The organism is Bradyrhizobium sp. SRS-191, assembly GCF_024586915.1.
Taxonomy (GTDB): domain Bacteria; phylum Pseudomonadota; class Alphaproteobacteria; order Rhizobiales; family Xanthobacteraceae; genus Bradyrhizobium.
On the sequence record NZ_JANBVS010000001.1, the window covers coordinates 1 to 110,654 of the forward strand.

Annotated in this window: 115 protein-coding genes and 3 tRNA genes (1 of these 118 running past the window's edge); 76 read left to right on the forward strand and 42 right to left on the reverse strand. The window is 65.6% G+C overall.

The genetic code is table 11. The features are described from left to right. Window positions 1-498: 498 nt before the first annotated feature. The 6 genes from NLR35_RS00005 to NLR35_RS00030 are packed head-to-tail and all read left to right on the forward strand — an operon-like array spanning window position 499 to window position 6,364. Window positions 499-1,758 carry an extracellular solute-binding protein gene (locus NLR35_RS00005; RefSeq protein ID WP_257164522.1) on the forward strand — a complete coding sequence of 420 codons (1,260 nt, stop codon included), beginning with the start codon at window positions 499-501 and terminating at the stop codon, window positions 1,756-1,758. A gap of 1 nt (window position 1,759) precedes the next feature. Beyond that, window positions 1,760-2,701 (forward strand): carbohydrate ABC transporter permease, encoded by a 942-nt coding sequence (locus tag NLR35_RS00010; protein ID WP_257164523.1) that lies wholly within the window; start codon window positions 1,760-1,762, stop codon window positions 2,699-2,701. Then, a complete protein-coding gene (locus NLR35_RS00015; protein ID WP_257164524.1) occupies window positions 2,694-3,542 on the forward strand; it encodes a carbohydrate ABC transporter permease in 849 nt (282 codons plus the stop codon). The genes NLR35_RS00010 and NLR35_RS00015 overlap by 8 nt, the downstream gene beginning before the upstream one ends. 22 nt (window positions 3,543-3,564) lie before the next feature. Further along, complete coding sequence (locus NLR35_RS00020) at window positions 3,565-4,662, forward strand: Gfo/Idh/MocA family protein (RefSeq protein ID WP_257164525.1); 1,098 nt, start codon at window positions 3,565-3,567, stop codon at window positions 4,660-4,662. 11 nt (window positions 4,663-4,673) lie between these two features. Further along, the gene (locus NLR35_RS00025) at window positions 4,674-5,318 is read left to right on the forward strand and encodes a ThuA domain-containing protein (protein ID WP_257164526.1); all 645 of its coding nucleotides are present in this window, start codon (window positions 4,674-4,676) and stop codon (window positions 5,316-5,318) included. Beyond that, the gene (locus NLR35_RS00030) at window positions 5,300-6,364 is read left to right on the forward strand and encodes a LacI family DNA-binding transcriptional regulator (RefSeq protein ID WP_306577160.1); all 1,065 of its coding nucleotides are present in this window, start codon (window positions 5,300-5,302) and stop codon (window positions 6,362-6,364) included. Before NLR35_RS00025 ends, NLR35_RS00030 begins: the two co-directional genes overlap by 19 nt. A 4-nt stretch (window positions 6,365-6,368) precedes the next feature. Here NLR35_RS00030 and NLR35_RS00035 read toward each other — a convergent pair whose 3' ends face one another. Continuing rightward, complete coding sequence (locus NLR35_RS00035; RefSeq protein ID WP_257164528.1) at window positions 6,369-6,767, reverse strand: MAPEG family protein; 399 nt, start codon at window positions 6,765-6,767, stop codon at window positions 6,369-6,371. 72 nt (window positions 6,768-6,839) lie between these two features. Continuing rightward, window positions 6,840-8,648 (reverse strand): alpha/beta hydrolase, encoded by a 1,809-nt coding sequence (locus NLR35_RS00040; RefSeq protein WP_257164529.1) that lies wholly within the window; start codon window positions 8,646-8,648, stop codon window positions 6,840-6,842. A 355-nt stretch (window positions 8,649-9,003) separates the two neighbouring features. Here NLR35_RS00040 and NLR35_RS00045 point away from each other — a divergent pair, with 355 nt between their 5' ends. From NLR35_RS00045 to NLR35_RS00065, 5 genes are all read left to right on the forward strand, one after another. Continuing rightward, window positions 9,004-9,192: a hypothetical protein gene (locus NLR35_RS00045; RefSeq protein WP_306577163.1), complete on the forward strand. Its 189-nt coding sequence runs from the start codon at window positions 9,004-9,006 to the stop codon at window positions 9,190-9,192. A 210-nt stretch (window positions 9,193-9,402) separates the two neighbouring features. Further along, window positions 9,403-10,623, forward strand: a complete 1,221-nt coding sequence (locus NLR35_RS00050; RefSeq protein WP_006614790.1) for an LL-diaminopimelate aminotransferase — start codon at window positions 9,403-9,405, stop codon at window positions 10,621-10,623. Between the two features lie 36 nt (window positions 10,624-10,659). Further along, window positions 10,660-11,976: a homoserine dehydrogenase gene (locus NLR35_RS00055; protein ID WP_257164531.1), complete on the forward strand. Its 1,317-nt coding sequence runs from the start codon at window positions 10,660-10,662 to the stop codon at window positions 11,974-11,976. 204 nt (window positions 11,977-12,180) lie between these two features. Then, window positions 12,181-13,182, forward strand: coding sequence for a class II fructose-bisphosphatase (glpX, locus tag NLR35_RS00060; RefSeq protein ID WP_006614788.1), 1,002 nt, complete (start codon window positions 12,181-12,183; stop codon window positions 13,180-13,182). A 123-nt stretch (window positions 13,183-13,305) separates the two neighbouring features. After that, complete coding sequence (locus NLR35_RS00065) at window positions 13,306-14,025, forward strand: haloacid dehalogenase type II (protein WP_257164532.1); 720 nt, start codon at window positions 13,306-13,308, stop codon at window positions 14,023-14,025. 10 nt (window positions 14,026-14,035) lie between these two features. On the opposite strand, the gene NLR35_RS00070 is transcribed toward NLR35_RS00065, so the two are convergent. Further along, window positions 14,036-15,121 carry a methyl-accepting chemotaxis protein gene (locus tag NLR35_RS00070; RefSeq protein ID WP_257164533.1) on the reverse strand — a complete coding sequence of 362 codons (1,086 nt, stop codon included), beginning with the start codon at window positions 15,119-15,121 and terminating at the stop codon, window positions 14,036-14,038. Between the two features lie 307 nt (window positions 15,122-15,428). Between NLR35_RS00070 and recJ the strand changes: the two genes are divergently transcribed. The 3 genes from recJ (at window position 15,429) to NLR35_RS00085 (ending at window position 19,677) form a co-directional block, all read left to right on the forward strand. After that, window positions 15,429-17,270, forward strand: coding sequence for a single-stranded-DNA-specific exonuclease RecJ (gene recJ / locus NLR35_RS00075; protein WP_257164534.1), 1,842 nt, complete (start codon window positions 15,429-15,431; stop codon window positions 17,268-17,270). An 843-nt stretch (window positions 17,271-18,113) separates the two neighbouring features. Next, complete coding sequence (locus tag NLR35_RS00080; protein ID WP_257164535.1) at window positions 18,114-19,136, forward strand: serine hydrolase; 1,023 nt, start codon at window positions 18,114-18,116, stop codon at window positions 19,134-19,136. Window positions 19,137-19,146: 10 nt separating this feature from the next. Further along, on the forward strand, window positions 19,147-19,677 hold the full coding sequence (locus NLR35_RS00085) for a 2'-5' RNA ligase family protein (protein ID WP_257164536.1): 531 nt from the start codon (window positions 19,147-19,149) through the stop codon (window positions 19,675-19,677). Window positions 19,678-19,738: 61 nt separating this feature from the next. Here the strand turns inward: NLR35_RS00085 and NLR35_RS00090 are convergent, their stop codons facing one another. Then, on the reverse strand, window positions 19,739-20,137 hold the full coding sequence (locus NLR35_RS00090) for a GrlR family regulatory protein (RefSeq protein WP_257164537.1): 399 nt from the start codon (window positions 20,135-20,137) through the stop codon (window positions 19,739-19,741). A gap of 252 nt (window positions 20,138-20,389) precedes the next feature. Between NLR35_RS00090 and NLR35_RS00095 the strand changes: the two genes are divergently transcribed. Further along, window positions 20,390-21,256, forward strand: coding sequence for an NYN domain-containing protein (locus NLR35_RS00095; RefSeq protein ID WP_257164538.1), 867 nt, complete (start codon window positions 20,390-20,392; stop codon window positions 21,254-21,256). Window positions 21,257-21,326: 70 nt separating this feature from the next. Here the strand turns inward: NLR35_RS00095 and NLR35_RS00100 are convergent, their stop codons facing one another. From NLR35_RS00100 to NLR35_RS00110, 3 genes are all read right to left on the reverse strand, one after another. After that, window positions 21,327-22,085, reverse strand: a complete 759-nt coding sequence (locus NLR35_RS00100; protein ID WP_257164539.1) for a DUF6968 family protein — start codon at window positions 22,083-22,085, stop codon at window positions 21,327-21,329. A 67-nt stretch (window positions 22,086-22,152) separates the two neighbouring features. Further along, window positions 22,153-23,391, reverse strand: a complete 1,239-nt coding sequence (locus tag NLR35_RS00105) for a lytic murein transglycosylase (protein ID WP_257164540.1) — start codon at window positions 23,389-23,391, stop codon at window positions 22,153-22,155. Window positions 23,392-23,442: 51 nt separating this feature from the next. Then, window positions 23,443-23,970 carry a MarR family winged helix-turn-helix transcriptional regulator gene (locus NLR35_RS00110; RefSeq protein WP_257164541.1) on the reverse strand — a complete coding sequence of 176 codons (528 nt, stop codon included), beginning with the start codon at window positions 23,968-23,970 and terminating at the stop codon, window positions 23,443-23,445. Between the two features lie 53 nt (window positions 23,971-24,023). Here NLR35_RS00110 and NLR35_RS00115 point away from each other — a divergent pair, with 53 nt between their 5' ends. After that, entirely contained in the window at window positions 24,024-24,494 is a 471-nt protein-coding gene (locus tag NLR35_RS00115; RefSeq protein ID WP_257164542.1) for a carboxymuconolactone decarboxylase family protein, read from the forward strand. Window positions 24,495-24,552: 58 nt separating this feature from the next. Then, on the forward strand, window positions 24,553-24,735 hold the full coding sequence (locus tag NLR35_RS00120) for a hypothetical protein (RefSeq protein WP_257164543.1): 183 nt from the start codon (window positions 24,553-24,555) through the stop codon (window positions 24,733-24,735). An 81-nt stretch (window positions 24,736-24,816) separates the two neighbouring features. On the opposite strand, the gene NLR35_RS00125 is transcribed toward NLR35_RS00120, so the two are convergent. The 3 genes from NLR35_RS00125 to efp form a co-directional block, all read right to left on the reverse strand. After that, complete coding sequence (locus tag NLR35_RS00125; protein WP_257164544.1) at window positions 24,817-25,080, reverse strand: hypothetical protein; 264 nt, start codon at window positions 25,078-25,080, stop codon at window positions 24,817-24,819. Window positions 25,081-25,146: 66 nt separating this feature from the next. Further along, complete coding sequence (locus NLR35_RS00130) at window positions 25,147-26,784, reverse strand: M23 family peptidase (RefSeq protein ID WP_257164545.1); 1,638 nt, start codon at window positions 26,782-26,784, stop codon at window positions 25,147-25,149. A gap of 52 nt (window positions 26,785-26,836) precedes the next feature. Beyond that, complete coding sequence (efp, locus tag NLR35_RS00135; protein ID WP_006614774.1) at window positions 26,837-27,403, reverse strand: elongation factor P; 567 nt, start codon at window positions 27,401-27,403, stop codon at window positions 26,837-26,839. A 126-nt stretch (window positions 27,404-27,529) separates the two neighbouring features. Here efp and epmA point away from each other — a divergent pair, with 126 nt between their 5' ends. From epmA to NLR35_RS00150, 3 genes are read left to right on the forward strand one after another with little or no spacing between them, the layout of a single operon-like run. Continuing rightward, on the forward strand, window positions 27,530-28,585 hold the full coding sequence (epmA, locus tag NLR35_RS00140) for an EF-P lysine aminoacylase EpmA (RefSeq protein WP_257164546.1): 1,056 nt from the start codon (window positions 27,530-27,532) through the stop codon (window positions 28,583-28,585). Beyond that, a complete protein-coding gene (locus NLR35_RS00145) occupies window positions 28,582-29,676 on the forward strand; it encodes a lysine-2,3-aminomutase-like protein (RefSeq protein ID WP_257164547.1) in 1,095 nt (364 codons plus the stop codon). Before epmA ends, NLR35_RS00145 begins: the two co-directional genes overlap by 4 nt. Window positions 29,677-29,712: 36 nt before the next feature. Continuing rightward, window positions 29,713-29,964, forward strand: coding sequence for a hypothetical protein (locus NLR35_RS00150; RefSeq protein ID WP_257164548.1), 252 nt, complete (start codon window positions 29,713-29,715; stop codon window positions 29,962-29,964). Window positions 29,965-30,016: 52 nt separating this feature from the next. Here the strand turns inward: NLR35_RS00150 and NLR35_RS00155 are convergent, their stop codons facing one another. The 3 genes from NLR35_RS00155 to NLR35_RS00165 form a co-directional block, all read right to left on the reverse strand. Continuing rightward, the gene (locus tag NLR35_RS00155) at window positions 30,017-31,102 is read right to left on the reverse strand and encodes a 3-deoxy-7-phosphoheptulonate synthase (protein WP_257164549.1); all 1,086 of its coding nucleotides are present in this window, start codon (window positions 31,100-31,102) and stop codon (window positions 30,017-30,019) included. Between the two features lie 262 nt (window positions 31,103-31,364). Beyond that, complete coding sequence (locus tag NLR35_RS00160) at window positions 31,365-31,952, reverse strand: HdeD family acid-resistance protein (protein WP_257164550.1); 588 nt, start codon at window positions 31,950-31,952, stop codon at window positions 31,365-31,367. Window positions 31,953-32,077: 125 nt separating this feature from the next. Continuing rightward, a complete protein-coding gene (locus NLR35_RS00165) occupies window positions 32,078-33,106 on the reverse strand; it encodes a PrsW family intramembrane metalloprotease (RefSeq protein WP_257164551.1) in 1,029 nt (342 codons plus the stop codon). Between the two features lie 717 nt (window positions 33,107-33,823). Between NLR35_RS00165 and NLR35_RS00170 the strand changes: the two genes are divergently transcribed. From NLR35_RS00170 to NLR35_RS00185, 4 genes are all read left to right on the forward strand, one after another. After that, window positions 33,824-34,972 carry a PLP-dependent cysteine synthase family protein gene (locus NLR35_RS00170; protein ID WP_257164552.1) on the forward strand — a complete coding sequence of 383 codons (1,149 nt, stop codon included), beginning with the start codon at window positions 33,824-33,826 and terminating at the stop codon, window positions 34,970-34,972. A gap of 115 nt (window positions 34,973-35,087) precedes the next feature. Next, on the forward strand, window positions 35,088-36,317 hold the full coding sequence (gene hemA / locus NLR35_RS00175) for a 5-aminolevulinate synthase (RefSeq protein ID WP_257164553.1): 1,230 nt from the start codon (window positions 35,088-35,090) through the stop codon (window positions 36,315-36,317). Window positions 36,318-36,461: 144 nt separating this feature from the next. Continuing rightward, a complete protein-coding gene (locus NLR35_RS00180) occupies window positions 36,462-37,040 on the forward strand; it encodes a hemerythrin domain-containing protein (RefSeq protein WP_257164554.1) in 579 nt (192 codons plus the stop codon). A gap of 102 nt (window positions 37,041-37,142) precedes the next feature. Further along, on the forward strand, window positions 37,143-37,370 hold the full coding sequence (locus tag NLR35_RS00185; RefSeq protein ID WP_257164555.1) for a hypothetical protein: 228 nt from the start codon (window positions 37,143-37,145) through the stop codon (window positions 37,368-37,370). A gap of 287 nt (window positions 37,371-37,657) precedes the next feature. Here NLR35_RS00185 and NLR35_RS00190 read toward each other — a convergent pair whose 3' ends face one another. Then, window positions 37,658-38,410, reverse strand: coding sequence for a hypothetical protein (locus NLR35_RS00190; protein ID WP_257164556.1), 753 nt, complete (start codon window positions 38,408-38,410; stop codon window positions 37,658-37,660). 207 nt (window positions 38,411-38,617) lie between these two features. Between NLR35_RS00190 and NLR35_RS00195 the strand changes: the two genes are divergently transcribed. The 4 genes from NLR35_RS00195 to NLR35_RS00210 all read left to right on the forward strand — a co-directional run bounded on the left by NLR35_RS00195 (window position 38,618) and on the right by NLR35_RS00210 (window position 39,962). After that, entirely contained in the window at window positions 38,618-38,950 is a 333-nt protein-coding gene (locus tag NLR35_RS00195) for a Rieske 2Fe-2S domain-containing protein (protein WP_257164557.1), read from the forward strand. 219 nt (window positions 38,951-39,169) lie between these two features. Then, a tRNA-Glu gene (locus NLR35_RS00200) sits at window positions 39,170-39,244 on the forward strand. Window positions 39,245-39,402: 158 nt separating this feature from the next. Beyond that, entirely contained in the window at window positions 39,403-39,660 is a 258-nt protein-coding gene (locus NLR35_RS00205) for a PilZ domain-containing protein (protein ID WP_257164558.1), read from the forward strand. A gap of 47 nt (window positions 39,661-39,707) precedes the next feature. Next, on the forward strand, window positions 39,708-39,962 hold the full coding sequence (locus NLR35_RS00210) for a porin (protein WP_257164559.1): 255 nt from the start codon (window positions 39,708-39,710) through the stop codon (window positions 39,960-39,962). A 5-nt stretch (window positions 39,963-39,967) separates the two neighbouring features. On the opposite strand, the gene NLR35_RS00215 is transcribed toward NLR35_RS00210, so the two are convergent. After that, window positions 39,968-40,609 (reverse strand): glutathione S-transferase family protein, encoded by a 642-nt coding sequence (locus NLR35_RS00215; protein WP_257164560.1) that lies wholly within the window; start codon window positions 40,607-40,609, stop codon window positions 39,968-39,970. A 296-nt stretch (window positions 40,610-40,905) separates the two neighbouring features. Next, entirely contained in the window at window positions 40,906-41,358 is a 453-nt protein-coding gene (locus NLR35_RS00220) for a VOC family protein (protein ID WP_006614755.1), read from the reverse strand. 580 nt (window positions 41,359-41,938) lie between these two features. Between NLR35_RS00220 and NLR35_RS00225 the strand changes: the two genes are divergently transcribed. Further along, window positions 41,939-42,241 carry an HU family DNA-binding protein gene (locus NLR35_RS00225; RefSeq protein ID WP_006614754.1) on the forward strand — a complete coding sequence of 101 codons (303 nt, stop codon included), beginning with the start codon at window positions 41,939-41,941 and terminating at the stop codon, window positions 42,239-42,241. Window positions 42,242-42,683: 442 nt separating this feature from the next. Here the strand turns inward: NLR35_RS00225 and NLR35_RS00230 are convergent, their stop codons facing one another. Then, window positions 42,684-42,833, reverse strand: a complete 150-nt coding sequence (locus NLR35_RS00230; RefSeq protein WP_257164561.1) for a hypothetical protein — start codon at window positions 42,831-42,833, stop codon at window positions 42,684-42,686. A 146-nt stretch (window positions 42,834-42,979) separates the two neighbouring features. Between NLR35_RS00230 and NLR35_RS00235 the strand changes: the two genes are divergently transcribed. Further along, complete coding sequence (locus NLR35_RS00235; protein ID WP_257164562.1) at window positions 42,980-43,264, forward strand: hypothetical protein; 285 nt, start codon at window positions 42,980-42,982, stop codon at window positions 43,262-43,264. Between the two features lie 76 nt (window positions 43,265-43,340). Here NLR35_RS00235 and NLR35_RS00240 read toward each other — a convergent pair whose 3' ends face one another. Beyond that, window positions 43,341-43,505, reverse strand: coding sequence for a hypothetical protein (locus NLR35_RS00240; protein ID WP_172889778.1), 165 nt, complete (start codon window positions 43,503-43,505; stop codon window positions 43,341-43,343). A 345-nt stretch (window positions 43,506-43,850) separates the two neighbouring features. Here NLR35_RS00240 and NLR35_RS00245 point away from each other — a divergent pair, with 345 nt between their 5' ends. The 3 genes from NLR35_RS00245 to NLR35_RS00255 all read left to right on the forward strand — a co-directional run bounded on the left by NLR35_RS00245 (window position 43,851) and on the right by NLR35_RS00255 (window position 45,706). Further along, window positions 43,851-44,612, forward strand: coding sequence for a Sir2 family NAD-dependent protein deacetylase (locus NLR35_RS00245; protein WP_257164563.1), 762 nt, complete (start codon window positions 43,851-43,853; stop codon window positions 44,610-44,612). A 196-nt stretch (window positions 44,613-44,808) separates the two neighbouring features. Then, window positions 44,809-45,462 carry a cold-shock protein gene (locus tag NLR35_RS00250; protein ID WP_257164564.1) on the forward strand — a complete coding sequence of 218 codons (654 nt, stop codon included), beginning with the start codon at window positions 44,809-44,811 and terminating at the stop codon, window positions 45,460-45,462. Window positions 45,463-45,629: 167 nt separating this feature from the next. Beyond that, window positions 45,630-45,706 (forward strand) — tRNA-Pro (locus NLR35_RS00255). A gap of 88 nt (window positions 45,707-45,794) precedes the next feature. Here NLR35_RS00255 and NLR35_RS00260 read toward each other — a convergent pair. The 3 genes from NLR35_RS00260 to NLR35_RS00270 form a co-directional block, all read right to left on the reverse strand. Continuing rightward, window positions 45,795-47,831: an acyltransferase family protein gene (locus NLR35_RS00260; RefSeq protein ID WP_257164565.1), complete on the reverse strand. Its 2,037-nt coding sequence runs from the start codon at window positions 47,829-47,831 to the stop codon at window positions 45,795-45,797. Between the two features lie 681 nt (window positions 47,832-48,512). After that, window positions 48,513-48,917, reverse strand: a complete 405-nt coding sequence (locus NLR35_RS00265) for a translational machinery protein (RefSeq protein WP_257164566.1) — start codon at window positions 48,915-48,917, stop codon at window positions 48,513-48,515. A 176-nt stretch (window positions 48,918-49,093) separates the two neighbouring features. Beyond that, the gene (locus NLR35_RS00270) at window positions 49,094-50,236 is read right to left on the reverse strand and encodes an OpgC domain-containing protein (protein ID WP_257164567.1); all 1,143 of its coding nucleotides are present in this window, start codon (window positions 50,234-50,236) and stop codon (window positions 49,094-49,096) included. A 226-nt stretch (window positions 50,237-50,462) separates the two neighbouring features. Between NLR35_RS00270 and NLR35_RS00275 the strand changes: the two genes are divergently transcribed. Further along, window positions 50,463-50,768 (forward strand): ETC complex I subunit, encoded by a 306-nt coding sequence (locus NLR35_RS00275; RefSeq protein WP_257164568.1) that lies wholly within the window; start codon window positions 50,463-50,465, stop codon window positions 50,766-50,768. Window positions 50,769-50,847: 79 nt separating this feature from the next. Here NLR35_RS00275 and NLR35_RS00280 read toward each other — a convergent pair whose 3' ends face one another. After that, window positions 50,848-51,336, reverse strand: a complete 489-nt coding sequence (locus NLR35_RS00280) for an Lrp/AsnC family transcriptional regulator (protein ID WP_257164569.1) — start codon at window positions 51,334-51,336, stop codon at window positions 50,848-50,850. A gap of 5 nt (window positions 51,337-51,341) precedes the next feature. Next, window positions 51,342-51,983: a TetR/AcrR family transcriptional regulator gene (locus tag NLR35_RS00285; protein ID WP_257164570.1), complete on the reverse strand. Its 642-nt coding sequence runs from the start codon at window positions 51,981-51,983 to the stop codon at window positions 51,342-51,344. A gap of 326 nt (window positions 51,984-52,309) precedes the next feature. Here NLR35_RS00285 and NLR35_RS00290 point away from each other — a divergent pair, with 326 nt between their 5' ends. Genes NLR35_RS00290 through NLR35_RS00300 form a run of 3 tightly spaced genes read left to right on the forward strand, consistent with a single transcriptional unit; the run spans window position 52,310 to window position 56,858 of the window. Continuing rightward, the gene (locus NLR35_RS00290; protein ID WP_257164571.1) at window positions 52,310-53,917 is read left to right on the forward strand and encodes a carboxyl transferase domain-containing protein; all 1,608 of its coding nucleotides are present in this window, start codon (window positions 52,310-52,312) and stop codon (window positions 53,915-53,917) included. Window positions 53,918-53,919: 2 nt separating this feature from the next. Beyond that, the gene (locus NLR35_RS00295; protein ID WP_257164572.1) at window positions 53,920-55,923 is read left to right on the forward strand and encodes an acetyl-CoA carboxylase biotin carboxylase subunit; all 2,004 of its coding nucleotides are present in this window, start codon (window positions 53,920-53,922) and stop codon (window positions 55,921-55,923) included. A 23-nt stretch (window positions 55,924-55,946) separates the two neighbouring features. Further along, window positions 55,947-56,858, forward strand: a complete 912-nt coding sequence (locus NLR35_RS00300) for a hydroxymethylglutaryl-CoA lyase (RefSeq protein WP_257164573.1) — start codon at window positions 55,947-55,949, stop codon at window positions 56,856-56,858. Window positions 56,859-56,902: 44 nt separating this feature from the next. On the opposite strand, the gene NLR35_RS00305 is transcribed toward NLR35_RS00300, so the two are convergent. Genes NLR35_RS00305 through dctP form a run of 3 tightly spaced genes read right to left on the reverse strand, consistent with a single transcriptional unit; the run spans window position 56,903 to window position 59,829 of the window. Next, window positions 56,903-58,261: a TRAP transporter large permease gene (locus tag NLR35_RS00305; protein WP_257164574.1), complete on the reverse strand. Its 1,359-nt coding sequence runs from the start codon at window positions 58,259-58,261 to the stop codon at window positions 56,903-56,905. Beyond that, window positions 58,258-58,803 (reverse strand): TRAP transporter small permease, encoded by a 546-nt coding sequence (locus tag NLR35_RS00310; RefSeq protein ID WP_257164575.1) that lies wholly within the window; start codon window positions 58,801-58,803, stop codon window positions 58,258-58,260. The genes NLR35_RS00305 and NLR35_RS00310 overlap by 4 nt, the downstream gene beginning before the upstream one ends. Before the next feature lie 3 nt (window positions 58,804-58,806). Continuing rightward, the gene (gene dctP / locus NLR35_RS00315) at window positions 58,807-59,829 is read right to left on the reverse strand and encodes a TRAP transporter substrate-binding protein DctP (protein ID WP_257164576.1); all 1,023 of its coding nucleotides are present in this window, start codon (window positions 59,827-59,829) and stop codon (window positions 58,807-58,809) included. 364 nt (window positions 59,830-60,193) lie between these two features. On the opposite strand from dctP, the gene NLR35_RS00320 reads away from it, so the two are divergent. Beyond that, window positions 60,194-60,430, forward strand: a complete 237-nt coding sequence (locus NLR35_RS00320) for a pentapeptide MXKDX repeat protein (protein ID WP_257164577.1) — start codon at window positions 60,194-60,196, stop codon at window positions 60,428-60,430. A gap of 95 nt (window positions 60,431-60,525) precedes the next feature. Here NLR35_RS00320 and NLR35_RS00325 read toward each other — a convergent pair whose 3' ends face one another. Next, window positions 60,526-60,879, reverse strand: a complete 354-nt coding sequence (locus NLR35_RS00325) for a DUF6481 family protein (RefSeq protein ID WP_257164578.1) — start codon at window positions 60,877-60,879, stop codon at window positions 60,526-60,528. A 603-nt stretch (window positions 60,880-61,482) separates the two neighbouring features. Between NLR35_RS00325 and NLR35_RS00330 the strand changes: the two genes are divergently transcribed. From NLR35_RS00330 to NLR35_RS00345, 4 genes are all read left to right on the forward strand, one after another. Then, the gene (locus tag NLR35_RS00330) at window positions 61,483-61,659 is read left to right on the forward strand and encodes a hypothetical protein (protein WP_257164579.1); all 177 of its coding nucleotides are present in this window, start codon (window positions 61,483-61,485) and stop codon (window positions 61,657-61,659) included. A gap of 555 nt (window positions 61,660-62,214) precedes the next feature. After that, on the forward strand, window positions 62,215-62,862 hold the full coding sequence (locus NLR35_RS00335; RefSeq protein WP_257165210.1) for a hypothetical protein: 648 nt from the start codon (window positions 62,215-62,217) through the stop codon (window positions 62,860-62,862). Between the two features lie 213 nt (window positions 62,863-63,075). Then, window positions 63,076-63,462 carry an NUDIX hydrolase gene (locus NLR35_RS00340; RefSeq protein WP_257164580.1) on the forward strand — a complete coding sequence of 129 codons (387 nt, stop codon included), beginning with the start codon at window positions 63,076-63,078 and terminating at the stop codon, window positions 63,460-63,462. 48 nt (window positions 63,463-63,510) lie between these two features. Continuing rightward, window positions 63,511-63,705: a hypothetical protein gene (locus NLR35_RS00345; RefSeq protein ID WP_257164581.1), complete on the forward strand. Its 195-nt coding sequence runs from the start codon at window positions 63,511-63,513 to the stop codon at window positions 63,703-63,705. A gap of 11 nt (window positions 63,706-63,716) precedes the next feature. Here the strand turns inward: NLR35_RS00345 and NLR35_RS00350 are convergent, their stop codons facing one another. Together NLR35_RS00350 and NLR35_RS00355 are read right to left on the reverse strand one after the other, a co-directional pair. After that, window positions 63,717-64,139, reverse strand: coding sequence for a group II truncated hemoglobin (locus NLR35_RS00350; RefSeq protein ID WP_257164582.1), 423 nt, complete (start codon window positions 64,137-64,139; stop codon window positions 63,717-63,719). A 135-nt stretch (window positions 64,140-64,274) separates the two neighbouring features. Continuing rightward, window positions 64,275-64,688, reverse strand: coding sequence for a response regulator (locus tag NLR35_RS00355; protein ID WP_257164583.1), 414 nt, complete (start codon window positions 64,686-64,688; stop codon window positions 64,275-64,277). 999 nt (window positions 64,689-65,687) lie between these two features. Between NLR35_RS00355 and NLR35_RS00360 the strand changes: the two genes are divergently transcribed. Continuing rightward, complete coding sequence (locus NLR35_RS00360; protein ID WP_257164584.1) at window positions 65,688-66,671, forward strand: transporter; 984 nt, start codon at window positions 65,688-65,690, stop codon at window positions 66,669-66,671. 102 nt (window positions 66,672-66,773) lie between these two features. Here NLR35_RS00360 and NLR35_RS00365 read toward each other — a convergent pair whose 3' ends face one another. After that, entirely contained in the window at window positions 66,774-67,682 is a 909-nt protein-coding gene (locus NLR35_RS00365; protein ID WP_257164585.1) for a LysR family transcriptional regulator, read from the reverse strand. A gap of 145 nt (window positions 67,683-67,827) precedes the next feature. Between NLR35_RS00365 and NLR35_RS00370 the strand changes: the two genes are divergently transcribed. Genes NLR35_RS00370 through NLR35_RS00405 form a run of 8 tightly spaced genes read left to right on the forward strand, consistent with a single transcriptional unit; the run spans window position 67,828 to window position 75,208 of the window. Then, entirely contained in the window at window positions 67,828-68,985 is a 1,158-nt protein-coding gene (locus NLR35_RS00370) for a S9 family peptidase (RefSeq protein ID WP_257164586.1), read from the forward strand. 22 nt (window positions 68,986-69,007) lie between these two features. Then, window positions 69,008-69,961: a VOC family protein gene (locus NLR35_RS00375; RefSeq protein ID WP_257164587.1), complete on the forward strand. Its 954-nt coding sequence runs from the start codon at window positions 69,008-69,010 to the stop codon at window positions 69,959-69,961. After that, the gene (locus tag NLR35_RS00380) at window positions 69,945-70,310 is read left to right on the forward strand and encodes a Rieske 2Fe-2S domain-containing protein (RefSeq protein ID WP_257164588.1); all 366 of its coding nucleotides are present in this window, start codon (window positions 69,945-69,947) and stop codon (window positions 70,308-70,310) included. Before NLR35_RS00375 ends, NLR35_RS00380 begins: the two co-directional genes overlap by 17 nt. A gap of 48 nt (window positions 70,311-70,358) precedes the next feature. Further along, entirely contained in the window at window positions 70,359-71,489 is a 1,131-nt protein-coding gene (locus NLR35_RS00385; RefSeq protein WP_257164589.1) for an FAD-dependent oxidoreductase, read from the forward strand. Between the two features lie 49 nt (window positions 71,490-71,538). After that, window positions 71,539-72,696, forward strand: a complete 1,158-nt coding sequence (locus NLR35_RS00390; RefSeq protein ID WP_257165211.1) for an MFS transporter — start codon at window positions 71,539-71,541, stop codon at window positions 72,694-72,696. 16 nt (window positions 72,697-72,712) lie between these two features. Then, the gene (locus NLR35_RS00395; RefSeq protein ID WP_257164590.1) at window positions 72,713-73,291 is read left to right on the forward strand and encodes a cupin domain-containing protein; all 579 of its coding nucleotides are present in this window, start codon (window positions 72,713-72,715) and stop codon (window positions 73,289-73,291) included. Then, on the forward strand, window positions 73,288-74,286 hold the full coding sequence (locus NLR35_RS00400; protein ID WP_257164591.1) for a fumarylacetoacetate hydrolase family protein: 999 nt from the start codon (window positions 73,288-73,290) through the stop codon (window positions 74,284-74,286). The genes NLR35_RS00395 and NLR35_RS00400 overlap by 4 nt, the downstream gene beginning before the upstream one ends. A 4-nt stretch (window positions 74,287-74,290) precedes the next feature. Continuing rightward, the gene (locus NLR35_RS00405) at window positions 74,291-75,208 is read left to right on the forward strand and encodes an NAD-dependent epimerase/dehydratase family protein (RefSeq protein ID WP_257164592.1); all 918 of its coding nucleotides are present in this window, start codon (window positions 74,291-74,293) and stop codon (window positions 75,206-75,208) included. Window positions 75,209-75,258: 50 nt separating this feature from the next. Here NLR35_RS00405 and NLR35_RS00410 read toward each other — a convergent pair whose 3' ends face one another. Further along, window positions 75,259-75,639 carry a hypothetical protein gene (locus tag NLR35_RS00410; RefSeq protein ID WP_257164593.1) on the reverse strand — a complete coding sequence of 127 codons (381 nt, stop codon included), beginning with the start codon at window positions 75,637-75,639 and terminating at the stop codon, window positions 75,259-75,261. Between the two features lie 362 nt (window positions 75,640-76,001). On the opposite strand from NLR35_RS00410, the gene NLR35_RS00415 reads away from it, so the two are divergent. Together NLR35_RS00415 and NLR35_RS00420 are read left to right on the forward strand one after the other, a co-directional pair. Next, window positions 76,002-76,307 carry a hypothetical protein gene (locus NLR35_RS00415; RefSeq protein ID WP_257164594.1) on the forward strand — a complete coding sequence of 102 codons (306 nt, stop codon included), beginning with the start codon at window positions 76,002-76,004 and terminating at the stop codon, window positions 76,305-76,307. 97 nt (window positions 76,308-76,404) lie between these two features. Continuing rightward, window positions 76,405-76,953: an NADAR family protein gene (locus tag NLR35_RS00420; RefSeq protein ID WP_257164595.1), complete on the forward strand. Its 549-nt coding sequence runs from the start codon at window positions 76,405-76,407 to the stop codon at window positions 76,951-76,953. Between the two features lie 81 nt (window positions 76,954-77,034). Here the strand turns inward: NLR35_RS00420 and NLR35_RS00425 are convergent, their stop codons facing one another. The 3 genes from NLR35_RS00425 to NLR35_RS00435 form a co-directional block, all read right to left on the reverse strand. Next, entirely contained in the window at window positions 77,035-77,805 is a 771-nt protein-coding gene (locus NLR35_RS00425; RefSeq protein ID WP_257164596.1) for a hypothetical protein, read from the reverse strand. Between the two features lie 283 nt (window positions 77,806-78,088). Beyond that, on the reverse strand, window positions 78,089-79,408 hold the full coding sequence (locus NLR35_RS00430; protein ID WP_257164597.1) for a TROVE domain-containing protein: 1,320 nt from the start codon (window positions 79,406-79,408) through the stop codon (window positions 78,089-78,091). A gap of 178 nt (window positions 79,409-79,586) precedes the next feature. Further along, window positions 79,587-79,663, reverse strand: a tRNA-Ile gene (locus tag NLR35_RS00435). A 1,182-nt stretch (window positions 79,664-80,845) separates the two neighbouring features. Between NLR35_RS00435 and NLR35_RS00440 the strand changes: the two genes are divergently transcribed. Then, a complete protein-coding gene (locus NLR35_RS00440; protein WP_257164598.1) occupies window positions 80,846-81,928 on the forward strand; it encodes an Acg family FMN-binding oxidoreductase in 1,083 nt (360 codons plus the stop codon). Between the two features lie 79 nt (window positions 81,929-82,007). Next, the gene (locus NLR35_RS00445; protein WP_257164599.1) at window positions 82,008-82,235 is read left to right on the forward strand and encodes a hypothetical protein; all 228 of its coding nucleotides are present in this window, start codon (window positions 82,008-82,010) and stop codon (window positions 82,233-82,235) included. A 2-nt stretch (window positions 82,236-82,237) separates the two neighbouring features. On the opposite strand, the gene NLR35_RS00450 is transcribed toward NLR35_RS00445, so the two are convergent. Next, entirely contained in the window at window positions 82,238-82,612 is a 375-nt protein-coding gene (locus tag NLR35_RS00450) for a hypothetical protein (protein ID WP_257164600.1), read from the reverse strand. 126 nt (window positions 82,613-82,738) lie between these two features. Here NLR35_RS00450 and NLR35_RS00455 point away from each other — a divergent pair, with 126 nt between their 5' ends. The 3 genes from NLR35_RS00455 to NLR35_RS00465 all read left to right on the forward strand — a co-directional run bounded on the left by NLR35_RS00455 (window position 82,739) and on the right by NLR35_RS00465 (window position 85,145). After that, a complete protein-coding gene (locus NLR35_RS00455) occupies window positions 82,739-83,443 on the forward strand; it encodes a glutathione S-transferase family protein (protein WP_257164601.1) in 705 nt (234 codons plus the stop codon). After that, the gene (locus NLR35_RS00460; RefSeq protein WP_257164602.1) at window positions 83,440-84,411 is read left to right on the forward strand and encodes an oxygenase MpaB family protein; all 972 of its coding nucleotides are present in this window, start codon (window positions 83,440-83,442) and stop codon (window positions 84,409-84,411) included. Before NLR35_RS00455 ends, NLR35_RS00460 begins: the two co-directional genes overlap by 4 nt. A 143-nt stretch (window positions 84,412-84,554) precedes the next feature. Next, window positions 84,555-85,145, forward strand: coding sequence for a histidine phosphatase family protein (locus tag NLR35_RS00465; RefSeq protein ID WP_257164603.1), 591 nt, complete (start codon window positions 84,555-84,557; stop codon window positions 85,143-85,145). Window positions 85,146-85,188: 43 nt separating this feature from the next. Here NLR35_RS00465 and NLR35_RS00470 read toward each other — a convergent pair whose 3' ends face one another. Further along, window positions 85,189-85,389, reverse strand: coding sequence for a thioredoxin family protein (locus tag NLR35_RS00470; protein WP_257164604.1), 201 nt, complete (start codon window positions 85,387-85,389; stop codon window positions 85,189-85,191). A 218-nt stretch (window positions 85,390-85,607) separates the two neighbouring features. Between NLR35_RS00470 and NLR35_RS00475 the strand changes: the two genes are divergently transcribed. The 9 genes from NLR35_RS00475 (at window position 85,608) to NLR35_RS00515 (ending at window position 94,721) form a co-directional block, all read left to right on the forward strand. Next, window positions 85,608-85,964 (forward strand): ArsC family reductase, encoded by a 357-nt coding sequence (locus tag NLR35_RS00475; RefSeq protein WP_257164605.1) that lies wholly within the window; start codon window positions 85,608-85,610, stop codon window positions 85,962-85,964. A 308-nt stretch (window positions 85,965-86,272) separates the two neighbouring features. Continuing rightward, window positions 86,273-87,028, forward strand: coding sequence for an ABC transporter ATP-binding protein (locus NLR35_RS00480; protein ID WP_035648423.1), 756 nt, complete (start codon window positions 86,273-86,275; stop codon window positions 87,026-87,028). Continuing rightward, complete coding sequence (locus tag NLR35_RS00485; RefSeq protein WP_374940775.1) at window positions 87,021-87,779, forward strand: ABC transporter ATP-binding protein; 759 nt, start codon at window positions 87,021-87,023, stop codon at window positions 87,777-87,779. Before NLR35_RS00480 ends, NLR35_RS00485 begins: the two co-directional genes overlap by 8 nt. Before the next feature lie 43 nt (window positions 87,780-87,822). Then, window positions 87,823-89,046, forward strand: coding sequence for an ABC transporter substrate-binding protein (locus NLR35_RS00490; RefSeq protein WP_257164606.1), 1,224 nt, complete (start codon window positions 87,823-87,825; stop codon window positions 89,044-89,046). Between the two features lie 79 nt (window positions 89,047-89,125). Beyond that, on the forward strand, window positions 89,126-89,989 hold the full coding sequence (locus NLR35_RS00495) for a branched-chain amino acid ABC transporter permease (RefSeq protein ID WP_257164607.1): 864 nt from the start codon (window positions 89,126-89,128) through the stop codon (window positions 89,987-89,989). A gap of 1 nt (window position 89,990) precedes the next feature. Beyond that, on the forward strand, window positions 89,991-90,959 hold the full coding sequence (locus tag NLR35_RS00500; RefSeq protein ID WP_257164608.1) for a branched-chain amino acid ABC transporter permease: 969 nt from the start codon (window positions 89,991-89,993) through the stop codon (window positions 90,957-90,959). 143 nt (window positions 90,960-91,102) lie between these two features. Further along, entirely contained in the window at window positions 91,103-91,747 is a 645-nt protein-coding gene (locus NLR35_RS00505) for a DUF47 domain-containing protein (RefSeq protein ID WP_035648421.1), read from the forward strand. Window positions 91,748-91,761: 14 nt separating this feature from the next. Continuing rightward, on the forward strand, window positions 91,762-92,769 hold the full coding sequence (locus NLR35_RS00510) for an inorganic phosphate transporter (protein WP_257164609.1): 1,008 nt from the start codon (window positions 91,762-91,764) through the stop codon (window positions 92,767-92,769). A 332-nt stretch (window positions 92,770-93,101) separates the two neighbouring features. Next, window positions 93,102-94,721 carry a peptide chain release factor 3 gene (locus NLR35_RS00515; protein ID WP_257164610.1) on the forward strand — a complete coding sequence of 540 codons (1,620 nt, stop codon included), beginning with the start codon at window positions 93,102-93,104 and terminating at the stop codon, window positions 94,719-94,721. A gap of 22 nt (window positions 94,722-94,743) precedes the next feature. Here NLR35_RS00515 and NLR35_RS00520 read toward each other — a convergent pair whose 3' ends face one another. Further along, window positions 94,744-95,259 carry a MarR family winged helix-turn-helix transcriptional regulator gene (locus tag NLR35_RS00520; RefSeq protein WP_257164611.1) on the reverse strand — a complete coding sequence of 172 codons (516 nt, stop codon included), beginning with the start codon at window positions 95,257-95,259 and terminating at the stop codon, window positions 94,744-94,746. A gap of 362 nt (window positions 95,260-95,621) precedes the next feature. Here NLR35_RS00520 and NLR35_RS00525 point away from each other — a divergent pair, with 362 nt between their 5' ends. After that, a complete protein-coding gene (locus NLR35_RS00525) occupies window positions 95,622-97,583 on the forward strand; it encodes an autotransporter domain-containing protein (RefSeq protein ID WP_257164612.1) in 1,962 nt (653 codons plus the stop codon). Between the two features lie 114 nt (window positions 97,584-97,697). Next, window positions 97,698-98,246 (forward strand): GDSL-type esterase/lipase family protein, encoded by a 549-nt coding sequence (locus NLR35_RS00530; protein WP_257164613.1) that lies wholly within the window; start codon window positions 97,698-97,700, stop codon window positions 98,244-98,246. 33 nt (window positions 98,247-98,279) lie between these two features. Here the strand turns inward: NLR35_RS00530 and NLR35_RS00535 are convergent, their stop codons facing one another. From NLR35_RS00535 to NLR35_RS00545, 3 genes are all read right to left on the reverse strand, one after another. Further along, window positions 98,280-98,681 (reverse strand): helix-turn-helix transcriptional regulator, encoded by a 402-nt coding sequence (locus tag NLR35_RS00535; RefSeq protein WP_257164614.1) that lies wholly within the window; start codon window positions 98,679-98,681, stop codon window positions 98,280-98,282. Continuing rightward, window positions 98,678-99,544, reverse strand: coding sequence for a S1C family serine protease (locus NLR35_RS00540; protein ID WP_257164615.1), 867 nt, complete (start codon window positions 99,542-99,544; stop codon window positions 98,678-98,680). Before NLR35_RS00540 ends, NLR35_RS00535 begins: the two co-directional genes overlap by 4 nt. A gap of 90 nt (window positions 99,545-99,634) precedes the next feature. Continuing rightward, window positions 99,635-100,366 (reverse strand): aspartate/glutamate racemase family protein, encoded by a 732-nt coding sequence (locus NLR35_RS00545; protein ID WP_257164616.1) that lies wholly within the window; start codon window positions 100,364-100,366, stop codon window positions 99,635-99,637. 160 nt (window positions 100,367-100,526) lie between these two features. On the opposite strand from NLR35_RS00545, the gene NLR35_RS00550 reads away from it, so the two are divergent. The 6 genes from NLR35_RS00550 to der all read left to right on the forward strand — a co-directional run bounded on the left by NLR35_RS00550 (window position 100,527) and on the right by der (window position 106,562). After that, entirely contained in the window at window positions 100,527-101,123 is a 597-nt protein-coding gene (locus NLR35_RS00550; protein WP_257164617.1) for a hypothetical protein, read from the forward strand. A gap of 243 nt (window positions 101,124-101,366) precedes the next feature. Beyond that, a complete protein-coding gene (locus NLR35_RS00555; protein ID WP_308773613.1) occupies window positions 101,367-101,954 on the forward strand; it encodes an NnrU family protein in 588 nt (195 codons plus the stop codon). A 112-nt stretch (window positions 101,955-102,066) separates the two neighbouring features. Continuing rightward, entirely contained in the window at window positions 102,067-103,662 is a 1,596-nt protein-coding gene (locus NLR35_RS00560; RefSeq protein WP_257164618.1) for a class I adenylate-forming enzyme family protein, read from the forward strand. Between the two features lie 181 nt (window positions 103,663-103,843). Next, a complete protein-coding gene (locus NLR35_RS00565; RefSeq protein WP_257164619.1) occupies window positions 103,844-104,497 on the forward strand; it encodes a tetratricopeptide repeat protein in 654 nt (217 codons plus the stop codon). A 69-nt stretch (window positions 104,498-104,566) separates the two neighbouring features. Continuing rightward, window positions 104,567-105,100 (forward strand): hypothetical protein, encoded by a 534-nt coding sequence (locus tag NLR35_RS00570; RefSeq protein ID WP_257164620.1) that lies wholly within the window; start codon window positions 104,567-104,569, stop codon window positions 105,098-105,100. Window positions 105,101-105,191: 91 nt separating this feature from the next. Continuing rightward, window positions 105,192-106,562 (forward strand): ribosome biogenesis GTPase Der, encoded by a 1,371-nt coding sequence (gene der / locus NLR35_RS00575; protein ID WP_257164621.1) that lies wholly within the window; start codon window positions 105,192-105,194, stop codon window positions 106,560-106,562. Between the two features lie 65 nt (window positions 106,563-106,627). Here der and NLR35_RS00580 read toward each other — a convergent pair whose 3' ends face one another. Beyond that, a complete protein-coding gene (locus NLR35_RS00580; protein ID WP_257164622.1) occupies window positions 106,628-108,094 on the reverse strand; it encodes a short-chain fatty acyl-CoA regulator family protein in 1,467 nt (488 codons plus the stop codon). A gap of 146 nt (window positions 108,095-108,240) precedes the next feature. On the opposite strand from NLR35_RS00580, the gene NLR35_RS00585 reads away from it, so the two are divergent. After that, complete coding sequence (locus NLR35_RS00585) at window positions 108,241-109,878, forward strand: isocitrate lyase (RefSeq protein ID WP_257164623.1); 1,638 nt, start codon at window positions 108,241-108,243, stop codon at window positions 109,876-109,878. A gap of 99 nt (window positions 109,879-109,977) precedes the next feature. On the opposite strand, the gene NLR35_RS00590 is transcribed toward NLR35_RS00585, so the two are convergent. Further along, on the reverse strand, window positions 109,978-110,654 hold the final stretch of the coding sequence (locus tag NLR35_RS00590) for a VCBS repeat-containing protein (RefSeq protein ID WP_257164624.1). It continues 844 nt past the right edge of the window; 677 of the gene's 1,521 nt are visible here — the last part of the coding sequence; the start codon falls outside the window, past its right edge; its stop codon occupies window positions 109,978-109,980.

Consider the following 110,654-nt stretch of genomic DNA (forward strand, 5'->3'; position numbering starts at 1 on the left):
CAACCGTCGCACAGGGAAGGCCGGGCGAGTCCGGCTGCACCTGTGGTACCTGCCGCCTGCATTTTTCTCGCAGGCGGGCCACGGGCGTCAGCCGACGCCCGGCCTTCCCTGTGCCCTCTGTCTCAGAGAGGGCGGCCTAGAGCAACAACTCGGACGCCGCGCGCCGCGAGGGTGCACGCCCATGCCTATTCTCATCTGCTCTGCCTTGGTCGGTCCCAGCCGCAGCCATGCCAACCGTGATGATCCCCCCTGCGCTCGCCAGCGCGACGAGGCGACAACGCGGGTCGTCAGCACGTCCAATGCTGCAGATGCGTCGAGAGTTATGTCGCGCCGCCATTTGTCGGACCCGGGCGGTTCCGTTGGCATCGCTTGCCCGCGACGCCCTTCGCTGATGCGAACAACAATCACCGTGAGGTTGTCAGGTCAGAATTTTAGTTGCGCACCTCAAAAAATGAGGACAGGATTACCGCAACAAAGAAGACGGTTGGGAGGATTCTGATGGGACTGCTCGCGAAGCTGGGACTCACGGCTGCCGCATGCCTGCTTGCGGGCACAGCCGCCATCGCCGACACCACCGTCAAATGGCTGCACATCGAGGTCAATCCGGCCCAGGTGAAGATCTGGGAGGAGGTGGCACGTGCCTATGAGGCCTCACATCCGGGCACCAAGATCGAGATGCAGTTCCTCGAGAACGAAGCCTACAAGGCCAAGCTGCCGACCATCCTGCAGTCCAAGGATCGCCCGAACATCATCTACAGCTGGGCCGGCGGCGTGCTGAAGGCGCAGATCGAGGCCGGCGTTCTCGAAGATATGACCGACCAGGTGAGAGGCTATAGCGACAGCATCACGCCGGCGGCGCTCGCTGCTTTCACTGACAATGGCCGCGTGTACGGCCTGCCGATCTCGCTGTCGCAAGTCGGCTTCGTCTGCAACAAGGACCTGATGGCCAAGGCGAAGGTCGATCCCGCAGATATCAAGACCTGGGACGATCTGCTTGGCGCGGTGAAAACATTGAAGGCCGCGGGTGTCACGCCGATCGTGGTCGGCGGCGCCGACAAATGGCCGCTGCACTTCTACTGGACGCATCTGGCCGTGCGCCTGGGCGGCAAGGCCGCCTTCGACGCTGCGCTGCGCGGCGAGAACGGCGGCTTCGGCGGCGACACCTTCGTCAAATCCGGCGAGATGTTCAAGCAGCTCGTGGACCTCCAGCCGTTCCAGAACGGCTTCCTCGGCTTCAAGAACCCGCAGGCCGTCGGCTATTTCGGTGACGGCAAGGCGGCGATGACGCTTGCGATCAGCTCGGTCTACAATCTTCAACGAGCGCTTGCGGCCGACAAGGTGGGCCTGAGCGAGGACAAGATCTGCTGGTTCGATTTCCCGACAGTGGCGGGCGGGAAGGGCGCGCCGACCGATACACTGGGCGGCATCACCGGCTGGCTGGTCACCAAGGGCTCGCCGAAGGAAGCCACGGACTTCCTGAAGTACTTCATCTCAAAGGACGTGCAGACGCGGCTTGCGGCCGGCAACTTCATCATTCCGGTGGTGCAGGGCGCCGAGGCCGGCCTCAACAACGCCTTCATGAAGCAGATCGCGGCCAATCTGGCCAAGTCGAACTATCACCAGAACTTCTATGATCAGAGCCTGGGGCCTTCGGTCGGACGCGTCGTCAACGACGTCAGCGCGGAGATCGCGGGGGGCAGCATGAGTCCGCAGGACGCCGCCAAGGCCATCGAAGCAGCGCGCAAGCAGGGTAACTGAGGTGGCGCGTCCGATCGCGAGTGGGCCGGCGATGCATGTCGCGCGGCCGCCGCTGGCCGCGCGGGCAAGTCGCGGTCCGAGCTGGGACGGCCGTTTCACGGTTCTGATCCTGTTCCTGCCGCCGGCGCTGCTGTTGTTCACGCTGTTCGTGGTGCTGCCGATCGGGGAGGCCGCCTGGTATTCCGGCTTTAATTGGAACGGGTTTGGCCGGCCGACCAATTGGATCGGCTTCGACAACTACCGCTTCGTGCTGGAGACGCGCGCGTTCTGGCTCGCGTTGCGCAACAACGGCCTGATCATCGCGGTCTCGCTCTGCGTCCAGCTCCCGCTGGCGCTGACGCTGGCCCTGATGCTCGCGGAGCGGTTCCGCGGCGCGGTTGTGCTGCGCATGCTGTTCTTCATGCCGTACATACTGGCGGAGATCGCGACCGGCCTGATCTTCAGCTTCGTGTACGACGGCGACTATGGGCTCGTCGCCTCGATCTGGCGAACCTTCGGTGCCGAGCCGCCGCATCTGCTTGCCTCCACCGACACCGCGATGCTGGCCGTTCTGATCGTCATCGTCTGGAAGTATTTCGGCTTCCACATGATGCTGTTCATCGCGGCCCTCCAGAGCATCGACAAGAGCCTGATCGAGGCCGCCCGGATCGACGGCGCGACGCGGACGCAGAGCCTGCGCCATGTCGTCATCCCCTTGCTCTATCCGACAATCCGGCTCTCCGTCTTCTTCGCCATCATCGGCTCGCTCCAACTGTTCGACCTCGTCATGCCGCTGACGCGCGGCGGACCTGCCGACTCGTCCAACACGATGGTGAGCTTCCTCTACAACAACGGCATCTCCCGCATGCGCGTGGGTTACGGCAGCGCCATCGGCGTCATCCTGTTCGTGATCTGCGTGACCTTTGCCTTCACCTACAAGCGATGGTTCATGCGCGATGAATAGGGCCGAAACCTCAAGAGAGCCGTTCGATCCGGCCGTGCTGTTCAAGGCGGCATTCCTCACGCTCGTCGCGATCTTCGTCCTGGTGCCGCTGCTGGCGACCTTCCTCGGCGGCTTCAAGTCGCTGGGCGAATTGCGCGTCAATCCGTTCGGCCTGCCACGGCATTGGGAGTGGCAGAACTATGCGGACATCCTGTTCTCCGGGCGCTACTGGCAGCTGCTGCGCAACTCGCTGATCATCTCGACGCTCACGGTGATCCTGACCCTGATTGCCGCCTCGATGGCGGCGTTCACCTTCGCCCATGTCCGGTTCTTCGGCAGCTCGATGCTGCTGAGCTATCTGACGCTCGGCCTGCTGTTCCCTGCAGCGACTGCCGTGCTGCCGCTGTTCATCAAGGTGCGCGACCTCGGCCTGCTCGACACTTATTTCGGTGTCGCGCTGCCGCAGGTCGCGTTCAGCCTCGCGATGAGCGTGCTGCTGCTGCGCCGCTTCTTCAAGGACATCCCGTACGAGCTGCTCGAAGCGGCGCTCGTCGACGGCTGCAGCTACGTCAAGTTCTTCCGCTACGTGACCTTGCCGCTGTCGCGGCCGATCCTTGCGACCGTCGGCACCATCACCTTCGTCAATAGCTGGAACGCCTATCTGCTGCCGCTGGTGATGCTCAACACCGATGCGCTGTATTCCTGGCCGCTCGGCATCATGGTCTATCAGGGCGAATATTCGTCCGAGTGGCACCTGATCCTCGCCTTCATCACCCTGACCATCCTGCCCACCATCATCCTGTTCCTTCTGGCGCAGAAGCACATCGTTGCCGGCCTGACATCAGGGGCGGTCAAGGGATGAACCTGACATCACGGAGAATGCTATGAGACGCGTCGGCATCGGCATCATCGGCTGCGGCAACATCAGCACGGCCTATCTGAAGGCTGCGCAGCGGTTCCCGGTTCTCGACATCAAGGCGCTTGCCGACATGCGCAGCGATGCGGCCGAGCGCCAGGGCGCCGCCTTCGGCCTGCCGGGGATGCGCGTCGACCAGATGCTCAGGCGCGACGACATCGAGATCGTCATCAATCTCACCGTGCCGCTGGCGCATACCGATGTCAGCCTCGCGGTGCTCAATGCCGGCAAGCACGTCCACTCCGAGAAGCCGCTCGGCATCGACGTCGCCGAAGCGCGCAAGGTGATCGAGCTCGCCGCGCAGAAGAATTTGCGCGTCGGCTGCGCTCCGGACACCTTTCTCGGTGGCGGCCACCAGACCGCACGCAAGCTGATCGACGACGGCGCGATCGGCAGGCCGGTCGCCGGCAGCGTCTTCTTCGGCTGTCCGGGACATGAGCGCTGGCATCCGGCGCCAGGCTTCTACTATCTGCGCGGCGGCGGCCCGATGCTCGACATGGGCCCGTACTACATCACGGATCTCGTGCAGTTGCTCGGCCCTGTCGCCAGCGTGATGGGCTCGGCCGCGCGTCCGCGCGCGGAGCGCCTCGTCACCAGCCAGCCGATGAACGGCACGCTGATCCCGGTCGAGGTCGCCACGCATGTCGCTGGCACGCTCGAATTCGAGAGCGGGGCCGTGGTGTCGGTCACGATGAGCTTCGATGTTCCGAAGCATCGGCATGCGCCGATCGAGATCTATGGCGACCAGGGCAGCATGCTCGTGCCGGATCCCAATCGGTTCGGCGGCGAGGTGCAGGTCGCCAAGACCGGCGGCGACTGGGAGTCGATGCCGCTGACGCACGGTCATGTCGACGGTGAATTCCGCTCGATCGGCGTCGCCGACATGGCGACCGCCATCCTGAACGACCGGCCGCATCGTGCCAGCGGCGCGCTGGCCTTCCACGTGCTGGAGGTGATGGAAGCGTTCCAGACCTCCGCCAATGAAGGCCGCCGCGTCAGGATCGAGAGCCGCGTCGAGCGGCCGGCGATGCTGCCGGCGGGCCGCGACACCGGGCAAATCGACTGAGGAACAGAGACATGCGCAAGGCAATGATTGTATGGGGCGGCTGGCCGGGACACGATCCCGATCTCTGTGCCTCCATGATCCGTGGCTGGCTCAAGGCCGAAGGCTTCGACGTCCGAATAGAGACCACGACGGCCGCGTTCGCGGATCCCGCGATCCACGATCTGTCGCTGATCATCCCGATCTACACGATGTCGAAGATCGAAAAGGCTGAGGCGCTCAACCTTTGCGCCGCGGTGCGCAGTGGCGTCGGTCTCGCTGGCCATCACGGCGGCATGGGCGATGCCTTCCGCGATTCGGTGGACTACCAGTTCATGTGCGGCGGGCAATGGGTGGCGCATCCCGGCAACATCATCGATTACCGGGTCGACTTGACCAAGCCGGACGATCCCATCATGAAGGGACTGAAGAGTTTCGAACACCGCTCCGAGCAATACTACATGCATGTCGACCCGGCCAACGAGGTGTTGGCGACCACGACGTTCAGCGGCGAGCACGCCCCCTGGATCAAGGGTGTCGTGATGCCCGTGGTCTGGAAGAAGCGTTACGGCGCGGGCAGGGTGTTCTATTCCTCGCTCGGCCACCGCGCCTATGAGCTGGATGTGCCGGAGATCCGCACGCTGATGACGCGCGGCATGCTATGGGCGGCCCGCGAGTGACAGCCGGTGCGCCTCCAGCGCCCGTTCGCGCCACGCTCGAGGACGTCGCGCGCACCGCGGGCGTATCGCTCGCCACCGTCGACCGCGTCATCAATCGGCGCGAGGGTGTGCGGGCGAAGACGGTGGCGCGCGTGGAGGCCGCGGTGGCCAAGCTCGGTTACCGCGCCGACATCGCCGCGGCGCGGCTGGCACGCGGTCAGAGCTTTCGCTTCGCCTTCGTGCTGCCGACCGGCGGCAACAGTTTCATGACCCATCTGACCGAACAGGTCCGACAGACCGCCGACTGGCTGGCCGGCCAGCGCGGCTTCATCGACATCCTGCATGTCGACGTGTTCGATCCCGACGTCTTGGCAGGCGCGCTGGAGACGCTGTCGCCGGCCTATCACGGGGTCGCCGTCATCGCGCTCGATCATCCCCGGGTGCGCGCCGCGATCGACGAGCTGGCCGCGCGCGGTGTTGCGGTGGTGACGCTGGTGTCGGATGCGCCGAATGCCCGCCGCCTGCACTATGTCGGGATCGACAACCCGGCCGCGGGGCGAACAGCGGCCACGCTGATGGGGCGTTACCTCGGCGGCCGCGAAGGGACCGTCGCAGTGATCGCGGGATCATTGTCGCTGCGCGATCATGCCGAGCGGCAGTTCGGCTTCAACCAGATCCTCTCCAGCGAATATCCCAATTTGCGCGCGCTCCCGGCCATCGAGGGCCGCGACGACAGCGAGCTGACGCGGGAGCTGACGGCGGCGCTGCTGGCGCGGCATGCCGACCTCAGGGGTATCTATTGCTGCGGCGCCGGCAATCGGGGCATCGCGGATGCTCTGGAAGCGTCGGGCCGGGCGCGAGAGGTGGTGTGGATCACCCACGAGCTGACCCAGCACACGCGGCGGTTCCTGGTCCGCGGCACGTGTGACGCGGTCATCAACCAGGATCCTGGCCACGAAGCGCGCTCCGCCGCGCGCGTCCTGCTGGCGCATTGCTCGGGCGAGCCGATCAGCCCCGATCAGGAGCGCATCCGCATCGACATCTTCCTGCGGGACAATCTGCCTTAGCGGCTTACAGCCAGCCGAAGATCGCAAGCGCCAGCACCGCCTGCGCCACGAAGCCAACGACGAAGGCAAGCGTGCGGAACACGGGCAGGCCGATCGCATAGACGATGACGTGGGCGACGCGCGACCAGAAATAGACGGCGCAGGCGAGCACGGTCCATTTGGTCGAGTAGTCGATCGAGTTGAGGATCAGCACCAGCGGCGCGAAGATGACGAGGTTCTCGACCGCGTTGTCATGCGCGAACATCATCCGCGTCGCCCACTCCGCGTGCGGCTTGTCGCTGCGCGACGGATTCGCCATTGCGCCGGTGAGGCCGCGGACCTGGCAGCGGTTCAGGATGTAGGGAACCCACAGCAGGCCGGTCAGAATGACCGTCAGCGTCAGCCAGAACAGTTCGCGCGTCATCGAGATCCCCTCAACTGATTCCGTCCCGTCCCGGCGGGACGGAGCGGTTATAGTCAATCGCGGCTGATCACGCTATGCGCGGACGCGGACATAGGAGCCCGGCGCATCCTCGATCGGTGGATAGGCCTCGCTGCCGATGCTGCGCGCGGGAACCTCCTCCGGGTCGAGCTCGCCGAGCCAGGCGCGCCAGTCCGGCCACCACGAGCCCTTGTGCTCCTCGGCGCCCTTCATCCAGTCCTTCAGCGAGATGTCCTGGATCTGGTCGTTGGTCCAGTACTGGTATTTACCGGAGGAGGGCGGATTGACGACGCCGGCGATGTGGCCCGAGCCCGACAGCACGTACTTCACGGGACCGCCGAAGAACTGCGAGCCGTACAGGACCGAGTCCGCCGGCGCGATGTGGTCTTCGCGCGTGGCGAGATTGTAGACCGGCACCTTCACCTTGGAGAGGTCCAGCAGCGTGTTGTCGAGCACCATCGTGCCCGAGGTCAGCCGGTTCTCGAGATAGCAGTTGCGCAGATAGTAGGAATGATTGGCCGCCGACATCCGCGTCGCGTCGGAATTCCAATGCAAGAGGTCGAACGCCTGCGGCGGCTGGCCCTTGAGGTAGTTGTTCACGACATAGGACCAGATCAGATCGTTCGACCTGAGCATGTTGAAGGCCATCGCCATCTTGCTGCCTTCGAGCACGCCCGAGGCCTGCATGTCGCGCTCCAACGCGGAGATCTGGGTCTCGTCGACGAACACCAGGAGATCACCGGCATGGGTGAAGTCGACCTGGGCCGCAAGGAACGTCGCCGAGGTCACGCGCTGGCGGCGCTTGTCGGCGAGCCAGGCCAAGGTCGTCGCGAGCATGGTGCCGCCGACGCAATAGCCCATCGTGTGCACCTTCATCTCGCCCGTCACCTTTTCGATGACGTCCATGGCGGTGAGCGGACCTTCCTTCATGTAGTCTTCCCAGGTCTTGGTCCCCAACGACTTGTCGGGATTGACCCAGGAGATCACGAATACGGTGAGGCCCTGATCGACGCACCATTTGATGAAGGATTTTTCCGGGCGAAGGTCGAGGATGTAGAACTTGTTGATCCAGGGCGGCACGATCAGCAGCGGCGTGCGGAGCACGTTCTCCGTCGTCGGCGCGTACTGGATGAGCTGCATCATCTCGTTCTGGAAGATGACCTTGCCCGGCGTCGTCGCCATGTTGACGCCGAGCTCGAGATTGGCCGGATCGGACTGGCGGATCTTCAGCGTACCCTTGCCGGCCTCGATGTCCTCGGCGAGCATCTGCATGCCGCGCACCAGGTTGTCGCCGCTCGACGCCACCGTCTGCCGCATCACCTCAGGGTTGGTCAGCACGAAATTCGACGGCGCCAGCGCATTGGTGATCTGGTTGACGTAGAACTCGGCCTTCTTGCGCGTGTGCGGATCGAGGCCCTCGGCATTGTGCACGAGGTCCTGCGCCCACTGCGTCGTTAGCAGATAGGCCTGCATGACGAAATCGTAGAACTGGTTCGACTTCCACTCGGGGTCGGCGAAGCGCCTGTCGCGCGGCGACGGCGAAATCGCCGGGGGGGCCTGCTCTCCGGCCAGCCGCCGTGAGGCTGAGCCCCACAGGTCGAGATAGCCCTTGGCGATCTTTGTTTGGATGTCGCTGGCGCGATCCTTGTCGGACAGCCAATAGTCGGCCACGGCGGTGAACGATTTCACGACCTCGGCGAGCTCGGTCGGCGGCCGGTCCTGCACCTCGCCGGTTTCGCGCGGCTTCAAATACGCCGCGAGCGCCTTGCCGCTTGTTTCCATTGCTCTCGCGATATTCGTCGCGAAGGCTTCGGCGTCGAATGTTTTTGTTGATTGGGTGGTGTCGTTCGAAACGTCGGTCATGGCCTGATCACACTATCGCTTCGGAAGCCGCTCGTCACCGCGCGAGATCAATAATCCGCGAGTTTGCAGTTAATTCGATTTCTGCGTGTTGCATTGCGAAAAAGACTCTCGCTTCAGACACAATGCACTCGCTTACCGGACGAAATTCCTGTTCAACCGTGTAACGTTTCGGGTGACAATTGGTTGTGCTGCGGCAAAATGTGCCGCATTGCGATTTGGGGTCGGTTGGGGTGGTGGGGACTTTGGGGTGAGGACGGCGGGGCAAGACGGGAGGACGTGGGCGCGCGCCGTTGCAGCGGCCGCCGTGCTTTGCGGCAGCCTCGCGTTGGCCGGCTGCTCCAGCTCGATCGCGGACATGCCCTCGCTTGATCCCGACGCAGTTGCGCGGCCCAAGGAGCCGGCCGGCTATCTCCCCGTGAACGACGTCCCGCGCGAGCGCGTGACGCCGACGATCTCGCCGGAAGAACGCGCCAAGATCGAAAAGGAGCTCACGGCCGCGCGCGACCGCCAAGCCTCGGCTGCGTCCGGCATCAGGGACCGGTAAGCGCGCCAGCTCGATCCCGGTCACGTAATTGTCTGGCGCGGCGCGGCGTCCATGATAAAACACCGGAATCAACCGCACCCTTGCGTGTCGCCGCCAGCCAGGCCGTATGGCCGTGCTAAGCTTATGTTCTAGCACGGATTTCAGGGCTGAGGCGTCGCAGCGCCAGCCGAGCTGGTGAATCCGCCCCCGGTTGCCGGAGCCGAGAGACCCATGGAAGATTTCTATCGCATCCGCCGTCTGCCGCCTTACGTGTTCGAGCAGGTCAACCGGGCCAAGGCGGCCGCGCGGAACGCCGGGGCCGATATCATCGACCTCGGCATGGGCAATCCGGACCTGCCGGCGCCGGCGCATGTGCTGGAGAAGCTCAAGGAGACCTTGGGCAAGCCGCGCACCGACCGCTACTCGGCCTCGCGCGGTATCGTCGGCCTGCGCCGCGCGCAGGCGGCCTATTACGATCGCCGCTTCGGGGTGAAGCTCAATCCCGACACCCAGATCGTGGCGACGCTCGGCTCCAAGGAAGGCTTTGCCAACGTGGCGCAGGCGATCACCGCGCCGGGCGACGTCATTCTCTGTCCCAATCCGAGCTATCCCATTCACGCCTTCGGCTTCCTGATGGCGGGCGGCGTGATCCGCTCGGTCCCGGCCGAGCCGACGCCGCAATTCTTCGAGGCGGCCGAGCGCGCGATCATCCACTCCATCCCGAAGCCGCTGGCGCTGATCGTCTGCTATCCCAGCAACCCGACCGCCTATGTCGCGAGCCTCGATTTCTATCGCGACCTCGTCGCATTCGCGAAGAAGCACGAGATCCTGATCCTGTCGGACCTCGCTTATGCCGAGGTCTATTTCGACGATAACAACCCGCCGCCGTCGGTGCTGCAGGTGCCCGGGGCCATGGATGTCGCGGTCGAGTTCACCTCGATGTCCAAGACCTACTCGATGGCCGGCTGGCGCATGGGCTTTGCCGTCGGCAATGAGCGCATCATTGCCGCGCTGGCGCGTGTGAAGTCCTATCTCGACTACGGCGCTTTCACGCCGGTTCAGGTTGCCGCCACTGCGGCGCTGAACGGGCCGGATGACTGCATCCGCGAGATGCGCGACGTCTACCGCAAGCGCCGCGACACGCTGGTCGAGTCCTTCGGCCGCGCCGGCTGGGAGATCCCGTCGCCGGAGGCCTCGATGTTCGCCTGGACCCCGCTGCCCGAGAAGTTCAAGAGCCTCGGCAGCATGCAGTTCGCCACCCTCATGGTGGAGAAGTGCGGCGTCGCGGTCTCGCCCGGCGTCGGCTTCGGCGAGCATGGCGAGGGCTATGTGCGCATCGCCATGGTCGAGAACGAGCAGCGCATCCGGCAGGCCGCCCGCGGCGTCCGCCGCTTCCTTGAAAGCGGCATCGAAACGTTGCACAACGTGGTTCCTCTCGCCAATCGGCGCTGAGTCTCCCGTTTTCCTTGCTGCAGGTTCTTTGATTCCATGGTCGCACCCCTGAGAGTGGGCATCGCGGGCCTCGGCACCGTCGGTGCCGAAGTCGTTCGTCTGATCGAGCAGCAGGGGCGTGTGCTCACCGAGCGGACGGGACGTCCCGTGCAAGTCGTGGCCGTGACGGCGCGGTCGAAGAAGAAGCGCGCCGTCGATCTCACGGGCATCAAGTGGGCCAAAGATCCGCTGGCGCTGGCGGCTGATCCCGAGGTCGACTGCCTGGTCGAGTTGATGGGCGGCGCCGGCGACCCGGCGCTGTCGGCGATCGACACCGCGCTCAAGGCCGGCAAGTCGGTGGTCACTGCCAACAAGGCGCTGATCGCCAAGCATGGCCTGAAGCTCGCCAAGGCCGCCGAGAAGTCTGGTGCCGCGTTGAATTTCGAGGCCGCCGTGGGCGCGGCCATTCCGGTCATCAAGACCCTGCGCGAGGGTCTCGCGGCTACCGGCATCAGCCGCGTCTATGGCATCCTGAACGGCACCTGCAACTACATCCTGACCCGGATGGAGCAGGAAGGTCTGTCGTTCGACGAGTGCCTCAAGGACGCGCAGCGGCTCGGCTATGCCGAGGCCGATCCGTCGTTCGACATCCACGGCCACGACACCGCGCAGAAGCTCGCGATCCTGGCGAGCCTCGCCTTCGGTACCCAGGTGGCTGAGAAGTCCATCTATGTGGAAGGCATCTCGTCGATCGCTCCCGAGGATCTCAGGGCCGCCGATGAGCTCGGCTATCGCGTCAAGCTGCTCGGGGTCGCGATGCGCACCGCCAAGGGCATCGAGCAGCGTGTGCACCCGACCATGGTGCCGAAATCCTCCTCGATCGCCCAGGTGATGGGCGTCACCAACGCGGTCACGATCGATGGCGAGGGCATTCCGCCGATCACCTTGGTCGGTCCGGGAGCGGGGGGCGCGGCCACCGCATCCGCAGTCCTGGCTGACATTGCCGATGTCGCGCGCGGCATCCGCTCGACGCCGTTCGGGCGTCCCGTCGAGAAGCTGCAGCCGACCGAGAAGGCGCCGATGGAGCGGCATGAGGGCGGCTATTACATCCGGCTGATGGCGCGCGATCACGCCGGTACGGCGGCAACGATCGCGACCCGGCTCGCGGAGCAGAAGATCTCGATCGAGTCGATCGTGCAGCGCCATCCCAATGGCAGCGAGCCGTTGAAGACGGGCGCCAAGGGCGGACCGGTGCCGGTGATCCTGATCACCTATGCGACGCATGAGGACGCGGTGCACAAGGCGCTCCAGGCGGTGCAGCGCGACAAGGTCATCAGCGGCAAGCCGCAGGTGATCCGGATCGAAAAGAATTAACCTGGGATGCCCAAGGAACCGGTTGTCCCTGCTCAAACAAACGCGTGGCGTTTGGGTTAGGTTCATGCTCAAACCGGTGGAATCGCGCGGTGAGGAGCGGCCATCCGGGCCATCCCGCTGAACCGTGAGCCGCCCCCGATGGCGGCCTCCGGCTGGTAGAATTTGAGGGCGGTGAGCCGCCTTGACGTCTTGAGGAGTTGACCGATGTCGACGCAGATTTCCGTCCCGCAACAGCTGTTGCTCGAGCGCATCCTGACCCTGGAGCTGGTGCGCGTGACCGAGCGCGCTGCGGTGTCGGCGGCGCGGCTGCGCGGCCACGGCCAGGAAAAGCCGGCGGACCAGGCGGCGGTCGACGCGATGCGCCGCGAGCTCAACAAGCTGCCGATCGAAGGCACCGTCGTGATCGGCGAGGGCGAGCGCGACGAGGCGCCGATGCTCTACATCGGCGAGAAGGTCGGCCTCAATGCCGGTCCGAAGGTCGACATCGCGGTCGACCCGCTCGAAGGCACCACTCTGTGCGCCAAGAACATGCCCGGCGCGATCGCGACCATGGCGATGGCCGATGGCGGTACCTTGCTGCACGCGCCCGACGTCTACATGCAGAAGATCGCGGTCGGTCCGGGCTACGCCAAGGGCGTGGTCGACATCGATGCCAGCCCGGCCGACAACGTCCGCCGTCTCGCCAAGGCCAAGGGCGTCGAGCCCGGCGCCATCACCGTGCTGGTGCTCGACCGTCCGCGCCATGCCGACATCATCCAGGGCGTGCGCTCGACCGGCGCGGCCGTCCGCCTGATCACCGATGGTGACGTCGCCGGCGTCATTCACACCGCGACGCCTGAGGACACCGGCGTCGACATGTATATGGGAACCGGCGGCGCGCCGGAAGGCGTGCTGGCCGCAGTGGCACTGCGCTGCATCGGCGGTCAGATGCAGTGCCGCCTGATCCTCGACACCGACGAGAAGCGGGAGCGGGCGGCCAAGATGGGCGTCAACGATCCCAAGATGATCTACGGCATCGAGGACATGGCCCGCGGCGACTGCCTGTTCGCTGCCACCGGCGTCACCACCGGCTCGCTGCTGTCCGGCGTCAAGTTCCGCAAGGACGGCGTGATCGAGACCGAGACCGTCGTGATGCGCTCCGTCACCGGCACCGTGCGCTACATCCGCGCCGAGCACCGCCAGCTCGAGAAGTTCCACCTCGACTGAGTCCGCGAGGTCAGTCCGGGGCATGCATAGCGTGCCCCCGGAATCCCGAGCTCGCAGGTCGCAAGTCCCGGTCTGCGCGCGTCGCACGCATCCCGGAATGACGACGTCGGAGAGTGATTCAAGATGTCCGATCTCTCCATGGTCAAGGCGCTGGTGTTCGACGTGTTCGGCACCGTCGTCGACTGGCGCACCAGCCTGATCAACGACTTCACGGCATGGTCGGCCAAGCGCGGCATCCAGGGCGACTGGACCGCGCTGGTCGATGGCTGGCGCGGGCTGTACGTCGGGTCGATGGACGAGGTTCGCAGGCATCCGGAGCGCGGCTACCTCATTCTCGACGTCCTGCACCGGCGCTCGCTGGAGACGCTGGTCGCCAAGCTCGGCATCACCGGCCTGACCGAAGCCGATCTCGACTATCTGACGCGGGGCTGGCACCGGTTGCATCCGTGGGCCGACAGTGTTGCCGGGCTGACCCGGCTGAAATCCAAATACATCATCGCGCCGCTCTCCAACGGCAATGTCGCGCTGCTCACCAACATGGCGAAGTTCGCGAGGTTACCCTGGGACCTCGTGCTCTCCGCCGAGCTGTTCGAGCACTACAAGCCCGACCCCGAGACCTATCTCGGCGCCGCGCGTCTCCTATGTCTTTCGCCCGGCGAGGTGATGATGGTCGCCGCGCACAACAATGATCTCGAGGCCGCTCAGCGTTACGGCCTGAAGACCGCCTTCGTCGCGAGGCCTACCGAATACGGCCCGCTGCAGAACCGCGACTTCGAGGCCACCGGCGCCTGGGATATCATCGCCCGCGACTTCAACGGCATCGCCGACCGGCTCGGCTGCTGATCCTCCGTCCTCACGCGCCCGACACGATCACGCCGTACCAGCCGAGCCCCTTGTAGGTCTCGTAGCCCGGCGTGGCGTGGAAGGCGACCATGCGTCCGGATGCGTCCTGATAGAAGCCGCTGCGCTTGCCGTCGAGCTTCAGCGACACGCGCTCGCTGAGAATGCCTTGTCCGTCCGAGGATGCGATCACGCGATGGCTGGAATCCACCAGCAGCGCGCGGGCCTTGTCGCTCTCGCTGACGCGCACCCCTTGTACGATCGCGCGCGCCTGGGCCTCCCAATCGAAGTGGATCGCGAGCACGCCCAGCGGCTTGCCATGCGCGTTGCCGTTCTCGCGCACGGAGGCGCAATAGGTCGCGACCTGGGCGTTGCCGAGCAGCGGCTGGCACTCGACGTCGCCGGCGACGTAGTCGTCACCCGAGCGCAGGCCGCGCGCCTCGCGAAACCACTTTGTCTCGGCGACGCTCTGGCCCACCACATTGAAGCGATCGGCACGGCCGTTGGCAATCACCTTGCCCGAGGGGTCGCACAGCCACAGATCGAGATAGACCGTGTAGGCCGAGAGGATCACAGCAAGTCGCTCGGAGACATGGGCGACGCGCGCGGCGTCCGGTGTGGCGGCGCAATCGACGACGGCCGAGTCTGTCGCCCACCAGCGCACGTCGCAGGTCCGCTCATAGAGATTGCGGTCGATCAGCTCGATCGCGTTGAGCGCGAGGTCGACCATGCGCTCGCCGCGCGCCCGCTCGGTCATGCGCTCGATCGAGCTCTTCAGATTGCCGGTGCGGGTGGTGAGCTGGCCTTCGAGCTCGCGTGCGATGGTCTCGACCTGCTGGCCGACCGCGCGCACCTCCTGCGCCACGACCGCAAAGCCGGCGCCTTGTGCCCCGACCCGCGAGCTTTCGATCAGCGCGTTCAACGCCAGCATCTTCATCTGATTGGTGATCTGCTGGATCGACTTGGTCTTCTCGCAGGCGATCTGGTTGACCTCGCCGGTGAGCCGCGCGATCAGCGCGGAGACGTCGGTCTCGTCCTGGGGAGCCGTGGGAGAGGGCGCAATCGAAGGGGAGGTCTTCAGCTCAGGCGCTGCTAACATCGAACAACTCCATTTCATCGCCGTCTCGGCCGATGCGGAGACTGCGAGCAATTCAGTCGGTATAATTTGATTGAAATGTCACGGAGTTCGCCTAACGCGCGTTTAATGCACGCTCCTGAACACAGCTGTAATTTTAGGCAAGCCGCACTATATGTCATCAATATCCCCTTCGAGGCGCTGATTTCCGGGATGATGCAGTGCGATTCCAGTGGGTTCCCGCGACGGAGCCTGCCGCGACCGGCGACTTGCTGTAGATTCGACGCCGTCGCTTTCGAATCGCCATGCTGCATGCGAGGCCCCTAGCCTGATGGCACCGTCCGCTCTTGCCTTGCCCCTGAGCGCCCCGCCGGCGTTCCTCGGCGTGCGGCTGTCGCTGACCAACAAGCTGTGGCGCGACCGGCTGGATGCGCGCGGCGCAGCGCGGGCGCTGGCGATCGTGCAGCGCTATCAGTTGCCGGAAATGCTGGCGCGGGTGCTGGCCGGGCGTGACGTCAAGCTCGACGCGGTCAACGATTTCCTCGATCCCACCATCCGCAAGCTGATGCCGGACCCGTTCACCGTGACGCAGATGGAGGCGGCGGCCCAGCGCATCGCCGATGCGGCGGTCAAAGGGGAAAAGGTCGCGATCTTCGGCGACTACGACGTCGACGGCGCGACCTCGGCGGCGCTGCTGGCATGGCATCTGCGCCATTGCGGGCTCGACCCGCTGATCCACATTCCTGACCGCATCTTCGAAGGCTACGGGCCCAACGTCGAAGCGATCCGCATGCTGGCCGACAAAGGCGCGACCCTGCTCGTGACGGTCGACTGCGGCACGACCAGCCTCGAGCCGCTGGCGGAGGCGCGGCGGCTCGGCATGTCCGTGGTGGTGATCGATCACCATCAATGCGGCGAGGAGCTGCCGGAGGTCGACGCGCTGGTGAATCCGAACCGGCCGGACGATCTCTCCGGCCTCGGCCATCTCGCCGCCGTCGGGCTGACACTGGTGACGCTGGTCGCGGTCAATCGCGAGCTGCGGGGCCGCGGCTTCTGGAGCAGCACGCGGCCCGAGCCCGACCTGCTCGGCATGCTGCATCACGTCGCGCTCGGCACCGTCGCCGACGTGGCGCCGCTGATCGGGCTCAACCGCGCCTTCGTCGCCAAGGGCCTGATCGCGATGCGTCGGCGCGACCATGTCGGCCACACCGCGCTGATGGATGTCTCCAGGCTCAATGGCCCGCCGGAGGCGTGGCATCTCGGCTTCATGCTGGGGCCGCGCATCAATGCCGGCGGCCGCATCGGCCGCGCCGATCTCGGCGTGCGCCTGCTGTTGGAGAGCGACGTCTCGGAAGCGGCGCGGATCGCCGCCGAGCTCGACCGGCTCAACAACGAGCGCCGGATCATCGAGCAGCACGCCGAGGCGCAGGCCGAGGCTGAGGCGCTGGCCTCGCTCGGCCTGGAGGACAAGGGCGCGGTCATCGTAACCGCGTCCGAGGGCTGGCATCCCGGCGTGGTCGGGCTGGTCGCCTCGCGGCTGAAGGAAAAGTTCGCGCGGCCTGCTTTCGCGATCGCACTCGAGCCCGGCGGCATCGGCACCGGATCGGGACGCTCGATCCCCGGCGTCGATCTCGGCAAGGCCGTACGCCACGCCGTGGAGCAGGGCATCCTGATGAAGGGCGGCGGGCATGCGATGGCGGCCGGCGTGACCCTGCGCAAGGAGCGGCTGGCGGAGTTTCGCGCCTATCTGGAAAGCGCGCTGGCGGCCGATGTCGCCGAGGCGCGCCACGTCAACGAGATCCTGATCGACGGGGCGATCAGCGCGCGCGCGGCGACGCCGGAGCTGGTCAACACGCTCAACCGCGCGGGTCCGTTCGGCAGCGGCAATCCCGAGCCGATCGTGGCGCTGCCGTCGCATCAGCTGGTCTATGCCGACGAGGTCGGGCAGGCGCATCTCAAGCTGCGCTTCAAGTCCGGCGATGGCGCCACCGTCAACGCGATCGCGTTCCGCTCGGTCGGCCAGAAGCTCGGCAATGCGCTGGTCCAGCATCGCGGCCAGGTCCTCCATGTCGCGGGCACGCTGACCGTCGACCGCTACCAAGGCGTCGAACGCGTCCAGCTGCGCGTGCTCGACGTCGCCGTGCCGGACCACGGTCCGGCGATGATCAGGTAGCAGTCCCAGCCCCGCTGTCGTCCCGGCCTTGAGCCGGAACCCATACCCCGCAGCGGAGGTTGTGAGCGCGAGATGCCCATTGCCCTCCTGCCTCACACTGCTCCCTGTGGGTATGGGTCCCGGCTCGGAGGCCAGGACGACACAGGAGCGTGTGGCGCGCACCCTGCCTCTCATGACCAGTCGCAAACATGACCGTTCGATCTCGCCGCGCATTCGCGCCCGAGTGATGCCTGATCAAAACCCTCATCGATGAAAGAGGGCGCAGGGAATGCCGGGTGAAGGCCTCACCCATGGCCCGCCTGCAAACAAAAAGCAGGCGGCAGTCACCACAGGCAAAGCCGTTTCAACCGGCATTCCCTGCGCGATGGGTTTAACGCTTATACGCGATCTCCCCGGTGTCCGGCTTGATAGCCACCGTCGCCTTCGGGCTCATCATCACCCGAAAGCTTGGCGCCAGCTTCGGGGCGCCAGGACCACGCGATTTCACGTCCGCCAACTGCCGTTCGTCCGCGCACATCGAGTACGCTGCGGCACATCAGCGGCCACCGCATCCCATCCCCCACGTTCGTGACGATCGCGAAGCGTCCCTCTCACGGGGACAGGACCCGCACAATATTTCTGATTTTCGGCAGAAAAGCAAGTGAAAAAATCTTCGCAGCCGGATGGGAGCCAGTATCCGTCTGACGCTGCGATCGAACCCGGCCGTGGTCGCCATGGCTGATCGCGCTCGCGTGCACGAGACCTGTTGGAGGGCAGCTAGCATGTCGAGCGTTCCCTGTATTATCCGCCGGTTGTCCGGTAGTATTGTTCGCGCCCTCCCCGACGAGCAGGAATGAAGTGCCGATGCAACGTTTGCCTGCCGTGCTCGCAGTCTTCTGCATCTGGGCTAGCCTGCCGTTGTTGCCATTGGCGTATGCCGAGCCAGGCCAGCACTGGCCGGCGGCGAAGCCGGACGGCAGCTCCTGGCATGCTGCGGTGTCGCGCGACGTCCAGGAGTTTGCTGTCGAACACAAGCCGAAGGCCATCATGGTCGTCAGGGACGATGAGGTCGTCGCGTCCGCGGGGGACATCGCCGCAAAGGTCAATGTCCGGTCGATGCGAAAGAGCCTGCTCAGCGCTCTCATGGGCATGGCGATCAAGGACGGTCGGATCGATCTCGACCGCACGCTTGCCGAACTCGCGATCGACGATGGGCCGCCGGCGCTGTCGCCTGCGGAGAAGGGCGCGACAGTTCGGCAGCTGCTGATGGCGCGCTCCGGCGTCTATCATGCCGCAGCCTATGAGACCGGGCAGATGAAGGAGCGGCGGCCGCCGCGCGACAGCCATCCGCCGGGAAGTTTCTGGTACTACAACAATTGGGACTTCAATGCGCTCGGCACGATCTATCGCCAGTCCGTCGGCGACATCTTCGCGAGCTTCCAAACGCGGATCGCCAGGCCTATCGGCATGGAGGATTTCTCCGTAGCCGACGGCATGTATCTGAAGGAATCGTCGTCCGTTCATCCGGCCTATCTGTTTCAGATGAGCGCCCGGGATCTCGCAAGATTCGGTCTTTTGTTTCTCAATGGCGGGCGCTGGAACGGGGTGGAGGTTATTGCGCCGGAGTGGGTGAAGGACTCGACGACGCGGCTCTCGGACACGGAGCAGCCTGAACGCGGCTATGGCTATCTCTGGTGGACCTACACGAAGGGAAGTTCGGGCCTCAGCGCCTTCTTCGCCAATGGCTATGGCGGCCAAATGGTCGTCGTTGTCCCGTCGAAGCGACTGGTGATCGTCGAACTGGTCGATCTCGCCGTCAACCCGCAGGGTATCCGCACCCAGCGCGTGCTCGATCTCGTGAGCCGGATCAGCGCGTCGGTGCCTTGAGAGGTCGGACATGCCGATCGCGATCAATCTCCGGTCAGATCACGTGTCCGCAGGCGAGATCGAGCGTCTGTGGGACCAGGTCGCGGCGTTCGAGGACGCACCATCAATGCGCGAACTCGATTATCGCCCGCATTTCACTTTGGCGATCTACGAGTCGCCCGACATCGACGCGGCAGCCGCATGGCAGGTCATGTCCGCGGTGGTGTGCGGTGGCGGAGCGTTGAAGATCGAGTTCAGGCGGCTTGCATGGTTCACGCACCCACGCTTCGTGCTGTGGGCCGTGCCTGAACCGGTTGAGGAGCTGTCGCGCTGGCACGCAGCCATCGCTGCAGCCATCGACCCTGCGCATTGCCGAGAGCACTATCGACCTGGTGCCTGGACGCCTCACTGCACGCTGGGCACGCGGATCGTGGACGCTCATCGTGCCGACGCGGTGGCCCTCGCACGCGCGTTCGACCGGCCTTTCTCCGTCGTATTCGACGTCGCCGACTGCGTGACGTTTCCGCCTGTCCAGATCGTGGCGGAGCAGAAGCTGGATTGAACGAGTTCTGCTCCCATTGGAGGTCAGAAAATCGGAGGCGGGATGCTCACCGCCAAGATGCTCACCGCCAGGACGGCTTCGGCAGCTGCTCGGGATTGAACTTCGGGACCGGGCGTGGAGCCGGCGGCGGCGCATTGTCCGGTGAGGAATACAGCAGGAACGCTTCGAAGGGCACGTCGGGCGCTTCGGCGGCCCGGCCCGAGCAGGTGAAGGAAGTGGCTCGACAGCAGCCTTCCAGGCTGAGGGTCAGTTCGTCCGGACCGAACAGCGAGGGCTGTCCCGGGGCGTGCCGCTTCGTCCTGATCAGGGCGGTGAAGCGTTCGCCGTGCGCCTCGTAGCTGCCGCTATAGCTCAGCACGCCATCGCCGCCGCAGACCTTGCCCGCGGTCAATTGCACGATCCCGGTCCCCTGGCCCCGTGGGGTCTTGAACCAGGCGGAGTAGATACCTTCTCTCATCATGGGCGATGCCCCCGTCGATGGGTCGCATCATCGTTGTGCATCGCAAATTAAAGGAAGGTGAAAGCAATCGCGCCAACCCCGTGGGAACCCGGGAATTTATTCGTATACAAATGGTGAGCCGGCGGCTCTCGGTTGAGCCGGCGGCGTCCTGAATCCTGCGAATTCTCGGCTCTTGCTAGGATGTTTGTCGCTCGGAGCCGCTTACGCCAGGGTATAGAGGAACCAGACCAAAGTCATTTCGAAAGACATGCCATGCCATCCGAAGCCCGCTCGCCACGTCTTGCCGTCCTCATCGACGCCGACAACGCCTCGGCCAAGATCGTCGACGGGCTGTTCGAGGAGATCGCCAAGATCGGCGAGGCGAGCGTGCGCCGGATCTATGGCGACTTCTCCAGTCCGCGCTCGAAGCCCTGGGCCGACACGCTTTCGCGCCACGCGATCGTGCCGCAGCAGCAGTTCGCCTACACCACCGGCAAGAACGCCTCCGACATCACGCTGGTGATCGACGCCATGGACCTGCTGCACAGCGGCCGGTTCGACGGCTTCTGCCTGGTGTCGTCCGACAGCGACTTCACGAGACTTGCGGCGCGCATCCGCGAGCAGGGCATCGACGTGTTCGGCTTCGGCGAGCAGAAGACGCCGGAGAGTTTTCGGCAGGCCTGCCGCAGGTTCATCTACACGGAGAACCTGAGGAGTGACGCTGTGAGCAGCAAGGATGCGGACAGCGCCGCTGCGCCGAAGCCGCTGCAGCCGATCAGTGCCGCAACGCCGATGATCAAGAAGGTCATCACGCAGATGGAGAGCGAGGACGGGTGGGTCGCGCTCGGCGAAGTCGGCAAGCAGCTCTCCAACCTCGTCTCCGACTTCGATCCGCGCACCTATGGCTGCCGCAAGCTCAGCGACCTCGTGCGCAAGACCGGCGCGTTCGACATCGAGGAGCAGTCCAAGGGCGGTGGCTCGGTGCGCATCCGGGTGAAAGCGACGCGCGCGCCTCAGCCTGAGACGGCACAGCCCAAGGACGCTCTGCCAAAGGACGCGCAAGCCGATGCGTCCCCCAAGGAGGCGCAAGCCAAGTCTCGGGCCCCGCGCGGCCGCCGCCGGGCCGCAGCCAAACCGTGATGGTTCCGGTGCGGGGGGCTCGATCGCGTCCGCGCGTGCGATGATCCGCGACACCGTCTGACCTGGGCCGCTACGCCATGAGCTTGTCGCGGAGGTAGCGGTGAGCCTCCTGCTTGGCCTGCGGCGGACAGAACGAGATGAAGGGCAGGCCGGCATCGCCCGATGGGGCGCCGTCGAACGGCAGCGCCAGCCGGTGCTCGTGCTGTTCCAGATGGACGCAGATCGCCCGCAGGCCGAGATAAAGGGCCTGGAACGAATCCGCGCCGGAAATCGCCTGCGCCATCGGCCGGCCCAGGCCGCGAACCTCGAACTCGCACGACCAGCGTGTTGCCGCGGCGCGTTTGGGCGCGGACAGCCGTGCGACGACGGCGGCGTCCGTGGTCACGTCGCGCAGCACACGCTCGGCGACGATGTCGGTCATCGGCGTCCCGGGCACACTCTCCGGCGGCACTGACGAGACCGGTCCGGGCAAGGCGTCGAGCAACTCCTGGTCACGCTGCGTGACGAAGCGCAGGGCTTCGGTCCGGGTCTGCGGAAAACAGCAGCTGGTCACCAGGGGAATGTCCGCGTCCCCCGACGCGCCGTCGAGGGACGCCAGCTCTGCTTCGTCGTCCGCGAGAAGCCTGCAGAGCAGCTGCAGGCCCAGATAGAGCGCCTGAAAAGAGTCGCCGCCGATGATCGATCTGTCCACGGGGCTCGTCAGGCCGTGCAGCTCGATCCTGCAGCGCCACTCGCAATCGTTGACGCGTTCGGGCGCGAACAGCCGTGCGACCACATCGCTGTTCGTTGCGACCTTCCGGTAGCTACGCTCAGCCACGAGTGTCGTCATCTTCGCTTCCTTCCTGACAACGGGTTAATGAGTCCCTCCCGCGGGCGCTGTCTCACGCCGACGAAGCTCACCCGCCTTGCCGCAGCTTCGCCAGCACCTTCAGCCCGCCATAGCCGTCGGCGGGCGTGATGCCCGCCTTGGCCTGGAAGTCGCGGATGGCCTTCATCGTGTCGTTGCCGACGCGACCGTCGGTGCCGCCGGTGTCGAAGCCGGCGGCGGTCAGGCGCTTCTGCATCTCCTGGACTTCGGCCAAGGTCAGCGCGCGCTCGGAGCCGGGGAAGGGATGCAGGAACGGAGGGCTTCCCAGGATGCGGTCGCCGAGATGGCAGATCGCGAGCGCGTAGCTCATCGCGGGATTATAGGACTTCACGGAGTAGAAGTTCGGACCGAGCAGGAAGGCGGGGCCGCCCTCGACCGGGATCCAGAGTTGCGCTGACGCGTTCGGCTGCGGGAAGGACTCGCCGTCGGCGCGGGTGACGCCGGCGGCCTGCCAGGCCGCGTAGGTCCTGCTGCCCGACATGTTGCCGGGCGCGCGCACCTCATAGCCCCAATGCTCGCCGCGATGGTATTTGCCGCGGTTGACGAGATACCGCGCGGTCGAGCCGAGCGCGTCGTCGGGCCGGCCGAACGGGTTGATCTTGCCGTCGCCGTCATAGTCGAAGCCGACGTTGAGCCAGACCTCGGGCATCCACTGGGTATGGCCCATCGCGCCGGCCCAGGAGCCGCGCATCTCCTCCGGCGTGCTCCAGCCGCGGTCGACGATCTTCAGCGCGTTGGTGAGCTCGGTCTCCCAATAGGCCTTGCGGCGCGGCTCGTTCCAGGCGAGCGCGGCGAGCGCGGGAAACACCGGACGCATGTGGTTCTGCTGCACCAGGGGATCGCCGAATGCGGACTCGACGCCCCACAGCGCCAGCAAGGTGCCGCGCTCGACGCCGAAATCCTTCTCGATGCGCGCGAACAGCGCCTCGTTCCTCGAGAGCGCGATCTTGCCGTTGATGACGCGCCAATCGGAGACGCGGCGGTTGATGTACTGCCAGAGTTGCTCCTTGAACTCGGGCTGATTGCGCATCTCCTTGAACACGGTCATGTCCGGCTCGAGCCGGGACATGACGCGCGTCCAGGTCGCCTGCGAGATGCCCTTGGCAAGCGCCCGGCTGCGGAAGCCGTCGCGCCAGGCGTCGAACTCGGCCGGCGCTGCCATGGCCGGCAACGGAGACAAGGGAGACAAGGCAGGCATGAGCAGCGCGGCGGCGCCGAGGCCGGAGCGGAGCAGGGTGCGGCGGGTCGGGGAATCGGGCTGGGTCATGGCCGGCAGTGTAGCCGCTGGCGCGGGAGGACGGCAGACCCCCTGGGGCGTTCAATCCGGATGGAACTCGGCCGCGACACGCGCCAGCCAGCGGCGGATGGTCGCGAGGTCGCGCTCGCCGAGCCCCGCGCCGAGGCGGCGCTCCAGCGCGCTCGCTTGGCGCCGGGCCTTGGCCAGCAGGGCACGGCCGTGAGCGGTCAGCGTCCACTGCAGAATCCGTCCATGCACCGGATGCGGCGAGCGCTGGATGGCGCGGTCACGTTCCAGATTGTTGATGATGACGTTGACGGTCTGCGGCGTCAGCAGCGCGACGCGGGCGCAGTCGGCGCCGGACAAGCCGGGATAGGCTTTCAGCATCGTCAGCACCACGAATTGCGGATGCGTGAGGCCGGTCGAGACGAGCGCGCGATCGAGCGACAGCCGCGCCGCCGCCTGGGCCTGGCGCAGGAGATAAGCGAGGTGACCGTCCTCGCCGCGCTTGCCCTCGCCGGGCGCCGGCGGGCGCGCGGGCTGACCGGTGCGCGCCGCGCGCGTTTGCCGCCGCGCGCGCGAAGGTGAAGATGTCCGTGCCTTGCGCATGTTATCAGAGCTCTGATAAATTGTCAGAGGACTGATAACACGAGAGACGAACCATGTCACATGCGCGCAGCGAGTATGCGGATTTCAGGCGGCAGGCGCCGGAGCTGTATGACGCCATCCTTGCGGTCAGCCAGCAGGCGGCCAAGGCCGGGCTCGACAAGCAGCTGCTCGAGCTGGTCAAGATCCGCGCGTCGCAGATCAACGGCTGTGCGTTCTGCGTGCAGCATCATGTGCTGCTGGCGGAGAAGCTCGGCGTGTCCGCCGACAAGCTCAACCTCGTCGTGGTCTGGCGCGAGGCGCCGCATTTCTCCGCGCGCGAGCGTGCGGCGCTGGCGTTCACCGAGGCGGTGACGAAGCTGGATGGTGGCGTCAGCGACGAGGTCTATGCGCAGGCGCGTACTGAATTCTCGGAGACGGAGCTGGTGTTCCTGACGTCGGCGATCGGCGTCATCAATCTCTGGAACCGCTATGGCGTCGCCTTCCGCTGGACGCCGGCGGAGCGGCCGGCGCGCTCCGTCAGCTGACGTCGATGGAACCTCGGCGAAGCGGCGCGAGTTGTGCCTTCAAACGAGGGAGGCGCACGTGACAGAGCCGAACGAGCCGCTCAAGCCCGACGATTTTCCTTTGGAGGCCGATGAAGATCGCGTGCGTCGCAAAGACGGGAAGCCGATCGCCAAGACCAAGGACGAAGCGATGGCGCATGAGATTGCCGAGCGTCTGAACGCCGAGGAGCACCGGCGGGAAGAGGACAAGTGGTCGGCGTGACCTTGAGGGCAGTTGAAGTCCATATTTGCCCAAGGGATTGGATGGCCGGGTCAAGCCCGGCCATGACGAGCGTTGCGGCTCTTAGAACGGGTTCGCCGGCTGAGCGCGCTTCGGTCCTTCCGGCTTCGGCTCGACGGCGAGGCTGGGATCGGTCGGCATGACGCGGGCGCCGGCGGCGCGGGCGACCTGGCCGGTCATCGAATGTCGCGCCGCGTCGGCGGATTTGATCTCCGGGGGGTGCCAGCGGTCGCGCACCAGCATGATGAGCGCGCCCACGCAGGCAAGAGCGATCGCTGCGGACACCAGCGCCGGTCCGGTCCTGTGCTGCGATGTGACTGTCGCCATTCGACATCCTCCTTGGGTCATCAACCCGCAGCCAGGGAGGTCAGTTCCGGCCCTCTGACCGCGCGATCAGTTCCGGTCGCGCCCCACGGCAGCGTCCGCGGAGGGGCCGAGCGGTGAGGCGGCTTGCGCCGGCACCCTGATGGTTCCCGTGGTCACGGGAGATGGCGACGCGGCCATCTCCGGGCCTGCGTCGATCTCGCGGCCGCGGCCGCCGATCAGGCGTTCATAGGCGGCGATCAGGGTCATGTAGGGATTGACCCAGATCCAGCCGTCACGGGTGAACAATTGGATGTCGAAATGCACGTGCCGCGTGGTGCCGTTGGGATGGTCGAGGTAGTTCGAGACCACGCCGATCGGCTCGCCTTCGCGCAACGAACGGCCGTTGAGCAGGCCGTCCTTGTCCATCGCGGCCGGGTTCATGTGCATGTAGCGGAAGCGGATGTGCTCGGTGCCGCTGTTGACCTGGATGGTGACGGCCTGCTGCCTGGTCGCGCGGATGACGACGCCGTCGCGCACCGCCAGCACGCGCTGCCGCTGAGGGTCGCAACCGTCAGGCCCATTACGGCGCACCGGGCAGATGCCCGGCCGGATGTCCTGGCCCTGGTGTCCGAAGCCGCTGGCGCACTGGCCGACATTGAAGTCGCGTGCCTCGCAGAAGCTGTCGCGCCAGGGATACTGACTCCAGGGCTGGTCGAGCTTGTCGCTGGCGCGGCGGCGGCCGAACGACTGCGAGTGGACGTAGGCCGGCGCGTCGACGGGAAAGTGGATCTGCGAGTAGACGATGCGATCAGCACGTCCGCCCTGGCCGCGCGCGCCTGAATTGGCGACGATGTCGCCGGGCGGACGATAGCTGAAATCGGGGTCGAGCGTAGAGGGCCGATCGACGCCGAGCTGTGTGACCTCCGTCGTACGGCGCGCCGGCTGGCCGCCGGCGACGCGCAATGCCCTGAGGAAGCGCTCTGCGACCGGATAGGCCTCGCGGCAGGCGAGGCGCTTCGGCCGCGGTGCGCTGTCGAGGCATTGGATCGAGACCACATAGGGCACGCCGAAACGGGTGAAGGCGTAGCGGACATAGCCTTCGCGGATGAAGCGGCGCAGGTCGGGATATTGCGCTGACAGCGCCTTGACCGGGTCGCCCTTGCCGCCCGCGGGATCGGCGATGTCGTAGGTGAGGCTCGATCCCGTGATCTGGACCTCGACCGGCTTGGCGAAGATGCGCGAGGGCAGGCCGGAGGTCACCTCGGGAGCGAGCGAGAACACCGCGTCGTAGCCGGAGGGACCGGCGTCGAACAGGTCGGTCTGGAAGTCGGCCTGGTAGCGCGGCAGGGTCTGCGGATCGACCGCGCCGCGGCGGCGCGCGCCGAGATAGGAAGCCGTGTCGAACGGCAGCAAAACAGGGACCGGACTGCGTCCGATCCCTGTGAAGATGGTCGAGGTGACGCCGTTGAGCTGTACCAATGCGGGCCGCCGCCGCGGGTCATCGCTGGTCAGGCTAGGTCGGCGCACTGAGGGTGCGAAGTCGGCGACGACGTCGGGGGCCGCATTGAGCTCGGACCGAAGCTGGTCGAGCGCAGCACGCCAGTCGGCGCGCTGAAGCGAGATGGCGGGCGCGGCGAGGGAGTCTGCCGCGCGCGCCCAAGAGGCCGCCGCCAGCGTGATCACCGCCGCCAGGGCCGCGGTGATAAAGGTGATCCTTGCCCCCAATCCCCCCGCGCCCCCCGGCGTCAGATCATGCCATCGCGGCCGCCATCATGCGTCAGTCCTTGGCGCGCTCGCAATAGGAGCCGTCTTCGGTCATGACCACAATCCGGGTGCCCACGGTGATGTGCGCCGGCACGCCGGTGCGCACGCCGTTGGAAAGCACGGCCGGCTTGTAGGACGACGACGCGGTCTGGCCCTTGGTGACCGGCTCGGTCTCGACGACCTCGAGCGTGACGCGCTGCGGCAGGGTGATCGCCACCGGCACCACGTCGTGCATCGACAGCTTGACGGTCATGTTCTCCTGCAGATAGGCCGCCTGGTTGCCGACCACGTCCTTCGGCACCTGGACCTGGTCATAGGTCTCCGGGTTCATGAAGTGGAAGCCGTCGGCATCCTCGTACAGGAAGGTGAAGTTGCGCTCCTCGATCGTCGCCTTCTCGACCTGGTCGGTGGTCTTGAAGCGCTCCGAGATCTTCACGCCGTCGCTGATTCGGCGCATTTCGATCTGGCTGACCGGGGTGCCCTTGCCGGGATGGATGTTCTCGGCGGTCACGACGACATAGAGCTTTCCATCTTGCTCAATGACGTTACCCTTGCGAATAGAGCTGGCGATGACTTTCAAAGCTGTTTTCCTGACACTGAGGGGCGGGCGCCGGGCAAGGCCTGGGCGCCGCGGGACGCGGGATGCGGTTTCGGCCGGCAACATACTGATTTTGTCCGGGGTTGCCAGCCTTTTGGCGATCCCGTGATGCCCCAGGAGCCATCCCCGTCACCCTGGTGGTCGCCGCAGCGGCATGCCGATGTCAGGCCGTTCCTGCAAGCCAGGGCCGCGATCACGCGCGCTTTGCGCGCCTGGTTCGAGGAGCAGGGTTTTACCGAGGTCGAAACCGCGATCCTGCAGATGTCGCCGGGCAACGAGACCCATCTGCACGCGCCGGCGACCGAGTTGACCGGCTCAGATGGAACCCGGAATAGACGGTATCTCAGAACCTCGCCGGAATTCGCCTGCAAGAAGCTGCTGGCGGCCGGGGAGCAGCGGATTTTCGAGTTTGCGCGGGTGTTTCGTGACCGCGAGCGCGGCGACCTGCATCTGCCGGAATTCACCATGCTGGAATGGTACCGGGCCGAGGCGCCGTACGACGCCATCATGGCCGATACCGTCGTGGTCATCGCCCATGCCGCCCAGGCGACCGGAATCCGGCAGTTCGGCTTCCGCGGCCGCACCACCGACCCCTACGCCGAGCCCGAGCTGCTGACGGTTGCGGGCGCGTTCGAGCGCTATGCGGGGATCGACCTCTTGGCGACGATCCGCGATCGCGCGGGCGACCGCGATGCTCTGGCGGCCGCGGCCGCCGGCAAGATCCGGATCAGTGGCGACGACACCTGGTCGGACCTGTTCAGCAAGGTCCTGGTCGAGCATGTCGAGCCGCAGCTCGGCAACGGACGGGTGACCTTGCTGTATGAGTATCCGTCGCCGGAAGCCGCGCTGGCGCGCGCGAAGGCCGGCGACCTCCGCGTCGCCGAGCGGTTCGAGGTCTATGCCTGCGGCGTCGAGCTCGCCAACGGCTTTGGCGAGCTCACCGACGCCGCCGAGCAGCGCCGGCGGTTCGAGCAGGAGATGGCGGAGAAGCAGCGGCGCTATGGCGAGCGCTATCCGCTCGACGAGGATTTCCTCGCCGCCGTGGCCCAGATGCCGCAGGCGAGCGGCGTCGCGCTCGGCTTCGACCGGCTGGTGCTACTGGCGGCCGGCGCGACCAGGATCGACCAGGTGGTATGGACGCCGCCGGCAGGTGAGCAGCGATGAACCGCATCGAACGGCCGACGACCTTTCGCAGCGCAGCCGATCTGGTGGCGCAAGGCTTGGCTGCGCCATCAGAGCAGGACGCGCTGGACCGTGTGGCGCAGCGCTATGCCGTGGCGGTCACGACGCATCTCGCCGACCTGATCGACAGCGACGATCCGAATGATCCGATCGCGCGCCAGTTCGTGCCGTCGGCGGACGAACTCGTGGCGGCGCCCGGCGAGCGCGGCGATCCCATCGGCGACGATGCGCATGCGCCGGTGCCGGGCATCGTGCACCGTTATCCCGATCGCGTGCTGCTCAAGCTCGTGCATGTCTGCGCGGTGTATTGCCGGTTCTGCTTCCGCCGCGAGATGGTCGGTCCCGGCAAGGACAATGCGCTGTCGGAGGACGCCTATCGCGGCGCGCTCGACTACATCAAGTCGCACGGCGAGATCTGGGAGGTGATCCTCACCGGCGGCGATCCCTTGATGCTGTCGCCGCGGCGGCTCAAGGAGATCATGGCGGATCTCGCCGCGATCGATCATGTGAAGATCATCCGCATCCACACGCGGCTGCCCGTCGCCGATCCCCAGCGCATCACGCCGTCGCTGGTGGATGCGCTGAAGGTGCAGGGAGCCGCGACCTGGGTCGCGCTGCATGCCAATCATCCGCGCGAGCTGAGTGCGGAGGTGCGCGCCGCCTGCGCGCGGCTGATCGACTCAGGGATTCCTCTGGTCAGCCAATCGGTGCTGCTGCGCGGCGTCAACGACGATACGGCGACTCTGGAGGCCCTGATGCGCGCCTTCGTCGAGACCCGCATCAAGCCGTATTACCTGCACCACGGCGATCTCGCCCCGGGCACGGCGCATCTGCGCACGACTCTGGCAGAGGGGCAGGCCCTGATCCGGGCGTTGCGCGGCCGCGTGTCCGGCCTGTGCCAGCCCGACTACGTGCTCGACATTCCCGGCGGCCACGGCAAGGCGCCGGTGGGTCCGCAATACCTCACTGCCGAGGATTCTGTTGAGCTGCATCATGCCGCCGCTGCGCAAACACGCTATCGTGTGATTGACTATTGCGGCGAGGCGCATCTCTATCCGCCCGCTGGGGAATGAAGTGATCGGCTGATTCCGCTGACACGGAGGAGCAACATGAAGACACCTGCGATGAAGACATTTGCGATCGCGATGGGGCTCCTGATCCTGGTGGCTGACGGCACCGTGCTGGCGCAGAGCGGCGGTACGAGCAGTGACGCGACGACGCAGGGCGCGAAGAAGCGCCGGCAGCCGCGCCCGGCCGACCTGCCGAAGGCCGAGCAGGCCGATGAGAACTCCATGAGCAATATGAGCAAGGAAGACCGCGAGCTCGATCGCAAGATCAAGAGCATCTGCCGCGGCTGCTGAGCATTCAGTTGCGGCGCGCACGAGGCGCGCCGCTCGATTGATCCGCGAAGCCCTACGCTGAGCGCTCGCGCAGTGAGTCGCCGCGCTTCTCGCGCCGCGCCGTGACGGCGTGGGCCAGCTGCTCCAGCACCTCGACCGTCGTGTCCCAGCCGATGCAGCCGTCGGTGATGCTCTGGCCGTAGGTCAGCGGCACGCCCGGCTTGACGTCCTGGCGGCCGGCGACGAGATGGCTCTCGATCATCACGCCCATGATGCGCTCTTCGCCGTTCACCAACTGGCCGGCGATGTCGGCGGCGACGAGCGGCTGGTTTTCCGGCTTCTTGCTCGAATTGGCGTGGCTGGTGTCGATCATCAGCCGCGCCGGCAGGCCGGCCTTGACCAGCTCGCTCGATGCCTGCTCGACATGGGCGGCGTCGTAGTTCGGGCCGTTGCCGCCGCGCAGGATGATGTGGCAGTCCTCGTTGCCGGTGGTCGCCGCGATGCCCGAGCGGCCGCCTTTGGTCACCGCCATGAAATGATGCGGATGCGCGGCCGACTTCACCGCGTCGGTGGCGATGCGGATGTTGCCGTCGGTGCCGTTCTTGAAGCCGACCGGGCAGGACAAGCCGGAGGCGAGCTCGCGGTGGATCTGGCTCTCGGTGGTGCGCGCGCCGATCGCGGCCCAGGCGACGAGGTCGGCGATGTATTGCGGCGTAGTCATGTCGAGGAATTCGCATCCCGCCGGCAGGCCGAGATTGTTGACGGCCGACAGCACGTTGCGTGCCAGCCGCAGCCCCTTGTTGATGTCGAACGAGTTGTCGAGATCGGGATCGTTGATCAGGCCCTTCCAGCCGACGGTCGTCCGCGGCTTCTCGAAATAGACCCGCATCACGATCTCCAGCCGGTCACTGAGGCGCTCGCGCAAGGCGGCGAGGCGGCTGGCGTAGTCGAGGGCGGCCTTGGGATCATGGATGGAGCAGGGGCCGACGATGACCAGCAGGCGGTCGTCGGTGCCGGTCAGGATGGCGTGGATGGCGTTGCGCGCGGCCATCACCACGCGGGTGGCGGTGAGGGTGCGCGGAATCTCGCCCATCACCTCCACAGGCAGGCTCAATTCCTTGATTTCCTTGATACGAAGATCGTCTGTGGTGCTCAGCATGGCGGGCTCCTGAAGTCTTTCGATGGGCACCTGCCGGCACAAAAAAAGCCGCCAGGTCTGGCGGCTTGTTCGGATATCTTGCTGCAATGTATCAGATTGAGCGCGATCCTCCCGCCGCCAGCGAGCTGTCGTAGGTAAAGTACCAATAATAGCTGGTGGCGGCGTTGATCATGTCAGTCCTATAGCGGCGGGGGTCCCGCTTGTCATCCCCAAAAATGAAACTCCCAAAAATGAAACTCCCAAAAATTGAAACTCCGAAGTCTCAGGCGTTTCGGGCCGCCAGCGCCATGCCGATCATCGACAGGCCGCCGAACAACAGGTTGATGCCGACGAGCAGGCCGATCGCCCACAGCGCCGTGCCTGGCAGGCCGGAAATGATGATGCCGGCAATGGCAATGTCGACGACGCCGGAGATCGCGAGCCACGACCAGCGGCCGGACAGTTCGCGCCGGTGCTCCAGCGCATACATGATCGTGGCGACACCCTCGGCGAGGAAATAGACGCCGATCACGATGGTCAGGGTTACCGTGCCCTGGACGGGCTGCGCCACGAGGATGAAGCCGGCGATGATGGCCAGCAGGGCCGAGAGCAAGGACCACCAGAAGCCCGGCATGCCGCGCGCCCAGAAGGTGAGCGCGAGCCCTGCGATGCCCGAGATCAGGAACATCCAGCCGAGGAAGATCGTGACGGCCAGGCTCGCCAAGGGGGTGAGGACCATGGCGAGCAGGCCGAGCACGGCGAGCAGGATGCCCTCGATCAGGAACGCCTTCCAATGCGCGCGGACGGCCGCGCCCATCTGCGACCTCATGCGCTCGAGCTCCGGCGGGATCGTATCCTGGGGAAGGGTCATGCTCATTACTCCGGGCAGGGCACGTGCTGGACGCCGTGCCCGCCACCGATGAACATGGCGAGGAACGGCGGCCGGAACAAGCGCGCGAGGTGCGTTTCGTTGCAATCGAGCCCTGCGGCCGGCGCCTAGGCGGTGGTCCGCATCCGGTTGCGGCCGAAGATATAGATCGTCGTTGTGACAATCAGCAGGGCGACGCCGAGCAGGATCGCGGTGAGGCCCAAGGGAACCAGGACGCCGGCGATGTTGCGGTCGGGGTTGAGCAGCCAATGCCGGATCGACGTCAGTACGAAGCCGAGACCGATGAAGCCGGCGGCCCCGCCGAGCAGCAGCAGCGCCCACATCCGCCGCAGCTGGCTCAGCCGGGCCTTCGCCAGCTCGGTGCGGGGCGTGTGGTGATGCGCCACCCGGCGCACCAGCCGGATCGCCAGTCCGATCGAGGAGAAGCCGATCAGGACGCTGACGGCGCCGAGCCAGAGCCGGGAGGTCGGATCGAGATTGGAGGCGCGTTGCAGCAGCAGCAGCGGATAGTCGAACGCCGCATGCAGCAGCACCGGAGCGGCCAGCACCAGCGCCCAGCTCGACATCCTCGCCCCGTCGCGATTGTGCCGGTTGGCGCCGAGCGCCGTCGAGGTCCGGGCGATCGCCAGATAAGCGCCGGCGATGATGCCGAGGGCGCCGTGGAACGGCACCGTGAGCACGCTGCGCAGGATCGCGAGGGAGCGCCACATTTCGGCATGCTGGACGAGGTAGGCGAGATTCTCGTACGCGGCGAAGCCGAGACCGACCGCTGCGCCATAGAACACCGTGTCCATGGCATTGCCGACCTGCCGGCGTCGCGACCACAATGCGGCGATCACGGCGACCTTGGCGATCTCCTCGGGCAGAGCGACGTTGAACAGCGCCCGGACGGCTTGCGCGATCCACGGGTTTTCGATCGCCAATCCGATATTCTGGAACGGGATCCGGACAATGCCGAGCAGTAGCACGCTGGCGGCGCCGAGCAGGAACGCGGTCCAGATCTTGAGCGGCGGACCGGAATTGTCACCTGCCGCAACCACCAGCCACAGGATCAGCAGCGCAGGCGCAATCGCCGCGGTTCCGACCACGGTGGCGAGCGCTTCGAGCAGGTTCATTTGCGACGGCAGGTAGGCCATGGTCTCCCAATCGTCTCGTCCCGCTGGCGGATCCAGCTTTTCACCTCCCGCGCGGCATCACGGCGACATCGGCAGCCGCGGGGCAGAATCCACATGTCGGTAAAAACCGCCGATCATCAAGGCATGGATGGCCGACATGGATCGCCGGGATGCCCTGCTGCCGCTTTCGGCCGCAGGGGGACCCGCAGGTCAGCGAATTCGCGATCCGCCCGCAGCCTGATTGCCGTCACGCACCGGCGTCTCCCGACGCGGCTCCGGTGTCCAGGCATCGGTCCGAGACGGGGCCGGGACCTGGGCCGTGGTCGGTGTCTCGACGCAGCTCAGCCGCGGCGTGGGATCGGCAACTCGACGACATTCCAGACCTTCGGCAAAGGCGGCCTGACTGATGACGCACGCAATCACGACAAGCGGAAAAACTTTCATGGTGCCCCCGTATGCAGGCCTTGCGGCCCGTCATGCAACCCGCGACGAGATCCAGTCTACGGCAATGCAGCGCCTTAGTTCGCCCTGAAAGTGTGCAATTGTTTGGCCAATCCCGCCGGGATTCAAATTTCCGCGCCTCAACCTAGGTGCGAATGCGGCGCAATGCTCGCATCCGGGGCGACGGAGCCTCCGCTGTGCAGGGACAATCCGGCAGCTACCGCCCGTTCAGCATGCCCCGGGCCAGCGCGACCAGCGGGCTTGATGCGGCCAGGGGATCATGATCGGTATGCCCGCATGAACCCGTCGAGTCCGTTTCGCCCCGCCGACCCCTGCCTGCCTCGCTATCGCCGCGGCTGGGTCGATGATGCCGTCGCCGCCATCGAGGCGGACCAGTGCCGGACGGCCGACACGCACCTCATCCGCCTCATCGTTCCGGCCCTTGCCGGCATCGACGTCTATCTCAAGGACGAGTCGACGCATCCGACCGGCAGCCTCAAGCACCGGCTGGCGCGCTCGCTGTTCCTGTATGCGCTGTGCAATGGCCATATTCGCGAGGGCACGCCGGTGGTCGAGGCCTCCTCGGGCTCGACGGCGGTGTCGGAGGCCTATTTCGCGCAGATGATCGGCGTGCCGTTCTATGCGGTCATGCCGCGCACGACCTCGGCGGAGAAGATCGCGGCGATCACGCATTACGGCGGCAATTGCCACCTGATCGATGACGGCCGCTTCCTCTATGCCGAGGCGGCTGCGCTCGCGGCGCGGCTCGGCGGCCACTACATGGACCAGTTCACCTTCGCCGAGCGTGCCACCGACTGGCGCGGCAACAACAACATCGCCGAGTCGATCTTCAACCAGCTGCAAGGCGAGCGCTGCCCGCTGCCGGAATGGATCGTGATGGGGGCGGGGACCGGCGGCACCTCGGCGACGATGGGGCGCTATCTGCGCTATCGCCGTTTCCCGACACGGCTCTGCGTCGCGGATGTCGAGCATTCCGCCTTTTTCGATGCGTTCTGCAGCGGCGATTGCGCCAAGACCTGCGAGATGCCGTCGCTGATCGAAGGCGTCGGACGTCCGCGCTGCGAGCCGTCCTTCGTGCCGGGCGTGGTCGACCGCATGATGAAGGTGCCGGATGCGGCCTCGATCGCGGCGATGAACGTGCTGACGCGCAGGCTGCGCCGGCCGGTCGGCGGCTCCACCGGCACCAATTTCCTGGCGCTGTGCCGGCTCGCCGACGAGATGCGGCAGCACGGACAGACCGGCTCGCTGGTGACCCTGATCTGCGATTCCGGCGAGCGCTATCGCCAGACCTATTACGAGCCGCAATGGCTGGCCGGGCGGGGCCTCGATCCTGCGCCGGTCGAGGCCGCGCTCGCGAGCTTCCTCGACACCGGCGCGCCACTCGCGCTCGACATTCCCGACGCCGGCAATCCGCGCCATCCCTGATCTGGATCAACGAACGGCCTTCCGAACTGGGCTTTTGTCCCAGCCGAACAGACCTTTAAAGGCGCGCTGGAACGCTGGCGTCGGGCCGCCGGGCAGGGGAAGGACGGATCAGGTGATGAACTACGACAGCTATTTCGACCGCGCCCTCGACCAGCTGCACCAGGAAAGCCGCTACCGCGTCTTCGCCGATCTCGAACGTCTCGCCGGCCGTTTTCCGCGGGCTATCTGGCATTCGCCTGACGGCCCGAAGGACGTCGTGATCTGGTGCTCCAACGACTATCTCGGCATGGGCCAGCACCCGAAGGTGATCGGCGCCATGGTCGACGTTGCCGCGCGCATGGGGACCGGCGCCGGCGGCACCCGCAACATCGCCGGCACCAATCATCCGCTGATCGAGCTGGAGCGTGAGCTCGCCGATCTCCACGGCAAGCAAGCCGCGCTGGTGTTCACCTCCGGCTACGTCTCCAACGAGACCGGCATCTCGACGATCGCAAAGCTCTTGCCGAACTGCCTGTTGCTGTCGGATGCGCTCAACCACAATTCGATGATCGAGGGCGTCCGCAAGGCAGGCTGTGAGAAGCAGGTGTGGCGGCACAATGATCTCGCCCATCTCGAAGAGCTCTTGCGCGCCGCCGATCCGGACCGGCCCAAGCTGATCGTCTGCGAGAGCCTGTATTCGATGGATGGCGACGTCGCGCCGCTGCATCGCATCTGTGATCTCGCCGAGCGCTATGGCGCGCTGACTTACGTCGACGAAGTTCATGCCGTCGGCATGTACGGCCCGCGCGGCGGCGGCATTGCCGAGCGCGACGGCGCGATGGCCCGCATCGACATCCTCGAAGGCACGCTCGCCAAGGCCTATGGCTGCCTCGGCGGCTATATCGCAGCCAACGCCAACCTGATCGACGCCGTCCGGTCCTATGCCCCCGGCTTCATCTTCACGACTGCGCTGCCGCCGCCGGTCTGCGCCGCCGCGACCGCCGCGATCCGGCACCTGAAGACCTCGCAATGGGAGCGCGACCGCCATCAGGACCGCGCCGCCCGGCTCAAGGCGGTGCTGAATGCCTCCGGCCTGCCGGTGATGCCCTCCGATACCCACATCGTGCCGGTGCATGTCGGCGATCCCGAGAAGTGCAAGACGGCCTCCGACCTGCTGCTGGCCGAGCACGGCATCTACATCCAGCCGATCAACTACCCGACCGTGCCGCGCGGCCTGGAGCGGCTGCGGATCACCCCATCGCCCTACCATGACGACGGCCTGATCGATGCGCTGGCCGAGGCGCTGGTCGACGTCTGGGACCGGCTCGGCCTGGCGCGCGCGCCGCAGGCGCTGGCAGCGGAGTAAGCCGCCGGCTGTCCTTTTGGCCTGTCAGGTCCACCTGTCAGTTTGATCTGCCGCAATGCCGCCCGCGCCCGCGCGGGCGTAATCTTTTGCGATCAGGGGAGCATGCCGGTTCGGCAGAACCCGGCCCGGCGCAAAGAGGCAGCCATGGCAAAGATCATCGAAGCGCTGTTGCAGGAGCACCAGAACCTCGAGAAGCTTCTTTCGGTGCTTGAGCACGAACTGGAGCTGTTCGATCATAATCGGCGGCCCGACTACGACATCCTTCAGAGCATCATCGCCTATTTCGAGGACTATCCGCAGCGCTGTCATCATCCCAAGGAGGAGATGATCTTCGGCAAGTTGCGTACGCGCGATCCGGCGGCTGCCGCGACCTATGGCGATGTCGACGACGAGCACGAGACCGAGGCGCAGCGGCTGCGGGGCTTTGCCGACGCGGTCAACGCCGTGCTGTCCGACCAGGAGATTCTGCGCGAGAGCTTCCACGCCGCCGTCCTCGAGTTCATCGACAGCCAGCGCGAGCATCTGCGCAAGGAGGAGACGCTGCTGTTTCCGGCGGCCTTGCGCGCGCTGCAGCCGGAGGATTGGGCCGACATCGACACCCGCATGTCCGACCGCAAGGACCCGCTGTTCGACGGCGACGTCGCGGAAAAATTCCACAACCTCGAGCGGACCATCCTGCGCTGGGAGCAGGAGGCGGAGCAGGCGCGCACCGCCGCGCGCTGAGGGGCACGCTGCCTCACGGACGCTTTGTCTCAATTGCACCTGATATCCAGAGGGCTATAGTTCCCAACCGTTGGGGGCAGGCACTCTTTCACGGAGTTGGCTATGACCGCGTTGAATACAGGGCTCGATCCGGGCCGGGCTTCGTTGGCCGGAGCCAGGGGTGATCGGAGCGGCGAGCGGCCGGACGGTCCGGCACAGACGCCGATGTCGCAGCAGAGCGCCTTCGGCTGTCAGGGCTACGACATCCACCCGCAGGAGTTCGTCCGTCTGTCGGGCTGCCAGGAGCGCGCGCTGCGCCGCGAGAAGAAGCGCGCGTTGATTTTGAGTTGAGAGCCGTCGGTGCTCAATCTCAGAATCCCGACCCGCCGATGAGCGAGCGGGTAACCCTGATTGCGTGCGGTGCCCGGCAGACGTGCAGTTTCGTCTGTCGCCTCGCTTTGCGCATCCTCCGTTAAGTCATCATTAACCAGGCCGCGCGACCCTGTTCGCATACTCCCCCAGGAGTGCGACGGAACCGGACGGCCGGAGCCGGCAGTCGCGACAAGAGGCCGGCGGCGTAACGCCCGCCGGCCTTTTTGCGTCGGCTGCGCTGCGAAGGCTGCTTCCACGTCGCTTGCTCAGTTGCGCCGCGCCAGCGAGCGCAGGAAGCCCTGGTATTCCTCGTTCAGCTCCATGTCGACGGCCGGCGCGAGCTTCAGCAGCACATTGGCAATGAACGCCTGGTCGTTGCGCTGCTCCTCCAGCACCTCGCGCAGCACCGGGACGTTGTCCTCGATGTGATGCAGGAATGCGACGCCCTTGTCGGCGGTCTCGGTCCAGCGTGCCCGCGTCCATTTCGCCAGCGGATACATGATCTCATGGATGAAGTTGGATTTGCGCGCCTTCTCGAAGAAGCGCAGGCCCGCGCTCCAATATTCCTTGGCGCGCAGCGGGGGCGGCGGCAGATCGCCCGCGAGCATCTTCTTGCCGGCCTGGCCGACGAAATCATCCAGCGTGGTCGGCGCATCGATCGTGGTTCGGAAGTGCCAGAGCGCGAACGAGCCGGGAAAATCCTGGCCCATCTGGTCGAGCAGGGCGGTCTCCACCTTGTCGACCGCAGCCTTGTCGCCCTTCAATGCCGCCGTCATCGCGAACGCAAACAGCGCGTCGTTGCCGACCTCGTGCACGCCGCCCGTCTTGAGCTGCGCGGGCGATAAAGCCGGTGTCTTGCCGTCCGCGGGCACAGTGGCCTCGCCGCTGCGCTGGGCCTTGATGAAGGCGGTGATCTCGAGCCAGCCCATCAGATGGGCGATGAAGGCATCGGGATCGACATGGACGATGGCGAGGTTGAGCGGCTCCTTGCGTGTCCTCAGCTCCGTCATGTCGGTCATGTCGCACTCCGCCGCCGCTGCCCGCTGCCGCGACGGTCGTCCTGTCGCGTTTGCGACAGGACGACGCGTCCAGCGAGATCTCGACAGCGAGGCAGCAAGAAGGGTGCCATCGTCTTGCGGCGCGCGTCGAGACGAAGCGCAGCGGAACGAGTCTTGCTCCGGCCGTCATCTGCAATCACCGCGACACACGACGGAGAAGGCCCGCGCATGTTCACCCGCGTCTGCAAGGCCGACACGATCGACGAAGGCGGGATGCGCCTCGTCATCGCCGATGCCCAGCTCATCATTCTCGCCTGGCCCGACAATGGAGAGCTCAAGGCGTTCCAGGGCGTATGCCCGCACACGGCGGCGCCGATGGAGGAGGCCGGCTTCGACGGTCGCGTGCTGAGCTGCCCCGTGCACAACTGGACGTGGGACGCCCTGACGGGCGAGCCGTTGCATCCGCCCGAGAGCGCGTTGGCCGAGTATCCGGTCAAGGTCGAGGACGGCGTGGTCTATATCGACACTGCGGGGATCTCGCCGCTGTTTGCGGCGCGTTGAGCATGGCGTGACGGGACCGGTAAAGACGCTCACGGGCGGCTTGCCCGGGCGGGCAAACGCCTCTATACGTTCGCCGCGCGCGGCACGGAATCACCTTTGGCGGTTCAGCCGACCTCGCAGATCACAGCCACAAGCTGCTGTTTTGTTGACGGTTTTTCCTTGAGCGTGCAAACGGCGGTGGCGCCGGGGACTGGGTGTCTCCGTCACATCGTACGTCTTGCTCCCTTCGTCTATCGGTTAGGACGCCACCCTTTCACGGTGGAGAGAGCGGTTCGATTCCGCTAGGGAGCGCCACTCGGCGTCTGTCTTTCTCACCCCTCCGAATACCATCCCCGCCATCGACATTGCCGGTCGATGGCCTGCTGTGTCGACGCAGCGCAGCTGCTCTTCGATCCGGTCAACCGTCCATTAGGGTCCTTGCCGTACTGCAGCGGGCGAGCAGGAGCAGGAAGATGGCCGCACCCAAGAAGCGGGAAGCCCGCAAGTCGATGAAGCAGCCGGCGTGGATCACGCTGGAAGGCGGATTCGCGGTGCGTCACTGCCTGGTCCAGGACATCTCCAGCGCCGGCGCCAAGTTGACCCTGGAAGATGCGGCGGCGCTGCCCGCCACGATCCGGCTCGCTTTCGCCCGGGACGCGCGCACCGGCCGCCTGTGCCAGGTGGTCTGGCGCCGCGGCGCCTCGGTCGGCGTCAAGTTCATCGGCAAATAGCGCCTCGCGCCATCGCGTCCCGGCGACATCGGCGCTATCAAGCTGACATGTGCAGGTCTTTCCTTCTCGGCGCGATCGTGTGGCTGGCCATCGCGACCGTCGCATCCGCCGGCTCGCCGGGCTCATCGCTGTTGGAACCGAAGGCGGCTGCACCCAGCAAGCCTGTAGCTCGCCCTGGCGCCGTCACCAGCAATCCCTGCGCGTCCTACGGCGCGAACTTCGTCCGCGTCGAAGGCACGGACACCTGCGTGAAGGTCGGCGGGGCGCTGCGCCTCGAGACAGGCACGTCCGTCGGGCGCTGACGGCCTTACGACAGCGGCGGCGCGACGTGGCGGATGAAGGCCGGCCGTTGCGCGATGCGTTCGTACCAGCGGGTCAGGTTCGGCAGCTCCGGCTTCTCGACGCCCTCGACGCCGAACCAGCGCCGCGCGTAGGCGCCGAGCGCGAGGTCCGCGAGCGTGAAGCTCTCCGCTTCGACATGGCTGCGCGTGGCCAGATGCGCGTCGAGGACGCGCCACATCGTCGCGGCCTCGTCGGCGGCCTTTTGCAGTGCGATCATGTCGCGCTGCGCGGGCGGGGTGCGCACCAAGCCCCAAAATAGCGGGCGCTCGGTCGGCTGCACCGTCGATAGCGTCCAGTCGAGCCAGCGCTCGATTGCGGCGCGGTGACGCGGCTGCGCGGGATAGAGCAGGGTGTCACCGCCATAGGCCAGGCAGAGATAGCGCATGATCGCATTGCTCTCCCACAGCACGAAATCACCGTCGACCAGCGTCGGGATGCGGCCGTTGGGATTCATCGCGAGATAGTCCGCCTCGTTGTTGCGGCCGAACTGCATGCCGGCATCGATGCGCTCGTAGTCGAGATCGAGCTCGGCGAGACACCACAGCACCTTCTGCACGTTGACCGAATTGATGCGGCCCCAGATCGTCAATTGCGTCGCGGTGGGCACGTGCGGCTCCTGTGTTTTTTCTGCTGATCGTCATAGCGCATCTCACGCAAAAAGCCCCGCTTTTGGCGGGGCTTTTCGGTTGAACGCGTCGCGCGCGATCAGTCTCTCAGTCGTTCCCGGCCATCAGCGGCCGAAGAACAGCCACAGCAGAATGATCACCGGGATCGGCACGCCCAACAACCACAGTAGAATTCCTCGACCCATCTCGGCCTCCTCGTATCCTCACCGTCAATCGGAGCGACAACGCGAGGGTGGCCTCGATGTTCCGGACCTGTGTGCGGACGATTGCGATGTGCCTACCAGTGGCCGGTGTTCGGCATCGACAGCCACGGCTCGGCCGGCGCCTTCGGCTCGCCCTTCTGCAGCAGCTCGATCGAGTGCAGGTCGGGCGAGCGGACGAAGGCCATGTTGCCGTCGCGCGGCGGCCGGTTGATGGTGACGCCGAGCTTCATCAGCCGATCGCAGGTGGCATAGATGTCGTCGACCTCATAGGCGAGATGGCCGAAGAAGCGATCCTCGCCGTATTTCTCCTCGTCCCAATTGTAGGTCAGCTCGACCAGCGGCGCGCCGCGCGTCGAGGGCAGGCTCTTCAGCAGGTGTTCATCTTCGGGTGCGCAGAGAAACACCAGGGTGAAGCGGCCCTTGTCATTGTCGATCCGGCGCACCTCCTTGAGGCCGAGCGCATCGGAATAGAACTTAAGCGCGACGTCGAGATTGCGCACGCGCAGCATGGTGTGGAGATAACGCATCGTTCCTGGTCTCCCTGAGCTTGAAGCGGTTGTTCAACGGCCGCCTGCGGATGCCGATCCATAGCAGCAATCGCCTCGTTTGCGCATCACGCCCGGGCCTTCGGTAACGCCGGCTCGCGCGGAATTGTGGGGCGCGCGACGACGCTGCGGTCGGGTCGGAAGGCTGCGAATCGCTGTTTTCAGCCGTGATTCGGAGCGCGGGCGAACGCGCGCCATGCGGGCGTATACGGGTTTTTCAGCGCTTTTTGCAGGTGATGTGCGACCAAAATCACGCAGCAGCATCGAAAATGCCTGGAAATATAGGGGAAAATGAATCGCATGCTCCATTCGATCGGCATCGCAGCTTGACTTCTCCGCGCTCCGTTGGAATTTTGGCGCCGCTGTGGGTGCTTCGGGGCCCCTTGAAATGCAGGAGAATCCCGAAAATCGCGGGGTGCTACACCACCAGACGACTGAAGTCCCGGCTGTGCAATGCAGCCAGAAAACCCCGACCAGTCTGCGCAGCAATGCGCTGATAGCCGCGCAGTCGTCACGTCATTCATCTGTACCAATCGCCCGGTACCAATCACAAGGAGATACGATGGCTACCCAACTGTCCAAGTCGCAACTGATCGAGAAGATTGCGACCACCACCGAGCTGTCCAAGCGTGACGTCAAGAACGTCATGGAGACGCTCACCGACGTCGGCCACAAGGAGCTGAAGAAGAACGGCGTGTTCCTGGTGCCGGGCTTCGCCAAGTTCGTCGTCGTCAAGAAGCCGGCCGTCAAGGCGCGCAAGGGCACCAACCCCTTCACCGGCGAAGAGATGATGTTCAAGGCCAAGCCGGCCCGCAAGATCGTGCGCGCCCGCCCGGTCAAGGCCGCCAAGGACGCGGTCGCCTGATCAGACTTCGTCAGTCGTGATCGCGATCAGAGGCCCCCTGCAAAGGGGGCCTTTTTCGTTGCTGCATGTCGGTGTGTTGTGCCCTGACGCGCCGCCGTGCGGCCGCTTCGGCGCGGAAACGACAGTAGCGCCAGCGCGACGGAATATCTTCGTCGCGTGGCGCCACCCTCGAACACTGGGCCCTGAAATCCCCAGTACTGATGTGTCTCGGCTCCCGGTGAAAAGGTTCAAGGCCGACGCGAGAACGGCTCGGTGAGCCGCAGGGGGGCGCAGGCAGGCCGCCGGGACACGGCATCCCGAGCTGCCCGGCTCAGGAGAGCCCCCTGATGACGACGACCGCGATATTGCGCAGCAAGCCATTGAACTCGGGGCTTCAGATCGAACGAGACGGGCTGTGGATATGCTGCGGATGACCTGTGGAGAGCCTGTGGGACCCGCGGCTTCATAGGCGATCCGGACCAGCTGGGCCCGTTTCGATGCCGCGCACGTCCAGTCCTGTGACGGATGTCTCCGCTCCGTGGTGACGCGAGGCGATCAGGACGAAGCCGCCATAGCCGATGATGTTGAACAGAAGTTCCAGCCAGGATGCCATGACCGATCCACCTTGATCGGGAATGAACGTCCTCGGCTACCGGCGGTTCCGCTGCTCTGGGTCGCGCCTCTTGGTCGAGCTTCGCCTGCAACCAATTCGCCGGCGTCTGCGTTGTTTGGACGCATCGGAATTGGAGGATATTGACCATGACAAAGACTTTGGCTGTTCTGGCCACCGCAGGCGCCATTGCCGCCACCGCGCTGGCCGTCCCCGCGCCGGCTGAGGCGCGCGGCCTTGGACCGGGCCTCGCATTCGGCCTCGCCGCGGGAGCATTGACGGCTGGCGCCATCGCGTCCTCGCATCCCTACTACTATGGTCCGGGCTACGGCTATTACGACTACGGTCCGCGCTACGCCTATGGGCCGGGGCCGTATGCCTATTACGGCGGGCCCTACTATCACCGCCACCATTACTGGCGCCATCACTGGTAAGAGCGCGCCAGACCAAAGAAGAAGAGCCCGGACGGCAGGCGCCTCCGGGCTTTTCTTCGTGTTGCGGAATACGTCTCTATTCCGCGGCTTCGCCGCGCTTTGCCTTCCGCCAGGCCTCCCGCGCGAACTGCTCGCGCTCGCGCGCGAACCTGTCCTGGGTCGACTTGAATTGCGCAATCCTGGCCGTGATCTCGGCACGCTCCTGAGTGCGCCGATCGTCCTGCGTCTGGTTCTGTCCCACGGATCCTCTCTGCTCCGGTCGCTATCCGGCGAGTCCAGCCATGAGACGCGTGACAAACTTCCTGGCGAATCGCTGGCGCGATGTGGATGTCCGATTGAGGCGTGATTGCGGAGGGACACGCCCCGGACGATATGATGCACGGGTTTTGCTGAGGGGGACGGCGGCAAGGCACTGGCATCTGTTCTGTCGGCGGTAGAGACGCTCGCCAGGGACTCGTCTCGCTTGCAGCGCGAACCGCACGGTTCCGACTGATGCAGGATTGACTCAGTGTCGTCGGCGGCAGGCCATGACATGGTAGGAGAGGAAGCGAATGATCCGATGTGTGACGCGCGGGAGCCGCCGCTGATGATTGCATCCGATCTGCAGGATGGCGTGAACCGGCTTGGCGACATGATCGCCGCCGCACGCGTGATCGTGCCATTCACCGGGGCGGGTATTTCGACAGAGGCCGGCATTCCCGATTTCCGCTCCCCGGGCGGGCTGTGGACGCGTAACCGGCCGATCCATTTCGAGGAGTTCGTCGCCAGCCAGGACGCCCGCGACGAAGCTTGGCGCCGGCGCTTTGCGATGCAGGACACGTTTGCCGCGGCGCGGCCGGCCCGCGGTCACCGTGCGCTTGCGACGCTGTACAGGGCGGGAAAGATTCCCGCCGTCATCACCCAGAACATCGACAACCTGCACCAGGACTCAGGCTTCGCCGCCGATCACGTCATCGAGCTGCATGGCAACACCACCTATGCGCGCTGCATCGGATGTGGGCAGCGCTATGAGCTCGATTGGGTGCAGCAGCGGTTCATCGCCGAGGGCGCCGCACCGGATTGTCCTGAATGCGCCGAGCCGGTGAAGACGGCGACGGTCTCGTTCGGTCAGGCGATGCCGGACAATGAGATGCAGCGCGCGACCGAGCTCGCGCAGCATTGCGATCTGTTTCTCGCCATCGGCTCATCGCTGGTTGTATGGCCGGCGGCCGGCTTTCCATTGATGGCAAAGCAGGCGGGTGCACGACTCGTGATCATCAACCGGGAACCGACCGAACAGAACGACGTTGCCGACCTCGTCATCCACCACGACATCGGCGAAGTGCTCGGTTCGTTCGTCCGTAATTGAACGGAAATTGATGCATTTTTGTCGGCAAGTCTGTTCATATGCCTCACTGAATCCGATTTTTGTCTATGCGCGGCACGAGGGAATGTTATCTTTGATTCGAGAGATTCGCGTGAATCGTCTTGGGTATAAGTGATGAGCACGCGCAGATGCCGTTGCAGGGGTGGCGGCTCACAATTCATCTGTGAGGTCCGGGGTTATGGGGTCGGACGGATTTGAGTCCAAGAAGCTTGGAGTACCGGTTACTGGTGTAGCTACACCAAATCGGCTCGGGGCTGACTATCAGAGCGGTATCGCACGCGATCAGGCGATCGACGCATTGGCTGGTCTCGGCGAGAACCTCGTCGAAATCAGCGGCGTCATCAAATGGTTCGACGCGTCGAAGGGATACGGCTTCATCGTTCCCGACAATGGTTGGCCGGATGTGCTGCTGCACGTCACGGTGCTCAGGCGCGATGGCTATCAGACCGCCTATGAAGGTGCCCGTCTGGTCGTCGAGTGCGTCCAGCGTGCGAAGGGTTATCAGGCCTTCCGCATCGTCTCGATGGACGAGTCGACGGCGATCCATCCGGCGCAGATGCTGCCGCCGCGCACCCATGTGACGGTGACACCGACCAGCGGATTGGAGCGGGCCCAGGTCAAATGGTTCAACCGTCTGCGCGGCTTCGGCTTCGTCACCTGCGGTGAGGGCAGCCCGGACATCTTCGTCCACATGGAGACCCTGCGCCGTTTCGGCATGACCGAGCTGCGTCCGGGCCAGTGGGTTCTGGTCCGCTATGGGCCGGGCTCCAAGGGGATGATGGCCGCTGAGATCCACCCCGAGGCGGGGTCCCCGGCGCTTTCCTCGCACTGAGCGGACCGCCTCGATCGCTTTCGCAGAGCCCCGGGATCCGGGGCTTTGTCGTTCTTGGGATTGAGCTTTTCAGACCGAGCGCCCGGGGGCCGCGCCTGCGGCTTGCTGCGGGCGTCGCGACCGTGTAGTGACGTGGTCACTCCACAACAGTGGTCCTGCGAGGACATCGGGGTATAGCGCAGCCTGGTAGCGCGGCAGTTTTGGGTACTGCAGGTCGTTGGTTCGAATCCAGCTGCCCCGACCATCTGGACCATTGATTCTCCTACATTTTTCTCGATCGGTTCTGACGTCGCCGAACCGTCGTTGCCCGGGCGCGCAATCGGGACCGGAGATCATTGGAGGGCGCCCGCCGCTGCTCTCGGTCCAAGGGAAGACGGCGCTTCTTCATCGCTGCGGAAAAAGCCGTCGAGTTGGGGTTTGAGCCTCTCGAGGACGTAGTGCGACCCCTCCGGCGTGAGGTGAAGCGTGTCCCATACGATCGGCGTATCCGTGTTCGCCGTCAGCGGGCAAATCCGGTTCGGGCACGCGGCCTGCAGCACCGAGATGAATTTGACGTTCTCATAGCGGCGCGACAGCTGCCTCAGATGGTCATCGGCGGCGAAGCTCGCCTCGAGTGCAATGAACGACTTGTCGGGTGGGAAGTGAGTGAGTTCGCGGCTGACCAGGCTGCTGGCGAGCGGCACGGGAAACTCGATCGACGGACCAAATAACAGGACGGGCAGATCTGCGTCCCTCGCCGCCGCCAGGGTCGCGCCGAGATAGCTGTCGAGTGCAGGCGCGGGATCATCGGACCGTTCGCTGGCGGTCACGGCGGGCGGCGGCAATTGCCGATGCAGGTAGGCGCGCCAATGCGCTGAGATGATGATCGCTGAAAGCCGGCGGCTGCGGATCAGCTCGCCGATACGTGCGGTGACCTCGTTACAATTGCTCGATCCCTCCTGGCGCATTCCGAGGAGCGGCGCGCAGCCCGCAGAATTCAGCTGAAGCAGCTCATAGCGGGTGGTTGCGAAATAGTCCTGGAGGGCGGGGACATAGTGAGCGGCGGTGCTGTCACCGACGATCAGCACGTTCTTCCTGTCGCCGGCGAACGCCAGGCATTCGGAGCTCCGATAGACCGATATCGGCTCTTGTCGATCGAGGAAGCAGACGTGCTGGCGGTAGTACGGGACGAGCGCTGCCGCATCATATCTCAGCATCCGCTGCTGCGCCTGCGGATAGCGATCGGGGTAGCCGTTGCCGATGATGCCGGCCGAAGCAATCGCGATCAGGAGTGACGAGGCCACCGCAATCAGGCGGGTGACACGCATATGCTTCCATACGACCGTCGCGCGCGCGGGAGCTTCGACCAGGCGATAGGTCACGTCAGCGAGCACGATGGAGCCGAGCAAGAACACGGCGCTCGATAGGGGCCCCGTCGCCCAGTCGCGCGGCAATGCTGCCGTCCCGAGCACGAACACCGGCCAGTGCCAGAGGTAGAGCGAGTAGGAGATCTTGCCGAAAAACAGGAGGGCGGCTTCGGCGGGCAAAGGCGGCCGCGCCCCCTCTCGGTTGAACGCGAACAGGAAGACCGCGGCGCCCAGACATGGGAGCAGGGCATGCACGCCAGGGAAGCGCGTCTCCGGGCTGAACAGGGCGACGGGCAGCAGCATCGCCGCCAAGCCGGCCAACGCGAGGGCACAGCGGATCCGGAGGTCCGACGGCGACCAGCGTTCGGCGAGATAAACCACCCCGCCGATGAGAAACTCCCAGGCCCGCAACGGCGACAGATAGAACGCCGCCTGCGCCTGCTGCTTGATCATGAGCTCGTCGAGGACGCAAAGCCCCACGGCACCGCCGACGACGAGCAGCAGCGACCAGCGCGACGAAGGATCGCGAAAGCACTTGCTCCACAACCAGGTCGCCAGCGGAAAGACGAAGTAGAACTGCTCTTCGACCGACAGCGACCAGGTATGAAGCAGGACCTTGCTGATTCCCGGCAGGTCGAAATAGCCGGCTTGGGTCCAGAAGTAGATATTCGATCCGAACAGCAGTGTGGCGACGGCGCTCTCGAAGAATGCGCGGTAGTCATGGGGCGGCGCGAGATGCCACGCGCAGATGCCGGTCGCGAGCAGAACCACGTAGAGCGCCGGCAAGAGTCGTCTGGCGCGCCGCTCGTAGAAATTCGCGAACGAGAATGAATCGACGCGGATGTCGGCCCAGATCAGCCGCGAAATCAGGAATCCCGAAATGACGAAGAAGATGTCGACTCCGACGAAGCCGCCGCCGAAGCCCGGGACGTCGTAGTGGAATCCGATGACCGAGAAGACTGCGATGGCCCTGAGATAGTCGACGTCGCCGCGGAATGACAAACGCATCTGACTGAGCCGCACCTTCCGTACCCCGACACCGAACGCATCGCGGACACAAGGCGAAATGAATGGCAATATTTGGAAACGCGACGGCGAAGACGGAGGATGGCTGGCGATCTCGCAAAGGGCCGCAAGCCCGCCGCGGTGCCGACGTCGTGTTGCCTTTGATGTGGCGAGTTCAGGCCGATAGCGTGCCGATTTAGAAACGCGATGAACGACTCGATGGGCCGGCGATGGGGTCGCTCTCGCTGCCGCCACGAGGGGAATGACTCGCGCGAGCATGGCGAGCGCGCTCGGCAGGCATCAGCAACTGCAGGACCGGGCCTGCGGCAGCATCAATGATAGTGAGGTTGTCGACCGGCAAGGCCGTGCCGGATGCTCAGCATGGGCGGTCCAGGCCGGCGTGGTCGACGAAAAAAGTTCGGATGCTCCCGCAGCGGCAAGACCCGGGAGCATCCGAAGTGGTGCGGGTGAATCCGGGGAAGGAACATCCGCCAGCCCTCACATCATCGCAATCGAGATTTCGCGTCTTTGCGCTAAATCAAATCAATCGCGCAGGTGCCGGCGCGGTCCTGAGTATCGTCACCGCCGGGTTCAGATCGCTGGTCAAGACAACGCCGGCCGCGATCGGCGGCCGGCGTGAAATGAGAGTGCGCAATCAATCCGGCAACGGCCGGGTCGTTGCGTCAGTTGCGGCGATGCTCAGCCCGCGGTGCCCGTCATCACGCGGGGCGGCGCCATCTTGAAGTGCTGCTTGGCGTAGGCGACGATCTGCCGATCGGTCGGATGATCGGCCGCCTCGACGGCCACGATACGCTTGCCGATGGCGGGATGTTTCTCGTGCAGGTACTTGGCGAGCTCGGTCTTGGCACTGGCCGGACCGATGATCAGGATCTCGCCGGCGTCGTTGAGCGCATGCGCGATCTCCTCAAGGAAGTGCTTGTCCGGCGCCGCATGGCCGCTGCCGATCGAGTTGGCCTTGTGATGCAGATGCTTGGTCTGCAGCTGCGGATGCAGCGTCAGCTCATCGGCGCCGGTGAGGCCGATGTGAAACAGCTTCGCCTCGCTGTGATCGAGCCACACGACGGCGTGGAAATGGGTCGGCATGATCTGGTCCTCGTCAGCAAATTGTCAGCAATCGCCGTGGCGGCTGGCGCGCTTGCGGAAAGCGCGCGCCGCGGCAAGCGGCCTCTCTTGTGCTGCGGACCTTAGCGAGCCCGAAACCGGGCCCCTTGATGCAGGTCAACCGATGCGCCGCCGCGAAGGCGGCTTGTCTCGGCCGGCTATTTCGGAGCAGGCGGCTTCGGCAGCGGCTTGTCCTGCCGCTTCGACCAGGAGATGTAATAGGCCACCGTCGTCATGATCGCGATGCCGGCGGCGCTGACAAGGATCTGGGCGAGCAGCGAGCCTGAGCTCAGCATCAGCGTGAAATGACCGATGAAGGACAGGAAGACGCCGACGCAGAACACGGCCAGCGACTGCTGGCCGCAGACCACCAGCGGATCGAACCCCTTCCACTCCAGTCCCGGCCATTCCTTCGGCACGAAGCGGATCACCATGATCACGATCACCACGAAATGCAGGAACCGATAGGGGGCGAGGTTGGTCTTGTCGTTCGGGTTGAACGCCGAATACAGCCAGTGCGGCAGCATCGTGCCATAGTCCGGAAAGCGGCCGGCCATGGTCATGACAAGCGCGAGCAGCAGATAAGCGAGACAGAAGTAGAGTGTGGCCGGGGCCATGATGATGCCCATCGAGCGGCGGGCGCCGCCGAGCGCGCACCATGAGCCGAACACGAACAGCACCTGCCAGCAATACGGATTGAAATACCAGGTGCCCGCCGGATAGGCCGCGAAATTCCAACCCATCTGCCGCGCGACCAGCCACAGCACGATCGAGGCGATCATCGTCACGTCGGGCTGGCGCAGCATCATCCACAGCACCGGCGGGAAGAAGCCCATCAGCACGATGTAGAGCGGCAGCACGTCGAGATTGACCGGCTTGAACTTCAGGATCAGGCCCTGCGCCAGGGTGTCGCTGGCGTGGTCGACCAGGCCCGCCACGTTGAACTCGTCGATGATCTCCGACACGCCGAAGCGCGTGGCGAGATAGCTGATGGCCACAATATAAATGACGAACAGCACGATGTGGGCGACGTAGAGCTGCCACACCCGCTTGAACAGCCGGGTGGCGCCGACGATGAAGCCGCGGTCGATCATCATGCGGGCATAGACGAACGAGGCCGTGTAGCCGGAGATGAAGACGAACAGGTCGGCGGCGTCGCTGAAGCCGTAATTGCGGGTGGTAATCCAGTTCACCACATTGTCGGGGATGTGGTCGAGGAAGATCGCCCAGTTGGCAATCCCGCGAAACAGGTCCAGCCGAAGGTCGCGCCCCCTCTCGGGCAGCGTGGCATTGATTTTCATGGCCGCTTCAACGCACTGTTTTGAATGGAAAACGTTCGGGGGATCAGGGAGGCGCGGTAGCAGTCGAGCGAGATTGTCACGGGACAGCAGAATGACTATACGAGCACGATAGACGGTCACGTCCAGGATGGGAATCACCGTTCCGTGCTGAAGGATTCGTGTACCCCATCCCGGCCGTTTCCGCCAAACGCATGACGAACCGCTGCTCCGAGAGGCTCTTCCAGCCATGACCGCACGCATTTTCAAACCGGCCAAGAACGCGATGCAATCGGGCAAGGCCAAGACCCGCGACTGGCAGCTGGATTACGAGCCCGAGCAACCGCGCGCGGTCGAGCCGCTGATGGGCTGGACGTCGTCGTCGGACATGAATCAGCAGGTCACCCTGCGCTTCGACAGCAAGGACGAGGCGATCGCCTATTGCGAGCGCAAGGGCATCCCGTACCAGGTGATCGAGCCCAAGGAGCCGGTGAAGCGTCAGGTCGCCTATGCCGACAACTTCTCCTTCCGCCGCGGCGAGCCTTGGACCCACTGAGCTTGGACCCACTGAGCTTGGACCCACTGAGCTTGGACGGACTGGCCGGGGCTGGGTCGGCCGGCGGGGTCTTTGATCCCTAATCGGGACTACCGTCCGCCGCGGAGATCGGCAGGGCGCCGTCCTTGGACTGCCCGAGCGACGGCAAGCTTCTGATGGTGCGGACGCCGGGCAGGGCAGCAAATTGTCGCAGCTGCCGGCTCATGCCCTCGACCCCGGTCGAGACGCATTTCAGCAGGAAGTCCGCGTCTCCCGACAGCCGCCAGCATTGCTGCACCCATGGCAGCGGCATGATCGCCGCCTCGAACGCCGCCAGCGTGGCCTGGTTCTGGCTCTCGAGCTGGATCGTCACGAACGAGACCACCTCATAGCCCAGCGCACGTTCGTCGATCGTGGCGCGGAACGCCTTGATCACGCCGCTGCCGCGCAGCGCGCGGACCCGGCGCAGGCAGTTCGGGTGCGAGATGCCGACGCGGTCGGCCAGCTCGTTGATGCGCATGCGACCGTCGGCCTGGAGCTCCGCGAGGATCCTGCGGTCGATCTCGTCGAGGTCGGGGCGCTCTGCCATCGCCTTTATGCCTGTTCGCCCCTTTTGCCGTCACCGCCCGATGGGGATGCCGCGCTGTGCGGCATGACGCCTGAGAGCACGAGCTTCTCATGGGCCGCGATGATCGCGTCCTTGGTGAGCCGCCCGCCCGGACGATACCAGCTGCATAGCCCGGTCAGTAGCGCGATGATGGCAAAGGTCGCGACCTGGATGTCATCCACGTCGAACACGCCTTCGGCAACGCCATCGGTGAGGATGTCGGCGAGCCGGCGCTCATAGGCGCCGCGCAGCGCCACCACCGCCTCATAGTTGCGCGGCTCGAGGCTGCGCAGCTCCGAATTGGCGATGAAGACCTCGCGCTTCCGGGTCATGTGATAGCTGACGTGGAAGGCGACGAACGCTCTGAGGCGTTCGACGGCACCCCGCTTGTCCCTCAGCGCCAGCTCGAGCTCGCTCAGGAGGTGGTTGATGTGGTCCTGGATCAGCTGCGACAGCAGCTCCTGCTTGGTGCTGATGTGATTGTAGAGCGAGCCCGGCTGGATGCCGACCTCGGCGGCGAGCTGGCGCAGGCTCATGGCCTCATAGCCGTGCTCGAAGATCAGCCGCAGGCCGGCCTTGCGGATCGCCTCCATCGTCGTCGGACCATGTGACCCGATCGTGCGCGCCATCTCGTCCTCGCCAGACCCGTTCCGCGCCGCGACGTCAGGAGATCGAAGACGCGCGGAAGCGGCGGTCGTTGTCAAAACACGTGTCGTCTCAAAGAGCTGCTGCCGGGATCAAACCATACAACAATCCTCTTGAGAACTCGATATAAAAACGTATGATCGTTTAATTCGAGAACAACGGACGGCCTGACCGGCCGCGACAGGGCCAGGGAGGACAGCATGCCGGCAGAGGTGGTACACCCGTGGTTGCGGCGAACCTCCCGGTCGCGCGCAGCCTGACGCGTGCTCCCGCGACCTTCCCTCCAAGCTGAGACACGAAGACGCCGATCATGACGCTTCATTCCACGATCGATCCCTCGTCAGCGGAGTTTGCGCGCAATGCCGAGGCCATGCGCGCGCTCGTTGCGGATCTGCGCGGCAAGCTGGCACAGGTCGCCGAGGGCGGCGGCGAGGCCTCGCGCAAGCGGCATCTCGCGCGCGGCAAGATGCTGGCGCGGCAGCGCGTCGACCTGCTGCTCGACCCCGGCACGGCCTTCCTCGAACTGTCGCCGCTCGCGGCGCACGGCCTCTATGGCGGTGACGTTCACTCCGCCAGCATCGTGACCGGCATCGGACGCATCGCCGGCCGCGAATGCGTCGTCGTGGCCAATGATGCCACCATCAAGGGCGGCACCTACTACCCGATGACGGTCAAAAAGCATCTGCGGGCCCAGGACATCGCGCGGCAGAACAATCTTCCTTGCGTCTACATGGTCGATTCCGGCGGCGCCTTCCTGCCGCTGCAGGACGAGATTTTTCCGGACGAGCGGCATTTCGGCCGCATCTTCTTCAACCAGGCGCAGATGTCGGCCGCGGGCATCCCGCAGCTCGCCATCGTGATGGGCTCGTGCACGGCCGGTGGCGCCTATGTGCCGGCGATGTCGGACGAGAGCATCATCGTGCGCAATCAGGGCACGATCTTCCTCGGCGGTCCGCCGCTGGTGAAGGCTGCGACGGGTGAGGTGGTCAGCGCCGAGGAGCTCGGCGGGGCCGACGTGCATTCGCGGCAATCGGGCGTCACCGATCACTACGCGCAGAACGATGCGCATGCGATCGGCATCGCACGCCGCATCGTCGGCACCTTGAAGCCGCCGGGCGCGCGCACCGTGCTGAACATGCGTGAGGTCCGCGAGCCGCGCTATCAGGCGGAGGAGATCTACGGCGTGGTGCCCGCCGACGGCCGCAAGCCGTTCGACGTCCGCGACATCATTGCGCGCGTGGTCGACGGCTCGGAGTTCGACGAGTTCAAGAAGCTGTACGGCCAGACGCTGGTGTGCGGCTTCGCCCACATCTTCGGCTATCCCGTCGGCATCATCGCCAACAACGGCATCCTGTTCAGCGAGAGCTCGCTGAAGGGCGCGCACTTCATCGAGCTGTGCTGCCAGCGTAACATTCCCTTGGTGTTCCTGCAGAACATCACCGGCTTCATGGTCGGCAAGAAGTACGAGGCCGGCGGCATCGCCCGCGACGGCGCCAAGCTGGTGACGGCGGTGGCGACCGCCTCTGTGCCGAAGTTCACCGTGGTGATCGGCGGCTCCTACGGCGCCGGCAATTACGGCATGTGCGGCCGCGCCTACGCGCCGCGCTTTCTCTGGATGTGGCCGAACGCGCGCATCTCGGTGATGGGCGGCGAGCAGGCAGCGATGGTGCTGAGCCAAGTCCGCCGCGACGGCATCGAAGCCAAGGGCGAGAGCTGGCCGGCAGAGGAAGAAGAGAAATTCCGCGCGCCGATTCGTGCGCAATACGAGGCGCAGGGCAATCCGTATTACGCCACCGCGCGGCTGTGGGATGACGGCGTGATCGATCCTGCCGACACCCGCCTCGTGCTTGGCCTCGGATTGTCCGCTGCCGCCAATGCCCCGGTCGAGCCGACCAAGTTCGGCCTGTTCAGGATGTGATCATGGCTCGTCCCGGATTGTATCGTCGTTTCCGCAAGCTCCTGATTGCCAACCGCGGCGAGATTGCCGTGCGCGTCATCCGCTCCGCGCGCGCGATGGGTTTGAAGACCGTCGCGGTCTATTCCGAGGCGGACCGCAACGCGCTGCATGTCGCGCTGGCCGACGAGGCCGTGCTGCTCGGCCCGGCGCGCGCCCGCGACTCCTATCTCAACATCGAGCGGCTGATCGAAGCCGCGAGGCAGACGGGGGCAGAGGCGGTTCATCCCGGCTACGGCTTCCTGTCGGAGAGCGCCGAGTTCGCGCAAGCCTGTCTCGATGCGGGGCTCGTGTTCGTCGGTCCGACGGCGGCGATGATCACTGCGATGGGCTCGAAGTCGGGCTCCAAATTCCTGATGGAGCAGGCCGGCGTGCCGCTGGTGCCCGGCTATCACGGCGAAGCGCAGGACGAGGCGACGCTGGCGAACGAAGCGGCACGGATCGGCTATCCCGTGCTGATCAAGGCGTCCGCCGGCGGCGGCGGACGCGGCATGCGCGTGGTCCGCGCGGCCGGCGATCTCACCGACGCCGTCACCAGCGCCAAGCGCGAGGCCAAGGCGGCGTTCAGCGACGACCGCGTGCTGATCGAGAAGTACGTTCAGAATCCTCGGCATATCGAGGTGCAGATCGTCGGCGACAGCCACGGCAACTTGGTCTCGCTGTTCGAGCGCGAATGCACATTGCAGCGCCGGCATCAGAAGGTGATCGAGGAAGCGCCGTCGCCGACGCTGTCGCCTGAGCAGCGCGAGACAGTCTGTGCGGCGGCCCGCCGCGCGGCGGGGGCCGTGAACTATGTCGGCGCAGGCACCATCGAGTTCGTCTCCGACGGCCGCGACGTGTTCTTCATCGAGATGAACACGCGGCTCCAGGTCGAGCATCCCGTCACCGAGCTGATCACCGGTGTCGATCTCGTCGAGTGGCAGCTGCGCGTCGCGTTCGGCGAGGCGCTGCCGCTAGCTCAGGACCAGATCAGGCTGAACGGTCACGCCATCGAGGCGCGCGTCTACGCCGAGAACCCCGCCAAGAATTTCATGCCGTCGGTCGGCACGATCAGGACCTGGCGGACACCAGCGGAGGCCGGCGGCTTGCGCATCGATGCCGGTTATCGCGAAGGCGATGCGGTCTCGCCCTATTACGATGCGATGCTCGCCAAGGTGATCGCCTGGGCGCCGACGCGCGAGGTGGCGATCGAGCGGCTCAACCGCGGCCTGGAGGACACGGATGTCCGGGGCATCGTCAGCAACATCCCGTTCCTGTCGGCGCTGCTGACGCATCCGGATGTCCAGGCGAATGCGATCGACACCGGCTTCATCGAGCGCCATCTGACGCAGCTGACGCAAGACGGCTCCGCTGCCGGGGATGTCGAGCTGTGCGCTGCCGTTGCCGCCATTCTGGTCGACGAACAGAAATCCGCTTCAGGCGAGCGGGGATCGCCGTGGCGGTCGTCGGGCTGGATGCCGGGCGGACTTCGGCAGCGCGTGTTCTCGTTCCGCCATGCCGGCGGCGATCCACGCACGGTGACGCTCGCCTATGGGCCGGGTGCGCAGACGCTGTCGATCGATGGCCGGCAGACCTCATTCTCGATCATCCCGACCGATGATGGCGGCTTCGACCTTGTGCGCGACGGCGTCAAATCCCATGTGGTGGCCGTCGTCGAGGGGCACGAGCTGTACCTGCGCACACGTAATGGCCGCTTCGATCTGCACTGGGTCGATCCATTCGGCGGCGACGACGAGGAGCAGGACGGCGAGGACAAGATCGTCGCGCCCTTGCCGGGCACCGTGGTGGCGTTGCTGGCGCAGGAGGGGGCCGTGCTGGAGAAGGGCGCGGCCATCCTGACGCTGGAGGTGATGAAGATGGAGCAGACCCTGCGCGCGCCGTTCGCAGGTGTGCTCAAGACCATCAAGTGCAAGGTCGGGGACATCGTGCAGGAAGGCGTCGAGCTGGCGGAAGTCGAACCCTCCGCCTGATCCTCCAACTTCAAGAGGTCAGCATGAGCGAGAGCGTGCGCATCATCGAAATGGGCCCGCGGGACGGCCTGCAGAACGAGAAGACGTCCGTCAGCGTCGCCGACCGCATCGCCTTCGTCCGCGCGCTCGTCGCGGCTGGCCTGACCACCGTCGAGGTCGGCGCCTTCGTCTCGCCCAAGGCGATCCCGCAGATGGTGGGCTCCGACGAGGTGATGCGCAGTGTGGCCGCGCTGCGGGGCGAGTTCCACGTGCTAGTCCCCAATGTGAAGGGCTACGAGGCCGCGCATGCGGCCGGCGCGAAGGTGATCTCGGTGTTTACCGCGGCCTCCGAGAGCTTCTCGCGCGCCAACATCAATTGTTCGATCGAGGAATCGCTGGAGCGTTTCAAGCCGGTCATCGCGCATGCCAAGACCGACGGCATCAAGGTGCGCGGCTACGTGTCCTGCGCGCTGGGGTGTCCCTACGAAGGTGAGATCAAGCCGCAGGCCGTGGCTGACGTCGCCAAGGCGCTGTGGGATCTCGGCTGCTACGAGATCTCGCTCGGCGACACGATCGGTGTCGGCACGCCAGTGAAGGCCAAGCAGATGCTGCGCGCGGTCTGCGACGACGTGCCGGTCTCGCGCCTCGCGATGCACTTCCACGACACCTATGGCCAGGCGCTGGCCAACCTCTATGCCGGGATGGAGGAGGGCGTCCGCGTCATCGATGCCGCGGCCGGCGGTCTCGGCGGCTGTCCGTTCGCGCCGGGCGCGACGGGCAACGTCGCGACCGAGGATGTCGTCTACATGCTGGAAGGCATGGGCATCCGGACCGGAGTCGATATGGCCAAGCTGCTGGCGGCGACCAACGAGATGAGCCGGCTGCTGGGTCGCCCGCCGGTCAGCCGCGTCGCAGGTGCGCTGAATGCGAAAGCGAAGCGGGCGAGTAGCGAATAGGGCCGACCCTGCTCGCTACTCCTCATTCGCTATGCGCCGCCGCGTCAGCGGCTCATGTCCGGGCCCATCACGAGGTCCGGCAGCGCGGTCGAGATCTGCGGCACGAAGCACAGCAGCAGCACCGCGGCCATCATCAGCAGCACGAAGGGCAGGGTGCCCCAGATCACCTCGCGCAGCGGAATGTCGGGCGCGACATTGCGGATGACGAAGATGTTCAGCCCCACCGGCGGGTGGATCAGGCCCATCTCCATCACGATCGTCATGACGACGCCGAACCAGATGATGTCGAAGTTCGCCGCCCGCAGCGGCGGCAGGATGATCGGCGCGGTCATCAGGATGATCGAGACCGGGGGCAGGAAGAAGCCCAGCACGATCACCATCAGCAGGATCGCGAACAGCAGCTCCCAGCGCGGCAGATGCATTGCCACGATGGACTCCGCCACCGACTGCGAGATGTGCAGGTAGCTCATCACGTAGGAGTACAGCAGCGACATGCCGATGATCAGCATCAGCATGGTCGATTCCCGCAAGGTCGCCTTCATGATCGGCGCGAGATCGGTCGGGCTCCAGACCCGGTAGATGATCGCGATCAGCACCAGCGCGAGGATGCCGCCGAGGCCGGCCGTCTCCGACGGGGTGGCCAGGCCGCCATAGAGCGCGACCATGACGCCGGTCAGCAGCAGCACGAACGGGATCACCCGCGGCAGCACCGAGAAACGCTGCGCCATCGTGTACTCGTCCTTGGTCAGGATGTCCGACCAGGCGCCCGATTTCTCATAGACCGCTTTCGCCCGCGCATATTCCTGCCGGAACCGAATCACGGCATAGAGGCCGAACAGCGTGACCAGCAGCAGACCCGGGCCGATGCCAGCCAGGAACAGCCGTCCCAGCGATTTCTCCGCGGCGATCGCGAACAGGATCATCGTGATCGACGGCGGCAAGAGGATGCCGAGCGTGCCGCCGGCGGCGATGATGCCGGCCGCGAAGCCGCCGGAATAACCGCGCTTGCGCATCTCGGGAATGCCGGCCGAGCCGATCGCCGAGCAGGTCGCGGGCGACGATCCGGCCATCGCCGCGAACAGCGCGCAGGCGAAGACGTTGGCAACCCCTAAGCCGCCGGGCACGCGATGCAGCCAGGCGTGCAGCGCCGAGTAGAGGTCCTGGCCGGCGCGCGAGCGGCCGATCGCGGCGCCCTTGAGGATGAACAGCGGGATCGACAGCAGCGTAATCGACGCCATCTCCTCGTAGACGTTCTGAGTCACCGTATCGAGCGAGGCGGCCGGCATGTAGATCGCCATGAACACCACGGCGACGGCGCCGAGCGCGAACGCGATCGGCATGCCCGCGAACATCGCAAACAGGGTGGAGAGCCCGTAAGCGATGCCAATTCCAAATACGCTCATCGACGGGCTCCGGTCAGCGGCGCCGCGATCTGCAGCAGCATCTGTATACACAGCAGGGTCATGCCCGCAGCCATCAGGCCGTAGGGAATCGCGAGCGGCGGCGACCACATCGAGTTGGACACCTGGCCATCGGCCCAGGCCTCGTGCGTCAGTGTCCAGGACTTCCAGGTGAAGAAGGCACAAAACAAAAAGCTGGCGACGTCGACCAGCCAAAGCCGGATCTTGTTGGCGAGCGGCGACATCAGGCCGACGAAGGCCTCGATGCTGACATGCCCACGCTGCTCCTGCACATAGGCAGCCGTCATGAACGTGGCGCCCACGAGCAGGAAGACGGCGGCCTCGTCCTGCCAGTAATTGGCAGCCTTGAACAGCGCGCGGCCGGCGACGCTGTAGCTAAGGATGGCGCAGGCCGCGACCAGCGCGAACGCGGCCAGGACGACGATGATGCGATTGAGCAGCGAGACGAGACGCTGAATTGGCGCCAGCGGTCCGCTGGCGCCAATGACTGTCGTGGTCTCGGTATCGGAGACGGGCGCGTGCATCACTCAGGCCGCGACGTCGGAGGCGAGCTTGAGGAGCTTGGCGCAGTTCGCGGACTTGCCGCCATAGTCCTTCCAGGCGGTGTCGCGGGCGATATCGCGCCACTTGTTGACGATCTCGACATCGAGCTCGACAACCTTGGCGCCGGCCTTCTCGTAGACCTTGGCGACTTCGATGTCGTCCTCCTGCGCGCCCTTGCGGCCGAACGCCTCCATCTCCGCGCCGACCGTCATCAGGATGTCCTGCTGGTTCTTCGGCAGCTTGTCGAACGCGGCCTTCGACATCATCAGCGGCTCGAGCATGAACCAGTACGACGCCTTGGCGCCGGAGGTCAGGGCCTTGGCGACCTCTTCGAGACGGAACGAGATCAGGCTGGTGGAGGACGTCAGGCCGGCATCACAGGCGCCGGTCTGCATCGCGGTATAGATTTCGTTGGACGGGACGGAGAGCACGGACGCGCCGGCGGTCTGTAGCACCATGTCCATCTCGCGCGAGCCGCCGCGTACCTTCATGCCCTTGGCATCGTCGGGCGTCAGCAGCGGACGCGAGCGGCTGGCGACGCCGCCGGCCTGCCAGACCCAAGTGAGCAGGATGATGCCCTTGTCAGCGAGGAAGTCGCTGAGCGCCTTGCCGACCGGCTCGTTCTTCCAGCGCATGCCCTGGTCGTAGGTCGTGACGAGGCCAGGCATCAGTCCGATATTGGTCTCCGGAAGCTCACCGCCGGCATAGGGCATCGGATAGAGGCTGATGTCGAGCGCCCCCTTCCGCATCGCTGAGAACTGCGCGACCGTCTTGATCAGCGAGGAGTTTGGATAGATTTCGGCCGCGATCTCGCCGCCCGAGCGCTTGGAAACCTCCTCGGCAAACACCCGACATAGCCGGTCGCGGAAGTCGCCCTTGTCGATGGTTCCGCCGGGGAACTGATGGGAGATTTTCAGAGTGGTGGCCGCGTGGGCGGTGCCGGTTCCAAAGCGCAGGATGGCCGGCGCGGCGAGCGCGGACGCGATGACATGACGGCGTGAAAGCATGAGACTTCCCCTGGACAACTTCTGGTTGGGTTCCCGACCCCGGTTCGCTGGCATTACCGATACGAGCCAAACTGCCGGATTTACCTCTAGCCGAACTATACAGTTCGTTCGAGGTCAAATGCAGGGGAGGCGACATATTGCTGCGGCGCAAATACCGGCCTCTGAGTCCCATGCAGCGGTCGTACTAACATCGGCTCGTCGGGGCGAAATTGTGTCGAGCTTCTAAACACCGCAAAAGGCCGATCAAAATTGATCCAAGAGAATTTTTTCGGAGGCTCGTAACAATCGCGCGTCCGGCAACGTCGAGATCGATGAGCGGCGCATCGATCGCCGTCCAACCCCGCACCTCGAAGGAGCGACCAACATGACTTCTCGCAGCCGCCTCATCCTCGCTTTCTCCGCCGCCGCTCTCGCCTTCAGCGTCGCCGCCGCGCCTGCGGCCTTTGCGGAGGACAAGATGGGCAAGGACGATGGGATGAAGAAGGATTCGATGTCCCACGACGGCATGAAGAAGGACACGATGGCCAAGGACAGCATGAAGAAGGACGGCATGTCCAAGGACGGGATGAAGAAGGACGACGGCATGATGAAGAAGAACTGAGCCGCGTCGCAGCGATTGCATCCGAGGCTCGGTTCGAGCCTCCCGGCTGAGCGAGGCGCCAGGGCGAGATGTTCTCGCCTTGGCGCCTCTGCTTGCTACTTCTTCTTGCCGCGCGCCTTGCGTGCAGCGTAGCGCGCGTCGCGCTTGGCCTTCTGCTCGGCTTCCATCTCGGCGGCGCGGGCGGCCGATTCTTCCGCCTCGCGGGCCAGGCGGGCCGCTTCGGCAGCCTTGGCTTCTTCCTCAAGCCGCTTCTGCTCGGCCTTCGCAGCCTCGCGCTCCAGTCGCAGCTGCTCGCGGCGGGCCGCGGCGGCTTCGCGCTCCTGCCGGCGCTTCACGACTTCGGGATCGTCCGGCCCGGGCTGCGACTTGAATTTTTGCACGATGCTCTGGCGGGCCTGCTGCGCGGCCTTCTGCCGATCGGCAAATCCAGGTTCCTTGAATCCTCTCATGGAGACGTCGTCACTTCGCTACTGGTGTGGTTTGACTGATCTGGTTTGATCTGTGGGGTTCGGTCAGGGGCTGCTTGCGCCGCCAGGCGACTCTTCCACGGTGTCGTGAACACGTGCGAAGGCTGACGCGAGGCCGTGTGTATAGGATCGCATGTGTCGATGACAAATGCTTTATCGCCAGTCCTCCACATCGGGCCTGATCAGCGCTTGCATGCTGTGTAGCGATCGCTATGTAAGCCCTCCCGTCAAGCTGACGAAGGTCGGCCGGCTGTGAGCAGCCTCACACCTCACGGGCACTGGCGCACCGCTCGGGTGCGACGTCGAACGGAGACGACCGGCATGACCTCTGTTTTTGGAGGGCGCGGGCGCGCAGCGCTCGCTGTTGCGCTCACCTGTCTCGTGGTGAGCGCCTGTGTGGCGACGGCGGTTTTCGCCCGTCCAACCCCCGTCCCAGCCGGTGTGCTGGGCGCGGAATGGGAATGCGGACAGCTGTTCTGGGTGACGAGCTGCACCCGGATCGAGCCCGCCACCCCGGCATCGCGCCACCACCAGGCGCCCCACGGCGCCGCGGCTGACCTGCGCGCCGCCTAGCCGCGTCCCATCATGAGCGGGCAGGACGATAGCGGCGGGCGAGGCGGAGCCATCGCGGCGCTGGTGTTTGCGGCCATCATGGTCGGATTCGGCCTTTGGCTGGCCCACAGCCTGACCACGGCAAGCAGGATGCAGGATTGCCTGATGTCGGGCCGGACCAACTGCAACGTCATCGTGCCGGAGCGCTAGATCCGCCGGACGTTGTTTTGCGCGGCGGAGTGATCGTCGCGGCGAATCGGCGCCATTTTCGGCTATGCTCGATTCTCCGCGCGAAGCCGGCCGCAAAATTGTCGCGATCTTACCGGTTTGTCGCGAAGAATATGATGTGGCCGATCGCATCCGCGCGGCGTTCGGCCTGACATCGATGAGCCATAGCCCTGGCCAGCGCAGGCGCATTGCAGACGGCGGGCGAGCAAGGGGTAGGCAAGCATGACGTCGTTCGACCAAACCAGATCCTGGCTGCCGGCCTTGGCCCTCCTGACGGCCGTCGTTCTGCCGTCCGCGGGATACGCACAGGGGCCAGCGCCCGACCAAGCCGGCCCGGGCCATCCGCCGCAGGGCCGTCCGCCCGGCGTCATTCGCCAGGGGCAGGGCGGGCAGCCGCCCGCCGGTCAGCCGCAAGCGCAGCAGGGGCTGCGTCAAGGGGCGATTTCGGGGGCTGTGCAAGGCCGCATCCCGACGCCCGGCCAAGGTCCCGTAGCGGCACAACCAGGACAACCAGGGGGACCAGCGCCGCGCGTGGCGATGCCGCCGCAGGGACGGCCGCCCGCGCCAGTCGCACAGCAGCAGGGACGCCCGCCGGGCGCCGGCTATGATCGTAGCCACGGTTATGCGCCGGGACCCGGTCCGGCAGCCATGGGCCGTGGCCCGGACGCGCGCTTTGCCCGCGGCGCCATCGGCGTCCGGGACTATGGCGGACAGTCCTATCGAGGCCGGGTCGGCTGGGAGGGCGGCCGCTGGCACCACACCGCTCACAATGGGCGGCAGGGCTGGTGGTGGGACGTCGGCGGCGTCTGGTATTATTATCCTGAACCGATGGAAGGCCCGCCGACCTACGTCTCCGAGGAATATGCCGACGACGTCGTCTACGCCCCCGCGACCGTCTACGAGGCCGCGCCTCCGCCGGTCGCCTATGAGCCGGCGCCGCCGCCCGCCGACCCCGATCCCGGCGCCAGCGCGCTCGGCGGCGCCATCATCGGCGGCGTCCTCGGCGGCATCCTGACCGGCAAGGCCGGCGGTGCCGCGGCGGGCGCGGTGATTGGCGGCGCAACGGGAGCGATCGCCGGCGCGACCGCCGCGTCGCGGCCGGGCTATTATCTGTCGCAGGGCAATTGCTACTATCGCTATCCGTCCGGAGAGTATGTCGCAGTCGATCCGCGCTCTTGCTACTGATCTCGCTGCGAGCGACGTGGCCATTGCGGCCAACTTGGCATTGATCGGCGCCATGTGCGGCCGCGCTTCTGAACCCGGACGCGCTGGCGGCGACTGATGGAGGAAGCGGATCCGATCACGAGCTCCGGTCCGGCCTCCGCAATGGTCCGGAGCGGGAGTTGGAGCGAATCCTGTTAGGCTCCGCTTCAAGGCGAGGTGAGAGTTTCGGAAGCAATGACCAAGGCGTCCAAGCTGGTTGCCGCCAAGGGCGGCAAGGTTCTCCTGGTCCGGCGCTGCATCGACGGCCGCTGGATGTTTCCGGGCGGCCGCAAGCGGGCGCGCGAGACCGCCAAGGACTGCCTCAAGCGCGAGATCAAGGAGGAGCTTCCCAAGCTCAAGCTCGGCCGGCTCAGGCTGTGGAAGGAAGTGACCGCCAAGAACAAGCGCTCCGGCCGCATGATGAGCGACGCGATCTTCATCGCCAAGAACGCCAGGGGGCGGCTCGAGATCGGCGACAAGAAGGAGATCGACCGTGCGGTCTGGCAGAAGCCTTATGGCCTGAGCCTGACGCCGACGTCGCGCTACATCCGCGACCGGCTGTTTCCGCGCAAGCCCGACTAGAGCACCGTCGGACCGGGAACGTCTTCGGGGTTGGGGCGTTAGATGGTTATGACTTACGAGAGCACAGCCAGACCGCCACGCGTCCTGACGCCTGAAGAGCGCCGGGCGCGCGATGCCATGCGCAGGGCCGATGCCGAGCAGGCCATGCGCGAGCACGAGGAGGCCCAGCGGGCCTTCTACAAGAACCGTGAGCGTTTGCGCGCCGAACGATTGGCGCGCGAGTCCGCCGACAAACCCGGCTGATCCGGAACCGTTCAGCCGGCAGGACGCGCTCGGAACGCGTTCGCCATCCGCAGGAAGGCCCGATCCAGCAGGTCGTACATGTCGCCCGTGATGTCGCAATCGAACATCGCGCGGCGCATGCACGTCATCCACTCGTCGCGCTCGGTGTCGCCGATCGGATAGGGCCGGTGGGCCGACATGATGCAACGGTGCTCGGCGCGCTCGAAATACAGCGGCGGTCCGCCGAGCCAGCCGCTGAGAAACTCGAACAGCAATTGCCGGATAGGACCGAGGTCGGCATCGTGCATGGCGCGAATGCGGCGCGCGTCCGGCTCCTCGTCCATGATCGCATAGAAGCGATCCGCCAGACGGCGCACGCCCGCTTCCCCGCCGATCAGCTCGTACGGCGTCGCCTCGACCACCACTGCTTCGCTGGCTTGCTCCACTGCCGTCATTGCATCCCGTTTCCGTTCGCTCCGTTGCAGCCAATAGGCGACGGGCGCCTGACGCCTTGATCTGCATCAAAGGCGACATGGCGATGGCCGCGGCGCGGCATGGCCGCGGGCCCGCGTCACAAACGCGCGTGAGCGCTAGCGCAAATTGGCTTTGACGAGGCGCTGCCGATCGGTGTCGGCGGCGATCTGGCGCAGCGTCTGCCGGAGCAGCGCGAGATCCACGGGCTTGGAGAATGGCGGGTAGACGTTGAGGCCGAGGATCTTGCCCGCCCGCACCGTGACGTCGCGGGTCTGGTCGTCGGAGCCGCTGATGATCAGGACCGGCGTCCGGGACTTCATGTCGGCGAGGAGCTGCAGCACTTCCGTGCCGGAGCGTTCGCCGAGATTGAGATCGAGGGTGATGCACTCGAAGTTGCGCCGGCGCAGCACGCTCATGGCGCCATCGACCGAATTCACGCCGGTCGTGGCAAAGCCCGCCTGCACAGCGATCTTGCGCAGGATCGACAGATGAACATCGGCATCTTCGATCACGAGAAGTTCGTTCAGCATGGTCCCCGCGCGGCTGTGTGTCGACCTCTGATGGGCGCCTGCAGCTTAAAAGTCGGTTTCTGAGTTCGACGTAAATTTTCGATCCCGTAGAATTACGTGTGGTTCTGCACGTCATCGTATATTGTGTGTGAATGCGCGACACGCTCATCGTGCTTCTTCGCCCCTGAGCATCGGCCCGAACGCGTGCCGTCGTCGGCGGACACGACCCGTCGTCAACGCGACGCCTTCCGGCGCCCGAGCTCTGCGATGGGCTCGCCCTCTGCACAGAGGGCGCGGGGAATGCCGGGCTGCTGGCCGCAACCCATGGCCCGCCTGCAGAAGAAAAAGCAGGCGGCAGTCACCACAGGTTCAGCCGGATCAACCCGGCATTCCCCGCGCGATGGTCTTCACGCTTATACGCGCTCTCCCCGGTGTCCGGCTTGGTAGCCACCGTCGCCCTCAGGCTCATCCTGCCGAAAGCTTGGCGCCAGCTTCGGGGCGCCAGGACCACGCGATTTCACGTCCGCAAGCAGTCGTTCGTCCGCGCACCAAAGCACGCTGCGACCCGCCTGCGGCCACCGCATCCCGCGCTCAACGTCCGTGACGATCGCGATCCGCCCCTCTCGAGGAGCACGGGACCACGTCAGAGAACACCAGTTTTCGAAAAAACGAAAGCGCGATTTTTCGGGCGGCAGGACTGGACAGGGGGGATGTCCCTGATCCGCCTCGCCAAACCAGTTTTCCGGCACATCGTGCATTGTTAGTTCGCCATCGCTCTTGGCCGGCCGAACGCCGCCCCGGGCGACCCGACGGGCAAATCAAGCCGACATCAAGCAGTCACCGTGAGCGGGCATGCCGTGGCGCATGCATCAAGCCTGTCAATACATGAGATCACAACGATCAATTTTACGAATGTTCCGAAATCGCTCATCAATGGCGTGATCAGTCGGGCGCCGGTGCGCCGTCCCGGCGGTCGATGGGGGCAAGCTCGTTCAAGAAGCGCGCCACTGAGGGGGGAATATGAGAAGAGGACTGAAGCAGTCCGCTCTGGCGACATTGATGCTGGCTGGAATGCTGCAAGGCGCAACGGCGGCGGAGAATGGCACCACCAACTATCCGGCGGGGTCACCCGGCATCTTCATCGGAACGATGCCGCCGATTCCCGGCCTGTTTGCGATCAGCCAGACCAGCTACACCAGCGCCAACGGCCTGTATGATGGCCAGGGCAACAAGCTGCCGATCAACTTCAAGCTCTCCTCGGTGTCGGAGACGATGCGCTTTCTCGCCAGCTATCCCGGCGAGTTCTTCGGCGCTCACGTCTATTCGCAGCTGGTCGTCCCGTTCGTGCATCTCGAGAACACCACTCCGGGTGGCTCGTTCCAGGCCAACGGGCTTGCGAATATCACCTTCTCGCCGGTGATCCTGCGCTGGGCGTTGTCGCCGGTTCAGAGCGTGACGGCGGGGCTCGACATCATGCCGAATACGGGCACCTACTCGGCGCGGCAGCCGCTGAACGTCGGCACCAACTACACGACCATCTCGCCGGTGATGGCCTATCGCTATGCCGACCCGAAGGGCTTCGAGCTCGGAATCTCGCCGCGTCTCCTGCTCAACACCACCAATACGGACTCCGTCAACGCGTTCACGCAACTGGGCCAGCAGTATCGCAGCGGCGATGCGTTCGTGGTCGACTTCAACATCGGCTACAACATCGGCCCCTGGAAGTTCGGCGCGGTCGGCGGCTACACGCATCAGTATCAGGACGACAAGGTCAACGGCGTCAAGGCGTTCAATCTGGCGGGCATCCAGGACGGCAACCGTCTCAAGTCGCTGAATCTCGGCCCGTCGCTGAGCTATGACGGCGGCGCCTTCCAGGTCAATGTGAACTACCAGCACACGTTCCATGTCGAGAACGGCAGCCGCAGCGACACGGTGTGGGCGAACGTGGCATTCCCGATCTGGGTGCCGGCGCCTCCGCCGGGCGCTGGACCGGCCAGGCGCTGAGCCGCGCTGCGGCACCGACATTCAAAGCCGTGACATTCAAGACGTGCGAACGGCCGGCGCTCCTGCGCCGGCCGTTCGTCATGAGAGGCCCCCGGACGCCGATCAAGGCAGCTCGGCAACGACCTCGCGCATCAGATTGCGCAGCCACAGGAGGCCGGCATCGTTGGAGCGATAGCGGTGCCACTGCACGCGCTGGCGCAGAACCGGGAGCTTGACGGGCAGATCGATGATGCGGATCGGCAGGCTGCGCTGGGCGGCGACCGCCAATCTGCGGTGCACGGTGGCGATGCGGTCCGTCCCGGTGATGAGATGCGGGATGGCGGTGAATGCGTACACCGACACGTCCTCGCGGCGGCTGGTGTCGCGCTGCTCCAGGTAATGACTCTCGAGCGATTGGGCGGCGATCGCGGGCCGCATCACGACATGGGACGCGTTGGCGAAGTCCTGCCGTGACAGCTTGCCCTTGCCGTATTTCCCCTTGCTCCAGGCGATGACGCAGAAATCGTCCTCGAAGATGACCTCCGACGGATGCAGCTTCGAGCTGAACTCCTCGGGAATGATCAGCAGGTCGACATCGCCGCGCTCGAGCGCGCGTTCCGGCCGCTGCACCTGCTGCAGGAAGTCGAAGCGGATTCCGGGGGCGAGAGCCTCGCTGCGCGCCAGCAGCCGCGGGATCAGCGTCACCAGCGTGTAGTCCGAGGCCAGGATCTTGAAGCAGCGGTCGGATTGCGCCGGGTCGAACTCCGAGGATGAGGCGATCGCCCAATCGACCCGCACCAGCAGGTCCCTGATCGAATCCTTGAGCACCTCCGCCCGCGGCGTGAGCTCCATCTTGCGGCCGATCTTCACCAGCAGCTCGTCGTCGAAATAGGTGCGCAGGCGGAGCAGGGCGTTGCTCATCGCCGACTGCGTCATGTTCATGCGCGCGGCCGCGCCGCTGACGCTGCGCAGATGCAGCAGATGGTCGAGCGCGACCAGCAGATTGAGGTCGAACTTGTTGTTGAACCGCATCGGCCGCCTCCCGAGATGTATTCAGAAGATCAATACGAACGATCTTGATAATCAATTTTTCGAAATGGTCAAACCGGGCTAAGCCAGACCTCGGGAAGAAACGTCGAGGGGACGTGCGGCCGGTCCGCGCGTCGCGAGTGCAATCATGTTCAAATATTTTCCGACCAACTACCTCTGGAATCTGTCGGTCGATCTGGCGATCGAGATGGGCGCCCGGATCGGCGAGATCGAGGAGATGTGCGCGCCGCTGCAGGACGCGGCGCGGCAGCCCGACGCCAGCGGCACCCAGGCGTTTCGCGAGACCTGGGCGCGGATGGCGGACAAGCTCTGCGAGCTCGCAGCCGAGGACGAGGCGAAGGGCCGGTTGCTCTCGGCGGGCGAGAAGTACGGCCGCGCGGCGAGCTATCTGATTACCTGCGAGCGCCTGCAGGCGCATGAGGCGCCGGGCCGGCTGGCGCTGTACCGCAAGTGTCTCGACACCTTCGCCAAGGGAATTGCGCTGGCGCGGGAGAACTGCGAGCGCGTCGAGATCCCCTATGAAGGCAGCCACATTGCCGGCCTCCTGGTGCGCGCGGAAGGCTGCGATGGACCGGCGCCGCTGCTGGTGCAGGTCAACGGCTTGGACTCGACCAAGGAGATGAAATACCGCGTGGGGCTGCCGGCGTGGCTGGCCAGGCGCGGCGTGTCGTCATTGATCATCGACCAGCCGGGCTCCGGCGAGGCGCTGCGCCTGCAGGGGCTCACGGCGCGGTACGACAGCGAGCACTGGGCCTCGCGCGTCGTCGACTGGCTGGAGACACGCAGCGACGTCGATCCCAGGCGCATCGGCCTCGAGGGTGTCTCGCTCGGGGGCTATTACTGCCCGCGTGCGGTGGCGTTCGAGCCGCGCTTCGCCTGCGGCGTCGCCTGGGGCGCCAATCATGATTGGCGCGACGTGCAGAAGAAGCGGCTGCAGAAGGAAGGCGACTTTCCGGTCCCGCATTACTGGGCGCATGTGCGCTGGGTCTGGGGCGCCAGGGATCAGGACGACTTCATGCGGATCGCCGAGCGGGTTCACCTCGACGGCATTCTCGACCGCATCAAGGTCCCGTTCCTGGTGACGCATGGCCAGAAGGACTCGCAGATCCCGCTGCATTGGGCGGAGCGGACCTATGAGCAGTTGGTCAATTCGCCGAAGCGCGAGCTGAAAATCTTCAGTGATCGCGAGGGCGGCGCGCAGCATGCGAGCTTCGACAACAGCATCAACGCCGGCCACTACATCGCGGATTGGGTGGCCGAGACCTTGAACGGAAGGGTCGCCTGAGCGGCAGGCGGAGAGGAAAGCCATGAAAATTGTCGGTCTGGAAAGCCTGGTCTTCGCTGTCGACGACGTCAGGAGCGCGGCGCGCTTCCTGGTCGATTACGGCCTGACGCCGGTCGACGTCTCGGATCGCGGCGGCCGCTTCGAGGCGATGGACGGGACTGCTGTCGTCATCGCGCGGCAGGATGACCCGGCGCTGCCGCCGGGTCCGACGCCGGGCTGTCGCCTGCGCAAGACGGTAATGGGCGTCGCCGACGAGGCGACCTTGGGCGCGATCGCCGCCGAGCTGCGGCGCGACCGCGAGGTCCGGCGGCTGCCGGACGGCTCGATCGAGTCGATCGACGATTGCGGCTTCGTGATCGGCTTCCAGGTCACGGCGCGGCGGCCCTTCGTACTCCCCAGCGAGATCTCGAATGCGCCGGGGGGCGTGGTGTTCAGGCCGGTCAACAGTCTCGGCGTGCCGCCGCCGGGCAGCGTGATCCGCCCGCGCTCGCTGTCGCATGTCGTGTACTTCGTGCCCGACGTGATGAAGGCGGAGGCCTTCTACGTCAACCGCCTGGGCTTCCGCTGCACCGATCGCTTCACCGGCACCGGGCCCTTCCTGCAGCCCGCCGGCTCGCTCGATCATCACACCCATTTCCTGATCGGCGCGCCGCCGCACATGCATGGCGTCGAGCACTTCACCTTCCATTTCGGCGGACCGTCGGAAATGATCACCAACGGCTATCGTTTCGTTGAGAAGGGCTATCAGGCGTTCTGGGGACCCGGCCGTCACATCCTCGGCTCGAACTGGTTCTGGTACTTCAACAGCCCGTTCGGCTGCCACATCGAGATGGATGCCGACATGGATCAGCACGATGCGAGCTGGCAGCCGCGTGAGGCCACGGCCTCGGCTGACAACTCGCAGACCTTCCTGCTGAAGATGCGCAGGAAATGGTATCCCGGGCCAGGAATTCCCGAGAATGGCGACTACGCGTGAGGGCGCGCGCCCAGGCTGGGTCCGTCTGTGCCGGGCGGACGAGATCGAGGAGGGGCAATCGCGCGGCTTCGATCCCGACGATGAGGGGCAGGACAGCCTGTTCGTCGTGCGATGGCAGGGGCAGCTCCATGCCTGGCGCAATGCCTGTCCGCATATTGACGGCGCGCCGATGGCTTGGCGCAGGGATGCGTATCTCAATGCGGCGGGGACGCGCATCGTTTGCCACGCGCATGGTGCCGAGTTCATGCCTGACAGCGGGCTGTGCGTGCAGGGGCCGTGCCGCGGTGAGCGGCTAGGTCACATTGAGTTCGTCGTCGATGCCGACGGCGAGCTGTTCGTGAAGTCATAAGAAGTCATAACAAGCCCGCCAGGGCGGACGACAGAAGGAGGAGGCACCATGGCAGTGGTGAGCAAGGTGCTGACGATCGGCGGCGGATTCTCCGGCATGGCCGCGGCGATCCAGATGCGGAAGGCGGGGATAGCGGTCGATCTGGTCGAGCTCGACGCGAACTGGCGACCCGAAGGCGCCGGCATAACCGTCAGCGGCCCGACCTTGCGTGCGCTCGACCAGATCGGCGTGCTCGGCGAATTCACACGGCGCGGCTATCTGTCTGATGGCGTCGAGCTGGTCACGCCGGCAGGTCATCGCATTGGCGAGATTCCGACGCCGAAGCCGGTCGGATCGGAGGTGCCGGGCGGCGGCGGCATCATGCGCCCCGAACTCGGCCGCATCCTCGCCGATGCGACGCGCGCGGCCGGCGTCCACGTGCGTGTCGGCTGTAGCTACACTGACATCACGCAGTACGACGGCGACGTCGAGGTCGCCTTCACCGACGGCACGACCGGGCGCTACGATCTCGTCGTCGTCGCCGACGGCGTGCATTCGAAGACGCGGGCGCTGCTGTTTCCTGAGGTGAAGCCGCCGCAATATATCGGGCAGGTGGTCTGGCGCGCGGTGCTGCCGCGGCCGGAGGAGATCGTGCGGCCGCGGATGTGGCTGGGCGGTGCGGTCAAGGCCGGCGTCAATCCGGTGTCGCCGAGCCGGATGTACATGTTCGTCACCGAGGCGCGGCCCGACAAGCAGCAGATCGAACGATCGGCGTGGCCGCAGTTGGTCGCGGACATGCTGGCGCCGTTCAGCGATCCCGTGCTGACCGGCTTGCGGCCGCATTTATTCGCCGCTGACGCCGCGATCGACTATCGGCCGCTCGCAAACCTCCTGGTGCCGGCGCCGTGGAATCGCGGGCGCGTCATCCTGATCGGCGACACCGTGGCCGCGACGACGCCGCATCTCGCCTCCGGTGCTGGCATCGGCATCGAGAGCGGCATCGTCCTGGCCGAGGAGCTCGCACGCGCAACGACGTTGCAGGAGGCGTTCGACCGCTTCCATGCGCGCCGCTGGGAGCGCTGCCGGATGGTAATCGAGAATTCCGCGCAGCTCTGCCGCATCGAAATGGAGAACGGCGACAAGGCCGAGCACGCCCGCATCATGCGGGAGTCGACCATCGGGCTGACGCAGCCGATCTGAGCCGGCGACAAACACAAAAAATGGACATCAAGGGGAGGACGCAATGACGGTGACGACGGAGACTTGGCGCGGGCGCATCGCTTTGATGGTCGCACATTGCGCCGGGATGGTGGACCTCGTGGCGCTGCCGGTGTGGGTGGGCACGCTGATCGCGCGCTACAAATTCAGCCCGCAGCAGGCGGGATTGCTTGCCACCCTGTTCCTGCTCGGCGCCGTGCTCAGCAGCCTGTTCTTTGCGCCTCGCTTCAACCGCCTGAACGCCCGGCTGGCAGCCGCCGCGGGATACGCCGCGGCCGCGCTGGTGTTCGTGGCCGCCAGCCGGACGTCGGAGTTTGCACTGCTCGCGCTGCTGCATGCGCTGGCGGGTGCGACCGCGGCCTGCGGGTTGAGCTTCACCCATGGCACCATCGCGCGCAGCGCCAACCCGCACCGGCTGTTCGCGATCGTCGGGATGGCGCTCGGGGTGTTCGCCATCCTGTTCCTCGGCGCGACGCCCAATCTCGTGGCGAGCTTCGGCGGGCCGGCGCTGTTCGTGGTGTTCGCCGGCGTCATGGCGCTCGCGGCGCTGGCGTCTGCGATCTCGTTTCCCAAGGGCGTCGTGCGCAGCGATGAGGATCTCATCGCCGAGGTCAGCCATCTGCCGCGCGCGGTGTGGTTCGGCATCGCGGGCATCAGCGCGATGGCGCTGACGCAAGCGATGCTGTTCAGCTTCATCGAGCGCATCGGCATAGATCATGGCTTCGGCGCAGAGACGGTCACCGGCGTGCTGATTGCGCTCGGCTTCGTCAACCTGCTGCCGGCGCCTTTGGCCGCGCTTCTGGAGACACGGCTGCCGGCGCGGCATGTGTTGTTGGCGGGGCCGGTCTGCCAGGCGCTGATCGCGGTGGCGATCACCTTCGGCTCGGGCGTGCTGGCCTATGCCGTCCCGACCGCGATGTTTGCGGCGGTGATGATCTTCACCCATACCTTCGCCTTCGGCCTGATGTCGCGGCTCGACCCGACGGCGCGTGCGCTCGCCGCCACGCCGGCGATGCTGATGATCGGCGCCGCCATCGGCCCGATCCTCGGCGGCACCTTGGTGCAGCTGTTCGGCTACCCCGCGCTCGGACTTGGCGCCGTCGTCATCTCGTCCGTCGCCGTCGTGATGTTCTCTCGCGTGTTCGCCGCGCGTGGGGCCGCGTCCGCGACTTCTCTCGAAATCGCCTGATCAGGAGACCTGTTGCATGACCCTTCCGCAGATCCGCCGCGTCGTCACCGGACATGACGCCGAAGGCGCCGCCGTGATCTCGTCCGACGGCGCCCTGCCGACCGTGACCGAGCTCGCGGCGATCCCCGGCACCTTCTTCCACGAGGTGTGGAGCACGCAGGCGACGCCCGCGCCGATCGACAATGGCCCCGATCCGACCATCGGGCCACTGCGGCTGCCGCCGCCGGCAAATGGCAGCCGCATCCGTTTCGTCGACATTCCGCCGGACACCGAGGACTTCCTGCGCCACGGCGCCGAGCGCATGCAGGCTGCGTTCGGCCAGATCGGTGATCCCCATGCCTCGACGGTGACGAAGGAATCGCCGCATCCGCTGATGCATCGCACCGAGACGATCGACTACGGCATCGTGATCTCCGGCGAGATCACCCTGGTGCTCGACAACGGCACGGCCGATCTGAAAGCCGGCGACGTCGTGATCCAGCGCGGCACCAATCATGCGTGGGCCAATCGCAGCGACAGGCCGTGCCGGATGCTGTTCATCCTGGTCGACGGCAAGTTCGGTCCCGACGCCACCCCCGGCAAGGCCGACCGATGAAGCTCGCGACGTATCAGAACGGCAGCCTCGACGGCCGCCTCGTCATCGTCTCCAGGGATCAGGCGCGCGCCGTCAGCGCAAGCGCGATCGTGCCGGATCTCGCCACCGCGCTGCGGCGTTGGGGCGAGGTCGAGGCGCCGTTGCGCGATCTCGCCGACGGCCTCGAGACGGGCGCGGCATCGGACGTCTTCGCGTTCGATCCTGCGCGCTGCGCAGCGCCGCTGCCGCGCGCGCCGCAATGGCTGGACGGCTCGGCGTTTCTCAACCATGGACGGCTGATGGACATCGCCTTCAGCAAGCCGCCGATCCCGGACTTCGAGACCATCCCGGTCATGTACCAGGGCGCGAGCGACGACTTTCTCGGACCGCACGTCGACGTCCCGTTCGTGTCCGAGGCCGACGGCATCGATTGCGAGGGCGAGTTCGGCGTGATCGTCGACGATGTCCCGATGGCCGTCACGGCCGAGCAGGCCGCGCAGCGGATCCGGCTGCTGGTGCAGATCAATGATTGGAGCCTGCGCGCGGTCGGCGCGCGCGAGGTGCGCACCGGATTCGGCTTCCTGCAGGCCAAGCCGTCCACCAGCTTCGCGCCGATCGCGGTGACGCCCGACGAGATCGGCGCAGCCTGGCAAGACGGCCGCGTGGACCTGTCGCTGCATATCGAACGCAATGGCGCGCGGATCGGCGCGGCGTCCGGCGGCGAGATGGCGTTCTCGTTTCCGCAGCTGATCGCCCATGCCGCACGGACGCGCCGCCTGAGCGCGGGCACGATCATCGGCTCGGGCACGGTCTCGAACGCCGATCGCAAGGCCGGATCGAGCTGTCTCGCCGAGGTCAGGGCGATCGAGATGATCGAGCTCGGCGAGGCCCGGACGGCGTTCCTGAGCTTCGGCGAGCAGGTCACCATGGAGGCCCGCTTCGCCGACGGCCGCGCGGGGCCGTTCGGACGCATCCATCAGCAGGTGGTGCGCGCCTTCCGCACGACGGCGGCCTGAAGCGATGCGCATCCTGGTCACCGGCGCCGCCGGCTTCATCGGCTCAGCCTTGCTGCGCCGGCTGCTGATGGACGCGACGATCGCCGAGATCATTGCGATCGATCTCGCGGAACAGCCATTCGGATGGTCAGATCCTCGCCTGCGCTGGATCAGCGGCACGCTCGATGCAGCACTGCTGGCCGGTCTCGGCGAGCCCTCCTTCGATCGGGTGTTTCATCTCGCCAGCGTCCCCGGCGCGCGCGCCGAGGCGGATCCGGCGCTCGGCCGCCGCGTCAATCTCGATGCCTCGCTCGATCTGCTGCAATGGCTTGCGCAATCACGGCTTCGCCCGCGCGTCGTCCATGCCAGCAGCATCGCCGTCTATGGCACGCTCAAGGAGGCTGCGGTGAGCGCGCGCACCGAGCCGCGGCCGGCCACGACCTACGGCGCCCACAAGCGGATGGTGGAGATCGCGCTCGCCGATCATACCAGGCGCGGCGAGCTCTCCGGCGTCTCGTTGCGGCTGCCCGGGATCGTCGCGCGCCCGCGTCCGGTGAGCGGCTTCGGCTCGGCCTTCATGAGCGAGCTGCTGCACGCGCTGGCCGCGGGCGAGCCCTATGTCTGTCCGGTCTCCGCCGCGGCGAGGTGCTGGTGGCTCTCGCGGAAGGCGGTGGTCGACCATCTCGTGCTGGCGGGCGCAGCCGACATCTGCGGACCGCTCCAGCTGCCGGCGCTGCATCTCTCGATCGCCGAGGTGGTGGACGGCCTTGCGCAGCTGTTCGGCGCCGAGCGGACGCGGCTCGTCACCTACGAGCCCGATGAGCGGATCGAGGCGGTGTTCGGGCGCTATCCTGCGCTGGATGCGCGGGCCGAGATGGCGCTGGGCTTCGCCCATGACGGGTCGGTGGCAGGGCTGATCACGCACGCGTTGGCGGCTGGGTGATCCGGATCGTCGCCGTGCCGCTCACCGTTCGATCGTGCCGATGCTCCGGATCAGAACGGACGGCGGCTGGACAGGGCGTTGGAGGAGGCCGGCAGGTTCGCCACCGTATCGGTCGCTCGTGCGCGACCGCCCGGTCGCCGCCAGTGCTGAAGGTGCAGCAGGATTCCGGCCACGAGCAGCGGCGCGACGGCGGCGACCGCGAGCAGCGGCGAGAGCGGCTTGGGCGTGATCATCTCCATCATCATCTCGCAGACCATCCAGATGGCTGCCGACACCAGGACGAAATCGCGGGAGGGGATGCGGAGCCAGTACAGAAAGCCGGTGATGATCGCGGCGGGCGCGATGATCGGGCCGATCATGTAGAAATTCAACTCGGGCGGCGTCACCGCGTCCAGGACCATGGAGGCCAGCAGCCACAGGCTGAAGAACATCACCGCGCCGTCGACGTATCTCATGGGATCACCCTCCGCCGCGACATTTTGGCGCAATCTTTGTCCGGTTTATGACTGGTTCGTCAAGGGCGACGTCCAAAACGGGCGGTTTAGAGCGGTTTTAGGGAGCTGCGGCCCCCCACATCGGGCTGCGGACTGGCCCCCGGGGCAAGAGCACTCCGGGGCTCCCAACCGCCCGGCACGAGAATCGTGCCGCCGAGCGCCGGATGCGGAGTGCAGGCGTGTGGGACGGCCCAAGACCCCCGCGGCGTACATCCACGGAGTTGGAACGGCCCTCGCTGCGCCTGCGTTCGAACCTGGACAGGACCGGTCCGGCCGGACAGCCCGCCAGGAGAGACGCCATGGAACGCACGATCATCGGTCACTTCGCCACACGCCGCGAGGCCGAGCTTGCCGTCGAGCACCTGGTTCAGGATCACGGCATCGACCGCACCGACGTCTCCTTGCAGGCGCCGGGCGCGGCCAACAGCGCCGGCTCGGAAGCCGCCGGCGCCGATGTCGAGAGCGGCCATCCCGGCGTCGACAAGCAGGGCGCGCCCGAGCTCGAAGGCGAGATCGAGGTGTCGGTCGGCAGCCGCGCCGCCGGCTCGGCAGACGTGGAGGGCATCATGAGGGAGGCGGGGGCGCGGAGCGTCAGCGCGAAGTGATCCCGTCGGCAGCGTTGAGCTCTCGGCATGCATTGGCCGCAGCCTGTTGGTCGATCGGCAAAATCCGGCATATCCGCACATCCGCGAGGACTGCGATATGCCGATCGACGACATCGAGGCGCTGAAGCAAGAATATGCGGCAGGCCGCACGCCGGAGCTGCTGCTGTTCTGGGGACACACGGCCAAGGGCAACGGTAGTGTAGGCAAGCACGTGCTGAGCCAGTGGTGGCACGCGCCGTTCTCGCTCGATGGCCTGACCTATCCGACGGCAGAGCACTACATGATGGCGCAGAAGGCCGAACTGTTCGGCGACCACGCGACGCGCGACGCCATTCTCGCTGTGCCGGGTCCGTCGGAGGCGAAGAAGCTTGGGCGTGAGGTGGCTGGGTTCGACGATGCCCGCTGGACCGCGCATCGCTTCGACATCGCGGTGCGCGGCAATGTGGCGAAGTTCGGCCAGAACCCGCCACTCGGCCAATGGCTGCGGTCCACCGCTGAGGCGGTGCTGGTCGAGGCGAGTCCGGTCGACCGCATCTGGGGCATCGGTCTGGCCGCGGACGACCCGCGGGCGCGCGACCCCTTGGCCTGGCTTGGCCTCAATTTGCTGGGGTTCGCGCTGATGAAGGCGCGCGCTGCGCTCGGTTGATGGGGGCGCGGCATGTACGTATTCGGTCGTCTGCCGCGCATGTCCTGCGGCGGGCTCGATCACACGGCCAATGCCGCGCCGTCAGGGCAGAGAGACGTCCTTCTGGCCATCGGCCTCGATCAGCGTGAGCCTGCCTGTCGCGCCTTCGCCGTTGGCGAGATAGAAAAAGCTGTCGAGTACGGGTCCGCTTGGAATGCCGAGTAACTCGGCCAGGGCGGTCAACCTGTCGTCTTCAAGAAGAAAGGGCTTTGCAGAATTTGGCTCGGTCGCCTGACCGACCGGCCACGATGCGAAGCGCCTCTCGATTTCTGCCAGGAGTTGCTCGAGCGGTGGCGTATTTGGATCCTGGGCAGCCATTTTCGGATAGGACTCTATGAGTTTCTTGCGCACCCCTTCGAGAACATCGTTCTGTGGTCGTGGCGCTTCATTCCGGGAAGATGTCTCGGGATGCAACAGGCGCGACAGTCGAGCATGTGCATCATCGGCCTCGCAATAAGCCGCAACGACCTCGGCCTGTCCTCCGGTCGGCGCCAAACTCTGTCCCGTGAAAAAGCCCGGCGCCGAATTGTAGCTGTCGAGCAGCTTCCCATGATCGACCAACACGTACAGCAGAATGTCGCTGTCATGAACGATGAAGCCGATCACCGGGCGCTGCAAAGCAGTCGAGAGCGCATGGGCGATCTCCGAAAGTCCGACGTCATCTTGAAACGCGGCTTCAGGGTAGATGCTGGTCCATCGATTGCCCGATGCCCGGCGAACATAGGCAGGGACGACTGCAAGCGATCTGAGTGCGTCAATGACGGCCACAGGCTCAGCGTCGCGAACATGCAGGTTGGTGATGAACGATCCCATGATCCCGTCTCATTTGGAAGCCGCCGGCGGAGTGTCGGTTTCTCCATAGCCGGAGCGCATTTGTCGCTCGGAACGAAATCTGGCACATGGGACTCTCGACTGCAACGAGATGGTCGGTTCATAAGATGAGCGTCCGCGCCATCACGCTCCGGCTGCCGAGCGTCGCGCTGATGAAGGTTCGACTCGATGAGGCGCGCGCCGCGTGCGGACGCCGAACGCAAAAAGGCCCGGGCGCGTCTTCGACGCGTCCGGGCCATTCGTTGTCAGTGCAGGGTCGCTCCGTTCAGAGCCTCTCCTGCGCCGCGATCCAGGCGATCACGGCCTCGGAGAAGCCGTCCACCCGCGTCCAGGGTCCGTATCCGACCCCGTGCTGGTACGACGCCACGTTGACCATGGTCCCGCGCGCCCTGGGCGACGGCACCGGATCGTGGCTCTGCTCGTCGGTAAAGACGATCAGGCGGTCGCCGTTGCGATCGACCTCGCTGACCGCACGCCCGAGATAGGTCCCGGAATGCGGCTGCGAGGCGAGGATCGCATCGCGCAGCGCGAAGCCCCGCCGCGGCGGCACCTTCACGACCTTGTCGCTGAACGTGAAGATCTCCACCGCGTCGCAGACCTCGCGGGCCAGAACCGCCAGCCCGCACGCCGCGTCCGCGCGCGTCATCTCCGACTTCGCGGACAACGCCGCGAACATCGAGCCGGAGACGTCGATCAGGAGCCGCGTGCGGCCCGGAAGCCGCCGATGGCCCTTGATCGACCGGAGCATCGCGGCCTCGAGTTCGGGCTCGAAGTCCGGCGCATGCCGTGCCGCCGTGATGAACCGATACGGCAGCACCCGATCCGTCCGCATTGCCGCGATCGCCTCCGCGATCGTCGCGCGCGTCACTCCGGCCTGCCGCATCAGGCGCAGGTTGCGCAACAGCGCCAGCGCTCCGAGCCTGTTGTCACCGAGCAGCCGCTCGAAGCTCTCGCGCTTGTCCGCCCCAGTCGAGAGCGCGACCTCCCAGGTGTCGGGCGAGGGCAGCTCGCCAGCGACGAGCTGTTTCCACACCGCCTCCTGGGCTTCGTCCTTGGGCCTGGCGTGCACCAGGAACAGGACGTCGCGCAGCCGCACCGGACCCTCGCGGTCATACTTCGCGAGCTGATAGGCGTCGAACTTCGAAAACGCCTTTGCCAGCCCCTTCTTGACCTGCGCCGAGACCGGCTGCCGCTTGCGCTGCTGCTGCGAACCCAGAGAATCCGCCCAGTAGATCGCAAGCAGCTCGGTCATCTCGTCCGGCCGCTGGATGATGCGCGACAGCGTCTCGGCGACCAGCGCGCGGTGCTGGGGCAGCCGCGCCATCTCGCGGGCGACGAGCAGCGGCGCGTGCCGCAGCTTCATCTCCTCGCGTGCGCGGACTGCGAGCCGGGCGACCTCGCGCGGCTCGACCTGCGCCACGAGAGCCTTGATCCGATCGGCGATCGCGACCCCGTCCTCGTAGAACTGGTCCTCCCACAACAGGCAGCTCATCAGCGTGCGCTGGAGCGCCTGGACGGGCGCGAGCTGTCGGGACGGCGCACCCTCATGGGTGAAGGCGCGCAGGAATGTGTTGAGCCTGACCATGCTTGGCCTCCTCTCGTTGGGTTTGATTGTGTCGGATGGGACGGCCGGAACGGCCGACACGCGTGATCCACCCGGGAAGTCACGCGTGATGGGCACCACGGGCCGGGAACGGGCGAATGCTGAGGTCCGCACCACTTGCGTGGATTGGATAGCGCTCTGCCACTGAGCTACCGGCGCATGGAACGCCGGGTGGGACTCGAACCCACGACCTCTCGATTATCAGTCGAAGTATCAGCACTCTTCACCACGGCACGTGGAAGATGGGACGCAGAGGACATCTGCGCCGGATTGATGTGACCGCCTGTTCGAAGACGATCACCGGTTGAAATGGATCACGAGCCGGGAACGGGCGACGACTGTACCAGGCCCACGGACGTGGGCCGGACAGTGCTCTACCCCTGAGCTACCGGCATTTGCGCCGGGCGGGACTCGAACCCGCGACACCTGGCGTGGCAAGCGAAGTAACAGTCGTCTTCACCACGGCTCGTGAATGTGGTCGGCGGGGAACGGGTGATGCTGTTGCTGCCCTCGGGGCAGCTGTTGCTGCCCCCTGGGGGCGCTCGGTTTCAACGAAGTAACAGACATCCTCACCACCGCCTGCTCGTCCGGCGTCGCCGGACGGCGTTTTTGGCCTGCTGGGGAACGGGCGATCACGGCGATACGACGATCGAAACGCAGGTTCGGCATCGGCCTCACCGCAACCCGCGACTCACCCATCTCGCTTGACGGATTCCACGGTACGATCGATCGAAGGCGGCTCGTCGCCGCATTGGCGCGAAGGATCCGCGATCTTCACCACCAGCAGCTCCCGGCCGCGGACGGCCGGGACATCAAATAGCTTGTCTGCGGCGCGCAACGGCGCCGCGATTTGCGAACTCCTTGGAGCTCGCTCTGTCATCGGTGTCCGGCCTCACGCCTCGTTCCCTCCGACAGGCCCCGCGCTCTTGGGCACGCGCATCACCGGCGCGAGCCCCGGGATCCGGGTCTCCCGTTCCGGCCGATCGCCGGGACATTGAGTGTTCGCCGTGCAGCCGGCTCGCGCGAGGGCAACAAAAAACCCTCCGGAGCGGCGGGCTCGGGAGGGTCCGTGTGAACAGACAGTTGATCTTGCCTCAAGCAAGACCGCTCCCCCGAGCAAGGCGTGCGCCATCCATCGGCACGAAGCCGGTGGAGGTGCGGATCAGATGTTCGAAGCTCGAAGACATTGTCTTCCTCGTGAGTGTCTTGCTGAGAAGTGTCTTGCTGAAAAGTGTCTTGCTCATCAGTGTCGCGCGCGATGTTTGCCCGCGAGGCCGGCGTACCTACGCGCCTTTGTTGTTGGTGTCAACAGGACGCGGCGAATTATGTTGATCGACGGTGGCGATGTTGATCTGGAGCAACGCGTCGGACTCGTCCAAGCTTATCGTCAATTCGACGGCATGAACTGCGAACATTGTGATGAACCGACGGCGGATCCTGTTAGGAGCAAGCAGCGCGCTGACCGCAGCCGCGCTCGGCGCCGGAGCGTGGCGGTCCGCCACCGGGGCAATGTCCGCCTATGCTGACTACACCGCGCGGCTGCGTGCGCCATTGTCGGGCGAGATCGCCGACGTGATCCGCTACGCGACGCTGGCGGCCAGCGGCCACAACACCCAGCCGTGGCGCTTTGCCGTGGCGGCCGATGCGATCACGATCGCGCCGGATCTGTCGCGACGCACGGCGGTGGTCGATCCCGACGATCATCATCTGTATGTCAGCTTAGGCTGCGCGGCGGCCAACCTTGCGATCGCAGCCGCCGCCAGCGGCCGTCCGGGCGAGGTGATCATCGATGGCCCGCTGGTGCGTTACAATTTCACCAGCGGCCGGCGCGACGACGTCGATCCGCTGCTGGCCGCCATCGTCCGCAGGCAGTCGACGCGCGCCGACTATGACGGACGCGAGGTTCCGCCGCGCGATCTGTCGTCGCTGCAGGTTGCGTCGGCCGTAGCCGGCGTCGATGTTGCGATCATCACGGCGCCCACCGAGATCGCCGCCATCCGCGACCTCGTGATCGCCGGCAATGGCGCGCAGATGCGCGACGCCGCGTTCATGCGCGAGCTGAAGGACTGGATCCGGTTCAATCCGCGCAGTGCAATGGCGAGCGGCGACGGCCTGTTTGCTGGAGCCAGCGGCAATCCGTCCTTGCCGACGACGCTTGGCAGCCTTGCCTTCGATCTGCTGTTCGATGCCGCGGCCGAGAACGACAAATATGCACGGCAGATCGCGTCCTCGTCAGGCCTCGCGGTGTTCGCCGCCGAGCAGGCCGATCCCGCGCATTGGATCAGGGTCGGACAGGCGTGCCAGCGCTTCGCGCTCGAAGCGACGCGCCTCGGGCTCAAGCTCGCCTTCATCAACCAGCCGGTCGAGGTCGCGGCGTTGCGGCCCGAGCTGGCCCGATTGATCGGAACGACGCGCCGGCCCGACCTCGTGCTGCGTTTTGGCTTCGGCCCTTCGCTGCCATTCTCGCCGCGTCGGCCTGTCGATGCCGTGCTGAGTTCATGAGTCGTTCCTGTCAATCTTGACGGATTTGCGACTCGGTGCATTGCTTCGCGACATGTTCGAGAACACTCGATTGGCACGCATGAGCGACGGGCATTATTGCCTGGTGCGCGACCTTGGCCTGGTCAAGGGCGGCAAGGGCATGCGCTATCATGAGGTGGTGGTCGACTTCAGCTATCGCGGCATCAAGGTGTTTGCCAAGCAGGGCGCGTCGGCGCTGATGCGCCGGGTCGCGGCCAAACTTGCGCAGCACGAGGCCACGTCGAAGCTGCCGGCGCTGCTCCGCGTACGGATGCGCGAGCCGCAATAGGTTCAGCCTCTTCGCCGCGGTTTGCCGCCGACCGGCGTCGCGGATCTCTTCGGACCGTACGGGCTGTCCGGATTGACGTCGAGATCGACCTGGGCGACGCAGGATTGCGACTGGCTGTGACGTGGCCCTGAATGCCAGCGGCCTTCGCGCAGCTCCAATTCGCTCATCCCGGCCACGTCGAAGCACTTCCATTGGCCGCCAGGTTGAAGGCCACGGCTTGCGCCACCGGCGAACTGAAAGGCCAGCACCCGCTCGCGGCCCGCGCGATGGCCAAGGATGATCGGACAGATCGCGCGGGCATGGCCGCGATACAGGCACAGCACCTGCTGGCGTGTGATCATCGCCCGTATGATCAGATCATAGGTCGGACTCGCCATGCGCCATCTCTGCACATCGTCTGCAGGATAAGACCATCCTGCCGGACCGGTTCCCAGCTCACGCCTTGCAGCGTGCGCGCATGGGCTTAGATTGAGCCTTCAACGCAACAGGCGAGCCAAGCCATCATGTCCGACCTCTCCAGCTTCCCGATCACCACGCGCTGGCCGGCGCAGCATCCCGACCGCATCCAGCTCTATTCGCTGCCGACACCGAACGGCGTGAAGGTCTCGATCATGCTGGAGGAGACGGAGCTGCCTTACGAGCCGCACGCGATCGATTTCGGCAAGGACGAGCAGAAGACGCCGGAATTCCTGTCGCTCAATCCGAACGGCAAGATCCCGGCGATCATCGATCCCGATGGTCCCGGTGGCAAGCCGCTCGGCCTGTTCGAGTCCGGCGCGATCCTTCAATACCTCGCCGAGAAGACCGGAAAATTCCTGCCAAGCGATCCCGCGCGGCGCTGGCAGACGATTCAATGGCTGCACTTCCAGATGGGCGGCATCGGGCCGATGTTCGGGCAGCTCGGCTTCTTTCACAAATTCGCCGGCCGCGAGTACGAGGACAAGCGGCCGCTGCAGCGCTATGTCGCCGAGAGCAAGCGGCTGCTCGGCGTGCTCGAAGCGAGGCTCGACGGGCGCGAGTGGATCATGGATGGCGACTACACCATTGCCGATATCGCCGCGCTCGGCTGGGTGCGCAACCTGATCGGCTTCTATGGCGCGCGCGAACTCGTGGCCTTCGACGAGTTGAGGCACGTGCCGGCGTGGCTGGAGCGCGGCTTGGCGCGGCCGGCGGTGCAGCGCGGGCTGGAGATCCCGAAGCGGCCGTGATCGTCAGCGAAGCCGATTTCGAGCGTTGCCTCGACGAGGTGCTGTCATCGGCCGCCGTTGCGGGTGATGGCGTGCTCGACCCCGACAGCGTGATGTGGCGGGTGCATCGCGAGGCGGCGCTGTTCCTCGGCGCGGGCCGGGCGTTGCTTCTGCAACTCGCCCATCCCTGGGTGTCGGCCGGCATTGCCGCGCAGTCGAAAGTGTTCGCCGATCCGCTCGGCCGTTTCCATCGCACCTTCAGCATCGTCTACACGATGGTGTTCGGCACGCGTGAACAGGCGATCGCCGTGGCGCGGCGGCTGTACCGGCGTCACGCCGCGGTCGATGGCGCCATGACGGAGACGGCCGGACCGTTCGCGGCCGGCTCGCGCTTTCGCGCCAACGACGTCGAGGCGCTGCGCTGGGTCCACGCGACGCTGGTCGAGACCGCGATGATGTCGTACGGCCTGCTGTGTCCACCGCTCGCGGAGGTCGAGCGCGAGCAGTATTGGCGGGAGGCGATGCGCTTCGCGCGCCTGTTCGGCGTTCCTCATGACGTGCTGCCGCCGGACTGGGGGTCCTTCAAGAACTACGCGGCGGAAATGATGGAGTCGGAGACGCTGACGGTCAGCGCGGCCGCGCGCGACATTGCGCAGCGCATCTTCTCGGGCGAGGCAACCTTGATCGGGCCGCCGCGCTGGTTCACCGCATTGACCGCCGAGATGCTGCCGGAGCGGCTGCGGCTGGCCTTCGACCTGCGATATGGCGAGCGGGAGCGACGCAGCGCGGCGCGGGCCAGGGCCTGGCTGCCGCAAATCTACGCCGTGTTGCCGGAGAAGTTGCGGACAGTCGGTCCCTATCAGGAAGCGATGGCGCGCATCCGCGGCGAGCCGTGTCCGGCCATCACCCGCCTGCTCAATCGCGCCTGGATCGGCCAGCCGTTGATGCCGGCAGCGAGAGGCGCAGTGCAGCGCAATGCTCACGGCTGAGGGCCATAGGGCTGAAGGCTATGGGGCTGAAGGCCATAGCGCTTAGTGTGTGATCGAGTTCATATCGATGCGTGCGCGCCCGCGCTACGATCCATGACGCCCGGATCGTGAACCGGGCTCAAGCCAGCATGCCGGAGACTCCGATGGATGCGCTGACGCTGCTGATCATCCGCCACGCCGAGAAGCCTGATGGCGACGTCACAGGTCCTGGTCTCACCCACAAGGGCAAGACGGATTCGAAATCACTGGTGATCTTTGGCTGGGAGCGGGCAGGGGCCTGGACGGCGCTGTTCGGCAGCGGCATCGGTGGGAGCGACTATCCGACGCCGCAGGCGGTCTATGCAGCCGACCCCGACAGCGCCGAGGACGGCTCCGATCCAAGCCGCCGGCCCTATGAGACGGTGCTGGAACTGGCCGCGCGTGTCGGCCTCGCCAAGCCGAACACGTCGTTTGCAAAAGGACAGGAAGCCGCGCTTGTCGCAGCCCTGCTGCCGCTCTCGGGCACCGTCCTGGTCGCATGGGAGCACAAGGCGATCATCACTGACATCCTGCCGCGACTGCCGGTGAGCAACGCGGACAAGCTGCCGACCCATTGGTCGGGCAAGCGTTTCGATGTCGTGCTGCGCTTTGATCGCCTCGCCGGTGGAGCCGATTTCAAGTTCACTGAACTCCATCCCTGCCTGATGCCGGGCGATTCCGACAAGCCGCTGAAGAGCGATCCCAAGGACGAATGAACCTCTCGGCCGATGCGGCAAGTCTGATGCACGGGGCCCCTTATCAGGCGATCACGATGTCCTCGCGATCACTGATCTCTTCGACCCAGGCATGGGCGGCGAACCATTCGTGATAGGTTCGGCAGTGCGGGCAATAGGCGCGCGAGAAGAACACGGGCATGCGCTGGAAGCGCGCGGCATCCATTTCCATCCCTGTCTCGATGCTGCGGCCGGTCTGCGGACAACGCACCATGATCTTGCCCATTCGCGGTCTCCTGTTCGCGCGCCAGATACGCCGGGGATGCGAAGAAAATGTAATGCTCAGCCGACACTTTCATGGCAAACGTCGGAGTGAATTCCGATTGCGGAACGAGCGGCGTCACCGCATCAAAAGCGAGTGAATCGCACTGCAAAATGCAGGGCCGATTGTCGCAACATGAGACATTCGCTGCAGGCGCACACAAAGGGTTGAGGACGCGTGGCATGAGCATCACGATCTACGGAATCAAGAACTGCGACACGATGAAGAAGGCGCGTGCTTGGCTCGATGAGCACGGCGTGGCCTACGACTTCCACGACTACAAGACCGCGGGCATCGACAAGGCGAAGTTGAAAGCCTGGAGCGACGAACTCGGCTGGGAGGTGCTGCTCAATCGCGCCGGCACGACGTTCAAGAAGTTGCCGGACGCCGACAAGGAGGGACTGACCGAGAGCAGGGCGATCGCGCTGATGCTGGCGCAGCCCTCGATGATCAAGCGGCCGGTGCTCGATCTCGGTGCCAAGCGCGTGGTCGGATTCAAGCCGGACGTCTACGCGCAGGAGGTGAAGGCCGCCAAATAACAGCTCGGCTGCGACCGCCTTCGCGCTCGCGAGATGCGGGGGGTGCGAGCACATGTGAACAAAACGACGGTGGTCCCTTACTCTATGTCCGCGGGTAGGACACAGCAGAATCAACGCGAGGTTCATCAGACGCCCCGCGACCGCGTTGCCCAGCTTTCCGCCTTGCTTAACTCCCTCGATTGACGGCATATTCCGGCCCGAAGCGGTCGCGGAGGGCGGCGCGGAATCGTTCAAGCCCTCCGGTAGAGCCGCCGTACAGGAAGAAGCGAGGGCCAGGCGATCAAGGCGCCGGCTCGGGGGGAATCTGTTTGGCCGACGAGTTCATTCTCGAGACCCACGGATTGACGAAGGAATTCGCGGGGTTCTTTGCCGTACGCGATGTTTCGCTCAAGATCCGCCGGGGTACCATTCACGCACTGATCGGTCCGAACGGGGCCGGCAAGACCACGTGCTTCAACCTGCTGACCAAGTTCCTGCGACCGTCGGCGGGCAAGATTCTTTATAAGGGACAGGATATTACGGCGGTGGCGCCGGCCGATGTGGCGCGCCTCGGGCTGGTCCGTTCGTTCCAGATCTCGGCAGTGTTTCCGCATCTGACGGCGCTGGAGAACGTCCGCGTCGCCTTGCAGCGGCAGCATGGCTCGTCATTCGACTTCTGGCGCTCCAAGAGCGTGCTGAACCGTTTCAACGGCCGCGCGCTTGAGCTGCTCAACGACGTGGGCTTGAGCGAGTTCGCCAATATTCCGGCAGTCGAAATGCCCTATGGACGCAAGCGCGCGCTGGAGATCGCGACCACGCTCGCGCTCGATCCGGAGATGATGCTCCTGGACGAGCCGATGGCCGGCATGGGCCATGAGGACATCGACAAGATTGCCGCCCTGATCAAGCGGATCTCGGCCAAGTACACGATCCTGATGGTCGAGCATAATCTCAGCGTCGTCGCCAATCTCTCCGACACCATCACCGTGCTGACGCGTGGACAGGTGCTGACCGAGGGACCTTATTCAGAGCTCTCCAAGGATGAGCGCGTCAAGGAAGCCTATCTGGGAGCCGGACATGCCTGAGGTGATGACGGCCAAAACGCCGGGACAAGCGCCGGGGCAGGCGGCCGCGACGAACACCATTCTCGACGTCAAGAATCTCGAGAGCTGGTACGGCGAGTCCCACATTCTCCACGGCATGAACTTCAATGTGAATGCCGGCGAGGTCGTCACTCTGCTCGGTCGCAACGGCGCCGGCAAGACCACGACCCTGAAGTCCATCATGGGGATCATCGGCAAGCGCACCGGCTCGGTCGCCTTCAACGGCCGCGAGCTGATCCGGATGACCTCGGACAAGATCGCGCGGCTTGGCATCGCGCTGTGCCCGGAAGAGCGCGGCATCTTCGCGAGCCTGGACGTGCGCGAGAACCTGCTGTTGCCGCCGGTGGTGCGGCCAGGCGGGCTTTCGCTCGAGCAGATCTTCGAGCTGTTTCCGAATTTGAAGGAGCGGCTGAGGAGCCAGGGCACCAAGCTCTCCGGCGGCGAGCAGCAGATGCTGGCGATCGCGCGCATCCTGCGTACGGGCGCTAGCTTCCTGATGCTGGACGAGCCGACCGAAGGCCTCGCGCCTGTCATCATCCAGCAGATCGGCCACACCATCGCGCGCCTGAAGAAGGAGGGCTTCACGATCCTCCTCGTCGAGCAGAATTTCCGTTTCGCCTCGACGGTCGCCGACCGCTACTACGTCGTCGAGCACGGCAAGGTCATCGACGGTTTCGCCAATGCCGATCTGTCCGCCAACATGGACAAGCTGCACACTTATCTCGGCGTCTGACGGGCGCCGAACCTCGTATTTGGGCAATTCTGGGAAGTTGGAAATGAAGAGCAAATTCATCGCGTCATTGCTGCTGGGCACGGCGCTCACTGTTGCCGGCGGCGGTCTCGCGTCGGCCGGCGACAAGACCGTCAAGATCGGAGCGCTGTCCGATCAGTCCGGTCTGTACTCCGACCTCGGCGGACCCGGCTCCACGCTCGCGACGCAGATGGCGATCGAGGATTCCGGCCTCGCGGGGAAGGGCTGGAAGATCGATGTGATCACCGGCGACCACCAGAACAAGCCCGATATCGGCACCTCGATCGCCCGGCAGTGGTTCGACGTCGACAAGGTCGACATCATCGTCGACGTGCCGAACTCCGGCGTGGCGCTGGCCGTGAACAACGTCGTCAAGGAGAAGAACGGCGTCTACATCAATTCGGGCGCGGCGACCTCCGACCTCACCAATGCACAGTGCTCGCCGAACACCGTGCACTGGACCTACGACACCTACATGCTGGCCCACACCACCGGCCAGGCGCTGGTCAAGGCGGGCGGCACGAGCTGGTTCTTCCTGACTGCGGACTACGCCTTCGGCGCCGCGCTGGAGCGCGACACCACGGCGGTGGTCACCGCCAATGGCGGCAAGGTGATCGGCGGCGTCAAGCATCCGCTCAACACCTCGGACTTCTCGTCCTTCCTGCTGCAGGCCCAGTCGTCCGGCGCCAAGGTGATCGGCCTCGCCAATGCCGGTGGCGACACCACCAACTCGATCAAGCAGGCGGCCGAGTTCGGCATCACCAAGGGCGGCCAGAAGCTCGCCGCGCTGCTTCTCTTCCTCACCGACGTGAAGTCGATCGGGCTCGACATCGCGCAGGGCCTCAACTTCACCGAGACCTTCTACTGGGACATGAACGACCAGACCCGCGCGTTCTCCGACCGGTTCGCAAAGCGGATGAAGAACGGCGCGCCGCCGACGATGGTCCAGGCCGGCGTCTATGCGGGCCTCATGCATTACTTCAAGGCGCTGGAGGCGCTCGGCGAGAACCCGCATGACGGCGTGAAGGTCGTCGACAAGATGAAGTCGATCCCGACCGAGGATGCGCTGTTCGGCAAGGGCGAGATCCAGCCCAATGGCCGCACCATCCACACCGCGTATCTGTTCGAGGTCAAGAAGCCGTCGGAATCGAAGGGCCCGTGGGATCTGTACAAGCTGGTCGGCTCGGTGCCGGGCGACCAGGCATTCACGCCGCTCGACAAGAGCGCCTGCGCACTGTTGAAGAAATAAGCCGCTGCAGCCTCGGCGGTTCGCCGCCGGGGCTGTGGTTTGACCTCCTGGGAAACGCCGAGAAAAACAGAACAAGACGATGCAGGCTCTCTACGCACAGCTCCTGGTCGGACTGATCAACGGCTCGTTCTACGCGCTGCTCAGTCTCGGGCTTGCCGTCATCTTCGGCATGCTCAACATCATCAACTTCGCCCATGGCGCGCTCTACATGATGGGCGCGTTCTGCGCCTATTTCCTGCTGAACCTCGGCGGCATCAATTACTGGCTGGCGCTCTTGCTCGCGCCGATCATCGTCGGCGCCTTCGGCATGGTGCTCGAGCGCACCATGCTGCAATGGCTTGCCGGGCTCGATCACCTTTACGGTCTGCTGCTGACCTTCGGACTGGCCTTGATTATCCAGGGCGTGTTCCAGAACTTCTTCGGCTCGTCTGGCCTGCCTTATGCCATTCCCGAACAGCTGCGCGGCGGCATGAATCTCGGCTTCATGTTCCTGCCGATCTACCGCGGCTGGGTGGTGATCTTTTCTCTCGTGATCTGTCTAGCGACCTGGTTCCTGATCGAGCGCACCCGACTTGGCGCCTATCTGCGGGCGGCCACCGAGAACCCCACTTTGGTACGGGCCTTCGGCATCAACGTTCCGCGCATGATCACGCTGACCTACGGTCTCGGCGTCGGGCTTGCCGCGCTTGCGGGCGTGTTGTCGGCGCCGATCAACCAGGTCCGTCCCTTGATGGGCGAGAACATCATCATCGTCGTATTCGCGGTCGTCGTGATCGGCGGCATGGGCTCGATCATGGGCTCGATCATCACCGGCTTCGCGCTCGGCGTGATCGAGGGACTGACCAAATATTTCTATCCCGAGGCTTCCAACACCGTGGTCTTCGTTCTGATGGTCCTGGTGCTGCTGGTGAAGCCGACGGGTCTGACCGGACGGGCGGCCTGACATGACATCGATCACCGACGACACCCAGCCGATCACCCCGCGCGCCGTGCGCGACGAGATGATCGTGTTCGTCATCATGGCGGCGCTGCTCGCCATCGTGCCGTTCACCGGGCTGTACCCGTTCTTCGTGATGCAGGCGCTATGCTTTGCGCTGCTCGCCTGCGCCTTCAACCTCCTGATCGGCTATGGCGGCCTGCTGTCATTCGGCCACGCGATGTTCCTCGGCACTGCCGGCTATTGCAGCGCGCATGCGCTGAAGGTGTGGGGGCTGCCGCCGGAGCTCGGCATCCTCACGGGCGTCGCCGGATCGTTCGTCCTGTCGGTGATCACCGGCTATATCTCGATCCGTCGCCAGGGCATCTATTTCGCGATGATCACGCTGGCGCTCTCGCAATTGCTCTACTTCATCTATCTGCAGGCGCCGTTCACGCATGGCGAGGACGGCATCCAGGGCATTCCTCAGGGCCGGATGTTCGGCATCCTCGACCTGTCCAAGCCGACCGTGCTCTATTATGTCGTGCTGGCCGGCTTCCTGGCCGGCTTCCTCATGATCTTCCGCACCATCAACTCGCCGTTCGGGGAGGTGCTGAAATCGATCCGCGAGAACGAGCAGCGGGCGATCTCGCTCGGTTACAAGACCGACCAGTACAAGCTGCTCGCCTTCATCCTGTCCGGCACGCTGGCCGGTCTCGCCGGGGCGCTGAAGGTGTTTGTTGCCCAGAATGCGTCGCTGACCGACGTCGAGGTGGCGATGTCGGGACAGATCGTGCTGATGACGCTGGTCGGCGGGCTGGGTACGGTGTTTGGACCGGTGGTCGGGGCCTTCGTCATCGTGGGCATGCAGCAATATCTGGCCGGGTTCGGCCAGTGGGTGACGGTGATCCAGGGCGTCATCTTCGTGTCCTGCGTGCTCACCTTCCGCCGCGGCGTGATCGGAGAAATCGCCCACCTGCTCAAGCGATCTCTCTAAGCCATTGATCTAAAAAGAGATCGGCGAAAGGGCAGAAAGCGGTGGATGATCCCGCCGCCGCTTCTGCTGCGGCGTGATCCGGAGTATGACACTTCCGTGACGGGCCAGCCCTGGCCCGTTTCGGAATGGATGGATCTCGTCCCATGCTGAACTGGTTTCGCGCCGTCCTCCCCAAGGAGGAGCGGTTTTTCGATTTGTTCGCCCGCCACAACAAGGTGGTGATCCAGGGCGCGCATGCGCTGCAGGACATGCTCAAGGGCGGCGACGACGTGCTGACCCATTGCCAGCGCGTCAGCCAGTTCGAGAACGAGGCCGACAACATCACCCGCGAGGTGCTGACCGCCGTCCGCCGCACCTTCATCACCCCGTTCGACCGCGGCGACATCAAGAACCTGATCACCTCGATGGACGACGCGATCGACCAGATGCAGCAGACGGCCAAGGCCGTGGTGCTGTTCGAGGTCAAGGAGTTCGAGCCGACGATGCGCGAGATGGGCACCTTGCTGGTCGACTGCGCCAATCTGATCGGCCGCGCGCTGCCGCTGCTGCAGGCGATCGGCCAGAACGTGCCGATGATCACCGCGATCACCGAGGAGATGACCAAGCTCGAGGGCCGTGTTGACGATCTCCATGACATCGGGCTGAAGGAGCTGTTCCTCAAGCACCGCAACGCCAACACCATGGACTTCATCGTCGGCGCGGAGATCTACGACCATCTGGAGAAGGTCGCCGATCGGTTCGACGACGTCGCCAACGAGATCAATTCGATCATGATCGAACAGGTCTAGGGTAGGGCCGCGCCGTGGACGCTCAACTCGGCCTTCCCATCCTGGTCGGCCTCATCGCCGTCGCGCTCGCCTTCGACTTCCTGAACGGCCTGCATGACGCCGCCAACTCGATCGCGACCATCGTCTCGACCCGGGTGCTCCGGCCGCAATATGCGGTGTTCTGGGCGGCGTTCTTCAATTTCGTCGCCTTCGGCGTGTTCGGGCTGCACGTCGCCCAGACCATCGGCACCGGCATCATCGATCCGACCATCGTCGATGCGCAGGTCATCTTCGCCGCGCTGGTCGGAGCGATCGTCTGGAACCTCGTCACCTGGGCGGCCGGCATTCCCTCGTCGAGCTCGCATGCGCTGATCGGCGGCCTGGTCGGGGCCGGGATCGCCAAGGTCGGGATCTCGGCGATGGTCTGGAGCGGGCTGTCGAAGACGGTGCTGGCGATCGTGCTGTCGCCGCTGGTCGGCCTCGTCCTGGCGATGATCCTGGTCGCGATCGTGTCATGGGCCTCGGTGCGCTCGACGCCGTTCGCGGTCGACCGCGCCTTCCGCATCCTGCAATTCGCCTCCGCCTCGCTGTACTCGCTCGGCCATGGCGGCAACGACGCTCAGAAGACGATGGGCATCATCGCGGTGCTGTTGTACTCGCAGGGCCATCTCGGCGAGCATTTCACGGTGCCGTTCTGGGTGGTGCTGTCGTGCCAGTCGGCGATGGCGCTGGGCACCCTGATGGGCGGCTGGCGCATCGTCCGCACCATGGGCCTTCGCATCACCAAGCTGAACCCGATGCAGGGCTTCTGCGCCGAGACCGGTGGCGCCATCACGCTGTTCCTGGCGACGTTCCTCGGCGTGCCCGTCTCGACCACCCACACCATCACCGGCGCCATCGTCGGCGTCGGCGCCGCCCGCCGCGCCTCGGCGGTGCGCTGGAACGTGGCCGGATCGATCGTCTATGCCTGGATCTTCACGATCCCGGCCTCGGCCATCGTCTCGGCGCTGAGCTTCTGGCTGGTGCAGGTGCTGAGGCACTGACCCGGCGATGGCCCAATCTTTGGACGGGGGCCTCATGGTTCGAGACGCGCCGCAAGGGCGGCGCTCCTCACCATGAGGATCTAGATTGGCCGTGGCTTCCAGGTCTGGCCACACATTCCGCCCTCGTCCTGAGGAGCGCGCCACTTGGCGCGCGTCTCGAAGGACGGCCGCGGGCGGGGTTGCCAGCCCCGGCGCGCCCATGGGTCCGGCCGGTTAACTCCCCGGTTGGAGTTGCGGTGCAAAACGCCTATATGGAGGGCGCGCGGCGGCCGTGAGCCCGCGCTTTCCCGTACATCGCCATTCTCCGGCCCCGAAACGACGTCTGCCGCCTCATGTCCGATACTGCCGTCACGACCGAACAGCCGTCCCGCTCGCCTCTGTCCGACGAGGTGGCGCGCCGGCGTACCTTCGCCATCATCTCGCACCCGGACGCCGGCAAGACCACGCTGACCGAGAAGCTGCTGCTGTTCGGCGGCGCCATCAATCTCGCCGGTCAGGTCAAGGCCAAGGGCGAGCGCCGCAACACCCGCTCGGACTGGATGAAGATCGAGCGCGACCGCGGCATCTCCGTGGTGACCTCGGTGATGACCTTCGAGTTCGAGGGGCTGGTTTATAACCTGCTGGACACGCCGGGCCATGAGGACTTCAGCGAGGACACCTACCGCACGCTGACCGCAGTCGACTCCGCGGTCATGGTGATCGACGCCGCCAAGGGCATCGAGGCGCGCACGCGAAAGCTGTTCGAGGTCTGCCGCCTGCGCGACATTCCGATCATCACCTTCATCAACAAGATGGACCGCGAGAGCCGCGACATCTTCGACCTGCTCGACGAGATCGAGAAGACGCTGGCGCTCGACACCACGCCGATGACTTGGCCGGTCGGCCGCGGCCGCGATTTCATCGGCACCTATGACGTCAGGGACGGCGGCGTGCGCCTCCTGGAAGGCGGCGGCGCCAAGACCGGCGCGGCGCAGCAGATCGCGATCTCCGACCTCGGCAAGCTCAACGCCAATCTCGACATGGGCCAGATCACCGACGAGCTCGAGCTGGTGAAGGAAGCCTGCAAGCCGTTCGAGCTCGACGCCTTCCGCGAGGGCCATCTGACGCCGGTTTATTTCGGCAGCGCGCTGCGCAATTTCGGCGTCGGCGATCTCCTGGAAGGTCTCGGCCGCTACGCGCCGTCGCCGCGCGCGCAGGACTCCAATCTGCGCAAGGTCGACGCGGCCGAGCCGCGCATGAGCGCCTTCGTGTTCAAGATCCAGGCGAACATGGATCCCAACCACCGCGACCGCATCGCGTTCGCGCGGCTGTGCTCGGGCAAGCTCAACCGCGGCATGAAGGCCAAGCTGGTGCGCACCGGCAAGACCATGCCGCTGTCGAGCCCGCAATTCTTCTTCGCCCAGGACCGGTCGGTCGCGGACGAAGCGTTCGCCGGCGATGTCGTGGGCATTCCCAATCACGGTAGCTTGCGCATCGGCGACACGCTGACCGAGGGCGAGGATCTGACCTTCGTCGGCGTGCCCAGCTTCGCCCCGGAAATCGTCCGCCGCGTCCGCCTCACCGATGCGATGAAGGCGAAGAAGCTGAAGGAAGCCTTGCAGCAGATGTCGGAGGAGGGCGTCGTGCAGGTGTTCCGTCCGCGCGACGGTGCGCCTGCGCTGGTCGGCGTTGTCGGCCCGCTGCAGCTCGACGTGCTCAAGGCACGGCTCGATGCTGAGTATTCGTTGCCGGTCGAGTTCGAGATCTCCGAGTTCTCGCTGGCGCGCTGGATCTCCTGCGACGACAAGAAGAAGCTGGAGGCATTCATCGCCTCCAACAATTCCGGCGTTGCCGACGATGTCGACGGCGACCCGGTGTTCCTGGCCAAGAACGAGTTCTATCTCGGCTACACCAAGGAGCGCGCCGAAGGCATCGTGTTCTCCAACGTCAAGGACGTGAAGAAGAAGGCGTAAGCCGGCTTTCTCGTCCTTGGTACTATCGGTGTCGGCCGAACACCTCGAGCACCCGCACCAACTGCTGGTGTCCTTCGGCGCCAACCTTGTCCATCAGCCGCCGCTCGTGCTCCTGCACCAGACGGTCGGCATGCGCGAGGAGCGCGGTGCCGGCTTCCGTCAGGTGCAAGGCATGGGTGCGCCGGTCTGACGACGGCAAGCGTTCGAGCAGCCCTCGCGACTGGAGTTCGTCGAGCGGCGGAATGATCCCGGAGCGGCCGATGCCGAGCACCTCCGACAGCGCCATTTGCGACAGCCCGGGATTGTCGCGGACAATCACCAGGATCGAGTATTGCGCGGGGCGGAGGGCCAGCGGCGTCAGTGTCGCGTTGAAATCCTCAAAAACCCAGAGCTGCGCCTGCCGGATCAAATAGCCAGCAAGGCCCGTCAGCCCAGCCACGTTGATCTCGGGGCGCTGTTTGCCGGCCTCGAGGGCCAGGGAGCGTCGTCGGGGACGCGAGAGTGCACGATTCAAGGTGAGTTGGGTCCAATGCGCCAATTTGCCCCTCATAGCTGATGCCGGGAGGCCACACATTCCCTTACTGCGCAATCACTTCGAAATCGAATGTCGAATTGTTCTTGACGTGAACAGTTCATGCAGTGAACATTCTTGCAACAAGAGCGACGATATGACGCGCCGGTGCCGGGGGAAAGGTATTTCTTGCGGGTCTCCTCACCTGTCGCTGCGGCGTGCCTAGAACGCGATCAACGCGTCGACGCTCGTGAGGGGAGAGTGAAATGCTGAGCTTGGCTGGATGGGGCAGGTCGAACGGCGCCGACGGCGTGTCGACCAAGGACGAGTCGATCAAACATCAGAGGCAAATCCGGTCGAGCGGGACTTCATCGCGCCGCTGCTGTGTCATGGCTGCCGCCGTTGCGGCAGCCGGCCTCGCTTGTAGTGTGGTCGATGCTTCGGCCCAGACCTATACGCCGATCGCCATCGTTCCGAGTCCGGATGTCTATTCCTACCTCCAGCAAAATCCATCTGTTCAGGGGGTGTTCGGCCCCAAAGTGACAGGCCAGTTTACGAGCCTGACAGTGTTTGGCGACAGCTACGCCGATTGGGGAAACGCACTGCGGGCCGGGTCGGCTGCCCCTCCGAGCGGCCGCTACAGCGCGGGGCTGTCGATGGCGGATGCCCTGCAATTCCACTACGGTCTTCCGACCTCATCGGTCGCCAACTACGCGACGGGGGGCGCGATGAGCGGCGATACCAATGTCGGAAACCTGTTCGGGCCTCCCGTGCCGGTGCTGCCCGGCACGGGCACCGAGATCAGGACGTTCCTCGCGGCCGGCGGACATTTCGGCCCGCGAGATCTCGTCGACATCACCACCGCCGGCGGTAATGACGGCGTGCCCATCCTGTTCAATCCGGCCATCACGCAGGCCCAGATGAACACGGCTGCTGCGCAGACCACGGCCAATATCCTGTCTGACGTTCAGCAACTCGTCCAGGTCGGCGCACGCAACCTCGCGATCTTGTCGGTTGGAGACCTGTCCTATTTGCCGATCGCCGCCGGCAACCAGAACATCCACTACTTCCAATCCACGTTGACGCAGATGGAGCAGGCCAGCCTGGCGCCGTTGGCGCGCTCCGGCATTCGCATCTTCTTCTTCGATCTCGCGACCTTGACGCAGAGGGTGGTCGCCAATCCCTCGCTCTACGGGTTCACCAACGTCACCACGGCTTGTACGGCGGTGCCGTCCTGTGTCGGAGGCTCGGTCGCGGCCCAGAACCAGTTCCTGTCCTATGATGGCCTGCATTTCACGACCGCCGGCTTTGCGCTGATCGGTCGCTACCAGACCAATCAGATCGATGCGCCGTTGACCGTAGCGCCGCAGGGAGACGTCGCGATGTCGATCGCGACCGGTTTCGCGGGCTCGGTGTTCGGACATCTCGATGCCTATCGGAACGTCCTCAGCACGGCCCATGCGATGAACGCGATGGCGGCGGACATGCCGGCCAAGGCGATCCGCGCCGCTCGAAGCAGCGTGCAGAGCCAGTGGTCGGTTTATGGCGATGCCGCTTATGCTGGAGGGAGCCGCGACTCTCAGCAGTCCCTATCCAGCTACAACTACAATTCGGTCGGCGGATGGATCGGGCTGGATTATCGCCTTTGGCCTGATCTGCTGGTCGGCGGGCTGTTCAGCTATGCCCAGCCGAACGTCAATCTCGCCGTGCAGAACGCCCATGAGAAGATCGACGCCTACCAGATCGGCGGCTACGCCTCCTACAGCCGCGCCAACTGGTTTGCGGACGCGCTGATCGCCTACGGCCGCCAGGCGATTGCCACCGATCGTCAGGGTGTGATCGATGTCATCCGCGGGTCGACGCAAGCGGACACGTTCACGGTCGCTGCGCGCGGCGGCTATCTCTGGGATCTCGGCGCGTTGCGCGTGGGGCCGATCGGCGGCTTGTCCTACACCAATGCGCAAGTCGCAGGCTATACCGAGACCGGAGACATCCTGCTCACCAACATGGTGAGCCGGCAGACTCTGGAGAGCCTGACCGGAAGCGCCGGCGTGCAGTTTCGTGCGCCGTTCGCTGCAGGCGGAGCCTTCTATAATCCCTACCTGAACTTGACCGTTGAGCATGATTTCCTGGGCTCGGCGCGCACGCTGATCACGACCCTGGTGACGACGCCCTTGCTGCCGGTGTTGACGCCGATCGACGGACGCACGGATACTTACGGGAAAGTCGCCGCCGGTCTGGCCGCGGCGATCACTGACAAGGTCAGCGTGAATCTCGGCGTGGTCAGCACGTTCGCCCGATCCGACCGCAACGACTATGGCGTGAACGGCGGACTGAAAGTCGCGTTCTGAGCGTTGCTCCGAAGATGCTGGCGATGAGTGACGAGAGTTCGTCGCCGGCAATCGCCTTGCGTCCGGTGGTTGGTACGCTACGCTCTCCTTCGAAAACAATCGGGGGAGAGCGACATGCAGGCGGAATCCTTTGGCCGTGTTGTCCGGCGTCACGCGGCCGGGCTGTTAGCTGTTTGTTGCGTTGCGGCTGCCGCGATCGGAGCAGCCGCAATCGGAACAGCCCATGCCGCCGAGGTGGTCGCGCTCGGCGCCAGCAATACCTACGGCAAGGGCGTCAACCGCGGCGAGGATTTTCCGGCCCAGCTCGAGGCGATGCTGCACGGGAAGGGCCTCCGGGTCAGCGTCGCCAATGCCGGCATCAATGGCGACACGACCGCGGGCATGCTGTCGCGTTTCGACAGCGCGGTCGATGGATCCACCCGTGTCCTGCTTCTCCAGCCTGGCGGCAATGATGCCCGCAAAGGCGTCGGCGACCAGCGCGCCGGCAACATCGGCGCCATCATGGCCAAGGCCTCGCAACGCCGGATCAAGGTCGTGATGGTCGAGAACGGAATGCTGCGCGGCCTGCCGCACCAGGTCGACGGCCAGCACCTGACGCCGGACGGTTATCGCATGCTCGCGGCATCGCTGCTCCCACGCGTCATGGGCGGCCTGCGCAAATAGCGCGGCGGAGACATGGAGTGCTGAGCGGCCGTCTCACAACTCGATGATCCCCCGCCTTGCCGCGTGCGCCACCGCATCCGTGCGCCCGGTGGCGTCGAGCTTGTCGAGCAGCGAGCCGACATGGAATTTTGCGGTGTGCACGGAGATGCCGAGGCTGCGCGCGATCTCCTTGTTCGAGCAACCCTCGGCCATCAGCGCCAGGACGTCGCGCTCGCGCGCGGTGAGCTGAAAGGCGTCGCTCGCTTCGCTGCGATCCGCATCCTTCTCGCTCGCATCTCCGCTGCTCTGCGCGACGACCGCGACATCGGCGCTGTCACCGGGGGCGACCAGCCGCAACCCGGCGACGCCACCGAGCAGCGCCGCCAGCCGATCTGCCAGATCGGCATCGTCGATCGCGATGGCGATCGTGATCGGCGTGCTGCTCTCCGCGCTCACGCGGGCCGCTCGCCGATGGTCAGGGCGAGTTGCCGCGGCTCACCGCTGCGCAGCGCCGCGATCTCGACCACGGCGCCGACGCTCTCCGGACCGAGCTCGCGCATCAAGGCGCGCATGCCGCGGAAGGGCTCCTTGTTGAGCGCGGTGATGACATCGCCCTGGCGCAGGCCGGCGATGGCGGCAGGCCCGTTCTTGTCGATGCTCATCACCATCGCGCCGAGGCCGTCATCGATCCGGACCGGCTGCAACCCCGCGCCGAGATAGCCGCGGGCGATGCGGCCGTGGGTCGCGAGCTTGGTTGCGACGCGCGTGATGGTGGCCGTCGGAATGACGAGCGTGCGGCGCGGTCCGCGCACGGCCATGCCGATCGCCCGCCCAGTCGCGTCGAGCACGAGGCCGCCTTCGGAGCTGTGCCGCAGCCGTGTGTCGAGCTCGATCCGCGCGTCGATGTCGCCGCCGCGCAGGCTGCGCCAGGAGCCGGCGGACTTCGACACCATCGTGAGCGCCGCGACCGGTGTCCCCTGATCTGCAGCCGTGATGACGGCGAGCGATCCGAGCGGCGGAACGTCGGTCGTGAGTGGCGCAGCCGGCACGTCCTTGCCATCAAAGCGGAGCAGGGCGATGTCGGTGGTGTGATCGCGCCCGACGATCGTGGCCGGCCGAGCGGCGCCATCGGCGAAGACGAGCGAAACCTCGCCCTCGTCGGCCAGGGCCTCGTCGGCTGTGACGACGAGGCCCGGCTTCCAGTGGAAGCCGGAGGCCCGCGAGCGGTGCGAATGGACGGAGACCAGAGACGGCGAAGCAGAGGCCACCGCGGCGGAGAGCGCTGACGACAGCGCGGAGAGGGCAGAAAGATCGGACATCGTGAGCTCCATCGGTTGAAACCAATGTGGAGCGTCGATGGTCGTTTCGGAACTCCCCAGGTGGGCAGGCGCCGTCGTCGGCAGTTCGACTCAGATCGTCGTGCGCGCCTTCGGCAGCGGAAATGCGAGATCACCGTGCTTCGATGTCTTCAGGCCCAATCCGACCAGCGCCTCGGCGAAACGCACCGCGGCAGCCACGCCATCGATCACGGGAATGCCGAGCTCGTTGGAGAGGTCATGTGCGAGATCGGCCATGCCGGCGCAGCCGAGCACGATGGCGCCGATGCCGTCCTCGCGCAGCGCCGCCCGGCATTCGCCGAGCAGGGTGCCGCGCACATTGGCCTCGGGCTTGTCGAGATCGAGCACGGCGACATCGACCGCACGGACCCTGCGGCAGTGATGCTCCATGCCGTAGTTGCGCACGAGGTGCTCGGCGATCACCTTGGTGCGCGACAAGGTCGTGACGACGCTGAAATGGGTCGCGACGAAGCTCGCGGCATGCATCGCCGCTTCCGCAATTCCGAGCACCGGCACGGCGGATATCTCCCGTGCCGCCAGCAGGCCGGGATCACCGAAGCACGCGATCACGTGCGCGTGGCAGCCCTCCGCGTCGCCGGCCTCGACCTCCTTGAGCATGCCGACCGCCGCGATCGCCTCGTCGTAATGGCCTTCGATCGAGGCGGCGCCGAACCGCGCGGTGCGGCCAACGATCCGCGTAGTCGGACTCGCGCTGGCCTGCGCGGCCTTCGCAATCAGCTCGGTCATCGTCGCGGTCATGTTCGGGTTGATGACGTTGATCACGGTCTCGCTGAGGCGGCTCATCGTTGCATCCGTCTGGTGTCGGTCCTGCCGTGTTCTAGCCGAGTTCCGCGGGCACGGTCGAGAGCCGTTCAGCCGGCCGGAACGCACGGATGTGAACGGGATTGAGCTTGCGGATTTCGTCGCCAGACCCAGTTCTGGCATCATCCATCCCGAGTGTCCCATGCTGCGCATCGTCGTACTTCTCCTGCTGATGCTGGCCACCCCGGTCACCGCTGACGCGCGCCGGCGCCAGATCAATCCGGTGCCGTTCGCACACACGCCATGCAGCGTGCTGGACGAGCAGCCATGCACGCCGTCGTTCTGCAGCGTGTACGGCCCTTGGCCGTGCATCCCGGAGATGAACTATCCTTATGGCCAGAACCTGCAGCTGACCATCGAGAGCAAGCCGGCCAAGGACCAGGCGGCCAAGTATCAGAAGCCGGACCATGATCTCGACACCATCGGCGATCTGTTCGCCGCGCTCCGCTCCTGCTGGACACCTCCAGCGGAGGACAGCGCCCGCGCCGGCATGCAGATGACGGTCCGCTTCAGCTTCAAGCGGACGGGCGACATGATCGCGCCGCCGCGCGTGACCTTTGCGACATCGGCTGCGTCGTCCGATACCCGCGCGACCTACCTCAAGGCGATCAATGCCTCGCTCGACGCCTGCCTGCCGCTGAAGTTCACCTCCGGGCTCGGCGGCGCGCTGGCCGGCCGGCCGATCGCCATCCGCTATGTCGACAACCGCGACCTGGGCAAGACGTCGCAGCAGCAATAGTTTTGTCGCGATGCTCTGTCGACCGCCGTCATTCCTGGGCGTCAGCGTCGAACCCGGAATCCCGACATGGTCTGCAAAGAACGCGAGCCAAGCTCCAGGCTCCGCGCTCGGCTCTGCGAGCCGCCCCGGAATGACGGGCGGGTGGGACAAGGCGGCTCACTTCGAGAGCCGGTCACGTTGCGAGGCGGCCCCCGAAGATGATACCCAGTTCCCCGCGAGTTGCGTGCACGAGAGGGGGACGCCGTGGGACTTCTGGTGATGGTGGTGGGGCTGGTGCTGTTTCTCGGTGCCCATGTGTTCACGACCCGGCGCGAGGCCCGGGCGCAGGTCATCGCGAAGCTGGGCGAAGCGCCTTATAAGCTGGTCTACACCGTCGTGGCGCTCGCAGGTCTCGCGCTGATCGTGTGGGGTTTTGCCGAGTACCGCAACGGCGGCGGCTGGATCCAGGTCTGGACGCCGCCGAAGGCGCTCAAGCACATCAATCTCGCTTTGATGCTGCCGGCGGTCATCATGGTCGTCGCCGCCTATATCCGCGGCCGCATCTACACCACGCTGAAGCATCCGATGCTGGCGGGCGTGAAGCTGTGGGCGTTCGGTCATCTGCTCGCTAACGGTGACCTAGGCGGCATCATCCTGTTCGGCTCGATCCTGGCCTGGGCCGTGTTCGACCGCATTTCCTTGAAGCGCCGCGCGGATGCCGGCGGACCGCCAATACCCGTCGGGGGCGTGGGTAACGACGTCATCGCGGTGGTGGTCGGCATCATCGTCTATGCGGCGCTGGCTTTTGCGTTCCATCCCGTCGTGCTCGGCATTCCCGTCATCGGCAATTAGCGGTTCTCGGCGGCCGCGTTCTGCCGGACAATTGCGCGCCGCCCGGACCGGGCGGTGCACGTGACCGGTCCCAACCGGCAAACGACAAGAACAGTTCAGGGGAGGCGATCCGATGCAGTGGTCGCAGCATGCCGCAATCACGCCGATGCGGCGTGAGCAGCGTTTCGGCGATCGCGTGGTTCCGCTGTTTGCGGAGCGTCCGGCCAGCATTTGGGACATGGTCGAACAGGCCGCCGCGCGGAACGGTCAGGGCGAAGCGCTGATCTGTGGTGAGCAACGCCTGTCGTGGCGTGAGGTCGCCGACGCTGCGGCGCGCATTGCCGGCGGACTACAGGCGAGGGGACTGCAGAAAGGCGACCGGCTGGCGCTACTGCTCGGTAACCGCATCGAGTTCGTGCTGACGCTGTTCGCCGCCGCCAAGCTCGGCTTGATCACCGTGCTGTTGTCGACCCGGCAGCAGACCCCGGAGATCGCCTATGTGCTGAACGACTGCGGCGCCCGGCTGCTGCTGCATGAAGCGACGTTGGCTGAGCGGCTGCCGGCCGCCGCCGAAACGCCGGAGTTGCTGGAGCGCATCGCGGTTCACGACAATCCGGCACGCTCCGGCTTCGCTGCGCTCGCCGGCCACGCGCCTCATGTTGATGAGATCGTTGTGGGCGAAGAGGACACGGCGATGATCCTCTACACCTCGGGCACCACGGGCCGGCCGAAGGGGGCGATGCTCGCGCATTGCAACATCGTGCATTCCTCGATGCTCTATCAGACCTGCCTCGGGCTGACGCCATCCGATCGCTCGATCGCTGCGGTGCCGCTCGGCCATGTCACCGGCGTGGTCGCCAACGTCACCAGCATGGCGCGCTGCGCCGGCACCTTGATCATCATGCCGGAGTTCAAGGCCGGCGAATATCTCAAGCTCGCCGCGCGCGAACGCGTGACCTACACCGTGATGGTCCCGGCGATGTATAATCTCTGCCTGCTGCAGCCCGACTTCGACAGCCACGATCTGTCGTCCTGGCGGATCGGCGGCTTCGGTGGCGCGCCGATGCCGGTGGCGACGATCGAGAGGCTGGCGGCGAAGATCCCCGGGCTCAGGCTGGTCAACGCCTACGGCTCGACCGAGACGACCTCGCCCTCGACCCTGATGCCGCCGGATCTCACGGCCCGCCACATCGACAGCGTCGGATTGCCCTGTCCAGGCGCCAGCATCCTGGTGATGGACGCGCAGGGCCGGGAACTGCCGCGCGGCGAGATCGGCGAGATCTGGATCGGCGGCGGGCAGGTCATCAAGGGCTATTGGAACAGGCCGGAGGCGACCGCCGAAAGCTTCACCGCCGGCTACTGGCATTCCGGCGATCTCGGCTCGATCGATGCCGATGACTTCGTCCGGGTGTTCGACCGCCAGAAGGACATGATCAATCGCGGCGGGCTGAAGATCTATTCGGCCGAGGTCGAATCGGTGCTGGCCGCTCATCCGGCCGTGATCGAGAGCGCGATCGTCGCCAAGCCGTGCCCGGTGCTCGGCGAGCGGGTCCATGCCGTTGTGGTAACGCGGGAGCCGATGAGTGGCGAAGCGCTGCGCCGCTGGTGCGCCGAACGGCTTTCGGACTATAAGGTCCCGGAAACCCTGACCGTGACCGCGGACCCCTTGCCGCGCAACGCCAACGGCAAGGTGATGAAACGGCAGTTGCGCGAAGGCTTGGGGGCATGATAGCCGCCGTCGACCGCTGTGGCAGGCCGGGACGGGCAGTAACGCTTTGATTCGGCTGGACTCGCCTTGCCACCGCCATACCGATACGGTATCGGCGCCAGCGTGCGGGCAACGGGCGGCCCGCGCGGCACTTCAACATCATTCGCGCGAGCTCGCGGCGAATCTGACGGGATGTCATTAAGTGTCTGAATTCATTGATGAGGTCGACGAGGAGGTCCGTCGGGAACAGCTTAAGAAGCTGTGGGACCGCTACTCGCTCTTGATCATCGCCGTCGCGGTTTTGATCATCGCGGGCGTCGGCGGCTGGCGCGGATACCAGTACCTCGAATCCCAGAAGGCTGCCGAGGCGGGCGCGGCCTTCAACAAGGCCATCGAGCTGTCGGAGCAGAACAAGCACGCCGAGGCTGAAAAGGCCTTTGCCGATGTCGCCGCGACCGCCCCATCGGGATACCGCATGCTGGCCCGCTTCCACCAGGCAGCCGAGGCCGCGGTGCGCGACAAGGCGGCTGCCGTGAAGCTCTATGACGAACTGGCGGCCGATCGGAGCATCGGCGCCGAGCAGCAGTCGATGGCGCGCCTGCGCGCCGCGGGCCTGCTGGTCGATACCGCGCCCTATGCCGACCTGAAGCCGCGCCTCGAAGGCGAGGCTGCGGCCGGCGCGCCGTTCCGTCATGCCTCTCGCGAGCTGCTGGCTTTGTCGGCCTGGAAGGCCAACGATGCCGCCGCGGCCCGTCAATGGCTCGACATGATTGCCCTGGATGGTGAGACCCCGCCGGGCTTGCGCTCCCGCGCCGAGGCGCTGCAGGCCTTGCTGCCTGCCGTCGCCAAGAGCTGATCCAGGAGCTGATGGTGCGCCGATCGCAACGTTGCGACGGCGAGACTGAGTTTGATCGGAAAGACCACCATGCGTCGCCCCCAACGTCTCATCGCCCTGACCGTCCTTACCGCGCTGACCGGCGTCCTCGGCGGCTGCGCCAGCGGCAGCAGCTTCGATCCCTCGGATATGCTCGACTTCCTGGATACGAAGAAGAAGCTCCCGGGCGATCGCAAGCCGGTGTTCCCGGAGGGCGTGCCCGGTCTCGAGCAGGGCGTGCCGAAGGAGCTCTATAAGGGCGCCCAGCAGCAGCCGATGGAGGATCCGGGCGCGCAGACCGCCGCGCCGCCGCCCGCGCCTGAGGAGCCCAAGGGAAAGAAGGGCGCGAAGGGCAGGCAGCAGGCGGCCGTGAGTAATCCGGTGCCCGCCGATCCCCAGGACGGCGAAGCGGCGGCGGTCGAGGAGGGGGCTGCGGCGGTGCCTGCGGCGCCGAAGCCGAAGAAGATCGTCCGTCGCCGTACCACAGCGCCGCCGCCGGATGACGCCGCCCCGGCGCAGCAGCCCGTCCGCCAGTCGGGGGGCCAGTTCCAGGCGCCGGTGCCGAGCGGCTCGTTCAGCCGCTAGGGCGTTAAGCCCGTCCGTCGATCGTCCGATCACCCGTTTCGGTTTTGCGGCCGAATGCGCTAAAGCTGCGCGCCAACGCGCACGGATCATCATGTCTTTCACCATCGCCATCATCGGCCGGCCCAATGTCGGCAAATCGACCCTGTTCAACCGCCTGGTTGGACAGAAGCTGGCGCTCGTCGACGACATGCCCGGCGTCACCCGCGACCGCCGCGAGGGCGAGGCCAAGCTGCACGATCTCAGCTTCACGATCATCGACACCGCCGGCCTCGACGAGGGCCCCAAGGGCTCGCTGACGGCGCGGATGCAGGAGCAGACGGAGACGGCGATTGCGCTCGCTGACGCGCTGTTCTTCGTGATCGATGCCCGAATCGGCCTGACGCCGGCCGACCGCGCCTTCGCCGATTTCGCGCGCCGCGCCGACAAGCCGGTGCTGCTGCTCGCCAACAAGAGCGAGGGTAAGCATGGCGAGCTCGGCGCGATGGAGTCCTACGCGCTCGGCCTCGGCGATCCGATTCAGATCTCGGCCGAGCATGGCGAGGGCATGGGCGAACTCTACGACGCCGTCAGCAAGGTCGTGCCGCCGACGGAGGACGAGGACGACGAGCGCGAGGAGACCGACGAAGAGCGGGCGGCCCGCCCCATCCGCGTCGCCATCGTCGGCCGCCCCAATGCCGGCAAGTCGACGCTGATCAATCACCTGCTCGGCGAGGAGCGGCTGCTGACCAGCCCCGAGGCCGGCACGACGCGCGACTCCATCGCCGTCGAGATCGAGCACAAGGGCCGCGGCTTCCGCGTCTTCGACACCGCAGGTCTTCGCCGCCGCTCGCGGATCGAGGAGAAGCTGGAGAAACTGTCGGTGGCGGATGCGCTGCGCGCGGTGCGGTTCGCCGAGGTCGTGGTGCTGATGATGGATTCGCAGAACCGCTTCGAGGAGCAGGACCTGCGCATCGCCGACCTGATCGAGCGGGAGGGGCGGGCGCTGGTCATCGCGGTCAACAAATGGGACCTGATGGAGGCTCAGCCCGGCCAGATCTCCGCGCTGCGCAGGGACGCCGACCACTGGCTGCCGCAGGTCGCCGGTGCGCCGATCGTCGCGGTCTCCGGCCTGATGGGCGAGGGCATCGACCGGCTGATGCAGGCGATCGTCGAGGCCTACGCGGTCTGGAACCGGCGCGTGCCGACGGCGGCGCTGAACCGCTGGTTCGAAGGCGCCATTGCCAACAATCCGCCGCCTGCCGTGTCGGGCCGCCGCCTCAAGCTCAACTACATCACCCAGACCAAGGCGCGGCCGCCGAGCTTCGTGCTGTTCTGCTCGCGCGCCGACGCGATCCCGCAATCCTACCTTCGCTACCTCGTCAACTCGATGCGCGAGACCTTCGATCTGCCGGGCACGCCGGTGCGCATTACGTTGCGCGAGAAGGCCAACCCGTTCGCCCACAAGCGCAAGCGGCCGAACTGATCCGGGGTTCGCGGACCTCGCTCCGGAATGCCGGGCTGAGAGTGGGTCTCTCTGCATCGTCCTCCTCAATCCGCCGAAAACCCGAACGGCACGGACGACGTCCGGAAATCGTCCGGCAAGATCTCGCGGCCGATCGGCGGTGCCGAGCGGGCGGCGCATTTCGGCCGGTGGCAGACACGGCAGGCTGTGCCGATCGGCGTCGGCGCGCTGGCATCGGGGCCGTGGCCGTCGCGGGTGTAGATCAATTGCCCCGCATGCTCGGCCGCGCAGCCCACCGCAATGGCGCGCTCGACGCGCACCGCGCCGTAGGAGCCGCCGCCGGCGGTCACGGTGCGGGCGATCGAGAAGAAGCGGCGGCCGTCCGGCAACTCCAGCCATTGCGTCACGATCTGGCGCGGCGTCTTGAAGATGCCGTGCACCGACCACAGCGGACAGGCGCCGCCGTGGCGCGCGAACGGAAAGCCCGCGCCGTCGAGTAGTTTTGAGACATTGCCAGCGGGATCGACGCGGATCAGGAAAAACGGGATTTTTTCGGCACCCGGCTTCTGCAGCGTCGTCACACGGTGTGCCGTCTGCTCGAAGCTGGTGCCGAACTGTCGCGCCAGCGCCTCGAGGTCGTAGGACCTTGCATCGACCGCTTTGGCGAAGATCGAATACGGCATGATGATCGCCGCCGCGGCGTAGGCCGCGAGCGCGCGGCGCGCCAGCAGCTCGGCGGTCTTGCTGGCGAACTTGCCATCCTCCAGCGCCGTCCCGATCTCGTTGTCGAGCTCGAGATAAGCGAGCTGCCGCGCCAGCTCGAATTTGAGACTGGCGCTGTCGAGCGAATCCTCGATCAGCAATTGCCGGCGATGCAGATCAAGCCGCCGCAGTGAGCCGAGCATCACATTCGGCGGCATGTAGCGGACTTGCAGCTTGTGCTTCTCGCGAAACCGCTCGATGAAGCCGGACGGGCTCGCCGACACCTGGGGAGAGCCGGTCGCGGAGCCCTGAAAGATCGCCTGCGCCAGCCGTTCGGCTGCGTCGTCGAGCTGAGCGAAGTTGTTGCGGCGGGCCGCGAGGAAGCGGCGGACATCGGCCACGGGATCATTGGCGTCGAACCCCTCGGGCAGCCGCGCGCCGCCGGAGATCGCAGGCGCGCGCTCGGCCAGCGCCAGCTGTTCCTCGCGATAGGCCGTGTAGAGCCGCAGGAAGGCCTCGGCCATGCCGGGATAGCTGACGGCGAGGTCGGAGATCTCGAGCGCAGGGATGTCGATGTCGGAGAACATCGGGTCCTTCAGCACCGACTGCATCCGCGCGGTATGGTCGGCTCCGCCGTCGCCGGCGAGATCGGCGAGGTCGATCTTGTAGGTCCGGGCCAGCCGCAGCAGCATGTCGGCGGTCACAGGCCTCTGGTTCCGCTCCAAGAGGGCGACGTAAGGTGCTGATATTTCGAGGTCCGCGGCCATGTCGGCCTGGGTCAGGCCGAGCTCCCGGCGCAGCCTGCGCAGTCGCGGGCCCATGAAGATCGAGCGTGCCGTGGCGGTACTCATGGCCGGCCATCTCCTGTCTGTAATCTCCTTACAGCTATACACAAGAGATTTGTAAAGTGTGACAAGTTTTCCGCGCAATGTCTGGTCCGCCGGCGCGGGCTGCTTACAACAGGTCCCAGGTTGTCCTTAACCAAGGGATCACGGACATGAACTTCCAACCGCGTGGACTGAACGATCAGGCTCTCCAGGGACCCTCGTCCTACCAGGCCGAGGTCGAGGCGGCGCGTGCGCTGCTCGAGACCAACCCGACCTGGAACGGCGTCACCGCCGAGGCCGTGGCGCGCATGCGCCTGCAGAACCGCTTCAAGACCGGTCTCGACGTCGCCCGCTACACCGCGTCCGTGATGCGCGCCGACATGGCCGCCTACGATGAGGACAGCACCAAGTACACTCAGTCGCTCGGCTGCTGGCACGGCTTCATCGCGCAGCAGAAGCTGATCTCGATCAAGAAGCATTTCGGCAAGACCGACCGCCGCTACCTCTATCTCTCCGGCTGGATGATCGCGGCGCTGCGCTCCGAGTTCGGCCCGCTGCCGGACCAGTCGATGCACGAGAAGACCTCGGTGCCCGCGCTGATCGAGGAGCTCTACACCTTCCTGCGCCAGGCCGACTCGCGCGAGCTGAACGATCTGTTCCGCACCTTGGACGCGGCCCGCAAGGCCGGCGACAAGGCGAAGGAGACCGAGATCATCGCCAAGATCGACGGCTTCCAGACCCACGTCGTCCCTGTCATCGCCGACATCGATGCCGGCTTCGGCAATGCGGAGGCGACCTATCTGCTCGCCAAGAAGATGATCGAGGCGGGTGCCTGCGCGCTGCAGATCGAGAACCAGGTCTCGGACGAGAAGCAGTGCGGCCACCAGGACGGCAAGGTCACCGTGCCGCATGACGTCTTCCTGGCCAAGATCCGCGCCTGCCGCCACGCCTTCCTCGAGCTCGGCGTCGAGGACGGCATCGTCGTCACCCGCACCGACTCGCTCGGTGCCGGCCTGACGCAGCAGATCGCGTTCTCCAGCCAGCCGGGCGATCTCGGCGACCAGTACAACAGCTTCCTCGATTGCGAGGAAGTGACGCCCGAGACCGCGCGCAGCGGCGACGTCATCATCAACCGCAATGGCAAGATGATGCGGCCGAAGCGGCTGCCCTCGAACCTCTATCAGTTCCGTCCCGGCACCGGCGAGGACCGCTGCGTGCTCGACTGCATCACCTCGCTGCAGAACGGCGCCGATCTCCTGTGGATCGAGACCGAGAAGCCGCATATCGAGCAGATCGCCAAGATGGTCGACCGCATCCGCAAGGTGATCCCGAACGCCAAGCTCGCCTACAACAACTCGCCGTCGTTCAACTGGACCCTCAACTTCCGTTGGCAGGTCTATGACGCGATGAAGGAGGCGGGCCAGGACGTCAGCAAGTACAATCGCGCCGAGCTGATGAAGGCGGAGTACGACGACACCCCGCTGGCGAAGGAAGCCGACGAGCGCATCCGCACCTTCCAGGCTGACTCGGCCAAGCGCGCCGGCATCTTCCACCACCTCATAACGCTGCCGACCTACCACACGGCCGCGCTGTCGACCGACAACCTCGCCCGCGAATATTTCGGCGAGCAGGGCATGCTGGGCTACGTCAAGAACGTCCAGCGCGCCGAGATCCGCCAGGGCATCGCTTGCGTCAAGCACCAGAACATGGCCGGCTCCGACATCGGCGACGACCACAAGGAGTACTTCGCCGGCGACAAGGCCCTGAAGGCCGGCGGCGCGCACAACACGATGAACCAGTTCGGCTGATCTCCGCCGGGTGAGTAGCTGGACTGACAGGACCCGTCTGGAGCGGCAACGCTCCAGGCGGGTTTTGCTTGGAGGCATCGACGCCAGACCAGCCCGACGTCAGACCAGGAGGATGTCGTGGCTCGACAGCGTCGGGTGGTTCTGCAAGGTGGCGACCAGCTCATATTGGTTGGCGACGGAGCCGAACGGCTCGGCATACCAGAGCTGGCCGGTCGTGGTCTGATAGTAGAACTGATAGCGCGCATCGCCCACATCGGGCCCAGCGGTCCCCGACGTGAACGACACCACGCCGGGATCATAGACCGGCGCGCCGACGGCGTTGATGTAGGCGGAGCGATCCAGCACGAGCTGATCGGCGTTGGGCTTGAAGTCGGTGATCGTCGCGCCCCAGTTGAAGCCTGCGACGTGAAACAGATTGTCGCCGGCGCCGCCGGTCACCGTGGCGGCCCCGGACTGGATCACGAAGGTGTCGTTGCCATCGGTGCCGTAATACGCGTGCGACTGGTCCGCGCTGATGACCACGCCCGAGCCGGCGCCATTGGCCACAGTGCTGTTGGATCCTGCATCGATGTTGACGACGTTGGTCACCGTCGGCCCGAGCATTGATAGCAACTGCACCGCCCCACTGCTGGTGTCGCGGATCACGAGGCTGCTGCGGCCGGTGCCGTCGAACGTGTCGACCGCGTCTTCCACGATCTGGGTGGCGCCGAGCCGCACCTGATTGCCGCTGTTGTCGTGCACATAGTCGACCGAGAAGATGCCGCCCTGGACGTTCA

Coding starts and splice junctions, on each gene's coding strand:
- NLR35_RS00285 (WP_257164570.1), bottom strand. CDS start 51,983: ATGGCGCGCACGATCGGGTCACATGGTCCGACGACGATGGAGGCGATC.
- NLR35_RS00220 (WP_006614755.1), bottom strand. CDS start 41,358: ATGCGTTATCTCCACACCATGCTGCGCGTGCGCAATCTCGACGTCGCG.
- NLR35_RS00365 (WP_257164585.1), bottom strand. CDS start 67,682: ATGCGGTTCAACAACAAGTTCGACCTCAATCTGCTGGTCGCGCTCGAC.
- NLR35_RS00430 (WP_257164597.1), bottom strand. CDS start 79,408: ATGGTCAGGCTCAACACATTCCTGCGCGCCTTCACCCATGAGGGTGCG.
- NLR35_RS00570 (WP_257164620.1), top strand. CDS start 104,567: ATGCGTCGCCCCCAACGTCTCATCGCCCTGACCGTCCTTACCGCGCTG.
- NLR35_RS00550 (WP_257164617.1), top strand. CDS start 100,527: ATGCTGCGCATCGTCGTACTTCTCCTGCTGATGCTGGCCACCCCGGTC.
- NLR35_RS00475 (WP_257164605.1), top strand. CDS start 85,608: ATGAGCATCACGATCTACGGAATCAAGAACTGCGACACGATGAAGAAG.
- NLR35_RS00395 (WP_257164590.1), top strand. CDS start 72,713: ATGACCCTTCCGCAGATCCGCCGCGTCGTCACCGGACATGACGCCGAA.
- NLR35_RS00015 (WP_257164524.1), top strand. CDS start 2,694: ATGAATAGGGCCGAAACCTCAAGAGAGCCGTTCGATCCGGCCGTGCTG.
- NLR35_RS00410 (WP_257164593.1), bottom strand. CDS start 75,639: ATGTTCTTCAGCCTGTGGCTGCTGGCCTCCATGGTCCTGGACGCGGTG.
- NLR35_RS00350 (WP_257164582.1), bottom strand. CDS start 64,139: ATGACGGCAGTGGAGCAAGCCAGCGAAGCAGTGGTGGTCGAGGCGACG.
- NLR35_RS00290 (WP_257164571.1), top strand. CDS start 52,310: ATGACGCTTCATTCCACGATCGATCCCTCGTCAGCGGAGTTTGCGCGC.
- recJ (WP_257164534.1), top strand. CDS start 15,429: ATGGCACCGTCCGCTCTTGCCTTGCCCCTGAGCGCCCCGCCGGCGTTC.
- NLR35_RS00495 (WP_257164607.1), top strand. CDS start 89,126: ATGCAGGCTCTCTACGCACAGCTCCTGGTCGGACTGATCAACGGCTCG.
- NLR35_RS00100 (WP_257164539.1), bottom strand. CDS start 22,085: ATGACGACACTCGTGGCTGAGCGTAGCTACCGGAAGGTCGCAACGAAC.
- der (WP_257164621.1), top strand. CDS start 105,192: ATGTCTTTCACCATCGCCATCATCGGCCGGCCCAATGTCGGCAAATCG.
- NLR35_RS00190 (WP_257164556.1), bottom strand. CDS start 38,410: ATGACCGACATGACGGAGCTGAGGACACGCAAGGAGCCGCTCAACCTC.
- NLR35_RS00270 (WP_257164567.1), bottom strand. CDS start 50,236: ATGAAAATCAATGCCACGCTGCCCGAGAGGGGGCGCGACCTTCGGCTG.
- NLR35_RS00045 (WP_306577163.1), top strand. CDS start 9,004: ATGCCCTCGCTTGATCCCGACGCAGTTGCGCGGCCCAAGGAGCCGGCC.
- NLR35_RS00245 (WP_257164563.1), top strand. CDS start 43,851: ATGATTGCATCCGATCTGCAGGATGGCGTGAACCGGCTTGGCGACATG.
- NLR35_RS00050 (WP_006614790.1), top strand. CDS start 9,403: ATGGAAGATTTCTATCGCATCCGCCGTCTGCCGCCTTACGTGTTCGAG.
- NLR35_RS00170 (WP_257164552.1), top strand. CDS start 33,824: ATGAACCCGTCGAGTCCGTTTCGCCCCGCCGACCCCTGCCTGCCTCGC.
- NLR35_RS00150 (WP_257164548.1), top strand. CDS start 29,713: ATGAAGACACCTGCGATGAAGACATTTGCGATCGCGATGGGGCTCCTG.
- NLR35_RS00110 (WP_257164541.1), bottom strand. CDS start 23,970: ATGCGCAAGGCACGGACATCTTCACCTTCGCGCGCGCGGCGGCAAACG.
- NLR35_RS00095 (WP_257164538.1), top strand. CDS start 20,390: ATGCCATCCGAAGCCCGCTCGCCACGTCTTGCCGTCCTCATCGACGCC.
- NLR35_RS00005 (WP_257164522.1), top strand. CDS start 499: ATGGGACTGCTCGCGAAGCTGGGACTCACGGCTGCCGCATGCCTGCTT.
- NLR35_RS00465 (WP_257164603.1), top strand. CDS start 84,555: ATGGATGCGCTGACGCTGCTGATCATCCGCCACGCCGAGAAGCCTGAT.
- NLR35_RS00420 (WP_257164595.1), top strand. CDS start 76,405: ATGCCGATCGACGACATCGAGGCGCTGAAGCAAGAATATGCGGCAGGC.
- NLR35_RS00185 (WP_257164555.1), top strand. CDS start 37,143: ATGACCGCGTTGAATACAGGGCTCGATCCGGGCCGGGCTTCGTTGGCC.
- NLR35_RS00320 (WP_257164577.1), top strand. CDS start 60,194: ATGACTTCTCGCAGCCGCCTCATCCTCGCTTTCTCCGCCGCCGCTCTC.
- NLR35_RS00490 (WP_257164606.1), top strand. CDS start 87,823: ATGAAGAGCAAATTCATCGCGTCATTGCTGCTGGGCACGGCGCTCACT.
- NLR35_RS00530 (WP_257164613.1), top strand. CDS start 97,698: ATGCAGGCGGAATCCTTTGGCCGTGTTGTCCGGCGTCACGCGGCCGGG.
- NLR35_RS00125 (WP_257164544.1), bottom strand. CDS start 25,080: ATGGCGACAGTCACATCGCAGCACAGGACCGGACCGGCGCTGGTGTCC.
- NLR35_RS00065 (WP_257164532.1), top strand. CDS start 13,306: ATGTCCGATCTCTCCATGGTCAAGGCGCTGGTGTTCGACGTGTTCGGC.
- glpX (WP_006614788.1), top strand. CDS start 12,181: ATGTCGACGCAGATTTCCGTCCCGCAACAGCTGTTGCTCGAGCGCATC.
- NLR35_RS00310 (WP_257164575.1), bottom strand. CDS start 58,803: ATGCACGCGCCCGTCTCCGATACCGAGACCACGACAGTCATTGGCGCC.
- NLR35_RS00055 (WP_257164531.1), top strand. CDS start 10,660: ATGGTCGCACCCCTGAGAGTGGGCATCGCGGGCCTCGGCACCGTCGGT.
- NLR35_RS00400 (WP_257164591.1), top strand. CDS start 73,288: ATGAAGCTCGCGACGTATCAGAACGGCAGCCTCGACGGCCGCCTCGTC.
- NLR35_RS00275 (WP_257164568.1), top strand. CDS start 50,463: ATGACCGCACGCATTTTCAAACCGGCCAAGAACGCGATGCAATCGGGC.
- NLR35_RS00145 (WP_257164547.1), top strand. CDS start 28,582: ATGAACCGCATCGAACGGCCGACGACCTTTCGCAGCGCAGCCGATCTG.
- hemA (WP_257164553.1), top strand. CDS start 35,088: ATGAACTACGACAGCTATTTCGACCGCGCCCTCGACCAGCTGCACCAG.
- NLR35_RS00560 (WP_257164618.1), top strand. CDS start 102,067: ATGCAGTGGTCGCAGCATGCCGCAATCACGCCGATGCGGCGTGAGCAG.
- dctP (WP_257164576.1), bottom strand. CDS start 59,829: ATGCTTTCACGCCGTCATGTCATCGCGTCCGCGCTCGCCGCGCCGGCC.
- NLR35_RS00455 (WP_257164601.1), top strand. CDS start 82,739: ATGTCCGACCTCTCCAGCTTCCCGATCACCACGCGCTGGCCGGCGCAG.
- NLR35_RS00080 (WP_257164535.1), top strand. CDS start 18,114: ATGCAACGTTTGCCTGCCGTGCTCGCAGTCTTCTGCATCTGGGCTAGC.
- NLR35_RS00090 (WP_257164537.1), bottom strand. CDS start 20,137: ATGATGAGAGAAGGTATCTACTCCGCCTGGTTCAAGACCCCACGGGGC.
- NLR35_RS00360 (WP_257164584.1), top strand. CDS start 65,688: ATGAGAAGAGGACTGAAGCAGTCCGCTCTGGCGACATTGATGCTGGCT.
- NLR35_RS00020 (WP_257164525.1), top strand. CDS start 3,565: ATGAGACGCGTCGGCATCGGCATCATCGGCTGCGGCAACATCAGCACG.
- NLR35_RS00545 (WP_257164616.1), bottom strand. CDS start 100,366: ATGAGCCGCCTCAGCGAGACCGTGATCAACGTCATCAACCCGAACATG.
- NLR35_RS00305 (WP_257164574.1), bottom strand. CDS start 58,261: ATGAGCGTATTTGGAATTGGCATCGCTTACGGGCTCTCCACCCTGTTT.
- NLR35_RS00225 (WP_006614754.1), top strand. CDS start 41,939: ATGGCTACCCAACTGTCCAAGTCGCAACTGATCGAGAAGATTGCGACC.
- NLR35_RS00500 (WP_257164608.1), top strand. CDS start 89,991: ATGACATCGATCACCGACGACACCCAGCCGATCACCCCGCGCGCCGTG.
- NLR35_RS00085 (WP_257164536.1), top strand. CDS start 19,147: ATGCCGATCGCGATCAATCTCCGGTCAGATCACGTGTCCGCAGGCGAG.
- NLR35_RS00485 (WP_374940775.1), top strand. CDS start 87,021: ATGCCTGAGGTGATGACGGCCAAAACGCCGGGACAAGCGCCGGGGCAG.
- NLR35_RS00210 (WP_257164559.1), top strand. CDS start 39,708: ATGTGCAGGTCTTTCCTTCTCGGCGCGATCGTGTGGCTGGCCATCGCG.
- NLR35_RS00250 (WP_257164564.1), top strand. CDS start 44,809: ATGGGGTCGGACGGATTTGAGTCCAAGAAGCTTGGAGTACCGGTTACT.
- epmA (WP_257164546.1), top strand. CDS start 27,530: ATGCCCCAGGAGCCATCCCCGTCACCCTGGTGGTCGCCGCAGCGGCAT.
- NLR35_RS00265 (WP_257164566.1), bottom strand. CDS start 48,917: ATGCCGACCCATTTCCACGCCGTCGTGTGGCTCGATCACAGCGAGGCG.
- NLR35_RS00540 (WP_257164615.1), bottom strand. CDS start 99,544: ATGTCCGATCTTTCTGCCCTCTCCGCGCTGTCGTCAGCGCTCTCCGCC.
- NLR35_RS00470 (WP_257164604.1), bottom strand. CDS start 85,389: ATGGGCAAGATCATGGTGCGTTGTCCGCAGACCGGCCGCAGCATCGAG.
- NLR35_RS00415 (WP_257164594.1), top strand. CDS start 76,002: ATGGAACGCACGATCATCGGTCACTTCGCCACACGCCGCGAGGCCGAG.
- NLR35_RS00025 (WP_257164526.1), top strand. CDS start 4,674: ATGCGCAAGGCAATGATTGTATGGGGCGGCTGGCCGGGACACGATCCC.
- NLR35_RS00195 (WP_257164557.1), top strand. CDS start 38,618: ATGTTCACCCGCGTCTGCAAGGCCGACACGATCGACGAAGGCGGGATG.
- NLR35_RS00160 (WP_257164550.1), bottom strand. CDS start 31,952: ATGACCCTTCCCCAGGATACGATCCCGCCGGAGCTCGAGCGCATGAGG.
- NLR35_RS00230 (WP_257164561.1), bottom strand. CDS start 42,833: ATGGCATCCTGGCTGGAACTTCTGTTCAACATCATCGGCTATGGCGGC.
- NLR35_RS00115 (WP_257164542.1), top strand. CDS start 24,024: ATGTCACATGCGCGCAGCGAGTATGCGGATTTCAGGCGGCAGGCGCCG.
- NLR35_RS00330 (WP_257164579.1), top strand. CDS start 61,483: ATGAGCGGGCAGGACGATAGCGGCGGGCGAGGCGGAGCCATCGCGGCG.
- NLR35_RS00505 (WP_035648421.1), top strand. CDS start 91,103: ATGCTGAACTGGTTTCGCGCCGTCCTCCCCAAGGAGGAGCGGTTTTTC.
- NLR35_RS00205 (WP_257164558.1), top strand. CDS start 39,403: ATGGCCGCACCCAAGAAGCGGGAAGCCCGCAAGTCGATGAAGCAGCCG.
- NLR35_RS00235 (WP_257164562.1), top strand. CDS start 42,980: ATGACAAAGACTTTGGCTGTTCTGGCCACCGCAGGCGCCATTGCCGCC.
- NLR35_RS00070 (WP_257164533.1), bottom strand. CDS start 15,121: ATGTTAGCAGCGCCTGAGCTGAAGACCTCCCCTTCGATTGCGCCCTCT.
- NLR35_RS00155 (WP_257164549.1), bottom strand. CDS start 31,102: ATGCTGAGCACCACAGACGATCTTCGTATCAAGGAAATCAAGGAATTG.
- NLR35_RS00445 (WP_257164599.1), top strand. CDS start 82,008: ATGAGCGACGGGCATTATTGCCTGGTGCGCGACCTTGGCCTGGTCAAG.
- NLR35_RS00405 (WP_257164592.1), top strand. CDS start 74,291: ATGCGCATCCTGGTCACCGGCGCCGCCGGCTTCATCGGCTCAGCCTTG.
- NLR35_RS00425 (WP_257164596.1), bottom strand. CDS start 77,805: ATGGGATCGTTCATCACCAACCTGCATGTTCGCGACGCTGAGCCTGTG.
- NLR35_RS00105 (WP_257164540.1), bottom strand. CDS start 23,391: ATGACCCAGCCCGATTCCCCGACCCGCCGCACCCTGCTCCGCTCCGGC.
- NLR35_RS00035 (WP_257164528.1), bottom strand. CDS start 6,767: ATGACGCGCGAACTGTTCTGGCTGACGCTGACGGTCATTCTGACCGGC.
- NLR35_RS00585 (WP_257164623.1), top strand. CDS start 108,241: ATGAACTTCCAACCGCGTGGACTGAACGATCAGGCTCTCCAGGGACCC.
- NLR35_RS00040 (WP_257164529.1), bottom strand. CDS start 8,648: ATGACCGACGTTTCGAACGACACCACCCAATCAACAAAAACATTCGAC.
- NLR35_RS00440 (WP_257164598.1), top strand. CDS start 80,846: ATGAACCGACGGCGGATCCTGTTAGGAGCAAGCAGCGCGCTGACCGCA.
- NLR35_RS00515 (WP_257164610.1), top strand. CDS start 93,102: ATGTCCGATACTGCCGTCACGACCGAACAGCCGTCCCGCTCGCCTCTG.
- NLR35_RS00300 (WP_257164573.1), top strand. CDS start 55,947: ATGAGCGAGAGCGTGCGCATCATCGAAATGGGCCCGCGGGACGGCCTG.
- NLR35_RS00450 (WP_257164600.1), bottom strand. CDS start 82,612: ATGGCGAGTCCGACCTATGATCTGATCATACGGGCGATGATCACACGC.
- NLR35_RS00295 (WP_257164572.1), top strand. CDS start 53,920: ATGGCTCGTCCCGGATTGTATCGTCGTTTCCGCAAGCTCCTGATTGCC.
- NLR35_RS00525 (WP_257164612.1), top strand. CDS start 95,622: ATGGCTGCCGCCGTTGCGGCAGCCGGCCTCGCTTGTAGTGTGGTCGAT.
- NLR35_RS00180 (WP_257164554.1), top strand. CDS start 36,462: ATGGCAAAGATCATCGAAGCGCTGTTGCAGGAGCACCAGAACCTCGAG.
- NLR35_RS00380 (WP_257164588.1), top strand. CDS start 69,945: ATGGCGACTACGCGTGAGGGCGCGCGCCCAGGCTGGGTCCGTCTGTGC.
- NLR35_RS00335 (WP_257165210.1), top strand. CDS start 62,215: ATGCCGCCGCAGGGACGGCCGCCCGCGCCAGTCGCACAGCAGCAGGGA.
- NLR35_RS00030 (WP_306577160.1), top strand. CDS start 5,300: ATGGGCGGCCCGCGAGTGACAGCCGGTGCGCCTCCAGCGCCCGTTCGC.
- NLR35_RS00280 (WP_257164569.1), bottom strand. CDS start 51,336: ATGGCAGAGCGCCCCGACCTCGACGAGATCGACCGCAGGATCCTCGCG.
- NLR35_RS00375 (WP_257164587.1), top strand. CDS start 69,008: ATGAAAATTGTCGGTCTGGAAAGCCTGGTCTTCGCTGTCGACGACGTC.
- NLR35_RS00385 (WP_257164589.1), top strand. CDS start 70,359: ATGGCAGTGGTGAGCAAGGTGCTGACGATCGGCGGCGGATTCTCCGGC.
- NLR35_RS00580 (WP_257164622.1), bottom strand. CDS start 108,094: ATGAGTACCGCCACGGCACGCTCGATCTTCATGGGCCCGCGACTGCGC.
- NLR35_RS00370 (WP_257164586.1), top strand. CDS start 67,828: ATGTTCAAATATTTTCCGACCAACTACCTCTGGAATCTGTCGGTCGAT.
- NLR35_RS00325 (WP_257164578.1), bottom strand. CDS start 60,879: ATGAGAGGATTCAAGGAACCTGGATTTGCCGATCGGCAGAAGGCCGCG.
- NLR35_RS00355 (WP_257164583.1), bottom strand. CDS start 64,688: ATGCTGAACGAACTTCTCGTGATCGAAGATGCCGATGTTCATCTGTCG.
- NLR35_RS00165 (WP_257164551.1), bottom strand. CDS start 33,106: ATGGCCTACCTGCCGTCGCAAATGAACCTGCTCGAAGCGCTCGCCACC.
- NLR35_RS00345 (WP_257164581.1), top strand. CDS start 63,511: ATGACTTACGAGAGCACAGCCAGACCGCCACGCGTCCTGACGCCTGAA.
- NLR35_RS00340 (WP_257164580.1), top strand. CDS start 63,076: ATGACCAAGGCGTCCAAGCTGGTTGCCGCCAAGGGCGGCAAGGTTCTC.